Here is a 115,343-nt window from a genome sequence, read left to right as displayed (position 1 = left end):
GGCATCTCCCAGGCTCACCGCCCGGTGGGCCAGGGTCAGTTGGTTCATGAAATGGCGACCTGCCTCAATGCCGCCTGAAAGCTCACAGGCGAGCAGGCCGCCAAAGGCGCGCATCTGCCGCGCAGCGATGGGATGGAACGGGCTCGCCAGCAGGCCGGGATAGAAGACTTGCCGCACCGCCGGATGTGCCGCGAGCGTGGCGGCGACCGCCATGGCCGAGGCGGAATGGCGCTGCACCCGCAGCTCCAGCGTCTTCAGCCCGCGCAGCAGCAGGAAGGCCGTCAGCGGTGCCATCGTCGCGCCGGTGAGATAGCGCAGGCCGTGGCCGCGGATCTGGGCGATGTCGGTCTGGCTGCCGACCACGACGCCGCCGAGCAGATCGCCATGGCCGCCGAGGAACTTGGTGGCTGAATGCACCACCAGGTCAGCGCCCAGCTCGATCGGGCGCTGCAGCACCGGGGTCGCAAACGTGTTGTCGACGATGACCCGCGCCCCCGCCGCGTGCGCCTGCGCGGCCACTGCGGCGATGTCGATCACGCGCAGATTGGGATTGGCGGGCGTCTCGAAATAGACCAGCTTCGGCCGGGTGCGCAGCGCCTGTGCAAAGTCGTCCGGGTCGGTCAGGTCGGCGACCGTCACGGATACGCCGAAGCGGGTCAGGCCACGGGTGAAGAAGACGTAGCTGTTGCCATAGAGCGTCTGGTCGATCACCACCCGGTCCCCGGCGCCGAGCAGCGTCCACAGCGTGGCCGAGATCGCGGCCATGCCGGAGGCCAGGGCAAGTCCCGCCTCTGCGCCCTCGAGGTCGGCGATGCGTGTTTCCAGGATCGTCTGGGTCGGGTTCCGTGTCCGACCATAGACATAGCCGGGCTTTTCGCCGGAGGAGATCGCCAGCCCGTCCTCGACCGTCTCGAAGGCATAGGTCGACGTCATGAACACCGGTGGCGTCAGCGCGCCATGGGCGCTGGCGGGATCGTATCCGACATGGATGGCGCGGGTGGCGAAGCCATGAGGTCGGCGGTTGGAATCGGACGTGGTCATGCCGGGATTACTTTCATGCCGGTGCCGTGGCTGCTGCCGGAATCCGGCCTGACAGCCTGCATGTTGCGTGTCGATGCGGACCTGCCTGGATCAGGCGGCAGCGCGGTGATTGCCCCAGGCGCGCAGGCGTGACGCCGCTTCGTTCAACGTCTCAGCCCGTTTGGCGAAACAGAACCGGATCAGGCGGTGCATGTCGCGCTCGGCATAGAAGGTACTGACCGGAATCGCCGCGACGCCGGATTCACGCAGCAGTTGGTCGCAGAACGCGACATCATCCTCCGTGGCCGCCTGCGCACTGATATCGACGCAGAGGAAATACGTGGCTGGACAATCAAGCACCGTGAACCCGGCCGCGCGCAGACCGCTCGCCAGCCGCTCCCGCCGTTCCTGCAGCGTGGTGCGCAGGCCGTCGAAATAGGCGTCGCCGAGGCGCAGCCCCGCGGCCACCGCGACCTGCAAGGCCGGCGGCACGGTGAAGGTCAGGTAATGGTGCGCCCGCGCCACCGGCCCGAGCAGCGCCGGCGCTGCGGTCAGATAGCCGACCTTCCATCCCGTCACCGAGAAGCTCTTGCCGGCCGAGCCGATGCGCAGGCAGCGCCCGCGGGCCTCCGGCAGCGTCATCAGCGAGCGGTGGCGGCGGCCGTCGAATGTCAGGTGCTCGTAGACCTCGTCGCAGATGGCGACCAGATCGTGGCGTTCCAGCAGCCCGGCCAGGAAGGCCAGTTCGGCGTCATCGAAGATCTTGCCGCAGGGATTCATCGGCGTGTTGATCACCACTGCACGGGTGCGCGGGGTGATCGCGGCGATGATCCGTTCCCGCGGCAGCGTCCAGTCGGGCGGATCGAGGCGCACCGGCACGGGAACGCCGCCGGCCCGCCGGATCATGCTGCCATAGCTGTCATAGGCCGGCTGGAAGACGATCACCTCGTCGCCCGTCTCCAGCAGCCCCAGGAAGGAGGACGCCAGAGCTTCGGTGGCGCCGGACGTGACCAGCACCTCGGTGGCCCAGTCCGTGTGGATGCCCTGGAAGCGCAGATTGGCCTCGGCGACGGCCTGGCGCAGGGTGGGCAGGCCGAGCATCGGCGGATATTGGTGCGGGCCGCTGTGCAGGGCCGCGGCGGCGACTTCGATCAGCTCGGGCGGTTCCAGTGCTTCCGGAAAGCCCTGGCCAAGATTGATGGCACCGAGTTCGATGGCCAGCCGCGACATCGCCTCGAAGGCCGAGGTGCGGCCATCGGCGAAGACCGGATTCACCATGGCAGGATCGTGCCCGGTCGATCGGCTGTGAAGGACGGGGACGCAGGCGTTTGGTGGGCCAACGACGGGCACAACATCGCAGGAGGGTCCATTGCAGGGTCTGCCGGACCGACCGCCCAGCCGGCTGGAGATTTGGTCTGGTATCCATCCATGTCAAGTAATTAGTAATTTTAACGAGAAATAACTGTTAAATTTTGCGCATCGGGCCACCTGTCAGGGAGGGCCGGTTCCGTCGCTCAACGCCGCATCAGGCGCAATGAACTCAGCACGGCCCCCAGCGCGCCGAAGCCAACCGCCAGCATCAGAGCCGCCAGTACGCCGCGGCCGACCCCGGCCGCCTCGGTCAACGCGAACACCAGGCTGACCAGGGCCGCACCACCCGTCTGCCCCAGCAGCCGGGCGGTGGCCAGGATACCGCTGCCGGCGCCGCTCTGTTCGCGAGGGATTGCACTCAGCATTTGCCGGTTATTGGGGGACTGGAACAGCGCGGTGCCCACGCCTGCCAGCGCCATCCGCCATGTCACCGCCGCCAGCGAGGCATCGGCCGGCATCGTCGCCAACAGCGCCAGGCCCAGCGTCATCACCATCAGGCCGATCCCACCCAGCAACCCCGCCGAGGCCCGATCGGACAACCATCCCGACAACGGTGCCACCACGGCCACCGCAACCGGCCAGGCGGTCATCATCAGCCCGGCTTCGGCCTGCGAGCGCCCCATCATGACGATGAACCCGAACGGCAATGCGACCGAGGCAAGAGTCTGCGCCAGGAACGAGCAAACCGAGGTTGCCACGGAAAGGGCAAAGACCGGCCGCCGGAACATCTGGATGGGGAGCATCGGCTGGGCCAGCATCAGTTGGCGGCGAACGAACATGCCCCCCAGCCCGAACGTGGCGACGAATTGCAGCACCACCAGCGGCGCCGCCTCGCCATGGCTCAGCCCGTTGAGTCCGGTCGTGAACAGGCCGAACGTGGCCGCGCTCATGACCGCGCTCGGCAGATCGAAGCCGTGTCCGGAGGCCGGGCTTTGCGGCAGGCTTCGCAACATGGCCAGCGCGGTCAGCCCGAAGGGCAGGTTGAGCGCGAACAGCCAGGGCCAGTCGGCGACAGCCAGCACCGCCGCCGCCACCGACGGACCCGCCGCCAACGAGGCGGCGACGATCAGCGAATTCATCCCAAGCCCGCGCCCGAACATCCGTGCCGGAAACGTGGCCCGCACCAGCGCCACGTTGACGCTCATCATCCCCGCGGCGCCAAGCCCCTGCACCACGCGCGCGGCGATCAGCGCGCCCATGCTCGGTGCCATGGCGCAGGCCAGCGAGGCAGCGGTGAACACGGCGAGCCCGATGCCAAAGACCCGTGCCAGGCCATGGATATCCCCCAGCGAGGCAAAGGGCAGCAGGGTCATCAGCACGGCGATCTGGTAGGCATTGACCACCCACACCGCCTCGGCCGGCCGCGCCCCGAGATCATGTGCCATCGCGGGCAGGGCAACATTGGCGATCGCGCTGCCGACCACTGCCATGGCGAGGGCGATCGCGATGGTCAGCATCGCACGCCGGCGTTGCGGCGCGGGCAGGCCATCTGCGTATTCCATGGCGGCGCGTTGCGGCGTCATGGCCGGTTCACTGTCCCCGGGAACGCAGGGGGCAGGGCGGTCCGGCCCTGGAACCGGGCATGGTCGCATTCCACGTTTGCCACGGATATTGCCCGTCTTCTGCCCCAAGGAGATGGAGTCTGGCACTCCCCCCCCCGCTCGTCACGGAAACAGGTGCCTGCCCAGGAGGTGGACGGCCAGGAGACGACCTTTTCCGGACAGGCACAGGGAGGAAGTCCGGACAATCACCCGGGCGGCAGCACCTTGCCGGGGTTCATCAGCCCCTGCGGGTCGAGTGCGGCCTTGATCGCCCGCATCAGTTGCAGTTCCACGGTGCTCTTGTAGCGCGCCAATTCCTTGTTCTTGACCTGCCCGAGCCCATGCTCGGCGCTGATGGAGCCTCCCTGCGCGACTGCGGCGTCATGCACCAGGCGGCGAAGCTGTTCATGTGTCTGCGGGGAGCGCAATTCCGCCGGCGGCAGCGCGTTGTAATGCAGGTTACCGTCGCCGAGATGGCCGAAGGCGTAGATCTGTACCCCAGGCACCAGGCGCTGCAACCTGGCCTCGGCTTCCACGATGAAGGCAGGAATGCGTGATACCGGCACCGAGATGTCGTGGCTGGTCGCGCCGCCCGCCCGTCGCAAAGCCTCGCCGAGCAGGGCGTCGCGCAGATGCCACAGGGCCTGGCTCTGCGCGATGCTGGAGGCGATTACCGCGTTGCGCAGCAGGCCGCGTTCCAGCGCGTTGGCCAGCACCCGCTCGAGCCTCTGGGCTGTTGCGGATTCGTCGTCGCTGCCGCCGATTTCCACCAGGGCGTGCCACGGGGCAGAGCGCTCTTCCGCGTCTCCGGGAAAGGATGCCTGCGGGATATGGCGGCGGACCAGATCGAGACAGGTCGAGCTGATGACCTCGAAGGCCGTCAAGGACTCGCCGAGGCCGATACGGGCCACGGCGAGGAACTCCACCGCGGCGGGTAGGGACGGGAAGGCGACAAAGGCGGTGCGTTCGGCCGCCGGCTGTGGGAAAAGACGCAACGTCGCCGCGGTGATGATGCCGAGCGTGCCCTCGCTGCCGATATAGAGGTCGCGCAGGTCGTACCCGGTATTGTCCTTGCGCAATCCCTTCAGCCCGTCCCAGATCTCGCCGGACGGCGTGACCACCTCCAGGCCCAGCGTCAGTTGCCGGGCATTGCCATAGCGCAGGACCTGGGTGCCGCCGGCATTGGTGCCGAGATTGCCACCGATCGTGCAACTGCCTTCCGAACCCAGGCTGAGCGGGAACAGCCGGCCGGCTTCGTTCGCGGCCGCCTGCACCGCGGCGAGCACGCAGCCGGCTTCCGCCACCAGGCTGTCATTCTCGGTATCGATGCTGCGGATACGGTTCAGGCGCGCAAGCGAAAGCAGCACGGCCCGGCCGCTGTCGTCCGGGGTGGCGCCGCCGCACAGGCCGGTATTGCCACCCTGCGGCACGATGGGCGTCCCATGCCGCGCACACAGCGCCACCACCTGTGCGACCTCCGCGGTGTTGGCCGGGCGCACCACGGCAACTGCGCGGCCGGTCAACTGGCCACGCTGGTCGGTGAGGAAGGGCAGGGCGTCAGCATCGGTCAGCACATGCGATGCACCGAGGATGCCGCGCAACTCGGCACGTAGCTTCTCGGCGGCAAGGGCGGGCAGGAAGGCATGTGCGGTCATGAAGGAGGGGCCTTTTCTATGGCAGGGCGGCGAGGGAAACAGGTTTCATGCGGCGGCTGCGACGCGCGGGGGGCGGCGTTACCCTCCCGGCCGCAGGCGCCGTTCCAGCCACAGGCTGTAGCGCGAGGCGATGAAGCACAGCACGAAATAGACCACCGCCGCGAAGCTGAACGCTTCATCGTAGAAGCCGAGCCAGTCCTGGTCGCTCGCGGCGGTGCGGGCGGCGTTGAGGAAATCGAACAGCCCGATCGTCACCACCAGCGTGGTATCCTGCAGGATGCCGATGCCGAGCGTGACGAAGGCGGGAATGACGGTGCGCAGGGCCTGTGGCAGCACCACCAGCCGCATCATCGGCCAGAAGCCGAGCCCGAGCGCCCGCGCCGCTTCGTACTGTCCGACGGGCACGCCCTGCAATCCCGCCCGGATGATCTCGGCCATGTAGGCAGCCGCGAACAGGATGATTCCTGCCTGGGTGCGCAGCAGCTTGTCGAGCACCAGGCCAGGCGGCAGCATCAGCGGCACCAGCAGGGTGGCGATATAGAGCACCGCGATCAGGGGCAGGCCGCGCACCACCTCGATGCAGGCGGTGGCGAGCAGCCGGACCACGCGCATGTTGGAGCGCCGCCCGATCGCCAGCAGCACGGCGAGGGGGAAGGCACCGGCCAGCCCGACCACGCAGAGCAGGATCGTCAGCGGCATGCCGCCCCATTTGTCGCTCGCCACCACCGGCCCGGTGAGCGAGCCGGTCATCAGCACGACCGCCAGCGCGATCACCGCGACCCAGGCCGGGGGCAGCAGGCGATGCCACAGGCGGGGCACGCAACTGGCAACCACCAGGGCGAGCAGCAGGATCGTCGCCATCGCGGCCTGCCAGCGCTGCCCGGCGGGGTAGGGGCCGAAGGTGATGAAGCGCAGCTTCTCGACGATGAAGGCCCAGCAGGCGCCTCCCCGGGCGGCGCAGGCCTCGGCGTTGCCGGCCCAGGTAGCGTCGAGGATCGTCCAGCGCAGCAGCGGTGGCACCGCCCAGGCCAGGAGGGCCAGGCAGCCGAGGGTCAGCGCGGTGTTGAGGGGGGTGCCGAACAGGGCCCGGCGCCAACTGCCGCCAAGGCTGTTGACGCCGCTGAGCAGGGGCTGCAGCCAGGCACGGGGCGCGGCGGCAAGGTCGGACATGGCCCGGCCTAGCCCCGCAGTGCCAGGCGGGTATTGACAAGATTCATCACCACCGATGTCGCCAGGCTGAGGGTGAGGTACACGCCGGCCAGGATCAGCATGGTCTCAAGCACCTGGCCGGTCTGGTTGGCGCTGGTGCCAATCACGCTGGTGAGGTCGGGGAAGCCGATCGCCACCGCAAGGCTGGAGCTTTTGGTCAGGCTGAGATAAGTCGAGGTGAGCAGCGGCAGGGCGGTCCGCAGCGCCTGTGGCAGCACCACCAGGCGCAGGGTACGCCAAAAGGAGAAGCCGAGCGCCCGTCCCGCATCCCATTGGCCGCGTGACACCGCGACGATGCTGGCACGGACGATTTCGCTGATACCGGCGGCGGAGTTGATCACCAGGCCGACCAGCAACGCGGCGAATTCGGGGGCGAGCGTGACGCCGCCGTTGAAGTTGAAGCCTTCCAATGCCGGCACGTCGAAATGCAGCCACATGCCTCCGGCGATGGCGGCAAGCAACGGGCTGCCCAGGGCGCCGATCGCGACCAGGGCGCCGATGGGCCGCGGCAGGCACCGGCGCAGCAGGATCGCGGCAATGGCGAGGGAAAGCCCGGCCAACAGGGCCGGACCCAGCCAGTCGGGCGGATTGTCGAGCACCGGCACCGGCAGGAACACGCCGCGGTTGCTGAGGAACCAGCCGGCGAACGGTTCCAGCGCCCGGCGGGGCGGCGGCAGCGCGTGCACGGTGGCGCTCCAGAAGAACAACTGCAGCAGCAGGGGGGTGTTGCGGATCAGCTCGACATAGGCCTGCACCATGCCACCGAGCAGCGGGTTGCCGGACAGGCGGGCGATGCCCAGCAGCAGGCCGAGCAAGGTGGCCAGCAGGCAGCCGATGGTCGCCACCTCGATCGTGTTGAGCAGGCCGACCAGGATCGCCCGGGCGTAGCTGGCGCCGGAGGAGAAGGGAATGAGCGCCTGGCCGATCTCGAAATTGGCCGGTTGGTTGAGGAAGGCAAAGCCGGGCGTGAGCCCGAAGCGGTGCATGTTCTGCACCGTGTTGCTCCCCACCCAGCCGCAAAGCAGCAGCACGCCACCGAACAGCAGCACCTGGCCGGTCGGGTGTTCGCCGATCCATTGGCCGATCAGGCGACGAAGGCCGGGCCCACGGGGGCCCGGCGTGGATGTCGTGGTGGCACTCACCTGCGGTTCAACGGAACGGCGGCGAATAGAGCAGCCCTCCCTTGGTCCATAGCTGGTTGTAGCCGCGTTCGAAGCCGACCTTGGTGGTGCGGCCGACATTGCGCTCGAAGATCTCGCCGTAATTGCCCAGCGTCTTGATGATCGTATAGATGAATTTCGGATCCAGCCGGGTGGCCTCGCCCAGGCTGGTATCGACGCCGAGGAAGCGGCGGATGGTCGGATCGGTGCTGGTCAGGAAGCTGTCGACATTGGCCTTGGTGATGCCGAATTCCTCAGCCTGGATGGTAGCATAGACCGTCCAGTTGACGATCTCCAGCCACTGGTCGTCGCCGTAGCGCAGGGCCGGTGCCAGCGGTTCCTTGGAGATGCGCTCCGGCAGCAACACGTAGTCATCGGGCTTGGGCAACTGGGTGCGCTGGATGGCGAGATCGGAGGCATCCTGGGTCAGCACGTCGCAGCGGCCGGCGGCGAAGGCCTTGCGGAACTCGGCGCTGTCCTCAATCACCACCGGCTTGAAGGTATGCTTCTGCTGGCGGAAGAAATCGGCGATGTTGAGTTCGCCAGTGGTGCCGGTCTGCACGCACACCGTGGCGCCGTTGAGCTGGCTGCCCTTGGTGACGCCGAGCGATTTCGGCACCAGCAGGCCCTGGCCGTCATAGAACACCACCGGGCCGAAATGGAAGCCAAGCTTGGTGGCGCGGGTGATGGTCTGGGTCACGCCGGAGAGCAGGATGTCGAACTCCCCCGCCTGCAGCGCCGACAGGCGCTGCTGCGGCGAGGAGGAGATGAATTCCACCTTCTCCGGGTCGTTGAACACCGTGATCGCCAGCGCCCGCCCGAAATCGACGAAGAAGCCTTGCCAGCGGCCGTTGCTGTCGGGGGCGAAGAAGCCAGGTGAGGTGCCGACGCCGACCTTGATGACGCCGCGCGCCTTGATGGCGTCGAGCGTGGTGCCGGCCTGGGCCGGGGCCTGGAGCAGCGTGCCGGCAAGCAGGGCAAGCGCTCCGGTTGCGGCAAGGCGCCGGACGGTTTGAAGCAGGGTCATGGTTGGTCCGATAAGCCTCCGTTTCTGGGTGACTGGCGTGTCGCCGGCTCGTTTCGGAGGGTAGACTCTTAATTGGCGATAAAATGATGTTCAATATACAAACAACAATGCAGGGTCGTCAATTTCGCCGTGCTGCTCGGAACGGTGCGGGGGCCGCCCGCGGCGGACGGCCCGACCGGCAAAGGCAGCATAGGACACCCGTGCGGCTGCACGGGTGCTCCAGGGGGATGCGGATGATCGTCGTCATGCGCCCATGCTCTCCCGGCGCTCCGCCATCGCGGAGGCCGGGATGCCGGACTTACACCACGTTGGCGGTGATGCGCTGGGCGTAGCGTTCCGGATCGGTGCCGGGCTTCAGCACGCCGGCCTGCTTCAACTCCTGGGCGTACAGCACGATTTGCCGGCGGAAATCACTGCCGACCGGCTGGTCGCCGAAGGGATAGCTCTTCAGCATCTCGCTCAGCGCCTTCGTCGGCACGCTGGGCGGCGTGTAGCGGGAGAAATACTCGACGGCCCGGTCGGGGTTCTGGTGGACATCGTGGCAGGCTTCCAGCAACGCGAGCGTGACCGCGCGCGCCGCTTCCGGGTCCTGGCGGATCAGGCTGCCGCGCAGGCCGAGCACGCAGCAGGTGCGCTCGGCGAAATCGCCGGTGGCATTGGACGCCAGCCGGAACAGCTTGCCCTGGCTGTTCTCCACCTGCAGGTAGACCAGCGGGTCACCGGCGACATAGGCCTGGATCTCGCCCTTCTGCACGGCGACCGGCATCATGTCGGTGGGAAACTGCTTCCATTCCACGTCGCGATCCGGGTCGATGCCCTTGCGCCGCAGCACGATGGAATAGAGGTTCTTGTCGGGGCTGGCGAAATCCGAGACGCCGATGGTCTTGCCGCGCAGGGTCTGGAAATCGACGATTCCCGCCGCGCGCGACGCCACCAGGTAGGAACAGCCGCCATGCAGGCCGGCGACCAGCTTGACGTCGAAGCCGCCTTCCAGCGGCTTGAGCCAGCGCAGCACCATGCCCTCGGCCACGTCCGACTTGCCGGTGGCGACCCCTTCCAGCAACTGGTCGGTGGAGCCGCCGAAATTCACCAGGTCGATGTCCAGGCCATGGCGTTCGAAAAAGCCGCCATGCACCGCCACCGGGACGAAGGAGACGCAGAGTGCGTTCTGGTTCCACGACACGGTGAGCTTCTTGCGGCCGCTGCCGATCGCCGGTGCCGCCAGCGGCCCGGGCGCGGCGGCCTGCCACACGCCGCCGGCGTGGCAGATGCTGGTGGGATCGATGGCCGGCTGCACCGGGCTGGCGAGGGCGCGCATCACCGGCAGGCCCAATGGGACCGCGGCACCGGCCAGGGCCGCCGTGCCGAGCACCCGGCGGCGTGACAGGGACTTTGACGGAAAAGGCGGCCTGTTCATCGTCTGCCTCCCTGGCCAGGGCCGTGGTCCTGGGAGGGTCTCGCCGTGAGCCGCACGCCAACCGATAGCCTGTTCAGGGTGTTCGGCATTCGCTTGTCCTTATTCGATGCCGGGTCGCGCCATGCACAGCGGCGCGAGCAATATGGATTCACCATTAAATGCCGTTGGTCAATATATGGCCGATGCATATTCGTGTAACGCGCCCGGTGCCTGTCATATTTTCCGACTATGAATAGGGATTCTGTGTTCGTTCTTCGATCGGCCGGAGTCCGGGGCTGGCCGCCGGCCCCGCCAATCACACGCAAAAAATCGTATGAAAACCCAATTGACACCGCATGGGCGTGATAGCCATATTCCTGGCAGCCGGCCAGCCCGAGTGCTGGCAATGCCGGCCGTCAATGACCAGCAGGACGAAGGAGCATCCCATGGCCAATTTCCGGCCGCTGCACGACCGTGTCGTGCTCCGCCGCCTCACCGCCGAGGAAAAGACCGCGGGTGGCATCATCATTCCCGACACCGCCCAGGAGAAGCCGAGCGAAGGCGAGGTGGTCGCGGTTGGTCCGGGCGCGCGTGACGAGAGCGGTCAGTTGGTGCCGCTGTCGGTGCAGGCCGGTGATCGCGTGCTGTTCGGCAAGTGGTCCGGCACCGAGGTCAAGATCGATGGCGAGGACCTGTTGATCGTCAAGGAATCCGACCTGTTCGGCATCATCGAAGGCTCGGCCAAGGGCTCCCGCAAGGCCGCCTGACGCATCCCCCCGACACGAAAGGATCAGACCATGGCTGCAAAGGATGTGCGTTTCGGCGGGGATGCCCGCGCCCGGCTGCTGCGTGGCGTCGATATCCTGGCCGATGCGGTGAAGGTCACGCTCGGCCCCAAGGGCCGCAACGTCGTGATCGACAAGAGCTTCGGTGCGCCGCGGATCACCAAGGACGGCGTGACCGTCGCCAAGGAAGTCGAACTGGCCGACAAGTTCGAGAACCTGGGCGCGCAGCTGGTGCGTGAGGTGGCGTCGAAGACCAACGACCTTGCCGGCGACGGCACCACCACCGCGACCGTGCTGGCTCAGGCGATCGTGCGCGAGGGCGCCAAGGCGGTTGCCGCCGGGCTCAATCCGCAGGACCTGCGCCGCGGCATCGACAAGGCGACCGCCACCGTGGTCGAGGAGCTGAAGAAGAAGTCGAAGAAGATCACCAGCCCGGCCGAGACCGCGCAGGTGGGCACCATCTCGGCGAATGGCGAGGCCGAGATCGGCCACATCATTTCCGAGGCGATGCAGAAGGTCGGCAACGAGGGCGTGATCACGGTCGAGGAGGCCAAGGGCATCCAGACCGAGCTCGACGTCGTCGAGGGCATGCAGTTCGACCGCGGCTACGTGTCTCCGTATTTCGTCACCAATGCCGAGAAGCTGAATGCCGAACTGGATCAGCCCTACATCCTGATCCATGAGAAGAAGCTCTCCGGCCTGCAGCCGATCCTGCCCCTGCTGGAAAGCGTGGTGCAGTCGGGCCGTCCGCTGCTGATCATCGCCGAGGACGTGGAAGGCGAGGCGCTGGCCACCCTGGTGGTCAACAAGCTGCGCGGCGGCCTGAAAGTCGCGGCGGTGAAGGCGCCGGGCTTCGGTGATCGCCGCAAGGCCATCCTGGAAGATATCGCCATCCTGACCGGCGGCACCGTCGTCTCCGAGGATCTGGGCATCAAGCTCGAGAACGTCACGCTCAACCAGCTCGGCCGGGCCAAGCGCGTGCTGATCGAGAAGGAAAACACCACGATCGTCGAAGGCTCCGGCAAGAAGGACGACATCAAGGGCCGGGTGAACCAGATCCGCGCGCAGATCGAGGAAACCACCTCGGACTACGACCGCGAGAAGCTGCAGGAGCGGCTGGCGAAGCTCGCTGGCGGCGTGGCGGTGATCCGTGTCGGCGGCGCCACCGAGGTCGAGGTGAAGGAGCGCAAGGACCGCGTCGATGACGCGCTGCATGCGACCCGCGCCGCGGTCGAGGAAGGCATCGTTCCGGGTGGCGGCGTGGCGCTCGCGCGGGCCAGCCTGATCCTGAGCAAGCTGAAGGCCGACAATGACGACCAGCGCTTCGGCATCGAGATCGTCCGCAAGGCGGTGCTCTCGCCGCTGCGCCAGATCGCCGAGAACGCCGGCGAGGACGGTGCGGTGATCTCCGGCAAGGTGCTCGACAAGGACGAGTACAACTGGGGCTTCGACGCGCAGACCGCCGAGTTCAAGGACCTGGTGAAGGCCGGCATCATCGACCCGACCAAGGTCGTGCGCACGGCGCTGCAGGATGCGGCCTCCGTTGCCGCCCTGCTGGTCACCACCGAGGCGCTGATCGCGGAGCGGCCGGAGAAGAAGGCTCCGCCCGCGGCGCCCCCGGGCGGCGGCGACCTCGACTTCTGAGCCGGCGGGTCCAGGGGCAATGCCCCTGGACCAATGCGGCCGGCGCGCGACAGGGCCGGCCGCAATCTTCTCTCCACAAGGGTTCGACATGAACAGCGCCAGCTTCGACTACACGGCGGTGCTGGCGAGCGATGCTCCGCCGCCGGCCTCACGCTGGGGCGGCTTTCCGCGTTACAATTTTGTCGGTGGCCACAACGACCCCGACCAGATCCCCCTCGCCGGGCTTGCCGAGGCCGCCGCCGCGGCGCTGGCGCGCGAAGGGGCCAGCCTCGCCACGTACGGGCTGGGTCAGGGGCCCCTTGGGCATCTGGGGCTGCGCACCTTCATCGCACGCAAATCGGCCTCGCATCGGGGCATCGCCGCCACCGCCGATGATGTGCTGATCACCACCGGCTCCATGCAGGGCATCGATCTGGTGAATCGCCTGCTGGTTCAGCCGGGCGACACCGTGATCGTGGAGGAATTTTCCTTCGCCGGCGCCATCGGCAAGCTGCGCAAGCTGGGGGCGACCATCATCCCCGCGCCGCTGGATCAGCATGGGCTGGATATCGGCAAGCTGGCGGAGATCCTGCGTGACCTTGCCGCACGCGGGGTGCGGCCGAAATACATCTACACCATTCCCACCATCCAGAACCCGACCGGCAGCATCCTGCCGCTCGACCGCCGCCAGGCATTGCTGGCCCTGGCCCGGACCCATGGCGTGCCGGTGTTCGAGGATGAATGCTACGCCGATCTGGTCTGGGCCGCCGCCGCACCACCGGCGCTGTACGCACTCGATCCCGGGATCGTCATCCATATCGGCTCGTTCAGCAAATCACTCGCGCCGGCCTTGCGCCTTGGCTACGTCATCGCGCCCTGGGAAGTCCTGGGCCGTCTGGTGGCCGGGCGGACCGATTCGACCGGGGCGCTTGAGCAACTGGTCGTGGCCGAGTATTTCTCCCGCCATTTCGACAGCCATGTCCGCACCCTCACCGGTGCGCTGGCGGAAAAGCTCGACACCCTGGTGGATGCGCTGGCGCGCGAATTCGGCACCGCCGTCGAGTTCCATCGACCCGATGGCGGCATCTTCCTGTGGCTGAAGCTGTCCGATGGCATCGACGTTCGCCGGCTCGTCGCCCCGGCCGCGGCGGCAGGCATCGCCTTCAATCCCGGCCCGGAATGGGCGGTCGATCCGGAGGCGGCCAGTGGCTGGCTGCGCCTGTGTTTCGCGCTGCCGTCGCATCAGGATATCCGTGACGGCGTCGCCGCCTTTGCCCGTGTCTGCGCCGAGCAGACCGGCATTCCGTCCCGTCAGGCCAATATCGTCCATGGCCCGGCGGGTGGGGCGTAGACCCGAAATCCGACCATGCCGAGGGGGCCTGATCGGGCCCCCTCAGGCGGCGCCTTCCAGGATGAGGCCAAGTACCTGCTCGCGCAGGGCAACGAAGGCCTGGTCCGACTTCACCGTCCGGGTTCCGCGCGTCGCGGCGTCCTGGGCGAAGGGGCTGGGGAACCGTCCCACGATCCGTCCCGGACGCGGTGACATCACCACCACGTCGGTTCCCAGGAACACCGCTTCCTCGACGCTGTGGGTGATGAACAGCAAGGTCATGCCGCTGCTGCGCCACACCGCCTGCAGTTCCTCCTGCATGCGTTCGCGGGTCAGCGCGTCCAGGGCACCGAACGGCTCGTCCATCAGCAGCATCGCCGGATCGTTGGCCAGGGCCCGGGCAATGGCGAGGCGCTGCTGCATGCCGCCCGACAATTCGTACGGATAGCGGTCGCGGAAGTCCCACAGGCCGACGACACGCAGCCAGTGCCCGGCACGCTCCTCACGCTCGCGCCGGCTGGCTCCGCGCATGCGTGGTCCGAAGGCCGCGTTGCCGGCGACGGTCATCCAGGGGAACAGGGCGCCCTGCTGGAACACCACGCCCCGATCCGCACCGGTGCCGCGAATCTCCGTTCCACCCACGGTGACGCGGCCGGAACTGGGCTTCTGGAAGCCGGCCAGCACGTGCAGCAGCGTGGTCTTGCCGCAGCCCGACGGCCCCACCACGCTGATGAAGCTTCCCCGGCCGAAGCCGAGGGAGACACGATCCAGTGCCTGGACCGTGTCCTTTCCCTGTCCGAACGTCACCGAGACATCGGTGAACGCCACATAGGACCGGGCGCTCAAGCGAGCGCCTGTTTCAGGTATTCGGTGTGAATCGCCTTCTGGTAGGTCGCGAGCGGGGCGGCGCTGCGGATGGATTTCTGCTCGACCAGGAATTCCGCGGTATGGCGCAGCACTTCGGCGAAGCGGCCGGGCTTGCCGGGCGGGCCGAGCCACTCGGGCTTCAGTTGCTCGGACAGCGACAGGAATTCGTATTCCTTCAGGTCGGCGGCGGCGACCTCCGGCGAAACGCCTGCTGTTCTGGCGATCTCCGCCGTCGCCTGCTGCGGCTGGGCGCGATAATAGTCCAGCGTCTGGCCACTGGCCTTCAGCAGGGCGGTGACCGCCTGCGGCTGCTGCTCGGCGAATCCGGTGCGGGCCAGGATGGTGTCGGCGATCACATAGCCGGCGGCGTCCAGCTTGTCCCAGGTACGGAACGGGGTGCCGCCATTGGCCAGCAGCTTCGATTTGGCCGGCGCCCAGATATAGGCGGCGTCGATATCGCCGCGGGTCCAGGCCGCGACGATGGCATCGCCGCGCAGATCGAGCACGGTGACATCGCGCTGGGTCAGCCCGTTCAGCTTCAGCAGGCCGAGCAGGCGGAAATGCGAGGTCGAGCCGAACGGCGCCGCCACCTTGCGGCCCTTGAGATCGGCCACCGTCCGGATATTGGCGGCGGTGCGCACGGTCAGTTCCTCGGCCGGCCCGATATTGTCCACCAGCCCCACTAACTGCACCGGCAGTCCCTGGCTGATCGCCGCGGCCACCGGGACCGAACCGCTGCCGAAGCCGATATCGGCGCCGCCGGCGGCGATCGCCGCATTGATCTCCGCGCCGCTGCCGTATTCGGTCCAGTTGACGGTCTGGCCGGTGGCTTTCTCCAGCAGGCCCTGCGACCGGACGAGATTGGTCGGCTTGGTCTCGGTGAAGAAGCCGATGTTGATGGGGGGCTTCGCCGCCCGGGCGACCCATGGCCGGGCCAGCACCGCCGTCGCGAGGCCAAGCGCCGTGCCGAGCACGGCGCGGCGGGACGGGTCAAACGTCATCCTTGTCTCCCTTGCGATACCGGCCGGGCATGTCAGCGTCCGGCCCAATGCACGATCCGGTGCTCCACCAGGACCAGCAGCCGGTCCAGCGCCACGCCCATCAGGCCGATCACTAGCACGCCGACGAACACCTGGTCGGAGCGCAGGAACCGCCCGGCATCCAGGATCATCCAGCCGATCCCGGAGCTGCCGGCGATGATCTCGGCGGCGATCAGCGTGCCGTAGACGATGCCGAGCGCCAGCCGCGCACCGATGACGATGTCTGGTAGGGCGGAGGGCAGCACCACGTGGCGGAAGATCTGCCACTCGCTCGCCCCCAGGCTGCGGGCGGCCGCGACGCGCACGAACTGGACCCGGCGCACCCCGTCACGCGCGGCGACGGCGGCGACCGGCAAGGCCGCGAGGAACAGCAACACGATCTTCGGCGTCTCACCGATGCCCAGCCAGATGATCAGCAGCACCAGATAGGCAAGCTGCGGCAGGGGACGCAGAAACTCGATGAACGGCGTGAACAGGGCGTCGATCCAGCCGCGCCAGCCCATGAGCAGCCCGAGCGCGGTTCCGGCCAGGGCGCCAAGCCCGAAGCCACCGAGCACCCGCAGCAGCGACAGCCCGATGTGATCGAGCAGCGGGCGGTCCTTGTAGCCGTCGCGGACCAGTTCGAGCCCGGCGTCCCAGAGGTCCGCGGGCGTGGGGAGGAACACGCCGGAGACCATGCCGCTGCCGGTTGCCGCGATCCAGAGCGCCAGCAGCACCGCGAGGCTCCCCAGGCGCCAGCGCCATGGCTGCAGGGGGGCAGCCCTGGCCGGCTCTGATGCCGCGTCAGACATGGCCATGCCAGTGGACCAGGCGTCGTTCGAGCAGGCGCAGGGCATGGCTGAGCGCCATGCCCGACAGGCCGAGCAGCAGGATGCCCAACAGAATGACGTCGCTGCGCAGGAAGCGGCTGGCCGAGAGCACCATCCAGCCCAGCCCGTCGGTTGCCGCCAGCAACTCGGCCGCCACCACGGTGGAGAACGCGGCAGCCAGGGCGATGCGCAGGCCGGTGAAGATCGAGGGGAGAGATGACGGCAGGACCACGTGCCGGATCACCTGCCCGAACCCGGCCCCGAGGCTGCGGGCGGCGAGGATGCGCGCATGCGGCACCAGCCGGACGCCGGCCATGGTGGCGCTGGTGATGATCGGCAGCGCGGTCAGGAACAGCAGCGCGACCTTCGAGCCGTCACCGGTACCGAACCACAGGATCAGCAGGATCATGTAGGACAGCGGCGGCAGGGGGCGCAGGAACTGCAGCAGATCGCCCAGCACGGCCGCGATACGTGGCTGCAGGCCCATCAGCAGGCCCAGAGGCACCCCGATGAGCACCGCCAGGGCGAAGCCCGCCAGGCAACGTCCCAGCGTCGCCGCCAGGTTCTGCGCCAGGGTGGTGCCACGATAGCCGTCGCGCAGGATTTCCCCCGCGGCGGCGACCACCTGGGCCGGACTCGCCAGCAGCTCGGGTCCGACCAGCCCGCCGGCGGTGAGCGCCTGCCAACTGCCCAGGGCGATGATCACGGCCAGGGTGCTCAGCAGCAGCCGGAGAGGGGCCGTGGCAGACACCGTAGCAGACAAGGGGGCACCTCCTCTGACGGGGGCTCCGTTCAACCGGCCGGATCGCCGGGGGATGCCGCCGGTGGTTCAGGCCGCGGCGCGGGCATGCTCGGCGGCCCGTTCGATTTCCACCAGTTGGTCCGCCCAGCCGGCCGACCATTCGCGCAGTTCGCGCGGATTGAGCGCCGTCGGCACCTTCGATTCGGTATGCGCGGCGATGCGGCGGGCAAGTTCGCGGTAGACATCGGCCTGCGGCGAATCCGGCGCGGCCTCGATGGTGGTCTTGCCCTTGAGTTCCGCCTGGGTGACCGTGATCGAGCGCGGCACGTACTGCACGATCTGCGTCTGCGTGCGTTCGGCGAAATCGTCGATGATGGCGCGCTGGAAGTCGGTGTTCATCGAGTTGGCGATGATGCCGCCGAGCAGGGCGCCGCCGGAATTGGAGTATTTCTCGATGCCGCGGAACAGGTTGTTGGCGGCGTAGATCGCCATGAAGTCGGCCGAGGACACGGTGAAGACGTGTTCGGCGATGCCTTCGCGCACCGGCACGGCGAAGCCGCCGCACACCACGTCGCCGAGCACGTCGTAGATCACGAAGTCGAGATCAAGCTCCTCGAAGATCTGCTGCTGCTTGAGCAGTTCGACCGCGGTGATGATACCGCGCCCGGCGCAGCCGACGCCGGGGGCCGGGCCGCCGGCCTCGACGCAGTAGATGCCGCCGAAGCCCTGGAAGATCGCCTCGTGCGCATCCACGCGGCGGCGTTCGGCCAGCAGGTCGAGCACCGAGGGGATGTATTCGCCGCCGCGCAGGGTGTTGGTCGAATCCGCCTTCGGGTCACAGCCGAACTGCATCACCTTGTAGCCGGCTTCGACGAGGGCGGCGCTGATGTTCGAGGTGGTGGTGGATTTGCCGATCCCGCCTTTGCCGTAGATCGCGATCTGCTTCAGTTTCTTTTCAGACATGATGCTGGATCTCCTTGCATGCCATGGCCGCCCGGTTCCGGCGGAGGCGGGAAGAGGGGGACCGTCCGGCAGGCCGTCCCACGGCTGCGACGCCTGCCTCCAGGCAGGTGCTCGCGCCGGGCTGCGTGAGACATGGCATCAATCTGGCGGCATCCGGATGGAAAGCGAGGCCATGCAGGTTGCCGCATGCTGATCATACCGTCAATCAGAGTGTTTTGTTGATTCGCACATTTTTCCAGGAGATGATGTGGAATAATACGGTGCTTTGCCACTTTCCGGTGCGCTCGCCGTCGATCCGCCAAGACAGGCCGAGATGAGCCGTTACGACTTTGTCATCGTTGGCGCCGGCAGCGCGGGATGCGCGCTTGCCGATCGGCTGACGGCCGAAGGACGATACAGCGTGCTGCTGCTGGAGGCAGGTGGCGAAGCCGGTTCCTGTCCTTCGCCCGGTCCGGCTGGCAGCGTCTGGCATGGGGCCCGCACACGGTCATGCGATCGGCCGATGATCAGGTCGCTGTTGCCGGTCCATGGCGCGCCCCAGGATTACGAGGAATGGGCGGCAGCCGGAAATACCGGCTGGGGATGGCATGACGTGTTGCCAGGCCTCCGCATGCTGGAAGACGGGGGGGACAGGCGTGACTCCGGCGCGACGCCCGGCGCCTGCGGTTGCGCGGAACGCGATGCGTTGATCGATGCCTTTGTCGCCGCCACCCGACAGGCGGGCCTGCCGTACAATGATGACAGTGCCGCTGCGTTCACAGAGGGCGTTGCCCGGGTTCCGCTGAATCGTCCCCAGGGCTCGCAGGGCAGTTCCGTGGCGGCGATGCTTGCCTCCGCTCGCCGGCGCCCCAACCTGCAACTGCGCCTGCATGCGTACGCGCAGGCGATCGTCTTCGCCGGGCACCGGGCGGTGGCGGTGCGCTATCGCCATCATGGCCGCGACCTGTTCGCCCATGTCGGGCATGAGGTGATCCTGTGCGCCGGCACCATCGCCTCGCCGCAACTGCTGCAGCGCTCCGGTGTCGGACCGGCCGCGTATCTGCGTGACCTCGGCATCGAGGTGATCGCGGACCTGCCCGCAACAGGGGGCCATTTGCGCGATCATTTCCTCGTGGGCGTCACGCATCGCCTGCACAGGGCTCCCAGGGGCGGCATGCTGAGGCGCGTCTGGCGCCGGATCTGCGCGCTGCCGCGGGCGGCTGCAGGACGGCACGGTCCACCGCCCCTCAGCGCCGCGCGCGTCAATGCCTTCCTGCACGACGATCCGGCAACTCTTCGTCCGGATCTGCAGCTTTATTTCCTGCCGGTGGCCGTGGAGCCCGGAAGCGGGGAATTGGCATCCTGGCCGGGACTGACCTGCGCTGTCTGCCAGTTGCGGCCGGCCAGCCATGGCAGCGTGCTGATCACCTCGGCCGACGGACGTACGCCGCCCCACATCCGGTTTCGCCACCTCGATGCGCCGGTCGACCAACACATCGTGCTGGCGGGGGTGCGGCGGGCACGGGACCTGCTGGCGCGGCCTGCCATCGCCGGGCTCCAGGGCGAGGAACTTGGCCCCGGCGCAGCGGTGACGGATGACGCGACGTTGCTTGCCTATGTACGCGAAGCCGGCATGCCTCTGCGGCATCCGGTCGGGACCTGTCGCATCGGCTCCGACCGTGCCGGTGTCGTCGATGCCACCCTTCGGGTGCATGGCCTCGTGGGATTGCGCGTCGTCGATGCATCGGTGATGCCGGCGCTGATTTCCGGCGATCCCCATCTGTCGGTGCGCATGATCGCCGGGCGCGCCGCCGGGTGGATTCTGCAGGACGCCGCCGCCGCGACCGCGCCGCGGCGGCGGCCCGAACCTGTCTGGCTTGCCGATCCGCCTGCCGCGCCTTAGGGAGACTATTTTAATGTTGATTGCCGTATAATATAATATTTAACGTGCAAATGCAGTGTTTCGTGGCTTGTCGGGGCGGGGCCACGCCCGCCGCGGCCGGTAAGCAGCGAAGGAACGGACCGATGAAATTCGTCATCGCCAACGGGGGCGGAGTGCTGATCAATCAACCCGGCTTCGCGGCGACCGAGGGGCCACGGACGTGACGGTGCGCTCGCCCGGAGCGGATGACCCCCAGGCACCGGCCTGCGCCATCCAGAGCATGCGCCAGGCCAGCACCGCGCCGGCCTTTCCCGCGCTTGAAGGGCGCCATCCCTGCTTCAGCGCGACCGCCGAGGGGCACAGCCGCGCCGCCCGGCTGCATCTTCCCGTGAGCCCGGGCTGCAACATCACCTGCCGGTTCTGTCGGCGCGATTTCAACGACGTCGAGCACCGGCCCGGTGTTGCCACCCGGTTGCTGACGCCGGAGCAGGCGGTCGACGTGGTCCGGCGCGCCCTGCTGCTCTGCCCGACCCTGTCGGTCGTCGGCATTGCCGGGCCGGGCGATCCGCTGTTCACGCGGCACGCGCTGCGGACCTTCACCCTGGTGCATGCCGCCTGGCCCGAACTGCTGCTCTGCCTGTCCACCAACGGGCTGCTGCTGCCCGAGCGGGCCGATGCGATCGGCGAGGTCGGCGTGCGCACGGTGACGGTGACGGTGAATGCGGTGGACCCGGCGATCCAGGCGGTGATCAGCCCGGTGATCGCCTGGCACCAGCGGCGCCTGGAAGGCGTGGCGGCGGCGGAGCGGCTGATCCGCAACCAGCTTGACGGCATCGCCGCCATGAAGGCACGCGGCATCACGGTGAAGGTCAATACCGTGCTCGTGCCCGGGGTGAACGATGCGCATGTGGAGGAGGTGGCACGCAGCGTCGCCGCCGCCGGGGCGGAGCTGATCAACGTCATTCCGCTGATCCCGCAGCATCGTTTCGCGCATCTGCCCAGGCCGACCGCCGGGGAGGTGCATCGGGCCCGCCAGGCGGCGCGGCGCCATCTGCGCGTCTTCACGCATTGCCAGCGCTGCCGGGCCGATGCCTGCGGCGTGCCGGGGGTCAGTGACTTCACTGCCGAGCTCTACGGCGACAATCGCGTTGCCGAGCCAACTTTCTCGCACGGATGAGGACCCCATGACATTGCCCGCGTCGTCCCTGCCGCTGCTCGACCTGCGCCATCTCGACGGCGGAGTCGAGGAACGGACGGCGTTCCTCGACCATTTGCGCGGGGTCGCGCGCGATTTCGGGTTCTTCTACGTCACCGGCCATGGCATCCCCGATGCGCTGGTGGCCGGCGTGCTGGCCGAGGCGCGCCGCTTCTTCGCCCTGCCCGAGGCCGACAAGCTGGCGATTGCCATGGTCAACTCGCCGCATTTCCGCGGCTACAACCGCGCCGGGCAGGAGCTGACCCGCGGCCGGCCGGACTGGCGCGAGCAGCTCGATGTCGGCGCCGAGCGCGAGGCGCTGCCGCGTACCTCCGATGCCCCCGCCTGGACGCGGCTGCAGGGGCCCAACCAGTGGCCTGCCGCGCTGCCCTCGCTGCGGCCGGTGCTGCTGCAATGGCAGGCCGAGGCGACCGCGCTCGCCATCCGCATGGTCCGCGCCTTTGCCGCCGCGCTCGGCCAGCCGGACGACGTGTTCGCACCGATCTACCGGGATTCGCCCAACCAGTTGCTCAAGATCATACGCTATCCCGGCCGCGACGCCGGCGCGGATCCGGGCGGGGACCAGGGCGTGGGCGCGCACAAGGATGGCGGCTTCGTCACCGTGCTGCTGCAGGACAGCGTCGCCGGCCTGCAGGTCGAGACCGATGCCGGCTGGATCGACGCACCGCCCCGGCCCGGCAGCTTCATCATCAATGTCGGCGAGTTGCTCGAACTCGCTTCCGGTGGCTACCTGCGGGCGAACGTGCATCGGGTGGTGTCGCCCCCGTCCGGCACCGACCGGCTGTCGGTGGCGTTCTTCCTCGGTGCGCGGCTCGATGCGGTGGTGCCGGTGCTGTCGTTGCCGCCCGCGCTCGCCGCGGCGGCACGCGGTGTCACCCGCGATCCAGGCAACCCGATCTTCCACGATGTCGGCCGCAACCACCTGAAGGGCCGGCTGCGCTCGCATCCCGATGTCGCCCGGCGCCATCACGCCGATCTCCTCGCCGCCTTCACCGAGGACGGCACCCTCGTGGCTGCGTCCGCCGGCTGAATTCCCGCCCTGACCTGACGTCCTTGCATTCAGGATTGCATCATGCCTCTGTCGATCAAGAACGCTGAAACTCTCGTGCTGCACGGCGGCACCTACCGCTCTGACCCGGAGACCGGCGCGGTCGCCGTACCGATCTACCAGACCACGTCCTATCAGTTCCGCGACACCAGCCACGCCAAGGAGCTGTTCGCCCTTTCCGAGCTCGGCCACATCTACACCCGCGTTTCCAACCCGACGCAGGATGCCTTCGAGCAGCGGATCGCGGCGCTGGAAGGCGGCGCGGCGGCACTGGCGCTGGCCTCCGGGCAGGCGGCCTCGGCCTATGCGGTGCTGAACGTCGCCGAAGCGGGCGACAACTTCGTCACCTCAACCGATCTCTACGGCGGCACCTGGGCGCTGTTCGCCTCGACGCTGCGCCATCTCGGCATCGAGGCGCGCTTCGTCGATCCCTCCGATCCGGAGAATTTCCGCCGCGCCACCGATGCCCGCACCAAGCTTTATTATGCGGAGACACTGCCCAATCCGAAGCTGAACGTGTTCCCGATCCGCGAGGTCGCCGATATCGGCCGCTCGCTCGGGGTGCCGCTGGTGGTGGACAACACGGCGGCACCGTTGATCGCCCGCCCGATCGAGCACGGCGCGGCGGCGGTGCTCTATTCGACCACGAAGTATATCGGCGGCCATGGCACCACGATCGGCGGCGTCATCATCGACGGCGGCACTTTCCCGTGGGAGGAGCACGCCGATCGCTTCCCGTTGCTGACCCAGCCCGATGAAAGCTATCACGGGCTGGTCTGGACCGAGGCGGCGAAGGCGCTTGGCCCGATCGCCTATGTGCTGCGCATCCGCGCCAAGCTGCTGCGCGACATCGGTGCGGCGATCGCCCCGTTCAGTGCCTTCCAGTTCATCCAGGGGCTGGAGACGCTGCCGCTGCGACTGCGACAGCACAATGCCAACGCCATCGTCGTCGCCGACTTCCTGGCGAAGCATCCGAAGGTGGAGCGCGTCATCTTCCCCGGCCTGCAGACCGGCGAGGCAAGGCGCCGGGCCGATGCCTATCTGCGCGGCGGCTACGGGGCGCTGGTGGGCTTCGAGCTGAGCGGCGGGGCCGAGGCCGGCCGCCGCTTCATCGAGGCGCTGCAGTTGTTCTATCACGTCGCCAATATCGGCGATGCGCGCTCGCTGGCGATCCATCCGGCTACCACCACGCATTCCCAGCTCACCGGCGACGACCAGCTGCGGACCGGCGTGACGCCGGGCTATGTGCGCCTCGCGGTCGGCATCGAGCACCCGGATGACATCATCGCCGATCTGGCCCAGGCCCTCGACGCCGCCTGACGATCGGGCACGTGCCTATCGGGCGCCCGATGCCGGAGTTCGCATCGGGCGCCGTCAGGCCGGCGGCGCCTCGACATAGACGGAGGAAATCGCCACCTCGCCGGTCCAGGTATAGGCCGCGAGCAGCGGCACGGCGCCGGTGCGCATGGCGTGTGGCAGGTTCGGGGGATGCAGGATGTATGATCCGGGCGGATGCACCTGCGTGACCTGCCCCGCTGTCCAGGCGGCCGCCCCCGAGAGCACCCAGTAGAGCTCGGCCGCCGGATGGGCATGCAGCGGGTAGAAGCTGTGCGGCCCGATCAGCGTCAATCCAAGGCAGACCTCGTCGCTGTGCAGCGGCGCCGCGGGCCCGACCAGTTCGGCGAAGGCGATGTCGCGCCCAAGGTCCGGGGCGTCGCGGCGCGGCGGGTAGCCGTAATGCCAGGGAAGGTGATCGGCCAGCGGGGCGAGGGCCTCGGCAAGCCCCTTGTCCGTCGCCTGCAGGCAGGCCGGCAAATGGCGCAGCACCGGATGGAAGGACAGGGCCAGCCCGCTGGCCGTGCCGTTGACCGCCTCCAGGGCGGTGACCGCGCGTGCCACTTCCCGCCCGATGGCATCCGGCAGGTTTCGTCGCAGCGCCAGTCGCTGCCGTAGCAGCGTGACCAGTGTGGCGATCTGTTCGGGAATGCTCATGGCGCGTCACCCGCGGCGGTGGCGCCCGGTAGCGGGCGGGACCGCAGCACGGCAACGGTATGGGCAAGCGTCTCCCCGGCCCGCAGCGCCGCAAGCGCGGCCGGAGCATCCAGACGATGCGGTGCCAACTGCGCTTCCAGATCCAGGGCCCGTGCACCCGCCGCTGCCGGGGGATCGTCGGCGAAGGCTTCGCGCAGCACGGCAGCGGGATAGAAATGGAACGGGCCGAGCCCGTCCTGCTGCCAGGCGGCGTAGCCGCCGATCATCTCCTCGGGATCGGCCTGGTGCTTCCAGGTATAGATCAGCACCTCGGCGGCATGGCCGGCGAGGGCGGCCATTTCCAGCAGCACGCCGAGCGGCACCCGCGCGCCGATGGTGGAAAGCACCGATCCGCCGGGTGCGAGCACCGGCACTACCTGGCGAAGCGCCAGGTAGTGCAGCGCCAGCAACTGCGTTTCCACCAGCGGGGGCAGTTGCTCCGGGCGCGGCGCCAGATGCTTGGAACTGGTCCGGTCCGTCTCGAGAGTCGAGCTGCCGCGCAACGGGGTGTTCGGCAGGTTCTCGTAGATCATGTCGTAGCCGCCCTGCGGTCGCAGCGGCGCGAGCAGGTCCCCGGTCCCGGCCTCGATGGTGACCGCATGGCCGGGGGCGAGATTGCCGGCGATGTTGGCCGCGGCTGCGGCGACGACATCCTCGTGCAGGTCGGTGATGCCCACCCGCCGCGCGCCCAGGATCTCGATGGCGGCCAGCATGTCCAGGCCCGAGCCGGTGCCGATCGAGGCACAGGCGGCGGCCGGTCCGGCCAGGGCACGCAACGCCTTGAAGGCCGGAACTGCCACGGTGGCCACCCAATCGGCGAGCGGATCATCCGGTCGCGGCTCGTAGCAATGGTCGGTCACCAGCAGGTCCAGCGTGGAGCGGATCCGCTCCGGCGCGGTGATGGCGAGGAAGGGGGCGGCGGCAACCTGCATGCGGGACAGCCTGATGTTGGCGGACGGGGCGGCGTGGGCGTCAGGCGATGCGGCTGCCGCCGGAGCCATGGCGGCGGACATGCACCAGCGGGCGGTAGCGCAGGTCGTCCGGGTTCTTCTCCAGCGCCGGCCGCTCGTCCAGGTATCGCTTCATGCTGCGGTTGCCGTAGAGATGCCGGTCCTCGCCGATCGAGCAGACCTTGACGCAAATGCCGCAGGGCCAGCGCTTCTCGTCGCGAAGCGCGATATGGTGACGGGTGCAGGCGTCCTTGTCGAGATCACCGAGGATGCCGTCGTCGCGGGCCCGGATGGCGCCGGTCGGGCAGGTCCGCTCGCAGATGCGGCATTTGGTGCACAGCTCTTCCGCAAGTTCCGGGTCGCCGTCGAATTCCGTCGCCGTGAACACCGAGTTCAGGCGCACCCGCGGGCCGTATTGCGGCACCAGCAGGTTGCGCGACATGCCGACCGTGCCGAGTCCGGCATATTTCGCTGCGTAGGTGTGGCTGAACGAGGCGAAGGGATTGGCCAGCAGGATCTCCAGGCTGCCATAGCCGTCGCGCGGCAGCGACATCGCCGGGTGCCCGGCCTCGTTCAGCCAGACGGCGAGGCGGAAGCTGATCTCGTCGAGCAGCCGGTTGGAGGTATCGTAATGCTCCTGATAGTTGATCGACGGTGTCGTTTCGATCACCGGCAGCAGCATCGGTACGCCGAAGGCGATGACGGTGCGGGCCTGCGGCCACAACGCTTCCGGGTGGTACGCGGGCGGGATCTCGCCATGCTCGGCCCAGCGCGCGACCGGCGCGAAGCCGACGATGCTCGCGCCGAGTCGGCGTGCCTCCGCGATCACCTCGTCACGGGTGATCCGGCGGGCGGCCGGCTTGCCCTTTGCAACCCGCTGCGCCCGCGGGCGCGTCACGACGGCATCCATGGTTTCGTCCTGTTCCAACACTGCGACGTATCCTGCCCGCCCCGCAGCCAGGACCAGGCGATGCCGGGCCTGCGGGGGGTCAGTGACAAATTCCGTAGCCTCCGGCAATAAGCGCTGCCTGTGGCTCGTCGTCCAGCCGCACCCGGCGCAGCACGGCCCGGCGTCTGGCATCGATCACCAGCACCTCCCGCGTGCCGCCGAGCGGGAGAAAAAGCTTCTGCCCATCGGGCGTTACGCTGCCGCGCAGGGGCAGGCCGCCGAGGGCAATCCGGCCGGCAAGCCGGGGCTCATCCAGGTCGTAGACGAGCAGGCATCGTTCCGTGGCGCTTGGCACGAAGGCCACGCTGTCGAGCCAGGCGGGATAGGCCGCATCGAGCCCCCCCGCACCCGCCAGTGCCACGCGCCCGCTGCCATCGGCGTCCAGCACCGAGACGCGGGCCGCCTGCGGTTCGAGCAGCAGCAGCCTTGCCCCCGTGGCCGAGGGAAGAACGAGGCTGCCGGCCCCGGCGGGGATGTCGTTGATGACACGCTCCGCCTCTAGGTCGATCACGCTGACCGGCCCACCGCCTTCGCCATGGGCGAACAGGCGCCTGCCGTTCGGGGCGCGGCGCAGCTCGGTCACCGGCTGAGGGGTCGCGATCGGCCCGGCGGGAAGGGTGGTGACCGCATCGATCAGGCCGAGTTCGTGCCGGCCGGCGGGCGCGTAGACAAACATGGGCTGGCGGCCGGCGAAGATGATGTCGCGCAGCGGCGGCAGGTCGCGCACGACGCCGCTCTCGCGCCCGAACAGCAGGTCGACGAAGGCCACGCTTCCGGCTTCGGAATCCGCCACCGCCGCGGTCATTCCGTCGGGGCTGAGCACGAGGCGGCGGGCCGCCACGGAGAGCGGGATCCGCCGGGATGTGGTGGTGACCAGATCAAGCAGCAGCAGGTCCGGTGAGCTGCCGTCGATGGCGACCAGCCGGGCCACGCCGGCCGAGACCTCGACCTGATGCGGTGTCAGCCCGAGCGAAAGCCCGCCGATGCGCTGGTCGCTGTCGGCATCGAGGACCTCGACCCGTTGTGACCTCGCCTGCGGCACAAAGACCAGTCGTGCCACTTCGCCGAAGCCGGCCGAACCGGGCCCCGCGCCGCGGGCGGGCGCGGCTGGTCCGGCCAGGGCCAGCAACTCCGCGGCCGCCAGGGCCAGCAGGTCTCGGCGGCCGTGGCTTCTGCTAGGATTTGTAATAAGGGTTGAACTCATTGGTGTAGACGTTGCGGGCCTTTTCCTTGCCCGCCGGCAATTGCCCTTCGCCGACGAGGTAATCGATCCACCACTGCACCGGCTTGTCGTTCGGCACCAGCCCGTGCTCGTAGTAGCTCCAGCTCCCCGCATAGCGCAGGTCGAGGCCGCGGCGCCGGGCGAAGATCTGGCCTGCTTCCTCGTGATTTTTGTTGGTCCAGTCGGAGGCGCGCACCAGCACCTTGACGAAGCGGCGCAGCACGTCGGGGCGGGTGCGGATGATGTCTTCGTGCGTGAAATAGGGCAGCATGCCGGGCACGCCGTCATCGACCGCGTAGTCGGTGAAGATCTCGCGCGCCGCTCCGGTCTTCACCACCTTCTCGTAATAGGGCGAATGCAGCACGCCGACATCGATCAGCCCCTGGGCCAGTGCCTGCTCCTGGTTCGCGTCCGGGACGACCACGAAGTTGATGGTCTTGTCCAGGCCATTGCGGCGCAGGTACTCCTTGAGGACATATTCCGAGCAGGCGCCGAAGCTGTTGATGCCCACCTTCTTGCCGCGCAGGTCCTCGATGCTGCGGATCGGGCTCTGCGGCGACACCAGGTATTTCATGTGCGGCAGCTCGGGCGTGGTCTGCGCCCCGGCGGCGATGATCCGCAGCTTCGCACCCCCGGCGCGCGCGGTCAGGATCAGCGGCGTCATCCGGTTGGAGATGTCGATGCTGCGGGCGGCGACCGCGGGAACCAACTGGGAGGCGGAGATTTCGCCGACCCACTCGATCTTCAGCCCTTCCTCGGCGAACCAGCCCTTCTCGTCGGCGACGTAGACCGGGTCGAACCAGGGAATGTTGGCGTAGCGGATCACATCCGGCTTCGCCGGGCCCGCGGCCCGTGCTGCCGGGGCGGCCAGCAGCGCCACCACCAGGGCGAGCGGCGCCGCGATCTTCCAGAGCTTCATCTTGCCTTCAGTCTCCTTTTGGACGCGGCCTGCGGCCGCGCTCATGCGCCGGCTTCCTGCCGCCAGGATGTCGCGCTCCGCTCGATGCCGAGCAGCAGGCGGTTGAGCGCCAGGCCGAAGATCACCAGCGCCACGATCGCGGCGTACATCTGCGGGATGCGGAACACTTCCTGTGAATTCAGCACCAGGAAGCCGAGCCCGGCATTGGCACCGATCATCTCGGCGGCTACCAGCACCATGAAGGCGTAGGCGCCGCCGAGGCGGATGCCGGTGAAGATCGACGGTGCCGCGGCCGGGATCACCACCTTGCGCAACAGCGTCCAGCCATTCGCGTTCATCGAGCGCGCCGCGCGCACCAGCACCGCGTCCACGCCTTTGACCCCGGCCGTGGTGTTGAGGATGATCGGCCAGACCGAAGCCCAGAACACGATCACCACCTTCGACACCTCGCCGATGCCGAAGAACAGGATGAACACGGGGAACAGTGCGAAGGCCGAGATCTGCCGGCCTGCCTGCAGCGGTCCGTCGAAAGCCTGTTCGAGCGTGCGCCACCAGCCCATGCCCAGCCCGAGCGGCACACCGATCAGGATGGAGACACCGAGCCCATAGGCGATGCGCTGCAGGCTGATCGCCGCGTGCTGTGCCAACTGGCCCGATACCACCAGTTGCCACAAGGTGGCCACGACATCGGACAGCGGGGTGAGGAAGTTGGGGTTGATGACGCCGCTTTGCGGCAGCCCCTCCCACAAGGCCAGGATGCCGAGGATGACCCCGACCTGCAGAATCCGTCCCTGCATCTCAGCCTGCCCCCGCCATCAGGCTGCGCAGCCGCGACCACAGTCGGGCGCTGCCGCGCGAAGGTGCCGCCGCGGCAGCCGCGCGGCCATAGGCACGTTCGGCTGCCTTGCCGACCTCTTCCGCCAGCAGGGCTGCAAGGTGACCCCGCAGCGTGGCAAAGGCGGGGGAACTGCGCAGGTCGCCGCTGTCGCGCGCTGCGGGCAGATCCACGTCCACGATACGCTTGATCGTACCGGGCTGGGCGGTGAACACCACCACGCGCGTGGCCAGGAAGATCGCCTCGTCGATGCTGTGGGTCACGAAGATGACGGTCTTGCCGGTGCTGCGCCAGATCCGCAGCAACTCGCCTTGCAGGATCTCGCGGGTCTGGGCGTCGAGGGCGGCGAAGGGCTCGTCCATCAACAGCACATCGGGGTCGTAGGCCAGCGCCCGCGCGATCGCCACGCGCTGCTTCATCCCACCCGAGAGCTGCGCCGGGTAATGCGCCTCGAAGCCGGCGAGGCCGACGCTCGCCAGCCGCGCCTGCGCGATCTCCTCGCGCTGCCGGCGCGGCACGCGCTTGATTTCCAGTCCGAAGGCGACGTTGTCGAGCACCGTCCGCCACGGAAACAGGGCGTAGTCCTGAAACACGATGCCGCGGTCGAAGCCGGGGCCGGCGACGGCGCGGCCCATCACTGTCACCTCGCCCTCGGCCGGCACCAGCCCGCCGATGACGTGCAGCAAGGTCGACTTGCCGCAGCCGCTCGGCCCGAGCAGAACGATGAACTCGCCACGATGAATCTCAAGGTCGATGTCGCGCAGGGCCAGGAATGGCGCATCCCCCGCGCGGGCGGGATAGCTCTTGCCGAGATGCCGGATCGACACCGCGGCACTGGTGCTGCCAGGGGCAGGCGCGGTTGTGGCCGGCGAAGCCGGGGCGACAAAACTCATGGCCCCGGCACCATGCGGATACCGGAAGGCACGAACGGAGACTGCATTATCTTTTGCGATACAAGAACGTTGTGAAAGATCATACAATTAGCGCTCAAAACTGTCCATATCGCCAGTTCTACGCAGCGTTGTGAATGGCGGATATATCCGTCCACCGCGGGGGCGCAAGGAGGGCGGGGGCGCAAAGCACGAAATATGATCGGGCATCCCGGCGCGGCCGGTGCGGGCGGCAAACCGGCCTCGCCGGGCAGTGATCCGCTTGCGGCTCCGGGTCAGCGGAGCAGCCCGGTCGTTGGCGTCAGGGGGTGCTGTCGGTCGGCGCGGCGCTGCGCCGGCGCTTGGCCGGGGGTGTCTTCGTGGACTGAGCCGGCTTCAGCGGGCCATACAGCTGCGAATAGTACGTGTCGGCCAGTTGCAGGGCCGCGACCGGATTATGGCCGAGCACACGATCCTTGGTGACCAGCACGGTTGTCGGGGCCTTGGCGTATTTGAAGAACAGGCTGTCATGGCCAATGCAAAGGCCCATGACCACATTGAACTCACTGCCATGGGCATTCAACAATTCGGCCTGCGCCACCGGGTTGCAGGCCGGCTCGAAATTGCCGGGCCTGATCTTCTGGGCGTCACTCAGGCCAATTTCTTCCTTGGGGATATTGTCGTTCTTGCAGGCGACCGAAATCACCTCGAAGCCATGGCTTTCCAGGATGGCGGTCAGGGTATTGGCCAGGTCGATCAGGCCAATGCAGTTGGCGATGCCGATCTTCTTCCAGCCCATGCGCTTGGAAAACTCGACGACTTCCTGCACCCGCGTCCAGCGGCAATAGCCCTCCGATTCCACCAGGGCGGAGGTGTAGGCAAGCTTGTGCGTTTCCGGATCGTCGTACAGCGCCCGGGCTTTCGCCTGCACCTCGGGATCAACCTTGCTGGGGCAAAATCCAGGACCACGGGTCTGCGCTTCCCCGCTGCGACAGGCCCGGACCGTCGAGGGGCAATAGGCGCAGGTGGGATCGTCATAGGGCATGGGGGCGGCTCCGGCCGGTAACGCGAACCACCACAGGCTGCCGCAGGTGGCGCGATCTGGATTTGATCTGCGTCAAATTGTAAAATTAACGAGAAAGGATAGTTGTATGGAACGGTCCCCTCGGGGGGCTGCCCCGTTTCCCTGGTCAGCCCCGCCAGCGCAGCAGCCGCCGTTCCACCCTTTGGGCGCTTTGGTTGATCAGGAAGCCGACCAGTCCCAGCACCACCATTCCCAGGATCACCAGGTCCATCTGGAAGCGCTCGCGCCCGGCGATGATCAGGCCGCCGATGCCGGGACCGAGCGTCATGAAATACTCCGCGCCCACGCTGGCCACCCAGGAATAGATCAGCGCGAGGTGCAGTCCCGTCGCGATGGAGGGCATCGCGCTCGGCAAGTACAGCCGGGTGATGCGCTGCCACCGGGTGAAGCAAAGGGCGGTGGCGACCTCGACGAGCCGCGCCGGGGCGCTCTGGATTCCTTCGTAGGTGTTGAGGACCGCGGGAATCAGCGCGGCCAGCGTGATGAAGGCGATCTTGGCGCTGTCGCCGAATCCGAACCACAGCGAGATCAGCGGGATCCAGGCCAGGATGGCGATCTGGCGGAGGCCGTTGAAGCTTGGCAGGATCAACCGCCCGGCTAGCGGCGAGAGGCCGAGCAGCGTGCCGATGGCGATGCCCAGCGCGGATCCCACGATGAAGCCGGCCAGATCCCGCCCCAGGCTGACCAGCAGGTGATACAGCAGGTCGCCTTCGGTCAGTTCGCGTAGCGCCGTGGCCAGCACATGCTCCGGCGAGGGCAGGATGCGGGCATCGACCAGCCCGCCATGACTGGCCAGTTCCCAGGTGCCGAGCAGCAGCAACGGCAGCACCAGGCCGCGGGCGACCGCCTTCATGGCACCGCGCCGGCCGTGCCGTCGGCGATGCGCCAGCGCTGCAGGCGGCGCTCCAGCCGCGTCAGCACGAGGTCGAGCAGGAAGCCGACCAGCCCGATCAGCACCATCGCCATGACCACGGTATCGAACCAGAACATCTGCCGCCCCCAGACCAGCAGGAAGCCGAGCCCTTCGGAGGAGGCCAGCAATTCCACCGCGACCAGGGCCATCCAGGCATGCGTCAGGCCATAGCGCACGCCCGTGAACACCGGCGGGATCGTGGCCGGCAGTACCAGTCGGCGCAGCAACTGCCAGCGGGTGAAGCGCAGCGCCTGCGCGACTTCGAGATAGGCGGGCGGGATGTTGCGGATGCCGGCATGGGTGTTCAGCACCATTGGCACGCAGGCCGCCTTGGCGATCACGATGATCTTCAGCGGCTCGCCGATGCCGACGATCAGCATCAGAAAGGGAATCCAGCCGAGGGCCGGTACCTGCGAGATGGCGATGAACAAGGGGCGCAGATAGGCTTCCACCCGCCGCGACAGCCCCATCGCGAGGCCAAGCGACAACCCGATGGCCGCCCCGATGGTGAAGCCCACCAGCACCCGCTGCAGGCTGGTGAGGACATGCAGTTCCAGATCGCCCGAGCGCCAGAGATCGACCCCGCTTTGCCAGACCTCGAGCGGGCTGGGCAGGATCTGCGGCGGCAGCCAGGTCCGCGCGGAGGCGACCTGCCAGATCACCAGCAGGCCCAGCGGCACCAGCAACCCGGTGCCATGCCAGGATAAGCGTGGGATCCGCCAGGGCGCCGGCCCGAACGCCGGGGAGAGGGCGATGCGCATGCGGCCTGCCGCCGGCTCAGCCACGCGCCACCGGCTGGCCATCGATCCCGAGCGGCGTCCAGAAGTCCTGCAGCCCCAGCTCGGCCAGGGCGGCGGTGATGAAACGCTGGTCGAACCAGCCGGTGATGTCGACGCGGCGGCGGATCAGCCCGAACTCGTAGGCCTGCTGCGCCTGCACCCGGTACTGCTCGATCAGGAAGGGGTCCAGCAGCGGCGTATGCCGGCTTTTCAGGGTCTGCCCGGCCAGATCCTCGCGGAAGATCTCCGGAGAGCGACCGGATCTTGCCCAGATCGCGAACAACGCCTCGCGGTTTTCCTCCTGGGAGGACCAGTGTGCGGCACGGACGAACTCGGTGACGATGCGCTGCGTCACCTCCGGCTGGGCGGTGACGAAGGCCTCGCGGGCGATCACCGTTCCCTGGCGCTCGAAGGCCGGATTGTCGCCCTTGGTGCTGTAGAGGATCCGCGCCAGTCCCTTCGCGACCAGTTGCAGCACGTCGTAATTGCCGACCGTCGCCTCGATCTCCCCGGCCACCAGGGCGGCGCTGGAGGTGGCGGCATCCATGTTGATCACCTTCAGGTCGCGCTCGGACAGGCCATTGGCGGCGAGCACCTTGATGATCGCAAGATGGTTGTTGGTGCCACGGAAGATCGCGACCCGCCGGCCCTTGAGGTCCTTCACCCCGGTCAGCGTGGAGGTCGGGGGGACGCCGATATAGGTCGGCGCATGGGCGCCGTTGGCCAGCAGCATCGTGGTCTTCAGGCCGGTGGCGCGCGCCACCACCTGGGGCAGGTCGCCCTGGATGGCGATGTCGAGCTGGTCGTTGGCGAAGGCCTCGTTCACCGCCGGGCCGGCCCCTTTGAAGAAGAACCATTGCAGGCGCAGGCCCGGCCGATCGGCGAAGGCCCGTTCCAGATAGCCTTCGGCATGCGCCACCCCGGCCGGGCTGCCCCCGGCAAAGGGGCGGTTGTCCACGCCGATCGAGGCGAAGCCGATGCGAACGGTCAGCGGCGTGTCGGCCTGCGCGCGCAAGCCTGGCAGCAGCGTGGCGGCGCCGAGGGTCGCGAGACCGCGGCGCGTCAGGCGGGGGGCAGGGCGGGGAAACATGCGGAATTCCACTTCAGGGGAGTGTGGCCGGGGAAGGCTGGGGAAGGGACGTCCATTGTCCCTTGGCCGGGGGGACCGCCGCCGCAGCGGCCGGGAGGTCATCCGGCTGGTCGGTGCTCTCTTCCAGCAGGGCGAGCACCTCGGCGCGCAACTGCGTCAGCCGCGGGTCGGCGCGCCGGCGCGGATGCGGCAGCTCTACCGCGATGGTATGGGCAATCCGGCCCGGCCGCGGCGTCAGCACCACCACCCGGTCGGCGAGATACACCGCTTCCTCGACGTCGTGCGTCACCAGCACCATGGTGATCCGCTCCTGCGTCCAGATGCGCTGCAGTTCGCCCTGCAGGCGGCCACGGGTCAGCGCATCCAGCGCACCGAACGGCTCGTCGAGCAGCAACACTCCCGGGCGCCCGACCAACCCCCGGGCGATCGCCGCCCGGTGCGCCATGCCGCCGGAGAGTTGATACGGATAGGCGTCCTCGAAACCCGAGAGGCCGACAAGGGCAATATGTTCGGCGACGATGCGCCGCTTCGCCGCGGCCGGGACGGGGGCGTTGAGCAGGCCGAGGGCGATGTTCTCCGCCACCGTGCACCAGGGAAACAGCCTTGGTTCCTGGAACACGATGCCGCGATCGAGGCTGGGCCCATCCACCGGGTGGCCGTCACAGGTGATGCTGCCGGCATGAAATGTCTCGAGTCCGGCGATCAGGCGCAGCAAGGTCGATTTGCCGCAGCCGCTGGCCCCGATCACGGCGACGAATTCGCCCGCATCGACGGTGAGGTCGATGCCCGCCAGCACCGGCAGGTCCGTGTCACGCACACGAAACCGCTTGGAGACGCCGGCAAGGTCAAGGCGGCCGCGGCGTGTCATGATTCCTCTCTCCGTGAGCGGATGCCGATCCGGTGAGGCGTAAAATCGTACTGTGCAAACCAGTGGTTATTAAAATTATGCACCCTTGCTTTGTCAAATAAGAAGCGTCAGGGTCTGAGCCGATCCCCGCGATCCCATGACAGGAGGAGTCCCATGGCCATTCGCCTCTCGCCGATCTCCCCACATCTTGGGGCGGAAGTAGACGGCATCGACCTGAGCCTGCCGCTCGCTAACCTTGAGGCGGTGGCGCTGCAGGAGGCGCTGGTGGCGCACCAGGTGCTGGTTTTCCGTAACCAGCCGCTCGATTACGAAGGTGCCAGGACACTGGGCCGTGTCTTCGGGGAATTGCACATCCATCCCAACACGCCCGGACCGGAAGGCTATCCCGAGATCCTGCCGATCCATGCCGACGCGACCTCCCGGCGCGTGGCCGGGGAGCGCTGGCATTCCGACGTTTCCTGCGATCCCAACCCGCCCTTCGCCAGCATCCTGTATCTGCACACGGTTCCCCCGGTCGGCGGCGACACGCTGTTCGCCAGCCAGTACGCCGCCTATGACGCGTTGTCGTCGCGGCTGAAGACTTTTCTCGAGGGGCTGACGGCCCTGCACGATGGCGGGCCGACCTATCGCGCGACCAACGCCAAGCTGGGCATTCCCGACACGGGCAAGACCTATCCCAGCGCGATCCACCCCGTGATCCGCACCAATCCCGCCAACGGACGGCGTGCGCTGTTCGTCAACGAGGTGTTCACCCAGGGGATCAATGAACTGCCCGAAGCGGAAAGCGAGGCGCTGCTGGCCTTCCTGTTCCGCCACGCCACACGTCCGGACTTCCAGATTCGGCTGCGCTGGCAACCGCATTCCGTGGCGATCTGGGACAACCGCTTCGTGCAGCACCTGGCGATCTGGGACTACTTCCCGCAGGTGCGCTCCGGCTTCCGTGTGACGGTCAGGGGCGACCGGCCGATCTGACGGGCACCCCTGAGCTGGTGCGACGGATCAGCCTTGTGTCTTCGCCAGCAGCGCCGGGTGCGCCCCGAGGTCGCGCAGCACGACCTCCACCGGATCGTCGGTCTCGAAGGCGAGGATGCCGAGCTCGTCGAGCCGGGTGACCGCGCATTCGCCGATGCGTGCCACCACCACGGCGCCGCAATCCGCCACCAGATCGACGGAGCGCTGCATCGGGTCCGCAGCACCCGGTTCCCAGCCGGCGCCGCAGGCCGGGGCGTTGTGCCGTTCCTCGACCAGTTGTGGCGCCCCGCTGCCGAGCTCCCAGATCTGGAACCGGGCGGCGGTGCCGAAATGCTCCCTGACCGAGACCCCGTCCCCGGTGGCAATGGCGATCTTCATGTCGCTCCTGTGGCTGGATGAAAAGGACCAGAAGGTGGTGCGGCCGCGCCGGTCAGGCCATCGTGTTGGCCCGTACCACCGTGGTGTAGGTGCGTTCGATCAGCGCCAGGGCACCGCGGTAGCCGACATAGCTGCGCGACAACACGACCTCGTCCGTGGTGGGGTAGCCGATCTCGACCAGCGGGGCATGCAGCCGCTGCGCCAGCTCGGCTTCCCAGGTGGAGCCGAACACGATCGGGTATTGGCCGGTGAAGTCGGTGCCGTGCACCAGCCGGTGCGCGAGGCAGCCATCCTCGATGAAGGCGATTTCGGCCTGCTCATCCTCGGCGATGGCGCGGAACTCCGCGCGGATCAGGTCACGGACCGGCTCGGGCGGATTCTCGGTGATGATCTGGCAGCCCGGCTGCAGGCCGAGCTGATCGACCATGAACTTTGTCACCGCGAGGTTGTAGGCGCTTTCACTGATGACGACGAGTTGCGAGGGCAACTGGTACTGGCTGGTGCAACCGGCATAGAAGGCCGAAAAATCCCGGAGGTAGTGGTAGTATTCCTTTTCCTCGCGGGCGATGAAGGCCTCGACCGGTTCGGGCGGCAGGCCGGCGAACGTGGCGACGCGGCGCAGGAAGGCGCCGGTCAGTTTCGCGCCGATCGGAATGGCCGGGACGTGCAGGAAGGGCTGGCCGTACTTGTTTTCCAGGTGCCGCGCCGTTTCCAGCCCGAGCCAGGGGGAGAGCACGAGGTTGAACTGCGCGCGTGGAATGGCGCGCCATTCGGCGATCCCCTCGCTGGCCGGGCCGAACAGGATGTTCACGCGCAGGCCGATGCCTTCAAGGATACGACGGATCTCGGTCAGGTCGCCGCGCCAGAACGGATTCTGGTAGGGCAGCAGCGACCACACGTTCACCAGCCCCGCTTCGCGCGGGCCGTCATCGGCGCCGAGGAACTGGTCGATGATGGCGCGGAGCACGATCTCGTGGCCGGTGAAGTTGTTGCCGCGATAGCCGCTGGTCTCGGCGAACACGATCGGCACGCCGCGGCGCTGGTACTTGCCGACCACGTTGCCGACGTCATCGCCGATCAGGCCGGGGATGCAGCCGGTCTGCACCACGAACAGATCGGCCTCCATGACCCGCAGCGTGGCCGCGATCAGTTCGTCGAGCCGGTCGGTGCCGCCGAAGATGACCTCCTGGTTGCCCATGTTGGTGCTGGGCACGTGGAACTCGCCGCCCTGGTAGGCGTGCAGGCCGGACAGGGCGTGGAACTGCTTGGTGGCGCAGCCCGGGCCGCAATGGGTGATCGGAATCGCACCGGGAATGGCGATGACACTGGCCAGCGCGCCCAGGCTGCAGGCGTAGCGGACCTGCTCGATGGTGCCGGAGGCGGGACAGAGATCCGGGGCGGGGGCGGCGCTGGGTTCGAACGGCGACATGGCGATGATCCGGTCAGGCTGGCGCGGCGATGGGGGCGTAGGGGTCGGTCTGTTCCAACCACCAGCGCTGATAGGGGAAGCGCGAATGCGCGGCGACATCGGTGCAGAAGCGCTTGCGCGGCAACACGCGCAGGATGGCGCGGCCGATGGTCAGCAGCCCATCATAGCCGAGCCCGTCATTGGAATAGAAGATCGGCAGCACCGGGATGCCCATGCGGGCCGCCAGCGCCGCCATGGTGCCGCTGTGCCGGCAGATCACGAAATCGGGCCTCGCGCGCACCAGCGCGGCATGGGCCTGGAAATGCTGGTCGGGGCTGACCGTGAAGTTGGGGATGTCGCCCCAGGTCTCGACCAGATGGCCCAGGCTGTCCTGGCGCGGATCGCCGCTGTCGGCGGCGGGATCGTGATGGAAGGAATAGGCGCTGTCGACCTCGACCCCCAGTTCGCGCAGGTCGGCGAGCAGCCCGTGCGCGAAGGCCGCGCCGGCGGCGACGAAGCCCTTGCGCCCGGCCAGCCGCCGGCGCAGGCGCTCCAGCTCCGGGGTGATGCGCGCGCGCTCGCGGGCGATCACCGCTTCCACGCGATCCTCGCGGCCGGTGACCCGCGCGATCTCCCGCAGCCAGTTATCGGTGGCCTCGAGCCCGTACGGCAGCGGGGCCTTCACCTCGGGGACGCCGTATTCCTGTTCGAGCCCGGTCGCGAGATAGGACAGCACGAAGCACATGGTGACCGTGGCGGAGGCCGAGGACATCTCCGCCAGCCGCTCCAGCGTGCTGCCGCCCATCACCAGGTTGACGCGCAGGCCGAGCTGGCCAAGCAGCGGGCTGAACACGTCGGGGCCGCCGAGATGGATGACGTTGATCAGGTCGTCCTGCCGCGTCGCGTCACGGGTGACCAGCCGGCGCAGGATGCCGTGCTCGATCACGTCCCAGCCGCTGCTCCAGTGCCGGGAGCGGAAGCCCTCGCAATGCAGGGTGACGATGATGACGCCGAGCTCGGCCTCCAGGCTGCGTGCGACGCTGTCGACGTCGTCGCCGATGATGCCGGTGGCGCAGGAGGTGGCGACGAAGATCACCTTGGGGTGATGGCGCGCCCAGGCGTCGCGGATGGTCTGCTCCAGCTTGCCGACACCGCCGAACACCATGTCCTGCTCGGTCAGGTTGGTGCACATGGCCTTGGGATCTTCAAGCTCCCAGCCCCGGCGGGCGGCGAGGTCGCGGTAGTAGCGGCAGGTGAAGGACTGGCTGGCCGCGCAGCCGATCGGGGCATGCTGGATCACCACCGAGTTCTGGATGATGGTGGCGTTGGTGACGGCGATGTGCTCGGCGCACATCGATGCCTGCGCGAAGGGCGTGGTCTGTTCGCACAGGCGCCGCCCGCCATTCGGCTGGCCTTTGCTGCAGCCATAGGTGAAGGCGGAATCACGCGCCAACTGGGCCGCGCTGCCCTCCCACTGGGTGATCGTGCCGAGCCGCTGCTCGCGGGTTTCGGCCTGTGGCGTCCTGAGGTTGAGCGGCATGAGCGGTCCTGGTCGTGCGCAACGCTGAAAAGGGGTGGTCAGGCCTGGTCGAGCGCCTGGGCGATGTCGGCAATGATGTCCTCGGGATTTTCGATACCGACGGACAGGCGCACATAGCCCGGCGTCACACCGGCGGCCAATTGTTCCTCGGCGGAGAGCTGGGCGTGGGTGGTGGAGGCCGGATGGATCGCCAGGCTGTGGGCGTCGCCGATATTGGCAACATGGAACAGCAGGCGCAACGCGTCGATGAAGCGCCGGCCGGCCTCGGCCCCGCCGGTCAGTTCGAACCCGACCAGTCCGCCATGGCCGCCATTGAGATAGGTGTCGGCGCGGCGCCGCGCCTCGCCGGTCTGCAGCCCGGGGAAGATGACATGCTGCACCTTGGGGTGGCTGGCGAGGAATTCAGCCACGCGCGCGGCATTCTCGCTGTGGCGACGGATGCGCAGCGGCAGCGTTTCCAGGCCCTGGATGAGCTGGAAGGCGCTTTGCGGCGCGATGGCAGGGCCGAAATCGCGCAGCAGGCCGGCGCGCACGGCGAAGATGTAGGCGAGCGGTCCGAACGGACGGGCGATGTCCACCCATCGGCGGCCGTTGTAGGAAGGATCAGGGCCGGTCAGCAGAGGATGGCGATCGGCGAATTCCTCCCAGGGGAAGCGGCCGCTGTCGATGATGGCGCCGCCGATGGTGGTGCCATGGCCGCCGATGTATTTGGTCGCAGAATGCACCACGATCGCGGCGCCGTGCGCGATCGGTTTGGCCAGCAGCGGCGCGGTGGTGTTGTCGATGATCAGCGGAACGCCGCGGTCGCGGCCGATCCGGGCGACCTCGGCGATGGGAAAGACGTTCAGCTTCGGGTTCGGCAGGGTTTCGCCGAAATAAAGCCGGGTGCGCGCATCGGTGGCGCGGGCGAAGGCATCGGGATCGACGGGATCGACGAAGCGTGCCTCGACGCCGAACTGCTTCAGCCGATTGGCGAAGAAGTTCCAGCTCCCGCCATAGAGATCGGTGCCGGTGACGATGTTGTCGCCCGCCTGCACCAGCGTCAGCACCGCCAGGGCGGTGGCCGCCTGCCCCGAAGCCAACGCCAGCGCGGCCGCACCGCCTTCGATCGCGGCGAGCCGGTGTTCGAGGACATCCTGCGTCGGATTGCCGATGCGGGTGTAGACGAAGCCGATTTCCTCGAAATTGACCAGCCGGTCCGCACGTTCCGTGGTTTGCAGGTCAAAGGATGTGCTCTGGTAGATCGGCACCACGGTGGCGCCGGTCGCGGGATCGGCGCGAAACGGGCCGCCATGCAACACCAGCGTATCGACATTGCTCGTCGTCAGGGCCATCGGGGCGTCCTTTGCCAGCTTGACCGCACTCAAGAGAGACGATGCGGGGCGCTCCGCTGCTGCGATCGGGAATGGGTTCAGACAGGGGGACGAACTATTCCACGCAGAAGAATCGTTGTCAATGACAACTTACCGGGTTAGGTCGTGGCTGTCGCATCAGGGAGCTACGGCCCTGCCGCGGCGTGCGACCAGGACGCTCAGCAGCACCAGGTGCATGAGGTTGAAGACCAGGCCGACGGCGAAGGCCGTCGCATAGGTGCCGAAGCCTTCATAGAGCGTGGCGCCCAGCCAGCCGCCGCCGGCCATTCCCAGGGTTCCGCCCAGTGACACCATCGGAACCTGCCATCCCGCCGCCGCCGCGGGAAACAATTCCCTGACGGTCAATGCATAGGCCGGAATGATGCCGGCGAAGCCAAGTCCGAAGCCGGCGGCGGCGGCGACCAGCCCGGTCTCGTCGGTGCTGGCCAGGAAGCCGGCGATGGCCAGCGCCTGGCAGACCGATCCGGCCAGGATGGAGCGCAGCCCGCCGATGCGATCCGACAGCCAGCCCCAGAACTGGCGGCTGGTGAAGGCGCAGATCTGCAGCAGCGACAGGATGCCCACGCCCTGTGCCGCCGACAGGCCGAGATCGGTGCACAGCGAGACCAGATGCACGGTCGGCAATGCCATCGGAATGCAGCACAGGAAAGAGGCACTCGCCAGCAATGCCAGCGCGAGGCGCGGCGGCATGTCGAGCACGCGGGCGCCCGGCATCGGCTCGTCCTGCAGCGCCAGGCCCTGCGCCGAGGCCGGCAGGCGTCGCAGCAGCACCCCGGCCAGGGGCAGCACCAGGACGAGCTGCAGCACGCCGTAGAACAGCATCGTCCCGCGCCAGCCCCAGGCCTGCAGGCCCCGTTCGAAGATCACCGGCCAGATGATGCCACCCACATAGGGGCCGGAAGCGACCAGGGCCAGGGCGCGGCCGCGGCAACGGTCGAACCAGTGGCTCACATGCACCTGCAATGGCGAATTGAGGCAGGCATGGCCGAGTGCGCCCAGAATAAGGGCATAGGCGATATAGAGCGACCAGATGCCGCCCGAGGCGGCGACCGCATGGCCGATGCAGATCATGACGGAGCCGAACGCCACCACCCACCGCACGCCGATGCGGCTCGCGAGCCATCCCATCGCGATCGCGCCGAATCCGGCGCCGAGCACCGTCAACGATCCCGCCAGAGCCGGTCCCGTGCGCGCCACGCCGAGATCGCTGGCAACCGGCTTCATGGCGACCACCAGGATCCAGGGCGTGCCGCTGCTGATCATCAGGATCACCAGAACGGAACAGGCCACCACCCACGATGTGCGGGTCTCGATGCTGGGTCGCGGCCGCCAGTTGTGCAAGGTCCGGTGTTCCTCGGCATCAGGGAAGGGGGGGCGACAAAGGCGATGCGGCATGGTGGCCGATGCGCCCGCCCGGCATGACGCCGCCGCCGTGCCGCCGGCATCATACCACGCGCGAATCGGGACCTTAACGGGATAAATAACATCGTAATAAGCTAGAATATTGCAAGCAACGTCGAATCATCGTATGTTACCACCCGGCGATCCGGTGGCGTGGCCCTTTGCCATCCGCCCCATCGGAAAGGAGAGCGACCACCGCGGGCATCGCTGTATCGGCACCGCCTGATATCGGCGCCGGCCCCGGTTTGCCTGCCCTCCGATGGATCCGTTCGGCCCCGACGTCCAGCAAGGAAGGAGGCAAGCAGCATGTCCGGCAAGCAGCTGAAGCAGATCGCGATCTACGGCAAAGGCGGGATCGGCAAATCCACCACCACCTCGAACATCAGCGCCGCCCTCGTCGAAGCCGGCTACAAGGTGATGCAGTTCGGCTGCGACCCGAAGGCGGATTCGACCAACACCCTGCGCGGCGGCGAATACATCCCCTCGGTGCTCGACCTGCTGGCCGAACGCCGCCGCGTGGATGCGCACGAGGCGATCTTCCTCGGCTTCAAGGGTATCTACTGCGTCGAGGCCGGCGGTCCGGCCCCCGGCGTCGGCTGCGCCGGGCGCGGCATCATCACCGCGGTCGAACTGCTCAAGCAGCAGCAGATCTTCGAGGAGCTTGATCTCGACTTCGTGATCTACGACGTGCTCGGCGACGTGGTGTGCGGCGGCTTCGCCGTGCCGGTGCGCGAAGGCATCGCCGAACACGTCTTCACCGTGTCCTCGGCCGACTTCATGGCGATCTACGCCGCCAACAACCTGTTCCGCGGCATCGAGAAATACTCCAATTCCGGTGGCGCCCTGCTCGGCGGCATCATCGCCAACTCGATGAACACCGATTTCCATCGCGAAATCATCGACGACTTCGCCGCGCGCACGCAGACGCAGATCGTGCAGTACATCCCGCGTTCGCTGACCGTCACCCAGGCGGAGCTCAAGGGCAAGACCACCATCGAGGCCGCGCCGGATTCGCCGCAGGCCGATGTCTACCGCGAACTTGCCCGCCGCATCGCCGCGCATACCGAATCGAAGGTGCCGACCGCGCTCAATCCGCGCGAACTGCGCGAATGGTCGTCCGGCTGGGCCGATCAGCTCGTCGAAATCGAGCGCGCCGCCGAACGCGCGCGCGTGCCGGCCTGACGGAAAGGGGGCAGTCATGGCGATCAATCTTCGTACGGCGGCGGTCGAGACGCGCGAGCAGCGTCTCGGCACCATCATCGGCTGGGACGAGGGCAGCGCCGCTGCCCTCGCCGAGCAGTCCGATTTCTCGCGAGGCTGTGGCACGGGCTGTGGCCCGGGCACCAAGGGCAGCCGGATCTGCGAGCTGCAGAGCCCGTTCACCCAGGGCGGCAGTTGCAGCGAGCAGGTGGTGCAGGGACAGGCCGGATCCATTCTCGACGCCGTGCTGATCCAGCATTCACCGATCGGCTGCGCCGCCAACCAGGCCGCCAACAACACCAATTTCCGCAACACCCTGGCGCGCCGCGGCATGCAGGTGCGCAACATCACGGCGCTGTCGACCAACCTGACCGAGCGCGACATGGTCTATGGCGGGGTCGAGAAGCTGCAGGCCACCATCCGCGACGCGTATCAGCGGCATCATCCCCGGGCGGTGTTCATCGCCACCTCCTGCGCCACCGGGATCATCGGCGATGACGTGGAGACCGCCGCGCGCGAGGTCGAAGAGGAAATCGGCATTCCGGTGGTGCCGATCTTCTGCGAAGGCTTCAAGTCAAAGCACTGGAGCACCGGCTTCGATGCCATCCAGCACGGCATCCTGCGCCAGATCGTCCGGAAGAATCCGACGCGCCGGCAGGAGGATCTCGTCAATATCGTCATTCTCTCCGGCACCGACGTCTATACGCCGATGCTGGCGGAGCTGGGCCTGCGCGCCAATCTGGTGGTCAACCTCGCCACGGTCGAGCAACTGGAGGAGATGTCGGAAGCGGCGGCATCGGTCAGCTTCTGCTACACCCTGGCCAGCTACTTCACCGCGGCGCTGCAGCAGGAATTCGGTGTGCCCGAAGTGAAGGCACCGCAGCCTTATGGCTTCGCCGGAACCGATGCCTGGCTGCGGGCGATCGCCAAGGCCACAAACCGCGAGGAGGTGACCGAGGCCTATATCGCGCGCGAGCATGCGCGGGTGAAGCCGATCGTCGCGGAGCTGCGCGAGCAGCTCCAGGGCCTGCGCGGCTACGTGGCCATGGGGGCGTCGTTCGCCCATGGCGTGGTCGTGGTGTTGCGCGAGCTCGGCATCGAGGTGCCCGGCACCCTGGTGTTCCATCATGACCCGACCTATGACAGCGGGTCTCCCGAACGCGACACGCTGGGGCACCTGGTGGATGCGACCGGCGATGTCAATCTCTTCACCGTCGGCATCCGTCAGCACTATCAATTCTATAACCTGCTGCAAAGGGTGCACCCGGACTTCGTCGTGATTCGCCATGGCGGGTTGTCGCCGCTCGCCGCGCGGCTCGGCCTGCCTTCGCTGCAACTGGGCGATGCCAGCTTCCCGGTCGGCTATCAGGGCATCATCAATCTCGGCGCCGAGATCCTGGCGGTGCGGGGCCAGCGCAAGTTCCACGAGGATCTGGCGGCGCATACCTCGCTGCCGTACCGCCGGTCCTGGCTGGAACAGAGCGATCCCTTCGCGCTCGCCCGCACGGTTGCCGGCTGAGGGGGGCGCGTCATGGTCACAGCGTTGAAGCCCCGGGCTGGCCAGTTGCCGGAGGCCAATGACCAGGGGGGAGCGATCGAGCAGGCGCGCTATGTCTGCGCGCTGGGGGCGATGCAGACCGCGGCGGCGATTCCGCGGACCATTCCGATCACGCATTGCGGCCCCGGTTGCGCCGACAAGCAGCATAACGCCCTGAGCGGCGCCAATGGCTACCAGGGTGGTGGCTGGGGCGGCGCCGGCGTCGCGCCCAGCAGCAACGCCAGCCAGCGGGAGGTGATCTTCGGCGGGACCGAGCGGCTGGAGGAACTGATCGAGGCCAGCCTGAAGATCCTGGATGCGGATCTGTTCGTGGTGGTCACCGGCTGCATTCCTGACCTGGTCGGTGATGATGTCGGCTCCGTGGTGCGCGGCTTCCAGAACCGTGGCGTGCCGGTGGTCTATGCCGAGACCGGCGGATTCCGCGGCAACAATTTCACCGGCCACGAGGTTGTGATCCGGGCGATCATCGACCAGCTCGTCGGTCCGTACAAGGGCCCGCGCGAGCAGGGGCGGGTGAACCTGTGGTCTCTGTTGCCGTACCAGAACACGTTCTGGCGCGGCGATCTGGAAGAAATCAAGCGGCTGCTGGAAGGCATCGGGCTGCGCGTCAACGTGCTGTTCGGCCCGGAATCGGCGGGGGTCGGCGAATGGCGGGCCATTCCCCAGGCCCAGTTCAACCTGGTGCTGTCGCCATGGCTGGGGCTGGAGACCGCCCGGCATCTGGAAGGCAAGTACGGGCAGCCGTTCCTGCATATTCCGGTATTGCCGATCGGCGCGAAGGAGACCGGCGAGGTGCTGCGCGAGATCGCTGCCTTCGCCGGGGTGGAAGGCAGCGCCGAGACATTCATCGCCGCCGAGGAGCGCCGGTACTACACCTACCTGGAAGCCTTCTCGGAGTTTTACTCGCAGTATCGCTGGGGATTGCCGGCGCGGTTCGCCATTGCCGCCGACAGCACCTACGCCCTGGCGCTCAGCAAGTTCGCGGTCCGTCAGTTGGGACTGTTGCCGGCGCGGCTGATCATCACCGACAATCCGCCCGAGGAACTGCGGGAGGCGATACGCGCCGCCTTCCAGGTGCTTGACCACGATGTCGCCGGCGAGATCGAGTTCATCGAGGACAGCTATCTCATCCATGAGCGTATCCGGACGGCGTCCTTCGGCCACAAGCCGCCGCTGATCTTCGGATCGAGTTGGGAACGTGATCTGGCCCGCGACCTGAAAGGCTTCCTCGTCGAGGTCGCCTTCCCGACCTCCTACGAAGTCGTGCTGGCACGGTCCTATGCCGGCTATCGCGGGGGGCTCGCGCTGCTGGAACGCATCTACACGACCGTCGTCAGCCGCAACGCCTGACGCGCTTGCATCGGCATTCATCAGGATCAGGAGAAGACCTACGTGTCGCAGCTCAGCCTTGCCCTCGATACCGAAGACCTGGCTCAATACTACGAAGAGGTCAGCGCCAACCGCCAGTTCAGGGTTGGTACGGAACTTGTTGCGGCACTTGGAATCGCGCCGGGAGAGCGCGTGCTGGATGTCGGCAGCGGCACGGGCCTGCTGGCCGCGCATATTGCCACGCTGGTGCAGCCGGGTGGCACGGTGACCGGAATCGACCCCTTGCCGCTGCGCATTGCCCTGGCGCGGCAGAAGAATCTGGCGAATGCCCGTTTCGAGGTTGGCGACGCCAATGATCTGAGTGCCTTCGCCTCGGCGAGCTTCGATGTGGTTCTGCTCAACGCGGTCTTCCATTGGTTGCCGGAAAAGCGCGGTCCGCTGCACGGGTTTGCCCGCGTCCTGGCACCGGGGGGGCGCCTGGGCATCTCGACCGGCTCTCGCGAACACCGAGGGGCTCTGCAGACCATCAAGGCCGAGGTGCTCGCCCGCCCGCCATTCAACCAGTATCCGCAGGCCCGGGATGGCGTGCCGCACCACATCACGGCAGCGGAATTGCGGGATCTGCTGCAGGAGGCGGGGTTCATCATCCGCAGCCTGGAGATCGTGCCGACGCGGCATCTGCTTCCCGATGGCGATGCGGCGGTGCGTTTCTCCGAAGCCAGCTCGTTCGGCAATTTCCTCGGGCATCTTCCCGTGCAGATCCGCGAGCAGGCCAGGCAGGCCATCGTGGAGGAACTCGACCGTGGGCGTACGGACGAGGGAATCGTGCTGGGGGGCGCCCGGGTGGTGGCCATTGCCCACACGCCGTCCGCAGATGGCGCCCCGGCTCAGGCCTGAGCCGGGCGCCGGTGGCAAAAATACATATTATGGACGTGCATAAAGATAATCTGCTTGCCAAGCGGGTGGATGCTGCCTATGGTGTGACGGCGAAGATCACACCGGTGCGGTGTAACTGAGCGTTTCCTCTCTCAAAACTTGGCGGCGCTTCGGCTCCGCCTTTTTTTTTGCCGGTCTGGCCAGAAGGCGGAAAAAGCCTTGGCTGGCCAGCCAAGACACTACGGAATCAAGTTTAATCGTTGACTTACAGTAGCGGTACGTGGAATCATTTCCGTAGCTGAGTCGGTTTCGAGGCCTGTTCGGAGAACCCCGGGTTCATGCCGTATCGTGCAATCGCCATTCGCACCAACGCGTCCGTGCCGGATTCGGGGCGTGGCGGTGCCATGCCTCTCAGCGTGTCCATCTGCTGTCAGTGTCGGCGGAACCGCTCTCCCTGACGATTCGCCGGCCCACCTTCACAACAGCAATTCATGGCCTGGGCATCACGGTGTCCCGGGCAGGTTGCGCACCCAGGCCGGTCGTTCGCCACGGCCGGCTTTCCCGACGTCGATAAACGAGCAAGAGGGGTTTGATGCCTCACCGTCATTCCGGCCGCCGTGCCTTGTTACGGGCCGCCCTGGCTGCCGCGGCAGTTCCGATGGTCGTCCCCGGTGGCCGCGTTCTGGCGAGCAGCCGTTACCCGGTCTTGCCATCCGGTCTGCCCAACCCGGATATCTGCCGCGCCGCCGTCACGGCGCCCGTGGTCCTGCCGCAGCCACGCTCCCTGAAGCTGACCTGGAATGCCAACGCCATCTGCACGGTCGGCGTGCCGGTCGCCAGGGAGAAGGGCTTCTTCACCCGGCACAACCTTGATGTGGAAATGGTCAATTTCGGCGGCTCCACCGATCAATTGCTGGAGGCGATCGCCACCGGCAAGGCCGATGCCGGCGTCGGCATGGCCCTGCGCTGGCTCAAGCCGCTGGAGAGCGGCTTCGACGTGAAGATCGCCTCCGGCATCCACGGCGGGTGCCTGCGCCTGTTCACCCGTCCCGGCAACGGGATCGCGCGCCTGGCCGACCTTCGCGGCAAGACCATCGGCGTTTCCGATCTGACCGCCCCGGATCGCAACTTCTTCGCGATCCTGCTGCAGCAGGCCGGTATCGATCCGGCGCGCGAGGTGGAGTGGCGCGTATTCTCCGCCGACATTCTGCCGGTGGCCTTGCAGAAGAACGAGATCCAGGCCTTCAGCCTGGGGGATCCGCTCGGCTGGCTTGCCCGTGAGCGGGACGGGCTGGTGGAACTGGCCACCAATCTTTCCGGCGCTTACCAGAATCGAGTCTGCTGCATCCTGGGCGTGCGTGGCAGCCTGATCCGCCAGGAACGTGAGACGGCGGTGGCACTGGTGCAGGCGCTGCTGGATGCGCAGGCCTGGGTGGTCGCCAATCCCGACGCCGCAGCCGCCGTGTTCGCGCCCTATGCCAAGGCACGGCCGGAGCAACTGGCGGCGATGCTGCGCAGCCAAACCCATGCCCACGCCCCATTGAACGCCGATCTGCGGCACGAAATCGCCCTCTATGCCAGCGAACTGAAGCAAGTGGCGGTGATCAAGCCGGGGACCGACCCCGCACGCTTCGCCGAACGCGTGACGGTCGATCTGCTTTCCTGACAGGAGAACGAACATGAGCGCAACCGCGGGTATCAGTCCCGCTTCCGACCAGAACGTCGATGTGTTGATCGTGGACGTGCCGCGGCCCGTCCCGTTGCTGGCCATCGCAGGCCTGGCCTGGTTCGCGGTCGCCGCCCTGGTGCTTGGTCTTCCGAACGTACAGGAAGTGGAGCGTACCTGGCTTCTGGCGGTGCTGTCGGCCAGCACCGGGGGCGTGCTCCTGGTGCTCTGGGCCGGTGGCTTCATCGTGCCGCTGCTGGCGCGAACGGGGCGCTGGGCCGCCTGGTCCCTGGCGATCGCCGTCTGGCTTGCCGCGTGGGAACTGGTCACGGCGAAGTACGACCTGCTGCCACTGCCCTTCTTCGCCTCGCCGCAGGCCTTCGTCGAGGTCTACACCGATGACGCGCCGCGCCTGCTCGATTGCCTGTGGCGATCCCTGCTGCTTCTCGGCAAGGGCTATGCCATTGGCGCCGCGGTAGGCTTCCTGTCGGGGGTTGGCCTGGGCTGGTCGACGCGGATCGGCTACTGGGTTCACCCGGTGCTGCGCCTGATCGGCCCGCTGCCGGCAACCGCGTGGATTCCACTGGCCTTCTTCGTCTTCCCGACCAGCGGCAGCGCCAGCGTCTTCCTGATTGCGCTGGCAACCTGGTTCCCGACCACGGTGCTGACCTGGTCCGGTGTCTCGGCGGTGCAGACGGCCTATTACGACGTGGCCCGCACGCTCGGCGCCAGCCAGCGCTTCCTGGTCCTGAAGGTGGCGATCCCGGCGGCCCTGCCGCATGTCTTCGTCGGCCTGTTCATGGGGCTCGGTTCTTCCTTCGCCGTGCTGGTGGTCGCCGAGATGCTGGGGGTGAAGTCCGGGCTCGGCTGGTACCTGCAATGGGCGCAGGGCTGGGCCGCCTACGCTAACATGTATGCCGCGCTCTTCATCATGGCGGTGATGTGCTCGGCGCTGATCACGCTGCTGTTCCGTGCGCGGGATCGGCTGCTGGCCTGGCAGAAGGGTCTGGTGCAATGGTGAGTGCAGCCCTCGAACTTCCAGAAGTGTCGGCACCGGCACCGGTCGTGTCCAAGGGGGGCGCCGCGCTCTCCGTGCAGGGCGTCAGCCATGGTTTCGTCCTGAACAAGGAACTGCTCCGGGTGCTGCAGGACGTGACGCTGACGGTCGAGCCGGGCGGCTTCGTCGCCCTGCTGGGGCCGTCCGGCTGCGGCAAGTCGACCCTGCTGCGCCTCGTGGCCGGGCTCGATGCCCCGCGTCGCGGTCGGTTGCTGGTCGATGGCGAAGTGGTGACGAAGCCAGATCCCTCCCGCGTCGTGGTATTCCAGGACCCCACGCTGTTTCCCTGGCGCACCGTCTGGCAGAATGCGGCGCTTGGACTGGAAGCGCAGGGCCTGCTGAAAGGACATCGCAACCGGGTCGACGACGTGCTGTCACTGGTTGGCCTTGCCGAGTTCGCCGGGGTCTATCCGCATCAACTCTCGGGCGGCATGGCGCAGCGTGCCTCGCTGGCCCGGGCGCTGGTGAACGATCCGCGGCTGCTGATCCTCGACGAGCCGCTGGGCAAGCTCGACAGCCTGACGCGGCTGGCGATGCAGGGCGAAATCACGCGGCTGTGGCAGCAACGTGGCTTCACCGTGCTCATGGTCACGCATGACGTGGAAGAAGCCCTGTTGATGGCCCAGCGGGTGATCGTGTTCAGCGATCGTCCCGCCACCATCCGGGCCGATCTGCGAGTGGATCTCGCCTATCCGCGTCGCCGCGATCATCCCGAGATCCTGCGCCTGCGCCGCGAGGCGCTCGGCATGCTCGGGCTCGAGGCGACCTGGTAGAAGGACAGGGCAGGCGGAAGCGGACAACGGGCATGAACGCCTGTTTCCGCTTCCGCCGTCACCTCCCGCGCCATCGGGGGGTGGGAGGGCCGCCCTCCATAATATGCTAAAATACTTCGTTATTTTTTCATAAAACATCAGAGATTCGTTTGTTGCTATTGATGAACACCTGAAAGCGGTACATTCTCCGCCTGGTCGCGCCATCGCTCCTGCCGGGAGCCGCGCGCGGCTGCCTTCAGGAGACATCAGCATGACGCGCCAAGGCGGGGAGATCCCCGCGACAATCCAGTCAGAGACGCAGGATGCCGTTCGGACCAGCCCGGTCCTGCGTCGCGGCTTCATCGGGGGGATGGCCGCCGGCATTGGCCTGCTGGCGGGCGTGGCGGCCCGGCCCTCCGCGAGCTACGCCGGTTCGCGCGGTGCGGCAGCCCTGCCGCGGGATCTGCTCGACAGTTCGATCTGCCGCGTTGCCGCCGTAACCGAAACGCCGGCGCCGCTGGCGGGACCGCCGCGTCATCTCCGCTTTGCCTATAACGGCACGGGCATCTGCACCGCGGCTGTGCCGGTTGCGCTGCATCGCGGCTATTTTGCCAAGCAGAATCTGGAAGTGGAGTTCGTCCAGCTCGCGGGTTCGACCGACCAGATGCTGCAGGCCCTGGCCACCGACAAGGCGGATGTCGGCGCCAGCATGCTGCTGAACTGGCTCAAGCCGCTGGAGCAGGGTTTCGACGTCAAGCTGACCACCGGCCTGCATGGCGGATGCACCCGCCTGCTGGTGCGTCGCGATTCCGGCTTCACCGGCATCACCGACCTCAAGGGCAAGACCATCGGCGTATCCTCCCTTGCCGGTTCGCCGCGTCATTTCTTTGCCATTCTGCTGTCGCGCCACGGCATCGACCCGGACACGGGCGTGAACTGGCGGGAATTCCCGGCCGACCTGCTGCCGGTGGCGCTGCAGCGCGGCGAGGTGCAGGCCTTGGCCGATTCCGATCCGGCCGTCTGGCTCACCCGGCTGCGCAGCAACGGGGAACTGGTGGAACTCGCCTCCAACCTCTCGGAGAACTACGCGACCTTGTCCTGCTGCACGCTCGGCGTCCGCGCGGCGCTCTACCGTGATGAGCGGGCCACGACCGCGGCGCTCACGCGGGCGATGCAGGCAGCCGCGCACCACGTCGCCACCCAGCCGGACGACGCGGCCGAGATCTTCTCCAAATACACGCCCAAGGTGCCGGTGACGGAGCTTGCGGCCATGTTGCGCAGCCACACCCACGATCATGCCCCGGCCGGGGCGGTGCTTCGCCGCGAGGTCGTGCAGATCACGAGCGACCTCAAGCGTGCACGCATCATCAAGCCGTCGACCGATCCGGTGAAGCTCGCCGATCGCGTGGTCGTCGACGTGCTGAGCTGATCATCACAACAACCGGGGACCGGGACGGCAGGCATGAAGACAGAATCGATCGTTGGCACGGCAAGCTGGAAATATGCGCCGCCGGATCCGGTCATCGGCTTTGATATCGGCTCGCGCGGATCGAAAGGCGTCCTGCTGACGCCCGATGAGATCCACACCGCCTTTATCCCGACCGGCCTGTACATGCAGGAATCCGCGGACGAGTTGCTGACGCGCCTGCTGCAGCAGGCACGGCTGCGCCGGCGTGACGTCGCCTACATCGTCGGCACCGGCTATGGCCGGATCTCGCTGAAATACGACGATATCCCGTATCAGGTCGTGACCGAGATCACCTGCCATGCGATGGGCGCCCATGCGCTCAATCCGGGCACCCGCACGATCATCGACATCGGTGGGCAGGACTCGAAGGCGATCAAGGTCGACCCCGCGACCGGCAAGGTCGTGGAGTTCGTCATGAATGACAAATGCGCCGCCGGCACCGGGCGCTTCCTCGAAAAGGCGGCGGTGCTGCTCGGGCTGGAGCTGCACGAGCTTGGGCCGGTGGCGCTGGAGGCGACGGAACCGGCGCCGATCAGCAGCCAGTGCGTGGTCTTCGCCGAGTCCGAGATGATCTCGCTGCGGGCACGCGGCGAACGGGTGGGTGATACGGCCGCGCGCGCCAATATCGCCGCCGGGATTCACTTCGCCTCGGCGCGCCGGGTCCGCTCGCTGCTCGGCCGGGTAGGGATCGAGCCGGAACTCGTGTTCACCGGTGGCGTGGCCAACAATGTCGGGATGTGGCATGCGCTCGAGGAACTGATCGGCGCCAAGTTCACGCGCAACCCGATCGACATGATCTATGCCGGTGCGCTGGGGGCCGCGGTGCATGCCGGCCGCTTCCACACCGCCGCCCTGGCGGCGGGCACGGCAAAGCGGCGGCGGACCCGCAGCGTTGCAGCCGCTCCGAAGCGGAAGGCGCCCGTGCGCGCGTCGCGCTGCGCCGGCAGCGAAACACCGAAATCCCTAGCAGAGGTGGAGTGAGCATCATGGCGACACCACGCACGGCTGAGCCTTCGCTCAGTCCCGACCTGTTGCCGATCCATGCGCTGATCGAGGCCGAGCAGAGCGCCTTCATCGACAAGCAGGATGACACGAAGCGGGCCGGATATTTCTGCGCCTATACGCCGCCGGAACTGCTCAATGCGGCCGGGCTGCGCCATGCGCGCCTGTTCAAGGCCGGCGACCCCGACATCGTGGCCCAGGGCGAGCGCTACACCCAGAGCGTCTTCTGCGACTTCAGCAAAAGCTGCATCGGCGGCTTCGACCAGAAGAACGGCGATCCCTTCTATCGGGCCGTCGACAAGCTCTACAATTTCCACACCTGCGCTTCGATGAAGCGGGCGTCGGAGCTGATCGAGCGCTGGGTTCCGACCACGCTGCTGAACCTGCCGCGCCTGCGCGACCAGGCGGAGTCGCGCGGCTTCTTTCGCGATGAAATCGTCCATTTCCGCAATGACGTCGCGGAACTGGCCGGTCGGTCCATCACCGAGGACGATATCCGGGCCCAGATCGTCCTGTTCAACAAGGCCCGGCAACTGATCCGGAAGTTCTCGGAGCTGCGCAAGCAGCCGATTCCGCCGTTGTCCGGCAAGGACTTCCTGGAACTGGTGCGCGGCTATTATTACCTTCCCCCGGAAAAGCTGCTGCCTGTCTACGAGAAGCTGTACCGCAAGCTGAGCCGGGCGAAGCGCAAGGGCGCCCCGCCGGTGCGGCTGATGATCTCGGGCAGCATCGTGGCGGACGGTGACCGCCGCCTGGTGGAGCTGATCGAGGACGAGATCGGCGCGCGCGTCGTGGTCGAGGATCACTGCACCGGGCTGCGGCCGTTCACCCATACGCTGCGCGAGGACGGCGATCCGTTCCAGGCGCTGGCCGACGGCTATCTCGACCAGGCGCCCTGCGCCCGCATGAAGCCGCTCGATGACAGCGTCGAGTTCTCCGGGAAGCTGGCGCAGGAATACGCGGCGGACGGCGTCGTGTTCGTCTACCTCAAGTTCTGCGCCTGCTACGGCGTCACCAAGCTGGAGTTCCTCAGCCACTTCCAGAAGCTCGGCATTCCGGTGCTGGAAATTTCCAGCGACTATTCGCAGAGCGATCACGGGCAGCTCAAGACGCGCCTGGAAGCCTTCGTCGAGATCCTCAATGACCGCCGGGCCGAAGCCGTGGCCGCCTCGGCCGCCGAGTGACCCGAGGAAAAAGGAACACATCCCATGGGTGACGTGCTTGCACTCGATCCCCGGTCCGGTCATGCGACCCACGGTCCTGACCGTGCCGGCGTGGACTCGAAAGGTCTGAAGGCGCTTGAGGCAATCGCCAGCAACTACTCGCTGGACAGCATCTACAAGCAGGCCGATGCGGGAAAGCAGGTGATCTGGGGCGGATGGAGCTGGGAATCACCGCTGATCTTCGCCTGCGACACCATCCCGGTCGGCTATGACCAGCTCTGGGCGATCGACAGCCGCAAGTCGGAAGCCATCGCCGAGGACCATTTCCAGGTGCCGGGCGAGTTCTGCTCGATGATCAAGGCCATGCTCGGCCGCCTGCACACGGATCGCGAGCAGAAGATCAAGCGCATCCTGCATTTCGGGTCCGGCTGCGAGCCGATCAATTCGGTGCTGGAACTGGCCAGGCGGGATGACTACGACATCCATATCATCGACACGGTGTCGGCGTTCCGGCTGCAGGAGAAGCGTGAGCACGGCATCGCCTTCCTGGTGCACGAGCTGCAGCGGATTTCCCGCTGGCTGACCGGCAAGCCCGCCGACGAGGCGCGGGTGGCGGAGGAAATCCGCCGCAAGAACAGCGTCATCCGCAAGGTCCGGCGCGTCCTGGAACTGCGGGCCCGGCATCCGCTGTTCATCCCGGGCAGCCACACCAAGCAGATCTTCATGGGGGCGATGCACAGCTACGGCGATCTCGATGCCTTCGGCGCCGTGCTGGACCAGTTGATCGCGGAGCTCGAGGAGCTGGAGATCAACAAGCTGCCGAGCAGCTATATCCCGCTGGTGGTGGCCGGCAGCATCGGCAACCAGCGCATCTTCGACGCGATCGAGGAGTCGAACGGGGCCATCGTCGGCTGGGTGTATCACGGCACGCACGAGTACCGTGAAGACGTTCCGCCGCTGGAATCCCTCGCGCATTTCGTGCTGGACGCGCAGGGGCGTGGCGACCTGGGCGAGGCGGTGGGGGCGTCGGTCGCCTACCGGCGCATCCTGGTCGAGGAAGAGGTGCGCAAGACCGGCGCGCGGGGGATCATCTCCTCGTCGGTGATCGGCTGCCCTTACGCGAGCCTGATGCAGCAACTGGAACGCGATCACTTCAAGGAGCTCGGTGTGCCGCTGATTGCGCTCGAGACCGATGTGCACCGGGAGCCGCCGACCGAGGAGCAGATCATGCGCATCAAGGCCTTCATCGAAATGTTGTCCTAGGTCATGACGGGCATCCTCGTGCCGGTGCCGGAGGCCGACATCGACCGCCTGATCGCGGAGGATGTCGGATTCGGCGACCTGACCACCACGGCGCTGGGAATCGGGGATGTCCCGGCCGTCATCCGCTTCACCGCGCGCCATCCTTTGGTCGCCTGTGCGACCGAGGAGGCGTCGCGGATCCTCACCCGGCTCGGGGCCAGCGTCCGTCTGCTGGTGCGCTCGGGCCGGGCCGTCGATCCGGGGACGCTGCTGCTGGAAGCACACGGATCGGCGGCGGTTCTGCACGCGGGTTGGAAGGCGGCACAGACCCTCGTGGAATGGGCTTCCGGTGTCGCCAGCGCGGTGCATGACCTGCGTCAGGCTGCGACGGCGGTTGCGCCGGGGATCGTGGTGGCCTGCACGCGCAAGGCGAGCCCGCTGAGCCGGGGGCTGTCGATCAAGGCGGTGCTCGCCGGTGGGGGAACCATGCACCGCACCGGGCTGTCCGATACGGTGCTGGTGTTTCCCGAGCATCGTGTCTTCCTGCCGGCGACCGACCCGGCGGACCTGGTCGGCCGGCTGCGCGGCGCCGTTCCGGAGCGCCGGATCGTTGTCGAGGTGAACGACGCGGAGACGGCGCTGCGCTTTGCCGCGGCGGGGGCCGATGTGCTGCAACTGGAAAAGTTTACGCCCGAGGAGGTGTCGGAGGTGGCCAGGGCGCTGGCGCGTCTGCCGCATCCGCCGGTGCTGGCGGCCGCGGGCGGCATCAACGTCGGCAACGCCGCCGCCTATGCGGCATCGGGCGCCGGAATCCTGGTGACGTCCTGGCCCTATACGGTCGGGCCGCGGGATGTCCAGGTGCGGCTTGGACCGGAAGCGGCGGTCGACTCCTGAACGCGCCTGTCTGATCGGGGGCTGCCGCTAATGGCAGATCCCCCATCCCCCGGCGATGAGCGCCGTCAGGGGAGCGTGGCTGAGGTCGAGGATGGCGGTGATGCGCCGGGTCGCGCCGTCCACCACCACGATGCTGGCGGGATCGCTGATGGGCAGGTACAGCTTGCGGCTATCCGCCGTGACCGCGCCGCGCAGCGGCGTGCCGGGAAGCCCGATCGCTCCCGCGGGGCGTAGCGTGTCGAGGTCGAAGATCAGCAGTTTCCGTGCCGCCCGGCTTGGCACGAAGGCGACGCTGTCGAGCCAGGCGCTGTAGACGCCGTTCATGTCCGCGGCCGCCTTGAGCACGGCCGATTCTTCAAGCCGTTCGGCGCGAAAGATCGTCAGCGTGGCTGCGGTGTTGTTGGGAACCAGCAGGTAGGTGCCGGTGCCTGAGGGAAAGATGCCTGTTGCACCGGCGCCGGAGGCAAGCCGGGCGGCAAGGCGACCTTCCTCCAGGTCGAAAACGCCGATCTGTCCGCCATCCTGTGGTTGTACCAGCAACCGTCTCCCGTTCGGGGTGCGGGCGAGGGCGGTGATGCCGCCGTGCAGCGGCTGCGTGGAGATCTCGTGGGTCAGCCTGGCATTGGCCACATCGACCACGCCGATGCCGGCCATGCCCTCGGCGGCCACGAAGATCATCGTGTCCTGTTCGGCGAACATGACATCCCGCAGCGGGGGCAGGCCTGTTACCACCGACAGGAGCCTGTCCTCGTTCAGGTCGATCAGGGCGATCTGGCCGGCGGCCGGATCGGCGGCTGCAAGCAGGCGTCCGGTCACCCCGAGCGACAGCGTCCGGGCGGGCAGGGGCAGATCGATCGTGACGGACTCACCGGTAAAGACATCCACCACGCTGATCCGCGGCGACTGGCCATCCGTGGCCACCAGCTTGGCGCGCTCGCGGCTGACCAGAACCTGTCGCGGAATGACGCCCAGCGTCAGGACATCGACGATGCGATCGGTGTCGGCATCGATGATGGTGGTCGTCGGTGTGGCCACGCCTGGAACGAAGACATAGCGGCGAATGTCGAACAGCGCGGGATCGGTGCCGGCCAGGCGTGCTGCCGCAGGCCGCGCCGCCAATGCTACGGCGCCGAATGCCAGCGCCCGGCGTCGGGAAAACGCACGCGTCATCTGCAGGCAGCGTCGCGTTGCTTCACCCGGGCCTTGGTCACGGCACGATTCCTTGACATGCGATGGCGGAAATTCAGTGCGGAACTGCATTCTCATTGATTCCACTGCAGGATAGCGCAGTCAATATAACTTATCTTGCGGGATCGTGGTTTGGCGCCTGCCCATCATCGTGACCAGCGGTGCGGCGTGGCCGGGCCTGTCCCGGCCATCCCTATGCGCATTTTCAGTCGTAAAAAATTCATTGCACGCGGGAGAATGGTTTTTTATCCTTTGACACAGGAGCCGCGGCGTCGACCCAGCTTCCCTGGGCCCCCATCCGCCTGGAGGCATGCTTTGCTCTCCGGGCCGCGTCAGATGCCTGAAGCTTCGCCCTCACCGTCTGCGTGGCTGTACCCGGAGGTTTTCACGTGAGCGCCGTCGATGTTCTGGGCCAGGGTTTCACGCCCGGCCTGTCCCGTGGTGCCAATGCCGGCTGCGGCAGGAAGGCGATGGTGATCGGATGCATGGTCGTCACGGCTCAGCGGAGGATGGCTGCCGGCGGTGCGATCGGCGCCACAGTCCCGGCACGGCGATACGCCCCCACAGGCTGTGCCTGAGCCGTCGGAATCGGAGGGAACAGAGCGATGCCCAGCATCAAGGATGTCATCGATCCGGCTTTCGTGGATCGTATCACCGCCAGCACCGTGCTGGGAATCGACATTGGCTCGCGCGCCGCGAAGGCGGTGCTGCTGCATGACGGCCAGGTGTTCTTCGCCCAGGTCGCGACCGGCGTGAACATGCAGGTCACCGCCGACGAACTGCTCGAGGACGTGCTCGCCAGCGCCGGCCTCGCGCAGGACGACATCGACTACATCGTCGGCACCGGGTATGGCCGCATCGCGCTGCAGTTCACCCGCATCCCCAGCGAGATCGTCACCGAGATCTCCTGTCATGCGATGGGGGCGCATTTCCTCAATGCCGCCACCCGCACGATCATCGATATCGGCGGCCAGGATTCGAAGGCGATCCAGGTGGATCCCGATACCGGCAAGGTCGCCAAGTTCATCATGAACGACAAATGCGCCGCCGGCACCGGGCGTTTCCTCGAAAAGGCGGCGGGGTTGCTGGATTTCGCCGTCAAGGAGATCGGCACGGCTTCACTGCAGGCGCAGAGCCGCCCGCTGATCAGCAGCCAGTGCACGGTCTTCGCCGAATCCGAAATCATCTCGCTGCGGGCCCGCGGCCTGCCGCGCGAGGACATCGCGGCGGGCATTCACTTCGCCTCGGCGCGGCGGGTGCGCAACCTGGTCAGCAAGGTGCCGCTGCAGGAAGACCTGGTCTTCACCGGCGGCGTCTCCAACAACAGCGGCATGAAGCACGCCCTGGAAGTGCTGATCGGCTTCCCGATCCGGCCGACGCGGGTCGATGCCGTCTATGCCGGGGCTCTTGGCGCCGCCATCTACGCCCAGCAATTCGCCGGTGAGCAGCGGCAGGCGCAGGTTCGCGTGCAGCGCCCCGCCGGTACCGATCTTGCCGACATCACCGAACGCATCGCCCAGGCCGAGGCCTATTTCATCGCTCGCACGGACACCAAGAAGGCGGCCTATCTCTGCAACTACGTGCCGGTGGAACTGCTCGGCGCCTCCGGGGCGGCCTATATCCGCCTGCTGAAATGCGGCACGGCGGAGGATGTCTCCCGCGGCGAGCGCATCACCAAGGCGGTGTTCTGCGATTTCACCAAAGCGGTGCTGGGGCAGTTCGAGACCAAGGCACCGATCAACAACGCCGTCGATCAGGTCTTCACCTTCTACACCTGCGACGCGATGCGGGCCACCTCACAGGCGATCGACAATTTCTACCGTCCGTCGCGCGGCTACATCGTGCCGCGCAACGCCACGGAAGAAGGGGCCCGCAATTTCTTCCGCTCCGAGATCCTCAGCTTCCGCCGCGACCTCGAGAAGCTGACCGGGCACGAGATCCATGACGAGGACGTGCAGGCGCAGATCCGCCTGTACAATCGCGTCCGCGCGCTGGTGCGCGACATTTCCGCCCTGCGCAAGCGCCGCAATCCTCCGCTCGATGGCCGCGCCTTCCTCGAGATCACCCGTGCCGCCGCGACGCTGGAAGCCGAGGAACTGATCCCGCTGCTGGAAGAGGTGCAGGGCCGCCTCGCGCGCGTGCCGGACGAAGGCCCGCGGCGACTGCGCCTGCTGATGTCGGGCGGCATCATCGCCGATGGTGACCGGCGGGTGCTCGACATGGTGGAAGACGAGATCGGCGCCGTCATCGTCGCCGAGGATCATTGCACCGGCCTCAGCCCGTACTACCAGGACACCGACCCCAACGGGGATCCCTGGCGCGCGCTTGCCGATGCCTATCTCGACCGTGCCCCCTGCGCCCGCCAGGTGCCGCTGGAGCGGCGGATCCAGTTCTCGGTTGACCTGGCGCGCGAATACAAGGTGGACGCCGTGCTGTTCACCTACCTGAAGTTCTGCCCCTGCTACGGCCTGACCAAGGGCAAGTTCATCGCGGCCTTCCAGGAGGCGGGCATCCCGGTGCTTGAACTCGGCACCGACTATTCGCAAGGGGACCTGGGCCAGATCAAGACACGCCTCGATGCGTTCATCGAGGTCCTGACCGAGAAGGCGGATATCTGACATGGTACCGGAAGGCGTGAGCACCGATGTGGACGGGCTGACCCTGCGCGATCTGGCGCGGGTGGGCCAGGGCACCCACACCGGACCGATCCAGACCAGCGAGGCGCTGGAAAGCCAGCTTGCCTACATCGCCGAAACCCGGCATGCGCACGGCTATTCCCGTGCGGTGGACCGTCTGTTCGAACTGGTGCTGAGCTACGTCCAGGACGCCGAGGATGCCTGGCGGCGCGGCGAGAACGTCGCCTGGATCAGCGCCCCGCTGATGCCGATCTATTACGCCAACGGCGTACTGGCGATCCCGCTGAGCGAACTGGCACGGCTTGGTTCGGTGGACGCGCTTGCCGCGGCCGAGGATTACTTTCAACTGCCCAAGGAATCCTGCTCGATGGTGGGCTCGATCCTGGGCGAGTTCTACCTGCGCAGCGGCCGCACGCCGCCGCGCATGGTGGTCTACAACGCGCAATGCGAGCCGCTGAACCTCGCCTGGGAACTGCTGAAGGGCGAAGGCTACGAGGTCTTCCGCGTCGAGTCGGTGAATCGCCCGAACGCCGAGGACGACCCGGAGCGCGTCGCCCAGTTGCAGGCCTTCCTCATCGACGAGATCCGGCGCCTGTCGCTCTGGCTCACCGGCAAGCCGATCGACGAGGCCCGGCTGGGGGCGGAAATCGTGCGTTCCAACCGCATCATCGGCAAGATGCGGCGCATGTTGCGGCTGCGGGTGCAGAACCCGCTGTATATCCGCAGCCTGGCGACGGTCTACATGCTGGCAGGCATGTCGACCTATTACGGCAAGCCGGAACAGTACGAGGAAACCCTCGACCTGCTGATCGAGGAACTGGAAGCCAACGCCGCGGCGCCGATCCCGCACGAGAAGGTGGTGCGCCTGGCCTGGGTGGGCGGGCGCGGGCAGGAATTCGGCGTCTACAAGACGCTCGACGATGCCGGTGGCGCGGTTACGTCATGGCATTCGGCCGATGACTGGACGCGTGACTACCGCACCGACCTGCCGCCGCTGCAGGCCTTCGCCGATTACCTGATCACCGCGCGCACGCTCGGTTCGCCGGTGCGCCAGCGCAAGCGCATCGAGGAGTACCTGCCGGAATTCGGCGCCAGGGGGATCCTGTTCTACGGCTATATCGGCTGTTCCTTCGGCAGCGTGCATCGCGAGATCCAGGCCGAGTATTTCCAGCGCCTCGGCTATCCTTCCATCTTCCTTGAAGGCTCGTTCCAGGTCGGGCCGCCGACCGGGCAGATGCTGACGCGGGTGCGCGCCTTCGTCGAGATGCTGTCGCGCTGACCACGCCGGTCACGGCAGCGTGATATTTTAAGGCGCTATTTCAGACCGTTGAATATCTTGACTGCTGTGTGTCGTGCGTAGAACTCTTTGGTGTCGGCAGCATCTCCTGCCGACACCAATTTTTCGCCACGCTGGCGCCCCGCGGCGGTTCGGCCGCGGGGCGTGGCCGTTCCGGCTTGCCGCTGGCGGCCGGACCATCATCCAAAACCATGAAACGGGGGATCACATGACCATCACGAAAGGGGCCCGGCGCACCCGCCTTGCGGGGGAACCGGCATGACGCGCCCGCTCGACTTCCTCTGGTTCCTGCCGACCAGCGGCGACGGGGCGCATCTCGGCTCGGCGATCGGCCAGCGGCCGGCCAGCAACCGCTACCTGCGGGAAATCGCGCAGGCCATCGACCGGCTCGGCTATTACGGCGTGCTGCTGCCGACCGGGCGGGGCTGCGAGGATGCCTGGATCACCGGCGCCTCGATCGTCACCCATACCGAGCGGCTGAAATTCCTGATCGCCCTGCGCCCGGGCGTCACGTCCCCGGGGGAATCGGCCCGCCAGGCGGCGGCGTTCGACCGGCTCAGCAACGGGCGGCTGCTGCTCAATGTCGTCGCCGGCGGCAATCCGGCGGATCTGGCCGGGGACGGGCTGTTCCTTGGCCATGACGAGCGCTACGAGCAGGCGGGGGAGTTCCTGCAGATCTGGCGTGGCCTGATGCAGGGCCGGACGGTCGATTTCGAGGGCCGCTACCTGCGTTCACGTGGTGGCAAGCTGGTTTTTCCGCCGGTGCAGGCGCCCTATCCGCCGCTCTATTTCGGCGGGTCCTCGCCGCCGGCGCACCAGCTCGCGGCCGAGCAGGCGGATGTCTATCTCACCTGGGGCGAACCGCCGGCGCAGGTGGCCGAGAAGATCGCCGATGTGCGCCGGCGCGCCGCCCGCGTCGGGCGGACGCTGCGCTTCGGCATCCGCCTGCACCTGATCGTGCGGGAGACCGACGAGCAGGCCTGGGCCGCGGCGGATCGCCTGATCGCCCATCTCTCGGACGACGTGATCGCCGCGGCCCAGCACAGGCTGACGGCAGACTCCGATTCCGAAGGCCAGCGGCGCATGGTGGCGCTGCATGGCGGCGACCGCGGCCGGCTGGAGATCAGCCCCAATCTGTGGGCCGGGGTCGGGCTGGTGCGGGGCGGGGCCGGCACGGCGCTGGTCGGCTCGCCGGCGACGGTGGCCGCGCGCATCGAGGAATATCGCGCGCTCGGCATCGACACCATCGTGGCCTCGGGCTTCCCGCATCTGGAGGAAGCCTACCGTGTCGCCGAATGGCTGTTCCCGAGGCTCGACCTGTCGACCGGACCGGCGGAGCAGCATCTGGTGAACCCGGCCGCGATCTTCGCCGGCGGCGGCGCCCTTTCGGCGAACGCGCCGGAATTCGCGGGGGCGCGCTGATCGCGGCTCCGGCCCCGTCCGGTGCCGCGGTGCCGCGGTGCCGCGGTGCCGGGCGGGGCCGTGGATCACGGCGTGGGGTGGATGTCGCCGCCCGCGTGATCGGGGCTGGCGCAATGGCCGTGGGTGTGGTCGGCGAGGGTTTCCAGGATGCGGCACTCGGCAGCGAGGCCGCCCCGGCAGGTTTCGGTCATGCGGGCCAGTTCGATCCGCAGCGCCTCCAGCCGGCGCAGCTTGTCCTCCACCATGGCAAGCTGGGCCGCGGCCAGGGCATGGGCTTCGTCACAGGCGCGGTCCGGGTGGTCGGACAGCCGCAGCAGCGCGCGCACGGCATCGAGCGGGAAGCCAAGCTCGCGCGCGTGCCGGATGAAATCCAGCCGCGCCAGGTGCGCCGCGCCGTAGATGCGGTGCCCGCCGCTGCTGCGTGCGGGCGGTGGCAGCAGGCCGACCTCTTCGTACCACCGGATCGTCTGCACCTTGCAACGGGTGCGCCGGCTGAGTTCGCCGATGCTCAGGGACACGGATTCCATGCCTGACAGTTAAACCCTGGGGCTTGAATCTCAAGTCGCTGGAGGTCCCATAACCCTGGGGAGCCTGCAGGAGCCTCCCCATGCCCGACCATTCCCCCACGCCTGTTGCCCCGGATGCCGCCGGAACCCGCCTGTCCTGGCGGGTGGAGGGCATGGATTGCGCCTCCTGCGTCGCCAAGCTGGAGCGGGCGGTGGAACGCCTGCCCGGTGTCGGCACGGTCCAGGTCAATCTGATGGCCGAGCGGCTGACCATCACTGGCGCGTCTGCCGCGCTCGTGCCGGAGGCGGTGGAGCGGCAGGTCACGGCCCTTGGTTTCCACCCGACGCGGCTGCTGGCTGCCCCGGTCACGGTGCCGGGGATCGCCGGCGAGGAGGGCGCCTGTCGTCCGGACTGTGGCTGCGGGCACGATCACGGCCATCGTCACGATCATGCCCACCATCATCACGATCACGACCATCACGGCCACGCTCACCGCGACGCCGCTGCTGTGCATACGCATGCGCATGCTGCCGCGGCGGGCGAGGCCATGCCGGCCATGGACGCGCCTTGGTGGCGCAGCGGCAAGGCCGGGCTGGTTGCGGTGCTTGGCGGGCTCATCGCCGTGGCCTGGGGCCTGGCGCAGGTATTTCCTGACGCGGCGTACTGGGTCTACCTGGTCGCAACCCTGGTCGCCCTGTTTCCCTTCGGCCGGCGTGCGCTGCGCCTGGCGCGCGCCGGCAGCCCGTTCTCCATCGAGATGCTGATGAGCCTGGCGGCGCTCGGTGCCGTGGCGATCGGCGCGGCCGGGGAGGCGGCGGTGGTCGTGCTGCTGTTTGCCCTGGGCGAGTTGCTGGAAAGCGTCGCCGCCGGCCGGGCCCGCGCCGGCATCCGTGCCCTTGGCGCCCTGATCCCCCGCACCGCCCGGCGCGAGACCCTCGACGGCGGCATTGCCGAGGTCCCGGCCGCATCGCTGCGCGTCGGCGACGTGGTGCAGGTGCGTCCGGGCGACCGGCTGCCCTGTGACGGCGAGATCCTCGAAGGTCGGTCCGCGCTCGATGAAAGTCCGGTCACCGGCGAGAGCGTGCCGGTCGCGCGTGGCCCCGGCGACCCGGTCATTGCCGGTTCGATCAACGCCGAGGGCGTGCTGCGCGTGCGCGTTACCCGTGCCGCTGCCGACAACACGGTGGCGCGCATCATCCGGCTGGTGGAGGAAGCGGCCGCGGCGCGGGCGCCGACGCAGCGCTTCATCGAGCGGTTCGCCCGCATCTGGACGCCGGCGGCGCTGGGCGCGAGCCTGCTGGTGATGCTGGTGCCGCCCTTGCTGCTGGACGGTGACTGGTGGGGCTGGGCCTATCGTGGCCTGGCCCTGCTGTTGATCGCCTGTCCGTGTGCCCTGGTGATCTCGGTGCCGGCCGCGCTGGCGTCCGGCCTGTCCGCCGGGGCGCGGCGCGGGTTGCTGGTCAAGGGGGGCGCGGCGCTGGAGACGATCGGGGCGGCGCGCCACGTGGCCTTCGACAAGACCGGAACCCTGACCGCCGGCACGCCGCGCGTGACCGAGGTGGTGCCGCTGCAGCCGGGGGTGGACGCGGCGGGGGTACTGGCCTTTGCCGCCGCGGCCGAGGCCGGCTCGTCCCATCCGCTGGCGCGTGCCATCACTGCCGCCGCGTCCGGGCAGCACCTGGAGGTGCCGCCGGCCACGCAGGCCCGTGCCGTGCCGGGGCTGGCGGTCGAGGCCCTGGTGGCGGGGCGGCGAATTCTCGTCGGCAGCCCGCGTGCGGCGGCGGAGGCCGGCGCCGGGCTGGATGCGGTGGCACCGCGTATCGCGGCGCTGCAGGAAGCGGGCAACACGGTGGCGGTGGTGCTTGCCGACGGGGCTCCGTTCGGCCTGGTGGCGATGCGTGACGAGCCGCGCGCGGACGCCGCCTCGGGCGTTGCCGCGCTGCAGGCGCTGGGCGTCGGCGCGCTGATGCTGACCGGCGACAATTCCCGCACTGGCCAGGCGATCGCGGCAAGGCTCGGCCTTGCGGTGCGGGCCGAATTGCTGCCGGGTGACAAGCTGCGGGAGATCGCGGCGCTGCGGGCCGAGGGCGTGGTGGTGATGGTGGGCGATGGCATCAACGACGCCCCGGCGCTGGCGGCTGCCTCGGTGGGGGTGGCGATGGGCGGCGGCACCGATGTCGCGTTGGAAACCGCGGATGCGGCCTTGCTGCGCGAGCGGGTGGTGGGGGTGGCGGAGCTGGTGGCGCTGTCGCGTGCGACGCTGGCCACGATCCGGCAGAACGTCGCCCTGGCGCTCGGGCTGAAGGCGGCCTTCCTGGTCACCACCGTAGCCGGGATCACCGGCTTGTGGCCGGCCATCCTCGCCGATACCGGCGCCACGGTACTGGTGACGCTGAACGCGCTGCGGTTGCTGCGGTGGCGGCCGTCGCTGCCGCACCAGCCGCGTCCCGTCACCGTTCCGGCGTGATGCTGCGCGGCACAGGAAAATAACGGGTTCCAAGGGCGAAGCCCTTGGTGGGTCAAGGGCAAAGCCCTTGTGGGGTGCGGGGCAAAGCCCCGCCAAAGGGCTTATCCGCCGGCGACGGATGCGCGCCAGCCCTGCCCCGGCACGGCGGCCAGCAGCTCGCGGGTCGCCTCCTCGCGGGGGGCGGCGAACACCGCCTCGGTCGGGCCGGTCTCGATCAGATGTCCGGCCCGCATCACGCCGACGAAGTGGCTGACCTGCCGGACCATTGCCAGGTCGTGGGAAATCAGCAGGTAGGTCAGCCCGAGCCGCTGCTGCAGGTCGCGCAGCAGCGCCAGGATCTGCGCCTGCACCGAGACGTCGAGCGCCGAGACCGGTTCGTCGAGCACCAGCAGGTCCGGTTGCGGCGCCAGCGCGCGGGCGATGGCCACGCGCTGGCGCTGCCCGCCGGACAGTTCGCCCGGGCGCCGGTCGAGCAACCCGGTGCCGAGCCCGACCTGTTCCAGCAACCCGGCGGCGCGCCGGCGCCGGTCCTGGCCAGTGGCGAGGCCGAAGGCGGCCAGCGGCTCGGCGACGATGTCGGCGATGCTGAAGCGAGGGTCGAGCGAGGTGTAGGGGTTCTGGTAGACCAGTTGCAGGCGCCGGCGCAGTTGCCGCAGGGCGGTGCCGCGCAGCGCGGTGATGTCGGCGCCGTCGAAGCGGATTTCGCCGCCGCTCGCCGGTTCGAAGCGGGTGACGATGCGCGCGGTGGTGGTCTTGCCGGATCCGGAGCCGCCGACCAGGGCGAAGGTGCTGCCGCGCGGGATGGCGAAGGAGACATCCTGGACCGCCGCGATGGCACGGTCGCGCCCGAGCGGAAAGCGCTTGCACAGATGCGCCACCTCCAGCAGCGGCGGCGCCTCCGCCGGAGGAGGGGGCGGGGACAGCGGCGCGAAGGCCGGTGCCGCCGCCAGCAGGTCGCGCGTGTACGCATGCGCCGGTGCCCGCAGCAGGGCGGCGGTGTCGCCGGTCTCCACCACGCCGCCCTGGCGCATGATCACCAGCCGGTTGGCCCGGTCGGCGGCGACGCCAAGGTCGTGGGTGATCAGCAGCACCGCGCTGCCGGCCCGCCGGGTCAGCCGGGCGAGCAGGTCCAGTACCCGCCGCTGCACCGTGGTGTCGAGCGCGCTGGTCGGCTCGTCGGCGATCACCAGGCGCGGCTGGCAGGCCAGCGCGATGCCGATCAGCACGCGCTGGCGCATGCCCCCGGACAGCTCGTGCGGATATTGCCGCGCCCGCAGCGCCGGCTCGTCGAGGCCGACCTCGGCCAGGATTTCCTCGGCGCGCAGCCAGGCGGTGCGGCGGTCGGCCTGGCCGTGCAGGTGCAGCACCTCGGCGATCTGCGCGCCGACCCGCTGCACCGGATTGAGCGCGACGCCGGGATCCTGCGGCACCAGGCCGATGCCGGCCCCGCGGATGCGGCCGAGGCGCCGTTCGGACAGGCGCAGCAGATCCGTGCCCGCGAAGCGGATGCCGCCGCCGGTCACCCTGCCGCCCGGCGGCAACAGGCCGAGCACGGCATGGGCGAGGCTCGATTTGCCGGAGCCGGATTCGCCGACGACCGCCACCACCTCGCCCGCGCGCACCCGCAGGTCCACCCCGCGCACCGCCGGCACCGGCCGGCGGCCGGCATAGGTGACGTGCAGTCCCTGGATTTCCAGCACCGGATCCGTCGCCATCAGTGCAGTCCCGCGCGGCCGGCATCGAGGGCGCGGCCGAGCTGGTTGACCGCCAGCACCACCGCCACCACCACCAGCCCGGGCAGCACCGTCAGCCACCAGGCAGTGGCCATGTAGTTGCGGCCTTCCGCCACCAGCGAGCCCCATTCCGGCGCCGGCGGCGGCGCGCCGAAGCCCAGGAAGCTCAGCGAGGACACCATCAGGATCGCCGCCCCCACCTCCAGCCCGGCGAGCGCCAGCACCGGTCCCGCGGCATTGGGCAGCACGTGGCGCAGCAGCGTCGCCAGCCAGCCGACGCCGCAACCGGCGGCGGCCTCGACATAGGGGCAGGCGCGCACCCGCAACACCTCGGCGCGCATCACCCGGGCGAAGGCGGCGATGGTGGTGACGCCGACGGCGATGGCGACGTTGACGGTGCCGAAGCCCAGCACGGTGACGATGGTCAGCGACAGCAGCAGGCCGGGCACCGCCAGCAGCACGTCGATCAGCCGCATCAGCGCCGCTTCCACCCGTCCGCCGGCGAAGCCCGCCACCAGCCCGATGGCGCTGCCGGCGCTGAAGCCCAGCGCCACCGCGATCACCGTCGCCTTCAGCGACAGCGCCGCGCCGTGCACCACGCGGGTGTAGAGATCGCGCCCGAGATAGTCGGTGCCGAACCAGTGCCCGGAGGAGGGGGGACGCAGCCGCAGCGCCGTGCGGGTCTGGAACGGGCTGCCGGCGGCGAAGGCGTCGGGGAAGAACGCCCAGCCGAGCGCCAGCAGCACCACGATCGCGGCCGGCAGCAGCGCGGCGGCGCGCAGCCAGGGGGCGAGGCGGGATGAGAGCAGGGGGGGAACCATGCCGCGTCAGCCCGGCTGGCGCCCGCCGCGCAGCAACCGCGGATCGATCAGCGGGCAGAGCAGGTCGACGACGAGGTTGGCGGCGACGAACACCACGGTGGACAGCACCACCAGCCCCTGCACCAGGGGGATGTCGCGGGTCTTCACGGCGAATTCGGTCAGGCGGCCGATGCCGGTGCGGGAGAACACCGTCTCCGTCACCACAGAGCCGCCGAGCAGGTGGCCGACGGACAGGCCGAACAGGGTCAGTGCCGGGATCAGCGCGTTGCGGAAGGCATGGCGCAGATGCACGCGCGGCCGGGACGCCCCCTTGGCGAGGGCGGTGGCGATATAGGCCTGCGCCCAGGTGGCCTGCAGGCTTTTCGCCAGGACCTGGGCCACGCCGGCGGCGGTGGGGATCGCCAGCGTCACCGCCGGCAGCACCAGCGAGGCGGCGCCGGCATTGCCCATGGCCGGGAAGAGATGCCAGCGGAACGAGAGCAGTTGCAGCAGCACCAGCCCGACCCAGAAGGCCGGCACGCTGACGCCGAGCCCGGGCAGGGCCAGCAGCAGCTCGCGCAGCCAGCGCTGCCGGGTCCAGGTGGCCAGCAGCGCCAGGCCGATGCCTCCGGTCAGCGCCAGTCCCAGCGCCAGCCCCGCCAGCGCCAGCGTGTGCGGCAGCGCCGCGGCGATCGCCGTGGTGACCGGCTGGCCAAGCTGGATCGAGGTGCCGAACTCCCCGTGCAGGGCGCGCCACAGGCTGTGCAGGTACTGCAGCGGCACCGGCTGGTCGAAGCCGTGCTCGGCGCGCAACAGCGCCACCTGGGCCGGGTTGGCCAGCAACCCGTCGCCGCGCATGTCGAGCATGATGGCGATCGGATCCTCCGGCATCACATACAGGATCACGAAGGTCACGGTGAACGCCGCCCAGGCCACGAACACGGCCTGCCCGAGGCGCCCGGCCAGGTAGCGCAGCATGGCCGCCTCAGTCGGTGAAGCGGGCGTCGTGGAACACCGGCCAGCGCGGCGTGGACAGCCACAGCCCTTCCAGCCCCGGCACGGTGGCGAGGATGGTGCTGCTCTCGCGCAGCGGAATCCCGTAGCCCTCGTCGAGGATCTTCTCCTGGATCCGCCGCACCAGCGCGGTGCGCGCGGCGGGGTCGATGGCCAGGCTCTGCTGGTCGAGCAGGGCATCGAGTTCCGGGCGCGGGGCGGTGATGCCGGCGGCGTAGCGGCTGGAGAAGGTGGAGAGCAGCACGTCCGGATCGGGGCGCGTCAGGTCGGCCATGCGCAGGTCGAAGCGGCCGGCGCGGATGATGCCGCCGATCTCGGCGTCGGTGCGCAGCCCGAGCCGCAGCTCGACGCCGATGCGGGCAAGCTGCTCCTTCACCAGTTCAAGGTCGGGGGTGAAGCCCGGGAAGCTCCAGATCACCTCAAGGCTGAGGCGCTGGCCGTCGCGGCGGCGGATGCCGTCCGGGCCTGGCGTCCAGCCGGCCGCATCGAGCAGCCGGCGGGCCTCGTCCGGCCGATAGGCGAGTTTGTCGCTGAGATCGACATAGCCGGGCACGGTGCTGGACAGCACGCTGGTGGCCGCGTGGTCATAGCTGGTGTAGAGCGCCGAGAGCAGTTCCTGGCGGTCGATGCCGATCACCAGCGCCCGCCGCACCCGCGCATCGGTGAGCAGCGGGCGGCTGACATTGGGATAGAGCGTCACGCCGACGCCGCCGGCGGTGCGGGCGATGATGCGCCCGCCGGCGGCCTCGATCTGGGGGATGGCGTCGGTCGGCACCTCGTCGATGGCGCCGACCTGGCCGCTGACCAGGCTGCCGACGCGCACGCTGGCTTCCGGCACCGTCAGGAAGGTGATGCGGTCGAGCCAGGCGGGACCGGCATGGCCGGCATTCGGCGAGGCCCAGGCATAGTCGGGGCGCCGCGCCAGTTCGATGCGGTCGTTCTGCACCACCCGTGTGATGACGAAGGGGCCGGTGCCGATCAGGGCGCCGGCGCAGCGCGCCTCGGCGGTCTTCGCCAGCGTCTCCGGCGCCAGCGGCGCCATGGTCTTTTCCGACAGCGACTGCAGGAACCCCGCCTTCGGCTGCGCCAGCCGGATCGACACGGTGGCGGGGTCGATCACCGTGCTGCCCTGGTAGCCCGCGAGATAGCCGGCCGCCTGGCTGGCGCGGCCCTCGCGGCCGAGCCGGGCCAGCGTGTCCAGATTGGCCTGGACGGCGGCGGCGTCGAGCTTCTCGCCGTTGCTGAAGGTGACGTCGCGGCGCAGCGTCAGCACCAGCTCGCGGCCGCCGTCGCGCCACTCCCAGGCGGTGGCCAGCCACGGCAGGATGGCGCCGGTCGTGCGGTCCTGCTCGACCAGCGTGTCCAGGATCTGTCGCGTGGCGTTCTGCGCGCGGGCGCTCTGGGCGACATCGAGGCAGGGGGGAAAGGAGCTCTGGGCATAGACCAGCTGCCCGCCCGCGCGCGGGGCGGCGACGGCGGTGCCCGCCCCCAGCAGCGCCAGGGAGACAAGGGCGGCGGTCTTGATGGATGGCATCGGGTTCTCCGGCGGGCCGTGCGGTGACGGCTTGAATCACGGTGAATTCGTGATGTATGCGTTAATGCACGAAACACGATTGTGATCAAGGTCCCGGTACTACCGGTGAGTTAAGGATTTCCCCCAATGCCATTCGGCCTCGGTTGCCCGCCCTGCGGGGGCGACGGGCGGCGTCCCCGCGCCGGCCGGCGGACGTGACGCCATGTCCCGGGATTACGATGTCATTGTCGTCGGCGCCGGGCTGGTCGGCGCGGCGATCGGGCTGGGGCTGGCGCGGCTGGGCCGGCGCGTGGCGGTGCTCGACGGCGGCGACGGGGATTTCCGGGCCGCGCGCGGCAATGGCGGGCTGGTCTGGGTGCAGGGCAAGGGCGTGCGCCTGCCGGCCTATCGCCGGCTGACCGAGCGCAGCGCCGCCGCCTGGAGCGAATTCGCCCGTGAGCTGCAGGACCTCAGCGGCATCGACGTAGAGCTGGAGCAGCGCGGCGGGCTGGTGTTCTGCCTGGGCGAGGCCGGGCTGGCGGAGCGTCGCCGCCGGCTGACGCCGGAAGGTGGGGATGGCCCGGTGAATGCCGAGATCATCGACCGGGCGGCGCTGGCGGCGTTGCTGCCGCGGCTGCGGCTGGGGCCGGCAGTGGCCGGGGCGAGTTTCGGCCGGCACGACGGCGCGGTGCATACCTTGCGGCTGCTGCGCGCGCTGCATGTCGGGCTCGGGCGGCTGGGCGCGGAGCTCTCCACCGGCGACGCCGTCACCGCCGTGGCGGCGGAGGCGGGGGGATTCCGGGTGGAATCGGGGCGCGGCGTGCGCCGGGCCGGACGTGTGGTGATCGCCGCCGGGCTGGGCACGGCCCCGCTGGCGCAGGCGCTCGGGATCGAACTGGAGGTGCTGGCCGAGCGGGGGCAGATGCTGGTGGCCGGGCCGGTGGCGCCGCTGCTCGACCTGCCCGCGACCGGGGTGCGCCAGTTGCGCGACGGCACGCTGCAGTTCGGCACCAGCAACGAGCCGGTCGGGCGCGATGCCGCGGCGACGGTCGCCGCCGCGGCGCGGATCGCCCGCCGCGCGGTGGAGATTTCCCCCGATTTCGCCCGTGTCGGGCTGCGCCGCCACTGGGCCTGCCTGCGGGTGCTCAGCCGCGACGGCGCGCCCGTCTATGCCGAATCACCGACCTGCCCGGGCGCCTTCGTCGCGATCTGCCATTCCGGCGTGACGCTGGCGGCGGCGCATGCCGGCGAGCTGGCCACGGCGCTGGCGGCCGGGGCGCTGCCGGCGGTCTTTTCTTCCTTCCATCACGGACGTTTCCATGTTTCGCACGCTGTCTGATCCTGCTTCCGCCACCGTGACGATCCTGATCGACGGCGTGCCCACCCCGGCCTTGCCCGGCGAGACGGTGGCGGCGGTGTTGCTGCGGCAAGCCGAGCCCTGGGCCCGCGCCGAGGCCGACGGGACACGGCGCGCGCCGTATTGCCTGGCCGGCGCGTGCTTCGAATGCCGCGCCCGGGTGGACGGGGCACCTTCGGTCCGCACCTGCCAGGTGACGGTGCGCGAGGGCATGCGGGTGGAACGCCAGTCGGGCCTGCCGGAGATCGGCCAGTGAGCCGCGTCGACCTGGTGATCGTCGGTGCCGGCCCGGCCGGGCTGGCGGCGGCGATCGAGGCGCGCGGGCTCGGCCTCGACACCCTGGTGATCGACGAGCAGCCGGCACCGGGCGGGCAGGTCTGGCGCGCCATCGAGCGCCGGGCCCGGGCCGGCGAGGCGGTCGCCCTGGGGGCCGCCTATGCCGCCGGTGCCGCCGTGGTGGCGCGCTTCCGTGCCAGCGGTGCCGCCTACCGGCCCGGGGCGCGGGTCTGGCAGATCGAATCGGGCGGGCGGGTGTTCGTTTCCGCCGAGGGGCGCAGCGAGGTGGTCGAGGCCGGCGCGGTGCTGCTGGCGACCGGCGCGCAGGAGCGTCCGGTGCCGTTCCCCGGCTGGCTGCTGCCGGGGGTGCTGACCGTCGGCGCCGCACAGATCCTGCTGAAGACCTCGTGGCAGGTGCCGGAGGGGCCGGTCTGGATCGCCGGCTCCGGCCCGCTGGTGGCGCTGTACGCGGTGCAGGTGCTGCGCGCCGGCGGCCACCTGGCCGGTATCCTCGACACCACGCCGCCGGGGCTGCTGCGGCGCGCCGCCGGGCAGGCCGGCGCTGCGCTGCGCGGCGTGGCCGACCTGCTTGCCGGGCTGGGCTGGCTGGCGCGGCTGCGTCTCGCCGGGGTGCGCATCGTGCCGGGGGTGCGGGAATTCGCCGCCGAGGGCGACGACCGGCTGTGCGGGCTGCGTTACCGCACCGCCGCCGGAGGGGCGGTGCGGCGCGAGCCGGCCGCGGTGCTGCTGGTGCACGAGGGGGTGGTGCCCGCCATCCATCCGACGCTGCTGCTGGGCTGCGACCATGACTGGGACGCGGCGCAGGGCAGTTTCCGACCGCGCCTGGGGGCGTTGGGCGAGACGTCGCGGCCGGGGATCTTCGTGGCGGGCGATCTCGGTGGGATCGGGGGCGCCACGGCGGCGCTGGCGCGGGGACGGCTGGCGGCGATCGGCATCGCCGCGCGGGCCGGGCGGCTGGACGAGGCCGCTGCCCGGCGACGGGCGGCGCCGGTGCGGGCCGGGCTCGGACGGGCGCTCGCGGTGCGGCCGCTGCTGGATGCGCTGTATCCGCCGCCGGCGCGTCCGCTGGCCGATGACACCGTGGTCTGCCGCTGTGAGGGCCTGACCGCCGGGGCGATCCGGGCGGCGGCGCGGATCGGCCGGCCCGGTCCGAACCAGGTCAAGGCATTCACCCGCTGCGGCATGGGCCCGTGCCAGGGGCGGCAATGCGGGCTGACGCTGTCCGCGCTGCTGGCCGAGACCCAGGGGGCGACGATGGCGGAGATCGGCAGTTTCCGCGTCCGCCCGCCGCTGGCCCCGATCAGCCTGGACGAACTCGCGGCCCTGGCGGACATGGGCGAATGAGCGCCGTCACCGACGCCGTCGTCATCGGCGGTGGGTTGCATGGGCTGTCGGCGGCACTGCATCTGGCCCGGCGCGGCGTGCGGGTGACGCTGTTCGAGCGGGACCGGATCGGGCGGCATGCCTCCGGCGCCACCGCGGCGGGGGTGCGCATCCTCAATCGCGATCCGGCCGAGATTCCGCTCGCGCTGGTTTCCAACCGGCTGTGGCGCGACATCGGCGCGCTGGTAGGCGATGATTGCGGTTTCCACGCGCATGGCATGGTGCGGGTGGCCGAGCATCCGGCCGATCTGGCCCCGTTGCGCGAACGCGCCGCGCTGGTGCGGGGGCTCGGCTACGACCATGAGGAGATGATCGACGCCGCGGAGCTGTTCGGGCTGGTGCCGGCGCTGGCGCGGCATTGTGCCGGGGCGTTGATCTGCCGGCGTGACGGTGCGGCGGATCCGCATCGGACGCTGGCGGCGTTCCGGCGCGCCGCCGAGGCGGCGGGCGTGGTGATCCACGAAGGCGCCCCGGTCTCCCGCATCGTCCGGGAGGAGGGATGCTGGCGGATCGAGGCGGGGGCGCTCGCGGTCACGGCGCGATCGGTGGTCAATGCGGCCGGGGCCTGGGGCGGGCGGATCGGGGCGATGCTGGGCGAGGCGCTGCCGCTGCGGCCGAAGGCATTGATGATGATCGTCACGGAGAAGGTGGCGCCGTTCCTCGGCCCGGTGATGTCCATCTATGGCCGGAAGCTGTCCTTCAAGCAGACCGATCGCGGCACCTTGCTGCTCGGGGGCGGCCATGAGGGGGTGCCTGACCTGGAAACCGGCCGCAGCGAGGTGCGGGCAGCGGTGGTGGCGCGTGGCGCGAAGGCGGCGACCGACCTGTTCCCGGCGATCGGGCCGTTGCGGGTGGCGCGGATCTGGGCGGGCATCGAGGCGGCGACCGCCGATGCTTTGCCGATCATCGAGCGTTCGCCCCGTCTGCCGGATGTGGTTCATGCCGTGGGCTTCACCGGCCATGGCTTCCAGCTGGTTCCCGTGGTCGGTGGGATCGTGGCTGATCTGGTGATCGACGGCGGCACGGCGCTGCCGATCGCCCCTTTCGCCGCCGCTCGCTTCGCCGCATAGGAAAAAGAATAGGATCCAAGGGCCTTTGGCCCTTGGTGGAGGTCCAGGAGGCAAAGCCTCCTGGTCGGGTTTGGGGCAAAGCCCCAACGGGCGTTCCTGCAACGTTATTTTATTGTATATCGCGTAAAATAACGACAGACTAAAGTTGTTTTTGCCCCCGCCGGGATGGCGGAGCGCCGCCCGGCTTCCTCCGGAGACCCTCCATGCCCGATGACATCCAGACCTTTCCTGGTCGCTTCCGTGGCCCGGCCAAATTCTACACCGGTGGTCGCCCGGATTATCCGCCGCGCCTGCTGGCCCGTGTCGCGACGCTGGTGGGCGGGCTGGAGCGGGGACGGGTGCTCGATCTCGGCACCGGTCCCGGCTTCCTGGCGCTCGGTTTCGCCCCCCATGCCGCCGAGGTGATCGGCATCGATCCCGAACCGGCGATGCTGGCGGAGGCCGAGCGCAACGCCGCCGCTGCCGGCCGGCGGATCGTGTGGCGTGCCGGCACCGCCGAGACGCTGGATCCGGCGCTGGCGCCGGTGCGGTTGGTGACGATCGGGCGGGCGTTCCACTGGATGGATCGCTCCGCCACGCTGGCCCGGCTGGACCTGGTAGTGGAAGCGGGCGGGGCCGTGGCGTTGTTCGATACGTTGCAGCCCAACCTGATCGCCAATGCCTGGCATGCCGCGTTCAATGCGGTTGTGGAGCGTTACGGTGCCGCCGATCCGGCGCGCGGCCATCTTGCCGCTGCCAGCGACCACGATGCCGTGCTGCTCGCCTCGGCCTTCCGCCATATCGAGCGCATCAGCGTGCTGGAGCAGCGCCACACGCCGGTCGAGCGGCTGGTGGACCGCGCCTATTCCTTCGCCAAGACCTGGGGCGGCCAACTGGACACGCCGCCGCAGGGATTGGCCGAGGACGTGCGCGCGGCGCTGCGTCCCTATGCCGTTGACGGCCATGTCAGTGAAATCCTCGAAGGCCATGCGACGCTTGCCTGGCGCCCGGACGAACTTGGCTGATCCGTTGCGTGGCCACGGCGCCCGGACCGACCGGGCGTCGTGGCCGCGCGATCTGCCATTGTACCAATTAACTAAGTAATTTTTTATTTACACACCAAATTACGCGAGTTAAGGTCCGTCGCATGACCGGTTCGATCAGCCGGACCGTCGTGCGCACCCGGTGCCGCCGGATCGGGTGCCGGCGGTCGCCTGCATTCCCAAAGGCATGTCGTTTCATGAAGCTCCTTGCTGGCATTGGGCCAACATTCAGGCAGCCCGGTGCCCTGCCGCGGCCCCCTGAGCGGAGCTGACGCCGCGCGTCGACCCTTTGCCGAGGTGCCATCCCTTTCCGGAGACATTCGGATCATGAACATCGCCACCGTGCCGCCCCTCGTGCCCGATCGTTCGCAGCGAACGCCAGACGATGCCGCACGGCGGGCCCTGCTGCAGGAATTGCAACTGAAGATCGCCCTTGCCGTCGAGGGCATCAGCTTCGTCCCCGAAGACCTGCGCCAGTTCCCGATCGGCACGGAATATGCCGAACAGATCCACCTGCTGTTCGACATGGACCGCCACCACCACGGCGACGTCGAACTGCCGGCGAATTTCTACCTGCCGCACGGCCTGTTCGCGCAGTTCCGCTGGGATCCCGAGTCCCGCTTTCAACTGCGCGCCGAGGACGGGAAGCCAGTGCTGTACCGCGATGGCGAGCGGCTGGTGGACATTGCCTTCTATCGCCGCCCGGACCTGCTGCGCCTGCACACCAGCGACGGCGAGAGCTTCGAGCACATCGCTGCCTTCACCCCGGAAGGCGGCATCCAGGTGTGCTACAGCAACGAGTGCGATCTCAAGCTCAGCGGCGACGACTGCAAGTACTGCAACATCAACTCGACGGCGGATGCCTACCGGCACGACCGGATCTTCCTCAAGACGCCGCAGCAGGTTGCCGAGGTCTACGCCGCGGCCCATGCCCGGGGGCTGGCCAACCACATCAACATCACCGGCGGTTTCATCCCCGAGCGCCGCGAGGTCGACTACTACCTCGACGTGGCCGACGAGATCCGCGCCCGTACCGGCGTCGCCGAGATCCACGGCACCGCGGTGATCGGCGCGCCGCTCGACCTGCGCGTGATCGAACGCTACCGCGAGGCCGGCTACACCACCATCGCCATGAACCTGGAAATCTGGAACCGCGACATCTTCCGCGCCATCTGTCCCGGCAAGGAAAAGCGCTGCGGCGGCTGGGAACACTGGGTGAAGGCGCTGGAGACCGCGGCGGAGGTGTTCGGCCGCGGCAATGTCCGTTCCAACATCGTCGCCGGCATCGAGCCGAAGGACTCCATCCTGCAGGGCGTCGAATATCTCGCCGCCCATGGGGTGCTTTGCTACGCGGGGGCCTGGTGCCCCAATCCGGGATCGGCCCTGGAAGGCCACCGCTCGCCGGAACCGGCCTGGCATTACGACCTGACGCTGAAGGCCGCCACCATCTTCCATCGCCACGGCTACAAGACGGCCCAGCTTTATGGCGGGCTGGGTGCCAGCACGCCCTTCCACGACGCCTTCCGCATCCTCGGTGGCGAGAACGAGGGCGATCACCTGCCGCAGTACCGGCACAGGCAAGTGTCCTGACCTGACGGCGCTTTCCCCGACCAGCTTGCCCCCGGGTTTCGCAGAGGTGTTCCCATGCCCGACACTGCCCCCGCCATCGAGCGCCAGCCGGCGCGGCTCGACCTGCTCGGCCTTGCCAGGATCGGCAGCGGTGCCGATACCGCCGCGCGCGCTACCAGTGAGGCACTGGAAAGCCAGGTCGCCTATCTCCGCCAGACCCGGCGCGACCATGGCTACTCGCCGGCGGTGGGGCGGCTGTTCGACCTGGTGCTGAGCTATATCGACGACGCCGAGGCGGCGGCCCGTGACGGGCAACGGGCCGCCTGGGTCGGGGCGATGGCCTGGGCGCCGATCTTCTACGCCTGCGACACCATCCCGATCTCGGTGCCCGAGGTCGGCCGCCTCGGCTCGAGCGATGCGATGACGGTGGCGGAGGATTTCTTCCAGCTACCAAAGGAATCGTGCTCGATGGTGGGCGCGGTGCTGGGCGAGCTGTTCCTGCGCATCAACCGCACCGTCCGGCGCATCGCCGTCTACAATGCCATCTGCGAGCCGCTGAATGTCGGCTGGGAATTGCTGCGTGCCCAGGGCTTCGATGTCTTCCGCGTCGAGGCGGCCAACCGGCCCAATGCCTTCGACACCCCCGAGCGGGTGGCGCTGATCGAGAATTTCCTGACCGAGGAACTGCACGCGCTCACCGTCTGGCTCAACGGGGAGCCGGTCGAGGATGCCCGCCTCACGGTCGAGATCCGGCGCTTCAACCGCGTGCTCGGCAAGATCCGCCGCATCCTGGACCTGCGGTCGCGCAACCCGCTCTATATCCGCAGCCTCGCCACGATGTACCTGCTGATGGGCAGCGGCCATTATTTCGGCAAGCCCGAGCAGTACGAGGCGGTGCTGGACGCGCTGACCGCCGAGCTGGAATCGGCCGACATCATCCCCTCGGCGCATCGCTCGCTGGTGCGGCTGGCCTGGTTCGGCGGCCGTGGCCAGGAATTCGGGGTCTACCAGACGATCGACGACATGGGCGGCGCGATCACCGCCTGGCACACGCCCGACGACTGGACCTACGACATCCCGGAAGACGTGCCGCCGCTGCAGGCAATGGCGCGCCACATCATCACCGGCCTTGTCTCGGGTTCACCGGTGCTGCGCCTGCAGCGCGTCGCCGACTCGCTGCCGGTGTTCGGTGCCACCGGCGTGCTGCTGTACGGCTATGTCGGCTGCTCCTTCGGCGGCATCCATCGGGAAATCCAGAGCACCTTCTTCCAGGAACGGGGCGTGCCGACCCTGTCGCTGGAGGGCTCGTTCCAGGTCGGCCCGCCGACCGGCCAGTTGCAGACCCGTATCCGCGCCTTCATCGAAATGCTGGCGCGCTGACCGCCCAGTCCAGACCCCGGAGAGTGACGAAGATGATTGCCAGCGAAGCCATTGCCGCGGAACGAGTCGCCGACCTGCGCGATGCCCCCGCGATCGGTGTCGATATCGGTTCCCGCCAGGCCAAGGCGGTGCTGGTCGGCGGCGGCGAGATCCACACCGCCATCACCGCCAGCGGTGTCGACACGCAGGAAACCGCCGACCGCCTGGTGCGCAAGCTGCTGCGCAGCGCGGACCTGCCGCGCAACGACATCGCCGCCATCGTCGGTACCGGCTATGGCCGGATCGCCCTGGCCTATGACGATGTCCGCACTGAAGTGGTCACCGAGATCTCCTGCCACGCCATGGGCGCGCATTACCTCAATGCCGGCACGCGGACGATCATCGATATCGGCGGCCAGGATTCCAAGGCGATCAAGGTCGATCCCGAGAACGGCCGGGTGCGTGAGTTCGTCATGAACGACAAATGCGCCGCCGGCACCGGCCGTTTCCTGGAAAAGATCGCCGAGCTGCTCGGCTACCAACTGGAAGAACTGGGCGACCGTGCACTGGAATCCACCAACCGGGTCGACATTTCCAGCCAATGCGTGGTGTTCGCGGAATCGGAAGTGATCTCGCTCAAGGCGCGCGGCATCCCGCGTGAGGACATCGCTGCCGGCATCCATTTCGCCTCGGCGCGGCGGGTGCGCAACCTGGTCAACCGCATCGGGCTGGAGCCCGAACTGGTGTTCTCCGGCGGGGTTTCCAGCAACAAGGGCATGAAGCAGGCGCTCGAGGAGCTGATCGGCCATCCGATCTCCTCGACCAGGCTCGACACCGTCTATGCCGGCGCGCTTGGCGCTGCGGTGATCGCGCAGCAGATCAGTCGGGGCGCCGCGCTCTGACCCAACCCGGGGGAACCGACCCATGCTCATCCGCGATGTCGTCGACCCGGCCCTGGCCGGCGAGCTGACCGCCGCCACGGTGCTCGGCGTCGATATCGGCTCGCGCAGCGCCAAGGCGGTGCTGCTGCATGACGGCGCCTTGTACACCGCGCAGGTGGCCACTGGCGTCAGCATGCAGGCCACCGCCGAGGAACTGCTTGAAGAGTTGCTGGAAACCGCCGGCATCGGCCTCGATGCTATCGAGCAGGTGGTCGGCACCGGCTATGGCCGCATTGCGCTGAGCTTCGAAGGTACCCCGACCGAGATCGTCACCGAGATCTCCTGCCACGCCATGGGCGCGCACGTGCTGAACGCCAACACGCGCACCATCGTCGATATCGGGGGGCAGGATTCCAAGGCGATCCAGGTCGACCCGTCCTCCGGCAAGGTCGTCCGCTTCATCATGAACGACAAATGCGCCGCCGGCACCGGGCGCTTCCTGGAGAAGGCGGCCGGCCTGCTCGACTACACCATCCACGAGATCGGCCCGGCCTCGCTGGAGGCGGAGACCCAGCCGGCGATCTCCAGCCAGTGCACGGTGTTCGCCGAGTCCGAGATCATCTCCCTGCGCGCCCGCGGCCTGCGCCGCCAGGACATCGCCGCCGGGCTGCATTTCGCCTCGGCGCGGCGGGTGCGCAACCTGGTCAGCAAGGTGCCGCTGGAGGATGACCTCGTCTTCACCGGCGGGGTGTCGAACAATGTCGGCATGAAGCACGCCCTGGAGACGCTGGTCGGCCTGAAGGTCCGGCCGGCGCGGCTCGATCTGGTCTATGCCGGCGCGCTCGGCGCCGCGGTCTATGCGCAGCGCTTTCAGCAGGAACGCCGCCGCGTGCTTCGGCGCGGCGACGGCGGGGTGCGGGCCGACCTCTCCGACGTGACCGCCCGCATCGCCCAGGCCGAGGCGCAGTTCATCGCCCGCGATGACGTGAAGAAGGTCGGCTATCTCTGCAACTACACCCCGCTGGAACTGATCAGTGCCTCCGGGGCCGCTTACCAGCGCCTGTTCAAATGCGGCAGCCCCGAGGAAGTCTCCCGCGGCGAGCACGTCACCAAGGCGGTGTTCTGCGACTTCACCAAAAGCGTGCTCGGCCAGTTCGCCACCCAAACCCCGGCCGCCCGCGCCATCGATCAGGTCTTCACCTTCTACACCTGCGATTCGATGCGGGCCACCTCGCAGGCGATCGACCGCTTCTACAAGCCCTCGCGCGGCTTCATCGTGCCCCGCAACGCCGACAGCGACAGCGCGCGGCGCTTTTTCCGCGCCGAGATCCTGAGCTTTCGCGAGGAACTGGAAAAGCTCACCGGCAAGGAAATCCACGACGAGGACGTGCAGGCGCAGATCCGCCTGTTCAATCGCATTCGCGTGCTGCTGCGCGAGATCTCGGCCCTGCGCAAGCGCAACAATCCGCCGGTGACCGGCGAAGAGTTCCTGGAGATCACCCGGCTGTTCTTCTACCTCGAACCCGAGGAACAGGTGCCGCTGCTGGAAGACCTGCAGCGCCGGCTCGCCGCCGTGCCCGATGACGGCACAAGGCGGCTGCGCCTGATGATGTGCGGCGGCGTGGTGGCCGACGGCGACCGCCGCATCCTCAAGCTGATCGAGGAAGAGATCGGCGCGCGCATCGTCGTTGAAGATCATTGCAGCGGCCTCGGTCCGTTCCTGCACCAGACCGACGAAACCGGCGATCCCTGGCAGGCACTCGCCAATTCCTATCTCGACCAGACACCCTGCGCACGGCAGTTTCCGCTGGAACGGCGGATTGAAACCTCCCTTGCACTGGCGCAGGAGTACAATGTCGACGCGGTGCTGTACACCTACCTGAAGTTCTGCCCTTGCTACGGGCTGACCAAGAACCTTTTCATCAACCGCTTCCAGGAACACGGCATCCCGGTGCTGGAACTCGCCACCGATTACTCCCAGAGCGATACCGGCCAGCTCAAGACCAGGGTGGAAGCGTTTATCGAAGTACTTACGGAGAAGGCAGCAGCTTGAAGAAAGGCCAGGGCTCTGCCCTGGACCCGGCAGGGGCCACACGGCCCCTGCACCCCATAAGCGCTGCGCGGCATGCCTTCAACCGAGCGCTTCCTCCAGGTCGGCGATGATGTCGGCAGCATCCTCCAGGCCAACCGAGAAACGGAACGTGCCTTCGCCGGTCCAGTCACGATAAGACTGCGCCGCCGCGCCGGTGAGGCGGAAGGACGAACGCAGGATGTCCTCGGTCGGGATGTAGACCAGCAGGCTCTTGGTCTTGCCGAGCGACACCGCATAGGAAATCACCCGCATCCGCTCCGCCATGCGCCGGGCCAGTGCCGCACCGTCGGCGTGCACCGAAAACGCCAGCAGCCCGGAATAGGCACGCATCTGCCGCTGCGCCAGCGCATGCTGCGGATGCCGCGGCGAACCCGGCCAGTGCACGGCACGAACCTTTGGATGGTCGGCCAGGAAGGCTTCCACCGCGCGCGCATTGGCCTCGTGCAGGCGCAGGCGCGGCACCAGCGTCTCCAGCCCACGCAGGATCAGCCAGGCCTGGAACGGGGCGAGGCAGGCCCCGAGATGGATCAGGCTGCCGCGCCGTAGCGCCGCCATCCGCTCGGCCCCGCCGATCACCGCGCCGCCGAGCGCATCGCCATGGCCGCAGATATACTTGGTCAGCGAATGCACCACGTAATCCGCGCCGAGCGCGAGCGGCTGCAGGCCGAGCGGGGTGGCGATGGTGGCGTCCACCGACAGTTCCGCGCCGCCGGCATGCACGATGCGGGCGATCTCCGCCACGTCGGCGAGGCGCAGGATCGGATTGGCCGGCGTCTCGATATGCACCAGCCGCGTATTGGGGCGAAGCGCGACGGCGACCGCTTCGGGGTTGGAGGTGTCGACCGTCGTGACCGCGATGCCCGACCGCACCAGGGTATCCTGCGCCAGTTCGGCGACGCCGGCATAGCAGACATCGGACAGCACCAGATGGTCGCCGCTGGCCAGCCGGTCGCTGAACAGGGCGTTCACCGCCGCCATGCCGCTGGCGAAGGCCACCGCCGCTTCGCCGCCCTCCAGCGCGGCCAGTCGGGTCTCCAGCAACTCGACCGTCGGATTGCTCCAGCGCGTGTAGAAATGCGGCGCCGCGGCACCAAGGTCGTTGGCGGAGAAGCCGACCGCATCGGGATGCGTGAGGAAACTCGCCGACATCGCCGGGCCCGGCGTGACCGGCTCTCCCACGCCCCGTGTGGTCTCGCCGGTGTACAGCGCACAGGTGGCCGGGCCCCAGCCCCGCATCTTCTCCGTCATGGTCTTTCTCCGCAATGCCGTCTCATGACGACGGCTCAGGATATTGATCCGGCCCGGCACAGCCGGGTCAAGCCACGCCTGCACCGTGATTGTTTTGAGGTCGGCATGTTGCCGGGAAGGGACGCGCCCCCCGCTGCGTCGTGACCTGGCAGAAATGTTCTTGTTATGTTCAGGTTCCTGGGTTTAGGATCTCCCGTGAGCGATGAACCCAAGGGCGATACAGGCCATGGTTGCAGCACCCCCCTCTGCCGACCGCGCCGCGGTCCTGGACCAGCTTCGGGCGCGGATTGCCCGCCTCGAAGGGGGTGGCGCCGCGGCGGCGGGTGTCATTCCGGTCTGTGCCGAGGCGGACAGGGTCCTGCCCCGGGGCGGCCTTGCCCGCGCCGCCTTGCACGAGGTACTGGCGGCCGATCGCGGCGCGGCTGTCGGCTTCTGTGGCCTGTTGCTCGCCCGTGCCGCCGGCCCGGTGCTGTGGATCGGCGCCGAGCCCGATCTCTGGCCGCCCGGGCTTGCCGCCTTTGGCCTGAGCCCCGCCGATCTGGTGCTGGTGCGGGCCGGCCGTGCCACGGACGGGCTCTGGGCGCTGGAGGAGGCGCTGCGCTGTCCTGCCGTCGCCGGGGCCGTGCTGATGGTCGATGGCCATCCCCCCGACATGACCGCGACCCGTCGCCTGCAACTGGCCGCCGAGGCCGGGGGTGGGATCGGGCTGCTGCTGTTGCCGGATGCCGACAGGATCCACCCTTCGGTGGCATGCACACGCTGGCGCGTGGCGGCGGAGGCCGTGCCGGATCCCGAACGTCCCTGCTGGCGACTGACGCTGTTGCGCGGGGCGGGGGGGCGGCCTGCGGAATGGCGGCTCGCATGGCATGCGGCGGAGCGCAGGCTCCGGCCCGCGCTCGTGACGGCCCTTCCTGTCGCCTCATGAGCCAGCGTCGCTTCCTGGCGCTGGTCCTGCCCCGGCTGGCGACGGATCGCCTGCGCCGGTGCGAGCCGGCGTTGCGAGGCCAGCCCCTCGCCACCTGGACGACGCAGGGCCAGCAGCGGCGCCTGGTGGCGGTGGATGCGCCGGGCACGACCTTGCGGCCGGGGCAGGCGCTTGCCGATGCCCAGGCGATGCATCCCGCCCTGGTGCTGCGGCCGGACGACCCGGCGGCGGACCGGGCGGCCCTGGAGCGGCTGGCGCTCTGGGCGCTGCGCTTCACCCCCCTGGCCGCGGTCGATCCGCCGGACGGGCTGATCCTGGATGTGACCGGCTGCACCGATTTCTGCGGCGGGGAGGCGGCGCTGCTGGACCAGATCCATGCCAGCCTCGCACGGGGTGGGTTCACGGCCCGTGCGGTGCTGGCCGGCGTGGCGGCGGTTGCCACGGCGCTGGCGCGGGCCGGGCGGCACGGCACGATCCTGCCGCCGGGGAAGGAGCGGGTGGCGATGGCGACGTTGCCGCTGGGGGTGTTGCGGCTGGATCCGGATTGCCTGACCGGGCTGCACCGGCTTGGCCTGCAGCGGGTCGGCGAGGTGCTGCGCCAGCCGCGCGGACCGTTGGTGCGGCGTTTCGGGCGGGAACTGGCCGATGCGCTGGATGGGCTCGCCGGTACGCGGTCCCGTCCGCTGCAGCCGGTGCGGCCCACGCCTGGATTGGCGGTGGCCCGGGACTTCGTCGAGCCGGTGCTGACCCGTCCCGGGATCGAGCGCGCGCTGGACCAATTGCTGGACCGGTTGTGCCGGGCCCTGGAAGCGGCGGGGCAGGGGGCGCGGCAGGTGACGCTGCGTGCCGTCCGCGTGGACCATCACGTGCAGGACCTGATCATCGGCACGGTCCGGCCCACGCGCCAGCCCGCGCATCTGCGCCGCCTGTTTGCCGGGAAGCTGGAGCGGCTGGAGCCGGGGGCCGGCTTCGAGCGCTTCACGCTGCGGGCCGACGTGACCAATCCGCTCGACGCTGTGCAACAGGGCATTCCTGTTTCCGGCAAGGATCCCGGCCGGAGCGAAGCGGCGCTGGCGAACCTGTTCGATCGCCTGTCGCAGCGGGTTGCGGTCTGGCGCCTGATGCCTGTTGCCAGCCATTGGCCCGAACGGGCGGTCCGGCGGGTTGGCGCTTCCGATCCGGTCTCTCCGCTGTTACCGGAGCCGCGTCGTGCGCGGCCGGTATGTCTGCTGTCGCGTCCGTTGCCGTTGCAGGTCGTGCTGTCCAAGCCGGATGGTCCACCTGCAGGGCTGTGCCTGGACGGTGTGATGCATCCGGTCGCCTGGGCGGAAGGCCCGGAGCGCCTGGAACCCGAATGGTGGCGTGAGTCGGCTGCCCGGCCGGTGCGGGACTATTACCGCGTGTCGCTGGTCAGCGGTGCCCGTCTCTGGATCGGCTGTGTCCCTGTCCGGCCCGGCCATTGGTTCCTGCACGGTCATTTCCCATGACCCCCCTGCCGCGCAGCGCGAACTGGGGTCTGGGGCCGCTGGCCCCAGCCAGGTCCAGGGGCGGAGCCCCTGGCCTTCCTTTTGGTTTCGCCGAACTCGGCGCCCGTTCCAATTTCTCGTTGCTGGATGGTGCATCACACCCGGCCGAGCTGGTGCAAACTGCGGCCGCGCTAGGGCAGGCGGGGATCGGGGTCTGTGACCGCAACAGTCTCGCCGGGGTAGTGCGAGCGCATCTCGCTGCCCGTGCGCTGGGTTTTCCATTCGTGGTCGGTGCCCGCCTCGAACTGGAAGACGGCGTTGCCTATCTGGCCTGGCCGACGGATCGGGCGAGTTATGGCCGTCTCACGCGCCTGCTGTCGCTGGGCCGCATGCGGGCACCGAAGGGGGAATGCCGCATCGGCCGCGAGGATCTGTATGACCACGCCGAAGGCTGGGTGCTGGCGTTGATCGCGCCGCCCTGGCCCGATGCCGGTTTCGCCGCGCGGCTGCGGGAGGATGCGGTGGCATTGCGGCCGCTGCTGGCATTGCCGCTGTTCTGCACGGCGCCGTTTCTGCATGACGGCAACGACCGGCGCCGGCTTGGGGATCTCGCCGGGGTGGCGGCGGCGGGGCGGGCCGGGCTGCTGGCTACCACCGATCCGCGCTATCATCATCCCGCGCGTCGCCGGCTGGCCGATGTGCTGACCGCGATCCGGCTCGGCGTTCCGGTGGATGCGATCGGCTTCGCCGCCGAGCCGAATGCCGAGCGCTGCCTGAAAAGCCCGGCCGAGATGGCCCGGCTTTATGCCGCGCATCCGGATGCGCTGGCCAACACCGTGCGTGTGCTGGAGGCCTGTCGCGGTTTTTCGCTCGACCAGTTGCGCCACGAATATCCCGACGAGATCCTCGAACCCGGCCGCACGCCGCAACAGACGCTGGCCGGCCGGGTGGCGGCGGAGGCCGCGGCACGGTGGCCCGAGGGGGTGCCGGAAGACATCGCCGCGCGCCTCGCGCATGAGCTGGAGCTGGTCGGGCAACTGGGGTATGCGCCGTATTTCCTCACCGTGCACGAGGTGGTGCGCTTTGCCCGTGCCAAGGGGATTCTCTGCCAGGGGCGCGGTTCGGCTGCGAACTCGGCGATCTGTTATGTGCTCGGCATCACCGCCGTCGATCCGGCGCGGCATGATCTGCTGTTCGAGCGCTTCGTCTCTGCCAGCCGCAATGAACCGCCCGACATCGATGTCGATTTCGAGCACGAGCGGCGCGAGGAAGTGATCCAGCACATCTATGACCGCTATGGCCGCGATCGTGCCGCCATTGCCGGCACCGTGATCCGCTATCGCGGTCGCAGCGCTATCCGCGAGGTCGGCAAGGCGCTGGGGTTGTCGGAAGACGTCACCGGCCGGCTGGCGCGGGCGTGCCGGGGGCCGGAGCAGAGTCTGCACGACCTCGCCACGGCGGAGGGGCTCGATCCCTCCGATCGACGGCTGGGCCTGGCCCTGGAGCTGGCGGAGGAGATCCAGGATTTCCCGCGCCATCTCGCCACCCATGTCGGTGGCTTCGTCATCAGCCGCGGCAGGCTCACGGAGATGGCGGTGCTCGGCAATGCCGCCATGGCCGGGCGTACCGTGCTGGAATGGGACAAGGACGACATCGAGGCGCTGCGCCTGCTCAAGGTCGATATCCTGGCGCTGGGCATGTTGTCCTGCCTGCGCCGAGGCTTCGCGTTGTTGTGGCGGCATCGGCGCATCCCGATGGATCTTGCCCGGGTGCCGCATGACTGCGCGGTGACCTATGCCATGCTGCGGCGGGCCGACAGCCTGGGGGTGTTCCAGGTCGAGAGCCGGGCTCAGATGAACATGCTGCCGCGGCTGCGGCCCAGGGATTTCTACGACATCGTGGTGCAGGTGGCGATCATCCGTCCCGGCCCGATCCAGGGCGACATGGTGCATCCCTATCTGCGGCGCCGCTGGGGGCTGGAGGTCGTCAGCTATCCGAAGCCGTCGCCGGAGCACGGGCCTCCGGATGAGTTGGAGAAGGTGCTCGGTCGCACGCTGGGCGTGCCGCTGTTCCAGGAGCAGGCGATGCGGGTGGCGATCGTTGCCGCCCGCTTCACGCCCGCCGAGGCCGATGAGCTGCGCCGTGCCATGGCGACCTTCAAATACACGCAGGGCATCGGCGTCTATCGCGAGCGACTGATCGGCGGCATGGTCGCCCGCGGCTACGATCCGGACCTGGCGGAGCGGGTCTTCCGGCAGATCGAGGGATTCGGCTCCTATGGTTTCCCGGAAAGCCATGCGGCATCCTTCGCCCTTCTTGCCTATGCCTCGGCCTGGCTGAAATGCCACCATCCCGCGGTGTTCGCGGCGGCACTGCTGAACAGCCAGCCGATGGGCTTCTATGCGCCGGCGCAGATCGTGCGGGACGCAAGCGAGCATGGCGTGCTGGTGCGGCCGCTCGATGTGAACGCGAGCGCGTGGGATTGCACGCTCGAACCCGAGCCTTGCAGTGCGGACGGGCATGCCCTGCGCCTGGGCCTGCGCCTGGTGGCGGGGCTGTCGAAGGCAGAAGGAACGAGGATCGTCCAGGCCCGGCAGCTCGGCAACGGCTCGCCGTATGCATCCGTGGAAGAGGTGGCACGGCGGGCCGGGGTGAGCCGGCGGGCGATCGTGATGCTGGCCGAGGCGGATGGCTTCGCCAGCCTGGGCATTGGCCGTCGTGGCGCGTTGTGGGAGGCAAGGGCGGTCGAGCGTGACGTGCCGTCATTGCTGCGGCGCGTCGGCGAGGCGGAGGACTGGGGGGAGTTGCCGTTGTTCCGCGAGGCTGCGGCGACGCTGCCGGCGGAGACTGCCGGGCAGGCGGTAGCGCTGGACTACGGCGCCACCGGGCTGTCGCTGCGCCGGCACCCGCTGGCGGTATTGCGTGAGGATCTGCAACGGCTTGGCTGCGACGACACGCGACGGCTGCGGACGGCACGCGCCGGTGCCCGGCTGCGCCTGCCCGGGCTGGTGCTGATGCGTCAGCGTCCGGGCACGGCCAGGGGCATCGTCTTCATCACCGTCGAGGACGAGTTCGGGCAGGCCAATCTGGTGGTCCATGGCGATATCGCCACCCGTGACCGGGCCGCGCTGATCGGCGCGCGGCTGCTGGTCGCGGAAGGCCGGGTCGAGCGCGAGGCGGAGCAGGCGGAGGTGCCGATCATCCATTTGATCTGCCACGGGCTGCAGGATCGCACGGAGCTGCTGGCCGGGTTGATGCGGGGGAAGACGGCCAGCGCCAATGCGGATGCGGTGCAATCGCCCGTTCGTCTGCCGGCAAGCCGGGATTTTCGTTGACCGGAGATTTTCGATTCCACTGCCCCCGGTGCCTGCAATCATGCCGGAAAGCCCATGGTAACATAGGATTTTAGACAATCGCTTTTCGTGCGAGTGCTATGATAAAATATACATGCGGCGGAGAATGGAGGTTTGACGGTGAATGTCGTCGTTCCTGATGCAATTTATTCTACATTTCCGGGCTGGTGAACGCCCGGCCTCTGCCGTCATTGTTGAGTTTTTTGCCTGTCATGGCGATGGAAGGTTGGGTTCCGGCCGGTGACTCTTATCATTCCAGACTCTGAAAAAACGGCCAGGATTGAACGGATTTCCATTCTGGGTGGTCATGGCCGCGATGGCACGCCCGATTCCATCGATCGGCTGGATCTGCGGATCGGCGATGTCGTCAGCGTGGTCGGCCGTACTGGTTCGGGCAAGACCACATTGATCAACGACATCGAGCTGTTCGCCAATGGTGACACGCCGACCGGACGCCGGATCCTGATCAATGGCGCGCCGCCGTCGCCACGCTACCGCGACGACCCGGCACACAATCCGATTGCCCTGATCACCCAGCACACCACCTTCCTGTCGGATCTGCCGGTCGACGAGTTCCTGCACATCCATGCCGCGGTCCGCAACGGCTCCGCCGAGCGGATCAAGGACATGGTGGAACGGACATTGATTTTTGCGAATCAGTTGACCGGTGAACCGATCCTGACCTCGAGCCGGATGACCGAGCTCTCCGGTGGCCAGACCCGCGCCTTGCTGATCGCCGACGCAGCGGTCATCTGCGACACCCCGATCGTGCTGCTCGACGAGGTGGAGAACGCCGGCATCAACCGGTCCCGTGCGCTCGAACTGCTGCGCAATTCCCAAAAGATCTTCGTCTTCGTCACCCATGATCCGCGCATTGCCCTGCTCTCGGATTACCGGCTGGTGATCAGGGACGGGCGGATCGACCGGGTGCTGTACACCGACGAGCAGGAGCGGCGACTGGCGCCGCAGGTCGGGCGGCTCGATGACGCGCTGGCCGAGTTGCGGGAGCGCATCCGCGCGGGCGAGCGTGTCGCCAGTTTTGCAGGCGGGATAGTGCCATGAAACTCGTTGTCTGTGCCGGCACCGCCACCACCGGGAAATCCTCGGTACTGCGCCATGTGGTGCGGCATCTGCAGCGACGGCACCTGGCCGTTGCCTTCCTCAAGGTCGACGTGCAGTTCGCCGAGGAAGACGAGATCTTCGCGCGGGAGTTCAACATCCCCACCCGCAAGGTCTATTCCGGCGAGCTCTGCCCGGATCATTGCAATGTCATGGTGCTGGGCGATGCCCTGCAATGGGCCGGTGCGGTGAAGGCGGACCTGCTGCTGGTGGAAACCGCCGGTCTTTGCCTGCGCTGCTCGCCTTATGTTGATGGCGGCCTGGGGATCATCGTGCTGGAGGCGACCAGCGGCATGAACCTGCCGCGCAAGATCGGCCCGATGCTGTCGCTGGCCGACATCGCCGTGGTGACGAAGATCGACCGGGTTTCACAGGCCGAGCGGGAGGTGTTCCGGGCGCGCATCCTCGATGCGGCGCCGGAGGTCCGCATTCGCGAGGTCGATGCGCTGCACGGCATCGGCATCGACACCCTGGCGGCTGCCGTCGCCGCCACCCCGGAAATCGCCGGCAAGCTGGTGCTGCGCGGTAATCCCCCGGTCGGCACCTGCACGATCTGCGCGGGCAAGAAGGAGATCGGCTGGCAGGCGCATTTCGGCGTGGTGCGGGCCCTGGAGAACCAGACCTTCTACCGGGGCGAGTAGCCATGGTGGCCTATCTCGACAACGCCGCGACGACACCGCTCGATCCGCGGGTCGGCGCGGCCATGGCCCCCTGGATCAGTGGCATGGCCGGCAATCCGTCCAGCCTGCACGCGCCCGGCCGGGAGGCGCGTGCCGCGGTGGAGGCCGCCCGTGCCCAGGTGGCGGCGCTGCTGGGGGCCCGCCGCGAGGAGATCATCTTTACCGCGAGTGGCACCGAAGCCGACAACCTGGCGCTGATCGGCACCGTGCAGGCGTCCGGCAGCGGCCGGCACCATCTGGTGGTCGGCGTAATCGAGCATCCGGCCGTGATCGAAACGGCACGTTTCCTCGAACGCCAGGGCGTCGACGTGAGCTTCGTCCCGGTCGACGGCTTTGGGCGGATCGATCCCGATGCGGTGCGGCGGGCGCTGCGTCCGCACACGCGGTTGATCTCGGTGATGGCGGCCAGCAATGTGGTGGGCACGTTGCAGCCGATCGCCGAGATCGGCCGGATCGCTCGTGACGCCGGGATCCCGTTCCACACCGACGCGGTGCAGGCGGCCGGCAAGCTGCCGCTCGATCTTGCCGGCCTGCCGGTCGACCTGCTGTCGGTGTCGGCGCACAAGCTGCACGGCCCGAAGGGCGTCGGGGCGCTGTATGTGCGCACCGGCGTGACCCTGGAGCCGATCATTCATGGCGGCGGACAGGAGCACGGCCTGCGCTCCGCCACCGAGAACGTCGCCGGCATCGTCGGCCTCGGGCGGGCGGCGGAACTGGCCCGCAGCGAGATGGCCGAGGACAATGCCCGCCTGGTGCACCTGCGCGATCGCCTGATCGAGGGCATTCGTCTCGCCTGTCCGCAGGCCTATCTGATCGGCGACCCGTTTCGTCGCCTGCCGGGCCATGCCTGCCTCGGTTTCGCCGGGCAGGAGGGCGAGGCCATCCGGCTGTTGCTGGCGCTGGACGAGGCGGGCATCGCGGTCTCGACCGGCAGCGCCTGCAGTGCCGCGCGCGGGGCCGAGCCGTCCTATGTCCTGCAGGCGATGGGATTCGATGCCCTGCGCGCGCGTGGCGCGTTGCGCCTGACGCTTGGCCGCTTCAACACCGCCGGGGATGTGGACCTCGTGCTGGAGCGACTGCCGGCGCTGGTCGGCGGCCTGCGCCCCCTTGCCACGGCCCGCGCCTGAGGCGGCGATACAAGGAACCATTGGCATGGTACAAGAGCAAGGACCCGAGCTTCCCGGCCTCGATTGCGGCGTCTGCGGTTATCGCAGTTGCGATGCCCTGGCCCGGCAGTTGGCCGATCGGCCGGATCTGATCAGGCGCTGCATCAATCTCTCGGAGGAGCGGATGGCGCCGACGGTGGCCGGCCTGGCCGGGGCCGGTGCATCCCCGGTGCAAGACGCGGCCGAATTGACCTGGCAGGATTCCCTCGGGCGAGGCTTCGATTTCTATCTGGAGCATTTCCCCGAGGATCCGGGGCCGCGGGAAATCATCCTGCCGCACAATCCGATGCTGACCCGTGAGATGGAGGTGGCGGTCGGTGATCTGATGATCGGCCGGCCGCTGGGGATGTCATGCGGCTGTCCCATTACGCATTGTGGCGTGGTGATGGATGTGGATGCCCGCACCGGGGTCATTGTCTGGTGCGTCACCGGTCCGCTCGGTCCGCGTGAAAGCGGCTTCAAGGATATCGGCTACTACATCGCCGAAGGCTACGAGGGACTGGTCCGGCAGACCCGGGCGGATATCCGGATCGGCATGCGCTATTTCTTCCAGCCCCGCATGTGCATGCTGCAGTGGCGCCACAGCGGCCTCGTCAACTACGCCAATCGCGGCAAGGACGGGCTGCAGATCCGGCTGGAAGGGCTGTGGATCGGCTGACCGTCAGGGGCCGGCGAAGGTGGGCCAGGCGGTGTCCCTGGCCGAGATGGCCGCGACGGGGAGGGGCCAGGTGATGCCGAAGCGCGGATCATCGAACCGCACGCCACTGGCGGCCTCGGGGGCGTAGAATTCCGAAATCAGGTAGCTGACCTCGGTCTTGTCCTCGAGGGTCTGGAAGCCGTGCGCGAAGCCCTTCGGGATGTAAAGCCGAAGCCGGTTCGCGGCCGTCAGCTCGAAACCCTGCCATCGGCAACAGGTCGGGGAGTCCGGGCGCAGGTCGATGATGACGTCCCGGATTGCTCCCCTGGTACAGCTCACCACCTTGACTTCACCGAACGGGGAACGTTGGAAGTGCATGCCGCGCAGCGTTCCGCGCAGGGCTGAATAAGAGATGCTGTGCTGGACGAAGCGGGTTTCCAGCCCGAGCCTGTCGAACTCACGGACACAGAAGCTGCGGGCGAAAAAGCCACGGGCATCGTGAACCGGCTCGGGTTCCACAAGCCACGCGCCATCAAGCGCCGTCGGAATGAATCGCATGACGTCCGTTACATGTCCGGTCATGCACCCGCTGTCCAGCCGGGAACGTGCGGATGCCATTTCGGTGGCGATCAATAGCGCTTGATGTCCTGCAGCCGGGGCCGGGGCCGGGGCCGGTTTGGCAGGATCTGGGGGGCACACCAGCCGCGACAGGACCAGGCAATACAGTGTGCCGATTACGGCACAAATTTTCGATGGCCCCCGTCGCGACCAAAGGAAACCGTGCCTGATCATGCCCAAGGTCATCAAGTATGAGCAGGAGCTGCGGAGCGTGAACCATCTCCTTCATCATCCACGCAACTGCAGGAAGGCCCCGACCTCCGGGACCATCACCGGATCTTGGTCATGAAGCTCCAATCCTTGCCGGAGCTGTCCGTCACGGCCGCTCGGCCGGTTGGTACCTGCCGCCTGTGTGGCGCCGGGCTGCACCACAGCTTTATCGACCTTGGCATGTCGCCGCTGTGCGAGAGCTTCCTCCGCGCGGAACAGCTCGACGCGATGGAACCGTATCTCCCGCTGCATGCGCTGATCTGCGACACATGCTTCCTGGTGCAGCTCAAGGAATATGTCAGCCCGGAGCATATCTTTCGCGAATATGCCTATTTCTCGTCCTACTCGACCAGTTGGGTGGCGCACGCCAAGGCCTATTGCGAGAAGGTCACGTCGCGGTTCGGCCTGGGACCGGAGAGCCTGGTCGTCGAACTCGCAAGCAATGACGGCTACCTGCTGCAGCACTTCCCGCCGCTTGGCGTGCCGGTGCTGGGCATCGAGCCGGCGGCCAATGTTGCGAAGGTCGCGATCGGGAAGGGCATCCCGACGCGTGTGGAGTTCTTCGGCGTTGCTCTGGCGCAGCAACTGGTGGCCGAGGGGCGCCAGGCCGACCTGATCGCCGGCAACAACGTCCTGGCGCAGGTTCCGGACCTGAACGACTTCGTCGCGGGCATGAGCGTGCTGCTGAAGCCAGAGGGCATCATCACCCTGGAATTCCCGCATCTCGCGCGGCTGATGGCGGAGAATCAGTTCGACACCATCTATCACGAGCATTTCTCCTATTTCTCGCTCCTGACCATCGCGCACATGGCGGAGCGGCATCGCCTGCGGATCGTCGATGTCGAGGAACTCCCGACCCATGGCGGCTCCTTGCGGGTCTATCTCGCCCGGGCGGAATCGCGCCACGAGGCGAGTGGTGCCGTGGCGGCGCTGCTGGCCCGGGAAAAGCAACTCGGCTTCGATGACGTCGCCGCCTATGCCCCGTTCGCCGAGCAGGTGAAGCGCACCAAGCGCCGTCTGCTGTCATTGCTGATCGACCTGCGGGATGCCGGCCACCGTATCTGTGGCTATGGCGCGCCGGGCAAGGGCAACACGCTGCTGAATTACTGCGGCATCGGCCCGGATTTCCTCGACTTCACCGTGGACCGCAATCCCTACAAGCACGGCCTGTTCACCCCCGGCATGCACGTGCCGATCCGCCCCGTCGAGGCGATCGACGCGGCACGTCCCGATTACCTGCTGATCCTGCCGTGGAATCTGAAGACGGAGATCACCCGGCAGATGCGGCATGTCGCGGAGTGGGGAGGGAAATTCATCGTGCCGATTCCTGAGCCAACGATCATCGATCCAAAGGATGTCTGTCCATGAAGGTCGTGCTCTTTTGTGGTGGTCTCGGGACCCGCATTCGCGAATATTCCGAAAACATCCCGAAGCCGATGATTCCGGTGGGTCAGCACCCCATTCTCTGGCATGTCATGCAGTACTATAGCCAGTTCGGGCACCGGGATTTCGTGTTGTGCCTGGGCTACAAGGCGAACGTCGTCAAGGAGTACTTCCTCAACTACAAGCATCAGCTCTATGCCGATTGCGTCGTGTCCGGCCAGGGGCGGAATGTCGAGATCATCGGCAAGCCGACCGAGGACTGGCGCGTCAGCATGGTCGATACCGGCATCTGGCGGAATATCGGCGAACGGCTGTGGGCGGTGCGTGACCATGTCCGTGGCGAGGAGATGTTCCTTGCCAATTACAGCGACGGGCTCACGGACCTGATGTTGCCCGAGATGATCGAGCGTTTCCGCAGAAGCGGCAAGGTTGCCTGTTTCGTCGCCACCCGTCCGCCCTTGACCTACCATCTGGCGGATATTGCCCCGGATGGCCGGGTGCTGGAATTCCGCAGTTCGGAACGGTCGGATATCTGGATCAATGGTGGCTACTTCATTCTGCGCCAGGAAATCTTCGACTACATGCGCGAGGGGGAGGAACTCGTTCTGGAGCCGTTCAAGCGACTGATCGAGGCCGACAAGCTGATGGCCGTCAAGCACGATGGCTTCTGGCGGTCGATGGACACGCTGCGTGACCGTCAGGTCTTGGAGGACATGGTGGAACGCGGCGAGATGCCCTGGCTGTTCGGCGACTATGCCGGCAAGCGCGGGCAGCAGGTGGTCGCCGCGGAATGAGGGGCCTGGCGCTGGCCCGTCCGGGCGAGTCCCTGTCGGTGCTCTGTCTTGGCGCCCATGCCGACGATATCGAGATCGGCGCCGGCGGGACGATCCTTGGCTGGATCGCCGCCGGCGTGCAGCTTGATGTCCATTGGTGTGTGCTCAGCGCGGTCGGCCCGCGTGAAGCCGAGGCAATGGCTTCCGCGGAGGCCTTCCTGGCCGGCGCCCGGAGCCGGCGCATCGAGCTCGGGCAGTTCCGCGACGGGTATTTCCCCAACCAGGGCGGCGACATCAAGGACTGGGTGCAGGATCTGGCCGCGCGGGCCCGGCCGGATGTCATATTGACCCACCGGGCGGACGATGCGCACCAGGATCATCGCGAGCTGCGGCGGCTCACCTGGAATGCCTTCCGCAATCACCTGATCCTGGAATACGAGATCCCGAAATGGGACGGCGACCTGGGGCGGCCTAACGTCTATATGCCGATCTCCATGGACACCCTGGAGCGCAAGCTTGCGCTGCTCCAAACCAGCTTTGCGACCCAGCGCGCGAAGGACTGGTTCGACCCCGAGACCTTCCGGGGGCTTGCACGCCTGCGTGGCATGGAATGCCGGGCGCCGGAACGCTATGCCGAGGCGTTCGTCGTGTCGAAGGCGATCCTGCAGTGAACGGGGACGGCGAACGAGCCGTTATCCCGACGCCGGCACCAGCAGGCCGTGGATTTCCAGAATGCTCGCGGCTTCGGCAATCTCGCTGAACGGCAGCCCCGCCCGCTCGGCGATGTCGAGCAACGAATGGTGGCCATCGGCGAAATTGAGCGTCCAGAGCATGGCCATGCTCCTGGACGGCCCGGCCTGGCTGCCGCCGATCGCCGCATACAGGCCCCGACGCCCGAGCTGGGGCTCGCATTTGGGCAGCACGTTCCGCAGCCGCTGATCGTTCTCGATGATGTCGATGGCCGCGGTGATGGTCCGATAGGACGAGGCCAGATGCTCCGGCCGGACGAAGGAAAGGTTGTCGCCCGAGGTATGGTACTCGGGGAAGCTGCCAAACCGGCTGCGCTGGAACAAGCCGACCGGCAGGTTGAAGCCGGGCGAGCAGAACTGCCTTTCGTCATAGCCGTAGGGAACGAAGTCGGTGACCGTCGGTGTTCCCGGGGCATGGTGGAGCAGATGCGCCATCGCCCGGTCGATCGCCGCGTCGCCCTGCCGGCTGCGCTTGTAGCTCGGCCCGCCGGAATCGCCTACGCAGGACAGCACCAGGCCGTGGCGGATGCGGCTTGCCACCAGCTCGTTGCGGGCGAGCCAGGTGATCGCCCCGATGGTGCCGGGGGCGAACAGGAAGCGATAGCTGTAGCGGGTGCGCAGCGGTGCCAGTCGCGCGGCGAGTCGCGTCAGCAGGGCGAGCCCGGCGCAATTGTCGTTGGCCAGCGAGGGGTGGCAGACATGCGCCGAGAACAGGAATTCCTCGTCGCTGTCACCGGGATGGAGGAATTCGCCATAGGTCAGGCTGCCATCCTGCAGCGTGGCGTCGATGCGTGCCTCATAGATCCCGTCCGGCAGCGCCATCAGCGCATTATGCGCCATGCAGAAGCCCCAGCGCTCTTCGTAATAGGAGGTCCGGTAGGGGATCAGGTCCGGTTGATCGGGCAGGGTGAAGATGTGCTGGCGCAGTTGCGCGAGCGGCATCCGGACATGGACGGGCGTACTGTAATTGACCACATGCAGGGTGTGGTCACGAAAATCCACGACGTGCCGGCCCGAGTCATCGGCGATGTAGGCGTCGCGGATGTTCCACTCGCGCGGGATGGTCCAGTCGAACACCTGGGTCCCCGTCGGCACCTCATGGACGGTCAGCGGGATGTGCCGGCCGAGACGCCGCAAGGTCTCCCTGACACCGTTGCCGGTGATGCTGCGGCAGATCGGATAGATATCCGCCACCAGGGCGAAGATTTCCGCGCCGATGCCCTCCTCGTCCAGCCTGCCGGCGAGCGATCGCCCGCCGGTTCCCGACCAGCCCGGGACGGTCACGCGCCGGCAACCTCGGCGGTGACCGGATCGGCGGGGACGGAGGCGATGCGACGCATGTCGGCCCCGATCGTGCCCTTGGCCATCAGCATCTTGATGTGGCCGATCCGCTGGTAGCGGTTGCCCTCGAACTCCTCGAGCGTCAGCCCGGAATTCCGGTAGGCCGCGTACAACTGCTCCGCCCCGCGGCGGACATCCCATTGCGGTTGGAAATCCGGCAGGGTGCGCGCGATCTTGTCGAAGCTGACGCGATAGGAGCGCTTGTCGGGGCCGGCGTCGGAGGCCACTTCCAGGTGGCAGTTCGGCACGACCTCGGCCACCACCTCGGCGATCTCGCGAATGCGATAGTTGTGGGCCGTCTGGCCGACATTGAAGGCTTCGTTGAACACGCTTTCCTCCGGGGCGCTCAACCCGGCGATGAAGGCGCGCGAGATATCCTCGATATGCACGATCGGCCGCCAGGGCGAGCCATCCGACTTGAGGAAGATCCGTCCCGTGGTGACGGCCCAGGCGACCAGGTTGTTCAGCACGATGTCGAAGCGCAGCCGGGGCGACAGCCCATAGGCGGTGGCGGGGCGGAAATAGATCGGGCAGAACCCGTCCCCTGCCAGGGCGGCGATGTCCTTCTCGGCCCAGACCTTCGATTGGCCATAGGCGGTGACCGGGTTGAGCGCGCCCGACTCGGTCATCATCTCGTCGCCGGCGAGGCCGTAATTGCTGCAGGAAGAGGCCAGCAGGAAGCGGCGCACCCCGGCCAGCTTCGCCAGCCGCGCGAGTCGCACGCTCGCCCGGTAATTGATGTCGTAGGTCAGGTCCGGGTTCAGGTCGCCGAGCGGGTCGTTGGACAGCGCCGCCAGGTGGATGACGGCATCGAAGCCGGCCAGTTCGTTGGCTTCCAGGTCGCGCACGTCCTTGCGGATGGTGGGGACCGGGACGATGGTGCCGCCCGCCGCGAAGGTGCAAAGCTCGTAGAGATCGCTGTCGCATCCGACCACGTCGTGGCCGGCCTGCAGCAGCATGGGAACCATGACCGAACCAATGTAGCCCCGATGTCCGGTTAGCAGAACCTTCACCGACCTACTCCTTGCGCTGAACGCACGCGAAGCCACAGCGTCCGCGAATGCATCATTGGCCGGCAGAATGCCTGTGGGCGGTGCGCAATCGGAGCAGGCCCGGACGCAAACTTGTCCCGTGAGTTCGCGCCGCCCCACGAGACAGCGGCGGGAAGCGTCCGTTCCGGTCCGCGGTGCTCTCCCATCGGTAAGCCTGTTTCTATTTCGTATCAAGCCCGAAGCGCCACGGACTTCCCCGCCGCGTGTTCGAACGCTATGATTTCGCTAAAAACATAACCTGATCGTGCAGCGGATCGAGATCTTCACGAACGGACAAGGGCCGAGTATGTTGGAAGACATTAGCTGTTCAGCCGTTCCTGCCTGTCTGCCGGGGTGTCTGTGATGCCCAGGCTCAAGATCATCCAGGCGACGACGTACATTTCCCGGGATAACCGGCGTCCGCGTAAAATCGGCAAGCGGAAGATGGTGGGGGCGGTCATGCCGTACCTGGCGGCGCTCGCGCCGTCGGAATGGCAGGTGATGTTGGTCGACGACGCGGTCGAGGAAATCGACTATGACGCGCCCGTCGATGTCGTCGCCATCACCGTCCGCATGGTGACCTCGCTGCGGGCCTACGAAATCGCTGACAGGTTCCGCGAGAGGAAGGTCACCGTCCTGATGGGCGGCCCCCACGCGACGTTCTACAGCGAGGAAATGGCCGAGCATGCCGATGCCGTGTGCATCGGCGAGGGGGAGGAGATTTTCCCCCGGATGCTGGCGGATGCGGCTGCCGGACGGCTGCAGAAATTCTACCATCGCGATTCGGTCGCCTGCCTCAAGGGCATGCCGACGCCGCGCTGGGATCTGCTGAATCCGAAGCACTACGTCTTCTATCGGCCCTACGTCATCCAGCACTCCCGTGGCTGCCCCTATACCTGTGATTTCTGTGCCGAGCGGCGCCTGAATGGCGACTACGGCTATCGCGATCGCCCGGTTGAGGAGGTCGTCGAGGAAATCAGGAAATGTGGCGCCCGGCACATCTTCTTTGCCGCCAGCCAGTTCGCCGGTCATCCCGGGCGGACCATGGAACTGATGGAAGCGCTGATTCCGCTGAAGGTGCGCTGGTCAGCCCTGTTCTCACCCCGTTTCGGCCTTGACGAGAAGTTCCTTGATCTGGCCAAGCGCTCCGGCCTGTTGCATGTCAACATGGGAATTGAAAGTATTTCTCAGGCTACATTGAATGGCATGCACAAACAATTCAATAAATCTCAAAATTATGAGGCAATGATTGAGAATTTAAACAAGAAAAATATCAGCTATTCGTTCAATTTTGTGTTCGGGACCGATGCTGACGATTCAAGTGTATTTTTAGCAACCTTGGAATTCCTGCAGAGACATAAAGTTCCGGCCGCCTATTTCAATGTTCTCGCGCCGCTGCGTGGCACCGGCGTCTATGAAAAACTGAAGGCCGAGGATCGCCTCATCGACGAACCCAACATGGATCGCTGGCCCGGCGTCTTCTACCATTTCCGCCCCGTGCACATGTCGGGCGAGGAATTGGTGAACCAGGTCCAGAAGATGCAACGGGAATACTATTCCTGGGGCTCGATGCTGCGGCGCCTGCGTTTCCCGCGCACGCAGGCGGATTTCGCCTCCTGGAACGTGAACCTGACACAGAGAAAGGTGGCGCTCCATCCCAAGAGCATGAGCGAGTTCAGCGAGTTCTGATCACGACCGCGTGGCCGCACCGGGACGGCATCCCCGGTGCGGCCTTGTTACCGGCGACATGGTTGCCGCTGCCGTCAATCAACGGGTCCCGCAAACGGGATTGTTCTGAAATATTCTCCTTTGTCTTTCGCCGCGTTAACGGCGGGAGCAGTGTTGCAGTGCAACACGGGCTCTTGATCTTGTGTTTCGATTTACATGGGCGTGTGGACGCATCTGTCGCACGCAAGAGCAAGAGCGGCGGGGAGGAAAATGCCGGTATTGAATGTCCTGATCGGAACTGTGAATGCGTCAGGAAGCTCTTCCCGTTTGGCGCGAGCGGGTGCAGTGCCGGTGCATCCGGCTGTCGAGCTGTGAGGAAACCTCATGAGCCCTGATACCATTCCTCGGGCCATGCCAGAGCAAGCCATCAAGGCACCGCTGGCCGGTTGGGTCACCCCGCTTTCGGAACTGGAAGACCCGGTTTTTGCCGGCCTCGTCCTTGGCGACGGCGTGGCCATCGATCCGGTGGAATCGACCCTCCGCGCTCCCTGCGACGGCATCGTGACCATGCTGCATCGGGCCCATCACGCCCTGACGTTGCGCACGGCCGATGGGGCCGACATCCTGATGCATATCGGCCTGGATACGGTCGCCCTGGGGGGCACCGGTTTCACGCCGCATGTCGCGGTTGGCCAGCAGGTGCGCACCGGCGAGGCGCTGATCAGCTTCGATGTCGCCCTGCTGGCCGGACGGGCGAAGAGTCTGGTGAGCCCGGTGATCGTCACCGCCGGCGACCGGAGCTTCACCGTCGCGGATCGTGTCCTGGGGCGGGAAGTGACGGCCGGGGATATCCTGTTCACGCTGATTGCCGCGACTGCCGCCGCGACCGCCGCGCCGGCGCCGGAAGCCGGCGCGCAGGTGGCCCGCGACGTGGTGCTGCGGATCCCGACCGGTCTGCATGCCCGTCCCGCCGGCATCGTTTCGGCGGCGGCCCGTGGCTACCAGGCCGAGATCGCGATCGCCCTGCGCGACGCCCGGGCGAATGCGCGCAGCGCCGTGTCGTTGATGGGACTCGGCGCCCAGGCCGGCGACATCCTGACCCTGACCGCGCGCGGCCCCGATGCCGCCGCGGCGGTGGAGGCGATCGCCACCCTGCTGGCTGAAGGCCACGAGGCATCCGGGCCGGCCCCGTCCCATGCGGCGCCTCCCGCCGTGGCCCCGCCGCTTGCTGTCCCGGAGCCGCCCGTCCCGTCTCCCGCCGCGCCCTTCGAGCCCGGCACCGAGCAGGCACTCTCCGGCGTGCCCGCCGTGCCCGGCCGCGCGGTGGGCACCGCCTTCCCGCTGCGGGCCGAGCGGGTGGAGGTGGAGGAACACGGCGCCGGCCCCGACACCGAGCGGCAGCGCCTGCGCCAGGCCCTGACGAAGTCCCAGGGCGACCTGCAGGCCGAGATCGGGCGCTCGCCCGCCGGCTCGCAACAGGGCGAGATCCTGCAGGCGCATCTGGCCTTCGTCGAGGATCCCGACCTGGCCGAGGCGGCCGACGCGGCGATCACCGCCGGCAAGAGCGCCGGCTTCGCCTGGAACGGCGCCATCGACCGCCAGATCGACGTGCTGCGCGGCCTTGGCATCGATCGCATGGCCGAACGCACCGACGACCTGCGCGACGTCAGCCGGCGGGTGCTGCAGGCGCTCAGCGGCAAGGCGCAGGAGGCCATTGTCCTGCCGCCGCGCGCGGTGCTGCTGGCCGACGACCTGCTGCCCTCGCAGCTCGCCACCCTGCCGGCGACCGACATCGCCGGCATCGCGCTTGCCCGCGGCGGGCGCACCTCGCACGTGGCGATCATGGCCGGCTCGCTGGGCATTCCGACCCTGGTCGCGGTCGGTCCGGGACTTGCCCGCGTGCCGGAAGGCGCGCCGGTGATCCTTGACGCCGAGGCTGGCACGCTGCGCGTCTTTCCCGCCGCCGGCACGCTCGTGCAGATGGAGGCGTCGGTAACCGCCGCGCGCGAGCGGTCGGCGGCGCAGCTCCGTGCGGCCCATGAAGACTGCCGGCTGGCCGATGGCACGCGGATCGAGGTGGTCGCCAATCTCGGCGGAGAGGCCGATATCCCCGAGGCCCTGGCACGCGGCGCGGAGGGCTGCGGCCTGTTGCGCAGCGAGTTCCTCTTCCTCGACCGGGTGACGGCACCCAGCGAGGACGTGCAGCACGCCACCTACCAGCGCATCGCCGACGGGTTGCAGGGGCGGCCGCTGATCATCCGCACGCTCGATGCCGGCGCCGACAAGCAACTGCCTTATCTCGACCTGCCGCACGAGGAAAATCCGGCGCTCGGCCTGCGCGGCGTGCGTGTCGGGCTGTGGCGGCCGGAACTGCTGCGCGCACAGTTCCGCGCCATCCTGCGCGTCCGTCCGCCCGGACAGTGCCGCATCATGCTGCCGATGATCGCGCTGCTCGAGGAGATCCGCGCCGCCCGCGCCCTGTTCGAGGAGGTACGCCAGGAACTCGGCCACACCGATCCGGTGCAGCTCGGCATCATGGTGGAGGTGCCCTCGGCGGCGCTGATGGCGACGACGCTCGCTGCCGAGGCGGATTTCTTCTCGATCGGCAGCAATGACCTGACCCAGTACGCGCTGGCGATGGACCGCGTCAATCCGCTGCTGGCTCGTCAGCTCGACGGCCTCCATCCCGCCGTGCTGCGGCTGATCGCGATGACCTGCGAGGGCGCGAGCCGGCACGCGCGCTGGGTGGGGGTGTGCGGCGGCATCGCCTCGGTGCCGCGTGCCGCCCCTGTGCTGGTTGGCCTCGGCGTCACCGAGCTGTCGGCGACGGCGGCCGCCATTCCCGCGGTCAAGGCCCTGCTGCGCGGGCTGACCCGCGAGGACTGCGTGCGGGTGGCGCAACAGGCGCTGGCGCAGGACTCGGCCGAGGCGGTGCACCGGCTGCTGGCACAGACATGGCCGGAGGCCTGACATGAGAACACTGGGGCATTCCCCGCGGGGAGGCCGGAGAGGATTCGGGCCATGCTGAAATCTGCCTTCGGGTGGCTGCAGAAGATCGGCAAGTCGCTGATGCTGCCGGTGGCGGTGCTGCCGGTGGCGGGATTGCTGCTGGGTATCGGCAGTTCCAACTTCGCCTTTCTGCCGCATGTGGTCTCGCAGGTGATGGCGCAGGGCGGGGCTGCCGTGTTCGGCAACCTGCCGCTGATCTTCGCGGTCGGCGTCGCACTGGGCCTGGCCAACAACGATGGCGTCGCCGCGGTTGCCGCGGTGGTCGGCTTCGTCGTGATGGTCGCGACCATGGGCGTGATGGCCACCACCTTCGGCGTCGAGCCCGCGATGGTGCTCGGCATGAAGTCGATGGAAACCGGCGTGTTCGGCGGCATCATCATCGGTGCCGTGGCCGCGGTGCTGTTCAACCGCTACTACCGCATCGAGCTGCCGTCCTATCTGGGCTTCTTCGCCGGCAAGCGCTTCGTGCCGATCGCAACCGGCGTCGCCGCCATCATGGTCGGCATCGCCCTGTCGGTGGTCTGGCCGCCGATCCAGACCGGCATCAACATCTTCTCTCACTGGGCGGCCGACAGCAGCCCGCGCAGCGCCGCCACGATCTACGGCTTCGTCGAGCGGCTGCTGATCCCCTTCGGCCTGCACCACATCTGGAACGTCCCGTTCTTCTTCCAGATCGGCTCCTTCACCGACGCCTCCGGGCAGGTGGTGCACGGCGACATCACCCGCTTCTTCGCCGGCGATCGCACCGCCGGCATCCTCGCCGGCGCCTTCCTGTTCAAGATGTGGGGCCTGCCCGCGGCCGCCATCGCCATGTGGAGCGTGGCACGGCCGGAAAATCGCGCGGCCACCGGCGGCATCATGTTCTCTGCCGCGCTGACCTCGTTCCTGACCGGCATCACCGAGCCGATCGAGTTCTCCTTCCTGTTCGTGGCTCCGGCGCTCTACCTGATGCACGCGGCGCTGGCGGCGAGTTCGCAATTCCTCGCCAACAGCCTCGACATGCACATGGGCTTCACCTTCTCCCAGGGCGGCATCGACTTCCTGCTGTTCAACGTGTTCGGCAAGACCGCGCATAACTGGTGGATCACCCTGGTGGCCGGGCCGATCTACGCGGGGATCTACTTCGTGCTGTTCCGCACCATGATCCTGCGCTTCGATTTCAAGACCCCGGGCCGCGAGGTCAACATCGACACGGCCGGGCTCGAGACCGGGGAAGCGGGGCCGGCGGCCGATGACCGCTTCGCCATGGCGCGACGCCTGGTGGCCGCCTTCGGCGGGCGCGAGAACATCGCCAGCCTCGATGCCTGCATCACCCGGCTGCGGGTGGGGGTGCACAACCCGGCCCTGGTTGACCAGAACCGCTTCAAGGCACTCGGCGCCGCCGGCGTCATGCAGGTCGGCCAGAGCTTCCAGGCGATCTTCGGCACGCGTTCGGAAAACCTCAAGACCGATATGGATGAGTTCCTGCGGCAGACGGGCGGGGAACCAGAGACGGCACCGGCAGCACCTCCTCCCGCGGCGGTGCCGGTCCGGGTGGAGCCCTCGGCTGCGGTGCTGGCGCAGGCTCCCGTCTTGCTGCACGCCTTGGGCGGGGCGGCCAACTTGCGTGAACTGGCTTCCGTGGCGACCACGCGGCTGCGGGTGCGGCTCGCGGATGCCAGCACATTCGATGCCGCAGGCGCGCGCGCGGCCGGCGTGCGGGCGACAATGCCGCTTGGCGACGGCGTGTTCCATCTGATCCTGGGGCCGGGGGCGGCGGAATATGCCGCCGCCTTGGGGGCATTGGTCGGGGGCAAGGAAATGGCGCATGCCACCTGAAGAAAGGGCCAGGGCTCTGCCCTGGACCCGGCGTCGTGCGCAGGCACGCTTGCGCGTGACGGCCATAAGGCCCCTGCACCCCAGTCTCGCTGCGCGGCTGGGGGGAACCTTAGCCGAGACCTTCGAGGATACGCAGGAAAGCGCGCTGACCGGGATCGTCGAGGCCGACACTCTTCTCGGCGAAGATGCGGGCACGGCCGATCCTGGCCGGCCAATCGCGGCAGGTTGCCATGGCCGCGGCAACGGCCGTGCGAGCCGCGGCGAGGATCTCCGCCGGATCGTCAAGGCCCTTTGTCGCCTTCACCGCGGCATCGAGCGCGTCGAGCACCGTCTTGTCGCCGAGCGAGGCCTTTCCCCGCGTTCGCATCTGATCGAGGGCGGCGCCAAGCAAGGACGACATCTCATGCCACGGCACTTCGGTGCGGCCGCGGGTTGCCTTGGCGGCCGCCATCAGGCCGGTGGCGAGCAGGGTGCCATAGCTCGATCCGGAAACGCGGGTGAAAGCCTGGGCGACTTTCATCAGCGCTTCGCCGACTTCCGGCGGCAGATCATCGAGGATCGCTTTCACCTCGCGACCGCCGCGCACCATGGTGACGCCGAGGTCGCCATCGCCGAGCTGCCCGTCGAGGGTGTTCAGTTCGTCGGCGACGGTTTCCATATGGTCGGCGATGCGCGCGAGGCCGGCGACGAGTCCGGCTCTGGTCAGCGCCATCGTCACACGCTCCAGAAGGCGCAGGAGGCCGGCGCGCGGAGATAGCTTTCGAGTTGCGGATCGAGCCGGCAGAGGGTGAAGGAGACGCCGACCATTTCCATCGAGGTCGCGTAGCGGCCGACCAGCGGCATGACGATGCTGCCGCCTTCCGCCTCGATCCGCGCCTTGACCCGGCGATACAGGATATACAGCTCCTCCGGCGGGGTGGCGCCGAGCGAGTTGACCATGACACTCAGGCGTTCGCCTTTTTCCACCTTGCGGTCGGCGAACAGGAGATCGAGCATTTCGTCGGCGATCGCGTCGGCCGGCAGCAGCGGGCCGACCCTGACTCCGGGCTCACCATGGATGCCCATGCCGATCTCCATCTCGGTTTCGCCGATCGAGAAGGTCGGCTTGCCGGCCTGCGGCACGACGCAGGGGGTGAGGGCCACGCCGACGGTGCGGCAGGCGCCGGCAGCGGCCTCGGCGACCGCGGTGACGGCATCGAGATCGAGCCCGGCCTCGGCCGCCGCGCCGGCGATCTTGAAGGCGTAGACCATGCCGGCGACGCCGCGCCGCTTGCTTGCCTCGGCGGGGGGCGCGGAGGCGACGTCGTCGGTCACCAGCACCGTCGTGGTGCGGATGTCCTCCATCTCGACCATGTCGCCGGCCATGTCGAAATTCATGATGTCGCCGCCGTAATTGCCGTAGAGGCGGAGCACGCCGGCGCCTCCGTTGGCGACCCGGATCGCATCGGCCATCTGCTCGACGCTCGGCGAGGCGAAGACATCGCCGATGGCGCAGGCATCGAGCAGCCCCGGCCCGACATAGCCGGTGAAGACCGGCAGGTGGCCGGAGCCGCCGCCGGTGACGATGCCGACCTTGCCGGGCTTCGCGCCACCGGCCCGGGCGATGACGCGGCCGCCCGCGCCGATCTGCCGATAATACTCCGGATGGGCGGCGACCAGCCCTTCCAGGAGTTCATCGACGTAGGAATAGGGATTGTTCAGGATCTTCTTCACCGAGGTCGTTTCCTTTTTGCCAGGCCGATCAAACCCCCGGGGCGGCGTGAGCCACCCCGGGGAAGCGGCTCACGCGGTCGTGGCGGGCCGGGCGAGTGCGGCCGAGTTCTCAATGGCTTCTTCCGCCTCGGCACTGTGGAACACGGCGAGGCGCTGCACCGCGAGAACCGAGATCACGGTCAAGGCACAGCAGGCCATGACGTAGATGGAGACGTAGGTGGGCCGGCCGTCGGCGAGCGCGACGAGGGCCGAGGCGATAAAGGGGGTCGGCCCGGCGACGGCGACACCGTTCAGTTCCCGGGTCAGGGCGATGCCGGAGAAGCGATAGCGGGTGGGAAAGAGATTGGCGAGAAAAGCCCCCTGGCCGCCCGCCGTGCAGCCGAAGCCGAAGCCGTAGCCCAGGCACATGCCGAGGGTTGCCCAGATCAGGTTCCTGGTGTCGAGCAACCAGAACAGCGGAAAAGCCATCAGCATCGCGAAGATGGCGCCGGCCATGAACACCTTGCCGCTGCCGATCCGGTCCGCCAGCGCGCCCATCACCGGTGCCCCGATGATGCCGCAGACCGCCGCGATCGACAGGGCGGTCAGGCTGTCGGTGCGCGACATGTGCAGGGTGTTGGTCATGTAGCTGACCGAGAAGGCGGCGATGATGTAGGCATTGGCGTTGTGGCCGCTGACCGACAGGAAGCCGAACAGGATCTGCTTCTTGCTGGTGCGCAGCAGCTCGGCGATCGGCACCGATTCCCTCTTCCGCCGCGTGTCCGCCCGCGCCATGGCGGCAACGTATTCCGGCGTCTCGTCGAGCCGGTTGCGGATATAAAGTGCGACGAAGAAAAGCACGGCCGAGATCATGAAGGGGACCCGCCACGCCCAGCTCATCAGCGCGCTTTCCGGCAACTGGGAGATGGCGAGGAAGCTCAGCGTCGCCATCAGCACGCCGCCGACCGTGGCGGCGTTGGGAATGGCCGTGTAGTAGGCGCGTCGGTTCGCCGGCGTGTATTCGGCGACCAGCGTCATGGCGCCGGCGAGTTCCGCGCCGGCGCCGAAGCCCTGCATCATCCGCAGCAGCACCAGCAGGACGGGCGCGAGGACGCCGATCTGGTCATAGGTCGGCAGCAGGCCGATGCCGACAGTGGCACCGCCCATCAGGGCGATCGTGAAGACCAGCGCCGGCTTGCGCCCGAATTTGTCGCCGAAATGGGAAATGACGATGCCGCCGAGGGGGCGGACGAAGAAGCCGACGGCGAAGGTGGCGAAGGAGGCGAGGATGCCGCCGACCGCCGAGAACTGGGGGAAAAACAGTTTATTGATGATCAGGCCCGAGGCGGAGAAGTAAAGGGCGTAATCATACCATTCGATCAAGGTGCCGACGGTCGATGCGACGACGGCCTTGCGGATGTTGGACTGCTGCGCCTCGGAAAGGGCCGGCCTCTCGTGGCCCGCAAGAGGGGGGGATGAGGATGACATGCGGAGCGATCCTGCCTGAGAAGTCGTTGTTTTGATTTTGGAAGGAAGGCCCGTCCTGGTGACGGCCCTTATCGTGCGGCGGTGTAGCGCCGGTAGTCGTCGATCACCGCGGACAGGGCCTGTCGATAGAAGGCGATATCGCTGCCCCAGGGGACGACGACGAATCCGTCATCGAACAGTTGCTGCCAGGTGCGGCCCTGGCGGGGAACGGTGGCCAGCGGCTTGCCGGCCGCCTTGACCGCTTCAACGGTGCGGGCGATCAATCGCTCGACCTCCGGTGCCCCGGTCTGTCCCGGCAGGCCGATGCTGGAAGAGAGGTCGGACGGGCCGATGAACAGCAGGTCGATGCCGTCGACCTCGGCGATCTCGCGGGCATTGTCCACCGCGGTGGCGGTTTCGATCTGGCCGATGATCAACAGGTTATCGTCGGCCTGCGCGTAATAGTCGGTGGTGAAGCCGTAGCTGGAGGCGCGTACCACTTCCCAGGCGTTGCCGCGGGTGCCGCGTGGTGGGAACCGGCAGGCCGCGACGATTTCCCGCGCCTGGGCGGGCGTGTCGAGCATCGGCACGAGGATCGCCTCGACTCCGGCCTCGACCAGCCGCTTGACATAGACCGGATCGCCTGGCGGCACGCGAACCACGACGGTCGTCTGCGATCCCGATGCTGCCCGCATCATGTCGATTGCGGTATCAAGCCCGCCTGGGCCGTGTTCCTGATCGACAATGATGAAGTCTAATCCCGCAGAAGCTGCCATTTCTGCGTAAATTGGACTGGCGCTTTGTACCCATGTTCCAAGCGATTTCTCGCCGGATATTATTCTTGATTTGAGTTTGTTTGGGCGAAACATGATACGACTTTCAAGGTGCTCGGATTGAGGACGCCCGCGCGAGGCGTTGCCGAGTGCCGCCGTCTTTGGCATTGCTGATGACGGCAGGACGAGACGTCGATTTGCGCGAGGATCGCGACGGCCGACGAGAGGGCGTTCTTCGCCACGACCGGGGGCGAACCCTGATCGCAACGGGAGTGCATCGTCTGGCCGGAGGTCTGCTGGTCGGCGGCCGGAATTTGCATCTTCTCGCCGGTGGTCTGTTCGTCAGCGGCCGGAATTGGCCTAAAAAGTCCGCATATCGGACATCACGTCCGATATGCGGACGATAAAAGGATCCTGGAGTTTATGCAACAGCCTCTCTCGCGTTCTGGTTTCGGTGATCCGGCGGATGACCGTCGTCAGAGTTCAGCCGACAAGGCCCTCGAAATCCTGATGGCGCTCGGCGAGCTCACCCTGAAGTCGGGCGGCGGGATCCGTTTGACCGACCTCGTCGACCATGTCGGCCATCCCCGTCCGACGGTGCATCGTCTGCTGGGTGACCTCAAACGGTCGGGTTTTGCCATCCAGGAGGACGCGACCGGCCGCTACCGGCTGGGGCCGAAGCTGTTGCTGCTGTCCGCCCAGTGCCTCGGCGGTCTCGACATCCGGCGCGTCGCCCAGCCGCTTCTGCGCGAACTGGTGGAGGAGACCGGCCACACCGCTCATCTCGGCATCATGGACAAGCAGTGGGTGGTGTTCATCGACAAGGTCGAAGCGACCCGTGGCATCCGCATCGTCTCGACCATCGGCCAGCGGCGCGAGATCACCGCGACCGCGCTGGGCAAGGCGCTGCTGGCCCATTCGCCGCGGCGGGTGGCGGAAGAACGGATTGCCGAGGGCCTGCCGAAGCGCACGCCGAACTCGATCGACAGCGGCGAGCGGCTGTTCGAGGAGCTGGAGCGCACCCGCGCGCGCGGCTTCGCGATCGACGATGAGGAATGTGATCTCGGGATCCGCTGTGTGGCAGCGCCGATTTTCGATCACCTCGGCGCCGTCACCGCGGCGATTAGCGTGACCATGATGATCCCGCAGGCCGATTGGGCCGAGGTGGAGCGGATCGGCACGGCCGCGCGGCAGGTCGCCGGGAAGATCACCGCCGGCCTCGGTGGCGTGGACCCGTCCGAAAACCGGGTTGGTCCGGAGCGATCCTGAGCCAGGGCACGGCGCCACCCCGGCATATCCTGGCCAGGGATGCAGGGCAGATCGGCGCAGCGTCCTTCGCCCCCGGGCTTGCTCCGGTTCGGGGGCATCGTCGCTTGATCCCCGGGGGGCGTCCACATAAGGCTGCTGGAATCATGCCGCTCCGCATCGGATCAACCTGAAACTGGCGCCTATGGGGGACGCCCTGCCTCATGCCGCCGGGGGCGTCGCCCAGGGCCGTGCCACGCGGTCCCGCGCGACGAAGGCATCGATGTCCGGCAGGTGATGCAGCGTCAGGTCGATGTCGTCCCAGCCATTCAGCAGCTTGGTGCGCCAGACCGGATCCACCGCGAAGCTCACCGCGTGTTCCCCGGCCTGGATGCGGCAGGTGTCCAGGTCGACGGTCAGGTCCGTCAATCCGCCCGCCAGCAGGGCGAGCAAGGCTTCGGCATCGGCTTCCTCCGCGCGCGCCGGCAGCAGGCCGTTATTGACCGCATTGGCGGCGAAGATGTCGCCGAAGCTCGGTGCGACGACGCAGCGTATGCCATGGTCCGCCAGCGCGTAGACCGCGGCCTCGCGCGACGAGCCGGTGCCGAAATTGCGCCGCGTTACCAGGATCGCCGCGCCCTGGCGTTGCGGATGGTTCAGCGGGAAATCGGGGACGGGGGCGCCAGCGGCATCGAAGCGCAGATCGTGCAGCAGCACGTCGCCATAGCCCTCGGCGCGGGTGCGCTTCATGAAGCGCGCTGGGATTAGCTGGTCGGTGTCCACGCCGGTCAGCGGCAGCGGGCAGGCGATCGCGGTCAGGCGGCGGAAGGGTTGCATCAGCGTGCCTCCGGGGACGGGTCCCGCGACAGCGCGCGGACATCGGTCAGGAAGCCGGTCAGCGCCGCGGCGGCGGCCATCGCCGGCGACATCAGGTGGGTGCGCGAGCCCGGCCCCTGGCGCCCCTTGAAATTGCGGTTGGTGGTAGAGGCGCAGCGCTCTCCCGGCGCCAGCATGTCGCCGTTCATGCCGACGCACATCGAACATCCCGGCCCGCCCCAGTCCAGCCCGGCCGCGGTGAAGATGCGGTCGAGGCCTTCTTCCTCGGCCTGCTGCTTCACCTGCGCCGAGCCGGGCGAGACCAGCCCGGGCACGCTGGCCCGCCGCCCGGCCAGCACCGCGGCGGCGGCGCGCAAATCCTCGATACGGCTGTTGGTGCAGGAGCCGATGAAGACCCGGTCGACGCGCAGTTCCGTCAGCGCCTGTCCGGGGCGCAGGCCCATGTAGTCGATCGCGTCGCGGACATGCGCGGCGCGGCCCGGGTCGGCCATGCGGGCCGGATCGGGGACGCGGGCGGTGACCGGCAGCACGTCCTCGGGGTTGGTGCCCCAACTGACCACCGGCACGATCTCCGCAGCACTTAGCGCCACCACCCGGTCGAAGGCCGCGTCGGCATCGCCCGGCAAGGCGCGCCAGTCACGCTCGGCCTGCTCCCAGAGCGGGCCGACGGGCGCGAAGGGACGACCGCGCAGGTCGGCGAAGGTGGTGTCGTCGGGGGCGACCATGCCGCAGCGGGCGCCGCTCTCGATCGAAAGGTTGCACAGCGTCAGGCGCCCCTGCATCGACAGCGCCCGCACTGCCTCGCCGGCATATTCGATGGCATGGCCCTGCGCGCCGTCGGCGCCCAGCCGGGCGATGACGCTGAGCGCGATGTCCTTCGCCGTCACCCCCGCGCCGGGCCGTCCGTCCACCCGCACCAGCAGCCGCTTCGGCCGGCGTTGCCACAATGTCTGCGTCATCAGCACATGCGCGACATCCGAGGCGCCGATGCCGAAGGCGATCGCGCCATAGGCGCCGTGCGTCGAGGTATGGCTGTCGCCGCATACCACCGTCAGGCCGGGCAGGGTCAGCCCCAGCTCCGGCCCGGCGACGTGGACGATGCCCTGGCGCAGATCGCCCGGCCCGAACAGGCGCACGCCATGCCGGGCCGTGTTGGCCTGCAGCCGCTCGACCATGTCGCGCACCACCGGATCGGTGATCGGGCCGCGTGTCGGCACATAGTGGTCGGCGACGCCGAAGGTCAGGTCGGGTCGTGCCACCCGCGCCGACCGCGCCGCCAGCTTGCCGAAGGCATGGTGCGAGCCTTCGTGCAGGAAATGCCGGTCGATCCACAGCAGATCCTGCCCGTCGGCGCGGTGCGCGGCCACGTGGCTGTCCCAGACCTTGTCGAACAGCGTGCGCGGTGCCCCGGTCATTGCGCTGCACAATCCATGATCATTTTGCGATCAATCCGTATGCATTTGCTTGCCGACGCGCCTGCGTCCGGCGTGATGGCCCAAGAATTCCGCAAATACCGTGTTGACGCAAGCAACATGTCCTATATCTTAGACAGATAGCTGATCGGATTTCAGAACAGCTTCGGCCCGGGGACAGCCCTTGGATTCCTCCGTCGAACCCTTCAAGGCACGCCGCCTCTATCTGTTGCTGCGCGAGCGAATCGCCAGTGGCGAGCTGCCATCCGGCACGCGCCTGCCCGGCGAGCCCGGCCTCGCCGCCGAGCACGGCGTTTCCCGCATGACCGTGCGGCGGGCGCTCGACCTGCTGGCCGAGGAAGGATTGCTGCGCCGCCAGCCCGGCTCCGGCACCTTCGTGCGCGAGACCGGCATGGAACAGGCGGTCTGCGCCGATCTCGCCGATGTGTTCAGCCATCTGAAGGAAATGGGCCGGCGCACCACCGTCCGGCTGCTGCAGTTCGGCTACGTGGCGCCGACCGAGGCGGTGGCGCGCGCGCTCGGGCTTGCCACGGCGGAGCGGGCGCAGCGCTCGGTGCGCATCCGTCTGCTGGAAGGCGCGCCGTTCTCCTGGCTGACCACCCATGTGCCCGAGCGGATCGGCCAGACCTATACGGAAGCCGATCTCGCGGCGACGCCGCTGCTGAGCCTGCTCGAACGCTCCGGCATCGTCCCCGCGCGGGCCCGCCAGACCATCGGCGCCACCCTTGCCGGGCCGGATGTCGCCGAGGCGCTGGAAGTGCAGATCGGTGCGCCGCTGCTCTCGCTGGTGCGGGTCGTCGAGGATGACGGCGGACACGGCGTGGAGCACCTGCACGCGTTGTACCGCCCGGACCGTTTCAGCTTCACCATGGACCTGCTGCGCACCGGCACGCCCGAGGCGCGGCGATGGAGCCCGATCCCCACGGCCCAGGCGCCGGCCCGCCCGGCCCCCGCCGCGTCGTCCTCCCCCCAGCACAGGAAGCCACCGCAGTGAGCCATCGCGAGACCCGCCGCGACCGCCATCCCGCCCGCCGCCTGACCCGGCGGGCCTTGCTCGGCACAGGCGCCGCGCTGGCAGTGGGGGCGCCGGCCATCCTGCGCGCGGCCCCCGCGCCGGTGCGGATCGGCATCCTGCAGCCGGTGACCGGCGCGCTGGCCCAGGACGGCGAGCTTGGCCGCCTCGGCGCGCAGCTGGCGATCGAGGAAATCAACGCCGCCGGCGGGCTGAAGGCGCTGGGCGGGGCGAGCATCGAGATGGTGTTCGGCGATGCCCGCTCCAATCCGGAAGCGGCGACCCAGGAAGTCGAGCGCCTGCAGAACGAGCGTGTGGCCGCGATCGTCGGCGGCTATGCCAGCCCGATCTGCCTCGCCGCCAGTCAGGCCGCCGCGCGCTACGACCTGCCGTACCTCGTCGATGTCGGCGTCTCCGACCAGATCGTGCAGCGCGGCCTGGCCAATACCTTCCGCTTCGCGCCCGGCTTCGGCAAGGTGACCACGGTGGCGCTCGACAACCTCGCGCGCCTGAACGACGCCGTGGGGCGGCCGGCGAAGACCGTGGTGCTGGTGCACGAGGACGGGCTGTTCGGCGCCGGGCTGGCGAAGCTGATGCAGGCCGAATTGCCGAAGCGCGGCTTCGAGATCCTGGAAACCATCGCCCACCCGACGCCGGCGCGCGACATGTCCAACGTGGCGTTGCGCATCCGCGCCCTGCAGCCCGATCTGGTGATCCCGTCGAGCTACTACGGCGAATCGGTGCTGCTCGCGCGCACCATGCGCCAGCAGCGCATCCGGCCGAAGGGCATCTATTGCGTGCTGAACGGCGCCGCCTCCAACTACCGCTTCGTGCGCGAGTTCCCGGACGCCGCCGCCGGGGTGATGGACTGCAACCACTGGGCCGATCCGCGCAACCCGGCCGCCCAGGCGCTGCAGAAGAAGGTCGAGGCCGCCGGCCGGCTGTGGACCTACAATGTCCAGCTCAACTATTCCTGCGTCCGCCTGATGGCCGACGCGATCGAGCGGGCCGGCAGCGCCGATCGCGGCAAGATCATCGAGGCGCTGGCTGCCTCGACCTTCACCGGCCACATCATGCCGTACGGGCCGACCCGCTTCGTTGGCGGCCAGAACCAGGGCGCCGCGCCGGTCAACACCCAGGTGCAGGACGGCACCATCCGGGTGATCTTCCCGGACAGCTTCGCCGACGCGAAGCCGATGTTTCCGGTGAAGGGCTGAGCCGGCGATGCGACCGGGGCAGGGCTGAGGCAAGGGCCGGATGTATTCCCCCGCGATCATCGGCGAGGCCGTGGCCAACGGCCTGCTCACCGGTGCGGTGTATGCGCTCGTCGCCCTCGGCCTGACCCTGGTCTACGGCGTGCTGCACATCATCAACTTCGCGCATGGCGCCCTGCTGACCTGCGCGATGTTCGCCGTCTGGGGGCTCGGCGCCGCCTGGGGCGTCGATCCCTATCTGGCGATCCTGCCGTTGATGGCGGCGTTCTTCGCCATCGGCTACGCGCTGCAACGCTGCGTCATCGGCCCGGCGGCGCATGGCGATGACGGCAACGTGCTGCTGGTCACGCTGGGCCTGTCGATCGCCATCGAGAACGGCTTGCTGGCGGTGTTCCACTCCGACACCCGCACCCTGGCC

The 115,343-nt window shown here is 68.1% G+C and carries 97 protein-coding genes (2 of these 97 only partly in view); 50 read left to right on the top strand and 47 right to left on the bottom strand.

Annotated features, from left to right (window positions below):
* The 8 genes from NBY65_RS01185 to NBY65_RS01150 all read right to left on the bottom strand — a co-directional run.
* Positions 1–1,041 carry the 5' portion of a trans-sulfuration enzyme family protein gene (locus NBY65_RS01185; protein ID WP_150045185.1) on the bottom strand. Its footprint begins 174 nt before the window's first position, so 1,041 of the gene's 1,215 nt are visible here — the first part of the coding sequence; the start codon lies at positions 1,039–1,041; the stop codon falls past the left edge of the window.
* A 90-nt stretch (positions 1,042–1,131) separates the two neighbouring features.
* A complete protein-coding gene (locus NBY65_RS01180) occupies positions 1,132–2,298 on the bottom strand; it encodes an aminotransferase (protein ID WP_150045184.1) in 1,167 nt (388 codons plus the stop codon).
* Between the two features lie 236 nt (positions 2,299–2,534).
* Positions 2,535–3,914, bottom strand: coding sequence for an MFS transporter (locus tag NBY65_RS01175; protein ID WP_203330720.1), 1,380 nt, complete (start codon positions 3,912–3,914; stop codon positions 2,535–2,537).
* 224 nt (positions 3,915–4,138) lie between these two features.
* A complete protein-coding gene (locus NBY65_RS01170; RefSeq protein WP_150045183.1) occupies positions 4,139–5,587 on the bottom strand; it encodes an FAD-binding oxidoreductase in 1,449 nt (482 codons plus the stop codon).
* A 78-nt stretch (positions 5,588–5,665) separates the two neighbouring features.
* On the bottom strand, positions 5,666–6,757 hold the full coding sequence (locus NBY65_RS01165; protein ID WP_150045182.1) for an amino acid ABC transporter permease: 1,092 nt from the start codon (positions 6,755–6,757) through the stop codon (positions 5,666–5,668).
* 8 nt (positions 6,758–6,765) lie between these two features.
* Complete coding sequence (locus NBY65_RS01160; protein ID WP_239003156.1) at positions 6,766–7,938, bottom strand: amino acid ABC transporter permease; 1,173 nt, start codon at positions 7,936–7,938, stop codon at positions 6,766–6,768.
* A 7-nt stretch (positions 7,939–7,945) separates the two neighbouring features.
* A complete protein-coding gene (locus NBY65_RS01155) occupies positions 7,946–8,983 on the bottom strand; it encodes an amino acid ABC transporter substrate-binding protein (protein WP_150045180.1) in 1,038 nt (345 codons plus the stop codon).
* A 298-nt stretch (positions 8,984–9,281) separates the two neighbouring features.
* On the bottom strand, positions 9,282–10,400 hold the full coding sequence (locus tag NBY65_RS01150) for an ABC transporter substrate-binding protein (protein ID WP_150045192.1): 1,119 nt from the start codon (positions 10,398–10,400) through the stop codon (positions 9,282–9,284).
* Between the two features lie 425 nt (positions 10,401–10,825).
* On the opposite strand from NBY65_RS01150, the gene NBY65_RS01145 reads away from it, so the two are divergent.
* From NBY65_RS01145 to NBY65_RS01135, 3 genes are all read left to right on the top strand, one after another.
* Positions 10,826–11,146, top strand: a complete 321-nt coding sequence (locus NBY65_RS01145) for a co-chaperone GroES (RefSeq protein ID WP_150045179.1) — start codon at positions 10,826–10,828, stop codon at positions 11,144–11,146.
* A 30-nt stretch (positions 11,147–11,176) separates the two neighbouring features.
* Entirely contained in the window at positions 11,177–12,808 is a 1,632-nt protein-coding gene (gene groL / locus NBY65_RS01140; RefSeq protein WP_150045178.1) for a chaperonin GroEL, read from the top strand.
* Positions 12,809–12,896: 88 nt separating this feature from the next.
* On the top strand, positions 12,897–14,138 hold the full coding sequence (locus NBY65_RS01135) for an aminotransferase-like domain-containing protein (protein ID WP_150045177.1): 1,242 nt from the start codon (positions 12,897–12,899) through the stop codon (positions 14,136–14,138).
* A 42-nt stretch (positions 14,139–14,180) separates the two neighbouring features.
* Here NBY65_RS01135 and NBY65_RS01130 read toward each other — a convergent pair whose 3' ends face one another.
* The 6 genes from NBY65_RS01130 to NBY65_RS01105 form a co-directional block, all read right to left on the bottom strand.
* Positions 14,181–14,963 (bottom strand): ABC transporter ATP-binding protein, encoded by a 783-nt coding sequence (locus NBY65_RS01130; protein WP_239003154.1) that lies wholly within the window; start codon positions 14,961–14,963, stop codon positions 14,181–14,183.
* Complete coding sequence (locus tag NBY65_RS01125; protein ID WP_150045176.1) at positions 14,960–15,985, bottom strand: taurine ABC transporter substrate-binding protein; 1,026 nt, start codon at positions 15,983–15,985, stop codon at positions 14,960–14,962. The genes NBY65_RS01130 and NBY65_RS01125 overlap by 4 nt, the downstream gene beginning before the upstream one ends.
* Before the next feature lie 32 nt (positions 15,986–16,017).
* Entirely contained in the window at positions 16,018–16,821 is an 804-nt protein-coding gene (locus tag NBY65_RS01120; RefSeq protein ID WP_162530854.1) for an ABC transporter permease, read from the bottom strand.
* Positions 16,808–17,596 (bottom strand): ABC transporter permease, encoded by a 789-nt coding sequence (locus NBY65_RS01115; RefSeq protein WP_150045174.1) that lies wholly within the window; start codon positions 17,594–17,596, stop codon positions 16,808–16,810. The genes NBY65_RS01120 and NBY65_RS01115 overlap by 14 nt, the downstream gene beginning before the upstream one ends.
* Before the next feature lie 66 nt (positions 17,597–17,662).
* Complete coding sequence (gene nifH, locus NBY65_RS01110) at positions 17,663–18,538, bottom strand: nitrogenase iron protein (RefSeq protein ID WP_250265612.1); 876 nt, start codon at positions 18,536–18,538, stop codon at positions 17,663–17,665.
* A gap of 205 nt (positions 18,539–18,743) precedes the next feature.
* Complete coding sequence (locus NBY65_RS01105) at positions 18,744–19,010, bottom strand: hypothetical protein (RefSeq protein WP_239003182.1); 267 nt, start codon at positions 19,008–19,010, stop codon at positions 18,744–18,746.
* Between NBY65_RS01105 and NBY65_RS01100 the strand changes: the two genes are divergently transcribed.
* The 4 genes from NBY65_RS01100 to NBY65_RS01085 all read left to right on the top strand — a co-directional run bounded on the left by NBY65_RS01100 (position 18,915) and on the right by NBY65_RS01085 (position 23,983).
* Positions 18,915–20,420, top strand: coding sequence for a GMC family oxidoreductase (locus tag NBY65_RS01100; RefSeq protein ID WP_408895434.1), 1,506 nt, complete (start codon positions 18,915–18,917; stop codon positions 20,418–20,420). The two genes, NBY65_RS01105 and NBY65_RS01100, sit on opposite strands and share 96 nt — an antisense overlap.
* Positions 20,421–20,619: 199 nt before the next feature.
* Positions 20,620–21,576: a radical SAM protein gene (locus tag NBY65_RS01095; protein WP_239003187.1), complete on the top strand. Its 957-nt coding sequence runs from the start codon at positions 20,620–20,622 to the stop codon at positions 21,574–21,576.
* Between the two features lie 7 nt (positions 21,577–21,583).
* A complete protein-coding gene (locus tag NBY65_RS01090) occupies positions 21,584–22,645 on the top strand; it encodes an isopenicillin N synthase family dioxygenase (protein WP_150045253.1) in 1,062 nt (353 codons plus the stop codon).
* A 42-nt stretch (positions 22,646–22,687) separates the two neighbouring features.
* Positions 22,688–23,983: an O-acetylhomoserine aminocarboxypropyltransferase/cysteine synthase family protein gene (locus tag NBY65_RS01085; protein WP_150045254.1), complete on the top strand. Its 1,296-nt coding sequence runs from the start codon at positions 22,688–22,690 to the stop codon at positions 23,981–23,983.
* 54 nt (positions 23,984–24,037) lie between these two features.
* Here NBY65_RS01085 and NBY65_RS01080 read toward each other — a convergent pair whose 3' ends face one another.
* The 12 genes from NBY65_RS01080 to NBY65_RS01025 form a co-directional block, all read right to left on the bottom strand.
* On the bottom strand, positions 24,038–24,655 hold the full coding sequence (locus tag NBY65_RS01080; protein ID WP_150045255.1) for a dimethylsulfonioproprionate lyase family protein: 618 nt from the start codon (positions 24,653–24,655) through the stop codon (positions 24,038–24,040).
* Entirely contained in the window at positions 24,652–25,626 is a 975-nt protein-coding gene (locus tag NBY65_RS01075) for a class I SAM-dependent methyltransferase (RefSeq protein WP_150045256.1), read from the bottom strand. The genes NBY65_RS01080 and NBY65_RS01075 overlap by 4 nt, the downstream gene beginning before the upstream one ends.
* A gap of 40 nt (positions 25,627–25,666) precedes the next feature.
* Complete coding sequence (locus NBY65_RS01070) at positions 25,667–26,572, bottom strand: 4Fe-4S binding protein (protein ID WP_239003189.1); 906 nt, start codon at positions 26,570–26,572, stop codon at positions 25,667–25,669.
* Positions 26,573–26,633: 61 nt separating this feature from the next.
* On the bottom strand, positions 26,634–27,797 hold the full coding sequence (locus tag NBY65_RS01065) for a YncE family protein (RefSeq protein ID WP_150045257.1): 1,164 nt from the start codon (positions 27,795–27,797) through the stop codon (positions 26,634–26,636).
* Positions 27,769–28,779 (bottom strand): ABC transporter substrate-binding protein, encoded by a 1,011-nt coding sequence (locus tag NBY65_RS01060; protein WP_150045258.1) that lies wholly within the window; start codon positions 28,777–28,779, stop codon positions 27,769–27,771. The genes NBY65_RS01065 and NBY65_RS01060 overlap by 29 nt, the downstream gene beginning before the upstream one ends.
* Entirely contained in the window at positions 28,776–29,531 is a 756-nt protein-coding gene (locus tag NBY65_RS01055; RefSeq protein WP_150045259.1) for an ABC transporter permease, read from the bottom strand. Before NBY65_RS01055 ends, NBY65_RS01060 begins: the two co-directional genes overlap by 4 nt.
* Position 29,532: 1 nt before the next feature.
* Positions 29,533–30,462, bottom strand: coding sequence for an ABC transporter ATP-binding protein (locus tag NBY65_RS01050; RefSeq protein WP_150045260.1), 930 nt, complete (start codon positions 30,460–30,462; stop codon positions 29,533–29,535).
* Positions 30,463–30,760: 298 nt separating this feature from the next.
* On the bottom strand, positions 30,761–31,483 hold the full coding sequence (locus NBY65_RS01045; protein ID WP_150045261.1) for a DUF1847 domain-containing protein: 723 nt from the start codon (positions 31,481–31,483) through the stop codon (positions 30,761–30,763).
* 145 nt (positions 31,484–31,628) lie between these two features.
* Positions 31,629–32,375, bottom strand: a complete 747-nt coding sequence (locus NBY65_RS01040; RefSeq protein WP_150045262.1) for an ABC transporter permease — start codon at positions 32,373–32,375, stop codon at positions 31,629–31,631.
* Positions 32,372–33,196: an ABC transporter permease gene (locus tag NBY65_RS01035; RefSeq protein ID WP_150045263.1), complete on the bottom strand. Its 825-nt coding sequence runs from the start codon at positions 33,194–33,196 to the stop codon at positions 32,372–32,374. Before NBY65_RS01035 ends, NBY65_RS01040 begins: the two co-directional genes overlap by 4 nt.
* 16 nt (positions 33,197–33,212) lie before the next feature.
* Positions 33,213–34,304: an ABC transporter substrate-binding protein gene (locus NBY65_RS01030; RefSeq protein WP_150045264.1), complete on the bottom strand. Its 1,092-nt coding sequence runs from the start codon at positions 34,302–34,304 to the stop codon at positions 33,213–33,215.
* A 13-nt stretch (positions 34,305–34,317) separates the two neighbouring features.
* Complete coding sequence (locus tag NBY65_RS01025; RefSeq protein WP_150045265.1) at positions 34,318–35,172, bottom strand: ABC transporter ATP-binding protein; 855 nt, start codon at positions 35,170–35,172, stop codon at positions 34,318–34,320.
* A gap of 153 nt (positions 35,173–35,325) precedes the next feature.
* Between NBY65_RS01025 and NBY65_RS01020 the strand changes: the two genes are divergently transcribed.
* Positions 35,326–36,144, top strand: coding sequence for a TauD/TfdA dioxygenase family protein (locus tag NBY65_RS01020; RefSeq protein WP_150045266.1), 819 nt, complete (start codon positions 35,326–35,328; stop codon positions 36,142–36,144).
* A gap of 27 nt (positions 36,145–36,171) precedes the next feature.
* Here NBY65_RS01020 and NBY65_RS01015 read toward each other — a convergent pair whose 3' ends face one another.
* From NBY65_RS01015 to NBY65_RS00995, 5 genes are all read right to left on the bottom strand, one after another.
* A complete protein-coding gene (locus tag NBY65_RS01015) occupies positions 36,172–36,522 on the bottom strand; it encodes a NifB/NifX family molybdenum-iron cluster-binding protein (RefSeq protein ID WP_150045267.1) in 351 nt (116 codons plus the stop codon).
* Between the two features lie 52 nt (positions 36,523–36,574).
* Positions 36,575–37,951, bottom strand: a complete 1,377-nt coding sequence (locus tag NBY65_RS01010) for a nitrogenase component 1 (RefSeq protein ID WP_150045268.1) — start codon at positions 37,949–37,951, stop codon at positions 36,575–36,577.
* 13 nt (positions 37,952–37,964) lie between these two features.
* The gene (locus NBY65_RS01005) at positions 37,965–39,470 is read right to left on the bottom strand and encodes a nitrogenase component 1 (protein WP_150045269.1); all 1,506 of its coding nucleotides are present in this window, start codon (positions 39,468–39,470) and stop codon (positions 37,965–37,967) included.
* A 38-nt stretch (positions 39,471–39,508) separates the two neighbouring features.
* Complete coding sequence (locus NBY65_RS01000) at positions 39,509–40,804, bottom strand: O-acetylhomoserine aminocarboxypropyltransferase/cysteine synthase family protein (protein WP_150045270.1); 1,296 nt, start codon at positions 40,802–40,804, stop codon at positions 39,509–39,511.
* A gap of 156 nt (positions 40,805–40,960) precedes the next feature.
* Positions 40,961–42,238: an MFS transporter gene (locus tag NBY65_RS00995; RefSeq protein WP_150045271.1), complete on the bottom strand. Its 1,278-nt coding sequence runs from the start codon at positions 42,236–42,238 to the stop codon at positions 40,961–40,963.
* A 312-nt stretch (positions 42,239–42,550) separates the two neighbouring features.
* Here NBY65_RS00995 and nifH (NBY65_RS00990) point away from each other — a divergent pair, with 312 nt between their 5' ends.
* From nifH (NBY65_RS00990) to modD, 12 genes are all read left to right on the top strand, one after another.
* Entirely contained in the window at positions 42,551–43,426 is an 876-nt protein-coding gene (gene nifH / locus NBY65_RS00990; protein ID WP_250265611.1) for a nitrogenase iron protein, read from the top strand.
* Positions 43,427–43,442: 16 nt separating this feature from the next.
* Entirely contained in the window at positions 43,443–44,963 is a 1,521-nt protein-coding gene (locus NBY65_RS00985) for a nitrogenase component 1 (protein WP_150041007.1), read from the top strand.
* Between the two features lie 12 nt (positions 44,964–44,975).
* Positions 44,976–46,352 (top strand): nitrogenase component 1, encoded by a 1,377-nt coding sequence (locus tag NBY65_RS00980; RefSeq protein ID WP_150041006.1) that lies wholly within the window; start codon positions 44,976–44,978, stop codon positions 46,350–46,352.
* A gap of 42 nt (positions 46,353–46,394) precedes the next feature.
* Positions 46,395–47,228 (top strand): class I SAM-dependent methyltransferase, encoded by an 834-nt coding sequence (locus NBY65_RS00975; protein WP_150041005.1) that lies wholly within the window; start codon positions 46,395–46,397, stop codon positions 47,226–47,228.
* A 571-nt stretch (positions 47,229–47,799) separates the two neighbouring features.
* Positions 47,800–48,873, top strand: coding sequence for an ABC transporter substrate-binding protein (locus tag NBY65_RS00970; RefSeq protein ID WP_150041004.1), 1,074 nt, complete (start codon positions 47,800–47,802; stop codon positions 48,871–48,873).
* Between the two features lie 13 nt (positions 48,874–48,886).
* Entirely contained in the window at positions 48,887–49,894 is a 1,008-nt protein-coding gene (locus tag NBY65_RS00965; RefSeq protein WP_150041003.1) for an ABC transporter permease, read from the top strand.
* On the top strand, positions 49,888–50,703 hold the full coding sequence (locus NBY65_RS00960; RefSeq protein WP_150041002.1) for an ABC transporter ATP-binding protein: 816 nt from the start codon (positions 49,888–49,890) through the stop codon (positions 50,701–50,703). Before NBY65_RS00965 ends, NBY65_RS00960 begins: the two co-directional genes overlap by 7 nt.
* A 250-nt stretch (positions 50,704–50,953) precedes the next feature.
* On the top strand, positions 50,954–52,111 hold the full coding sequence (locus tag NBY65_RS00955; RefSeq protein ID WP_150041001.1) for an ABC transporter substrate-binding protein: 1,158 nt from the start codon (positions 50,954–50,956) through the stop codon (positions 52,109–52,111).
* Positions 52,112–52,144: 33 nt separating this feature from the next.
* Positions 52,145–53,131, top strand: coding sequence for an acyl-CoA dehydratase activase (locus NBY65_RS00950; protein WP_150041000.1), 987 nt, complete (start codon positions 52,145–52,147; stop codon positions 53,129–53,131).
* Between the two features lie 5 nt (positions 53,132–53,136).
* A complete protein-coding gene (locus NBY65_RS00945; protein WP_150040999.1) occupies positions 53,137–54,336 on the top strand; it encodes a 2-hydroxyacyl-CoA dehydratase subunit D in 1,200 nt (399 codons plus the stop codon).
* Between the two features lie 24 nt (positions 54,337–54,360).
* Positions 54,361–55,578, top strand: a complete 1,218-nt coding sequence (locus NBY65_RS00940) for a 2-hydroxyacyl-CoA dehydratase family protein (RefSeq protein ID WP_150040998.1) — start codon at positions 54,361–54,363, stop codon at positions 55,576–55,578.
* Between the two features lie 3 nt (positions 55,579–55,581).
* Positions 55,582–56,451 (top strand): ModD protein, encoded by an 870-nt coding sequence (gene modD / locus NBY65_RS00935; protein WP_150040997.1) that lies wholly within the window; start codon positions 55,582–55,584, stop codon positions 56,449–56,451.
* A 27-nt stretch (positions 56,452–56,478) separates the two neighbouring features.
* On the opposite strand, the gene NBY65_RS00930 is transcribed toward modD, so the two are convergent.
* Positions 56,479–57,621, bottom strand: a complete 1,143-nt coding sequence (locus tag NBY65_RS00930) for a YncE family protein (RefSeq protein ID WP_150040996.1) — start codon at positions 57,619–57,621, stop codon at positions 56,479–56,481.
* 623 nt (positions 57,622–58,244) lie between these two features.
* On the opposite strand from NBY65_RS00930, the gene NBY65_RS00925 reads away from it, so the two are divergent.
* The 3 genes from NBY65_RS00925 to ssuD all read left to right on the top strand — a co-directional run bounded on the left by NBY65_RS00925 (position 58,245) and on the right by ssuD (position 62,994).
* Positions 58,245–60,257, top strand: coding sequence for a 2-hydroxyacyl-CoA dehydratase (locus NBY65_RS00925; RefSeq protein WP_150040995.1), 2,013 nt, complete (start codon positions 58,245–58,247; stop codon positions 60,255–60,257).
* Between the two features lies 1 nt (position 60,258).
* Positions 60,259–61,554 (top strand): 2-hydroxyacyl-CoA dehydratase family protein, encoded by a 1,296-nt coding sequence (locus NBY65_RS00920; RefSeq protein ID WP_150040994.1) that lies wholly within the window; start codon positions 60,259–60,261, stop codon positions 61,552–61,554.
* 276 nt (positions 61,555–61,830) lie between these two features.
* Positions 61,831–62,994 carry an FMNH2-dependent alkanesulfonate monooxygenase gene (ssuD, locus tag NBY65_RS00915; RefSeq protein WP_150040993.1) on the top strand — a complete coding sequence of 388 codons (1,164 nt, stop codon included), beginning with the start codon at positions 61,831–61,833 and terminating at the stop codon, positions 62,992–62,994.
* 65 nt (positions 62,995–63,059) lie between these two features.
* On the opposite strand, the gene NBY65_RS00910 is transcribed toward ssuD, so the two are convergent.
* Entirely contained in the window at positions 63,060–63,521 is a 462-nt protein-coding gene (locus tag NBY65_RS00910; RefSeq protein WP_150040992.1) for a MerR family transcriptional regulator, read from the bottom strand.
* Between the two features lie 80 nt (positions 63,522–63,601).
* Here NBY65_RS00910 and NBY65_RS00905 point away from each other — a divergent pair, with 80 nt between their 5' ends.
* Complete coding sequence (locus NBY65_RS00905; RefSeq protein ID WP_239002797.1) at positions 63,602–65,968, top strand: heavy metal translocating P-type ATPase; 2,367 nt, start codon at positions 63,602–63,604, stop codon at positions 65,966–65,968.
* Between the two features lie 101 nt (positions 65,969–66,069).
* Here NBY65_RS00905 and NBY65_RS00900 read toward each other — a convergent pair whose 3' ends face one another.
* Genes NBY65_RS00900 through NBY65_RS00885 form a run of 4 tightly spaced genes read right to left on the bottom strand, consistent with a single transcriptional unit; the run spans position 66,070 to position 71,049 of the window.
* Entirely contained in the window at positions 66,070–67,683 is a 1,614-nt protein-coding gene (locus tag NBY65_RS00900) for a dipeptide ABC transporter ATP-binding protein (protein ID WP_250265610.1), read from the bottom strand.
* Positions 67,683–68,522: an ABC transporter permease gene (locus tag NBY65_RS00895; protein WP_150040990.1), complete on the bottom strand. Its 840-nt coding sequence runs from the start codon at positions 68,520–68,522 to the stop codon at positions 67,683–67,685. The genes NBY65_RS00900 and NBY65_RS00895 overlap by 1 nt, the downstream gene beginning before the upstream one ends.
* Positions 68,523–68,528: 6 nt before the next feature.
* Positions 68,529–69,479 (bottom strand): ABC transporter permease, encoded by a 951-nt coding sequence (locus NBY65_RS00890; RefSeq protein WP_150040989.1) that lies wholly within the window; start codon positions 69,477–69,479, stop codon positions 68,529–68,531.
* A 7-nt stretch (positions 69,480–69,486) separates the two neighbouring features.
* Entirely contained in the window at positions 69,487–71,049 is a 1,563-nt protein-coding gene (locus NBY65_RS00885) for an ABC transporter substrate-binding protein (RefSeq protein ID WP_150040988.1), read from the bottom strand.
* A gap of 202 nt (positions 71,050–71,251) precedes the next feature.
* On the opposite strand from NBY65_RS00885, the gene NBY65_RS00880 reads away from it, so the two are divergent.
* From NBY65_RS00880 to NBY65_RS00840, 9 genes are all read left to right on the top strand, one after another.
* The gene (locus NBY65_RS00880) at positions 71,252–72,367 is read left to right on the top strand and encodes an NAD(P)/FAD-dependent oxidoreductase (protein WP_150040987.1); all 1,116 of its coding nucleotides are present in this window, start codon (positions 71,252–71,254) and stop codon (positions 72,365–72,367) included.
* On the top strand, positions 72,348–72,641 hold the full coding sequence (locus NBY65_RS00875) for a (2Fe-2S)-binding protein (protein WP_150040986.1): 294 nt from the start codon (positions 72,348–72,350) through the stop codon (positions 72,639–72,641). The genes NBY65_RS00880 and NBY65_RS00875 overlap by 20 nt, the downstream gene beginning before the upstream one ends.
* Positions 72,638–74,026, top strand: a complete 1,389-nt coding sequence (locus tag NBY65_RS00870) for an FAD-dependent oxidoreductase (RefSeq protein WP_239002796.1) — start codon at positions 72,638–72,640, stop codon at positions 74,024–74,026. Before NBY65_RS00875 ends, NBY65_RS00870 begins: the two co-directional genes overlap by 4 nt.
* Complete coding sequence (locus NBY65_RS00865; RefSeq protein ID WP_150040984.1) at positions 74,023–75,135, top strand: NAD(P)/FAD-dependent oxidoreductase; 1,113 nt, start codon at positions 74,023–74,025, stop codon at positions 75,133–75,135. Before NBY65_RS00870 ends, NBY65_RS00865 begins: the two co-directional genes overlap by 4 nt.
* A 203-nt stretch (positions 75,136–75,338) precedes the next feature.
* Positions 75,339–76,139, top strand: a complete 801-nt coding sequence (locus NBY65_RS00860) for a class I SAM-dependent methyltransferase (RefSeq protein ID WP_150040983.1) — start codon at positions 75,339–75,341, stop codon at positions 76,137–76,139.
* Between the two features lie 345 nt (positions 76,140–76,484).
* Positions 76,485–77,747, top strand: coding sequence for a radical SAM protein (locus NBY65_RS00855; RefSeq protein ID WP_150040982.1), 1,263 nt, complete (start codon positions 76,485–76,487; stop codon positions 77,745–77,747).
* Between the two features lie 54 nt (positions 77,748–77,801).
* Positions 77,802–79,106 (top strand): 2-hydroxyacyl-CoA dehydratase family protein, encoded by a 1,305-nt coding sequence (locus tag NBY65_RS00850; protein ID WP_150040981.1) that lies wholly within the window; start codon positions 77,802–77,804, stop codon positions 79,104–79,106.
* A gap of 32 nt (positions 79,107–79,138) precedes the next feature.
* Positions 79,139–79,987 carry an acyl-CoA dehydratase activase gene (locus NBY65_RS00845; protein WP_150040980.1) on the top strand — a complete coding sequence of 283 codons (849 nt, stop codon included), beginning with the start codon at positions 79,139–79,141 and terminating at the stop codon, positions 79,985–79,987.
* Positions 79,988–80,009: 22 nt separating this feature from the next.
* The gene (locus NBY65_RS00840; RefSeq protein ID WP_150040979.1) at positions 80,010–82,019 is read left to right on the top strand and encodes a 2-hydroxyacyl-CoA dehydratase; all 2,010 of its coding nucleotides are present in this window, start codon (positions 80,010–80,012) and stop codon (positions 82,017–82,019) included.
* Positions 82,020–82,097: 78 nt separating this feature from the next.
* On the opposite strand, the gene NBY65_RS00835 is transcribed toward NBY65_RS00840, so the two are convergent.
* On the bottom strand, positions 82,098–83,306 hold the full coding sequence (locus NBY65_RS00835; protein ID WP_150040978.1) for a trans-sulfuration enzyme family protein: 1,209 nt from the start codon (positions 83,304–83,306) through the stop codon (positions 82,098–82,100).
* A 226-nt stretch (positions 83,307–83,532) separates the two neighbouring features.
* Here NBY65_RS00835 and NBY65_RS00830 point away from each other — a divergent pair, with 226 nt between their 5' ends.
* From NBY65_RS00830 to NBY65_RS00800, 7 genes are all read left to right on the top strand, one after another.
* A complete protein-coding gene (locus NBY65_RS00830; RefSeq protein WP_150040977.1) occupies positions 83,533–84,231 on the top strand; it encodes an ImuA family protein in 699 nt (232 codons plus the stop codon).
* Positions 84,228–85,718, top strand: coding sequence for a Y-family DNA polymerase (locus NBY65_RS00825; protein ID WP_150040976.1), 1,491 nt, complete (start codon positions 84,228–84,230; stop codon positions 85,716–85,718). Before NBY65_RS00830 ends, NBY65_RS00825 begins: the two co-directional genes overlap by 4 nt.
* A gap of 38 nt (positions 85,719–85,756) precedes the next feature.
* Positions 85,757–89,032, top strand: a complete 3,276-nt coding sequence (locus NBY65_RS00820; protein WP_239002800.1) for an error-prone DNA polymerase — start codon at positions 85,757–85,759, stop codon at positions 89,030–89,032.
* A gap of 258 nt (positions 89,033–89,290) precedes the next feature.
* Positions 89,291–90,112: an ATP-binding cassette domain-containing protein gene (locus NBY65_RS00815; RefSeq protein WP_239002795.1), complete on the top strand. Its 822-nt coding sequence runs from the start codon at positions 89,291–89,293 to the stop codon at positions 90,110–90,112.
* Positions 90,109–90,810 (top strand): GTP-binding protein, encoded by a 702-nt coding sequence (locus NBY65_RS00810; RefSeq protein ID WP_150040974.1) that lies wholly within the window; start codon positions 90,109–90,111, stop codon positions 90,808–90,810. The genes NBY65_RS00815 and NBY65_RS00810 overlap by 4 nt, the downstream gene beginning before the upstream one ends.
* 2 nt (positions 90,811–90,812) lie before the next feature.
* Positions 90,813–91,976: a cysteine desulfurase family protein gene (locus NBY65_RS00805; protein WP_150040973.1), complete on the top strand. Its 1,164-nt coding sequence runs from the start codon at positions 90,813–90,815 to the stop codon at positions 91,974–91,976.
* A 25-nt stretch (positions 91,977–92,001) separates the two neighbouring features.
* Complete coding sequence (locus NBY65_RS00800) at positions 92,002–92,673, top strand: (Fe-S)-binding protein (RefSeq protein WP_150040972.1); 672 nt, start codon at positions 92,002–92,004, stop codon at positions 92,671–92,673.
* Positions 92,674–92,676: 3 nt separating this feature from the next.
* On the opposite strand, the gene rfbC is transcribed toward NBY65_RS00800, so the two are convergent.
* Positions 92,677–93,234, bottom strand: coding sequence for a dTDP-4-dehydrorhamnose 3,5-epimerase (gene rfbC, locus NBY65_RS00795; protein ID WP_250265609.1), 558 nt, complete (start codon positions 93,232–93,234; stop codon positions 92,677–92,679).
* 321 nt (positions 93,235–93,555) lie between these two features.
* Here rfbC and NBY65_RS00790 point away from each other — a divergent pair, with 321 nt between their 5' ends.
* The 3 genes from NBY65_RS00790 to NBY65_RS00780 are packed head-to-tail and all read left to right on the top strand — an operon-like array spanning position 93,556 to position 96,307.
* Positions 93,556–94,848 (top strand): class I SAM-dependent methyltransferase, encoded by a 1,293-nt coding sequence (locus NBY65_RS00790; protein ID WP_150040971.1) that lies wholly within the window; start codon positions 93,556–93,558, stop codon positions 94,846–94,848.
* Entirely contained in the window at positions 94,845–95,657 is an 813-nt protein-coding gene (locus NBY65_RS00785; protein ID WP_150040970.1) for a glucose-1-phosphate cytidylyltransferase, read from the top strand. The genes NBY65_RS00790 and NBY65_RS00785 overlap by 4 nt, the downstream gene beginning before the upstream one ends.
* Entirely contained in the window at positions 95,654–96,307 is a 654-nt protein-coding gene (locus NBY65_RS00780) for a PIG-L deacetylase family protein (protein WP_150040969.1), read from the top strand. The genes NBY65_RS00785 and NBY65_RS00780 overlap by 4 nt, the downstream gene beginning before the upstream one ends.
* Before the next feature lie 21 nt (positions 96,308–96,328).
* Here the strand turns inward: NBY65_RS00780 and NBY65_RS00775 are convergent, their stop codons facing one another.
* Together NBY65_RS00775 and NBY65_RS00770 are read right to left on the bottom strand one after the other, a co-directional pair.
* Positions 96,329–97,669 carry a DUF4910 domain-containing protein gene (locus tag NBY65_RS00775; protein WP_239002793.1) on the bottom strand — a complete coding sequence of 447 codons (1,341 nt, stop codon included), beginning with the start codon at positions 97,667–97,669 and terminating at the stop codon, positions 96,329–96,331.
* Positions 97,666–98,739 (bottom strand): NAD-dependent epimerase/dehydratase family protein, encoded by a 1,074-nt coding sequence (locus NBY65_RS00770; RefSeq protein ID WP_150040968.1) that lies wholly within the window; start codon positions 98,737–98,739, stop codon positions 97,666–97,668. The genes NBY65_RS00775 and NBY65_RS00770 overlap by 4 nt, the downstream gene beginning before the upstream one ends.
* A 381-nt stretch (positions 98,740–99,120) precedes the next feature.
* Here NBY65_RS00770 and NBY65_RS00765 point away from each other — a divergent pair, with 381 nt between their 5' ends.
* The 3 genes from NBY65_RS00765 to ptsG all read left to right on the top strand — a co-directional run bounded on the left by NBY65_RS00765 (position 99,121) and on the right by ptsG (position 105,252).
* The gene (locus NBY65_RS00765) at positions 99,121–100,446 is read left to right on the top strand and encodes a B12-binding domain-containing radical SAM protein (protein WP_150040967.1); all 1,326 of its coding nucleotides are present in this window, start codon (positions 99,121–99,123) and stop codon (positions 100,444–100,446) included.
* 363 nt (positions 100,447–100,809) lie between these two features.
* Positions 100,810–103,395: a phosphoenolpyruvate--protein phosphotransferase gene (gene ptsP / locus NBY65_RS00760; RefSeq protein ID WP_239002792.1), complete on the top strand. Its 2,586-nt coding sequence runs from the start codon at positions 100,810–100,812 to the stop codon at positions 103,393–103,395.
* A 51-nt stretch (positions 103,396–103,446) separates the two neighbouring features.
* On the top strand, positions 103,447–105,252 hold the full coding sequence (gene ptsG, locus NBY65_RS00755) for a PTS glucose transporter subunit IIBC (protein WP_150040966.1): 1,806 nt from the start codon (positions 103,447–103,449) through the stop codon (positions 105,250–105,252).
* A gap of 109 nt (positions 105,253–105,361) precedes the next feature.
* On the opposite strand, the gene NBY65_RS00750 is transcribed toward ptsG, so the two are convergent.
* From NBY65_RS00750 to NBY65_RS00735, 4 genes are all read right to left on the bottom strand, one after another.
* Positions 105,362–105,964 carry a DAK2 domain-containing protein gene (locus NBY65_RS00750; RefSeq protein WP_150040965.1) on the bottom strand — a complete coding sequence of 201 codons (603 nt, stop codon included), beginning with the start codon at positions 105,962–105,964 and terminating at the stop codon, positions 105,362–105,364.
* Between the two features lie 2 nt (positions 105,965–105,966).
* The gene (locus NBY65_RS00745) at positions 105,967–106,965 is read right to left on the bottom strand and encodes a dihydroxyacetone kinase subunit DhaK (protein ID WP_150040964.1); all 999 of its coding nucleotides are present in this window, start codon (positions 106,963–106,965) and stop codon (positions 105,967–105,969) included.
* Between the two features lie 69 nt (positions 106,966–107,034).
* Positions 107,035–108,432, bottom strand: a complete 1,398-nt coding sequence (locus tag NBY65_RS00740; protein ID WP_250265608.1) for an MFS transporter — start codon at positions 108,430–108,432, stop codon at positions 107,035–107,037.
* Between the two features lie 68 nt (positions 108,433–108,500).
* The gene (locus NBY65_RS00735) at positions 108,501–109,280 is read right to left on the bottom strand and encodes an HpcH/HpaI aldolase family protein (RefSeq protein ID WP_150040963.1); all 780 of its coding nucleotides are present in this window, start codon (positions 109,278–109,280) and stop codon (positions 108,501–108,503) included.
* 327 nt (positions 109,281–109,607) lie between these two features.
* Between NBY65_RS00735 and NBY65_RS00730 the strand changes: the two genes are divergently transcribed.
* The gene (locus NBY65_RS00730) at positions 109,608–110,453 is read left to right on the top strand and encodes an IclR family transcriptional regulator (RefSeq protein ID WP_150040962.1); all 846 of its coding nucleotides are present in this window, start codon (positions 109,608–109,610) and stop codon (positions 110,451–110,453) included.
* A 198-nt stretch (positions 110,454–110,651) separates the two neighbouring features.
* On the opposite strand, the gene leuD is transcribed toward NBY65_RS00730, so the two are convergent.
* Positions 110,652–111,266, bottom strand: coding sequence for a 3-isopropylmalate dehydratase small subunit (gene leuD, locus NBY65_RS00725; RefSeq protein ID WP_150040961.1), 615 nt, complete (start codon positions 111,264–111,266; stop codon positions 110,652–110,654).
* On the bottom strand, positions 111,266–112,681 hold the full coding sequence (leuC, locus tag NBY65_RS00720) for a 3-isopropylmalate dehydratase large subunit (protein WP_150040960.1): 1,416 nt from the start codon (positions 112,679–112,681) through the stop codon (positions 111,266–111,268). The genes leuD and leuC overlap by 1 nt, the downstream gene beginning before the upstream one ends.
* 181 nt (positions 112,682–112,862) lie before the next feature.
* Between leuC and NBY65_RS00715 the strand changes: the two genes are divergently transcribed.
* The 3 genes in view from NBY65_RS00715 to NBY65_RS00705 are tightly spaced (at most 40 nt apart) and all read left to right on the top strand, a layout consistent with a single transcriptional unit that may run on beyond the window.
* A complete protein-coding gene (locus NBY65_RS00715; protein WP_150040959.1) occupies positions 112,863–113,693 on the top strand; it encodes a GntR family transcriptional regulator in 831 nt (276 codons plus the stop codon).
* Positions 113,690–114,928, top strand: a complete 1,239-nt coding sequence (locus NBY65_RS00710; protein WP_239002791.1) for an ABC transporter substrate-binding protein — start codon at positions 113,690–113,692, stop codon at positions 114,926–114,928. The genes NBY65_RS00715 and NBY65_RS00710 overlap by 4 nt, the downstream gene beginning before the upstream one ends.
* 40 nt (positions 114,929–114,968) lie before the next feature.
* Positions 114,969–115,343 carry the start of a branched-chain amino acid ABC transporter permease gene (locus NBY65_RS00705; protein ID WP_150040957.1) on the top strand. Its footprint extends 498 nt past the window's final position, so the window shows 375 of its 873 coding nt (coding positions 1–375); its start codon is at positions 114,969–114,971; its stop codon lies off the right edge, out of view.

This window comes from Rhodovastum atsumiense (assembly GCF_937425535.1).
GTDB lineage: Bacteria > Pseudomonadota > Alphaproteobacteria > Acetobacterales > Acetobacteraceae > Rhodovastum > Rhodovastum atsumiense.
This window is presented reverse-complemented; position numbering and strand designations above follow the sequence as displayed.

What these genes read in the sequence shown, in the direction of transcription:
- NBY65_RS01180 (WP_150045184.1), bottom strand. Translation starts at nt 2,298, where the DNA reads ATGGTGAATCCGGTCTTCGCCGATGGCCGCACCTCGGCCTTCGAGGCG.
- NBY65_RS01175 (WP_203330720.1), bottom strand. Translation starts at nt 3,914, where the DNA reads ATGACGCCGCAACGCGCCGCCATGGAATACGCAGATGGCCTGCCCGCG.
- NBY65_RS01170 (WP_150045183.1), bottom strand. Translation starts at nt 5,587, where the DNA reads ATGACCGCACATGCCTTCCTGCCCGCCCTTGCCGCCGAGAAGCTACGT.
- NBY65_RS01165 (WP_150045182.1), bottom strand. Translation starts at nt 6,757, where the DNA reads ATGTCCGACCTTGCCGCCGCGCCCCGTGCCTGGCTGCAGCCCCTGCTC.
- NBY65_RS01155 (WP_150045180.1), bottom strand. Translation starts at nt 8,983, where the DNA reads ATGACCCTGCTTCAAACCGTCCGGCGCCTTGCCGCAACCGGAGCGCTT.
- NBY65_RS01150 (WP_150045192.1), bottom strand. Translation starts at nt 10,400, where the DNA reads ATGAACAGGCCGCCTTTTCCGTCAAAGTCCCTGTCACGCCGCCGGGTG.
- NBY65_RS01145 (WP_150045179.1), top strand. Translation starts at nt 10,826, where the DNA reads ATGGCCAATTTCCGGCCGCTGCACGACCGTGTCGTGCTCCGCCGCCTC.
- groL (WP_150045178.1), top strand. Translation starts at nt 11,177, where the DNA reads ATGGCTGCAAAGGATGTGCGTTTCGGCGGGGATGCCCGCGCCCGGCTG.
- NBY65_RS01135 (WP_150045177.1), top strand. Translation starts at nt 12,897, where the DNA reads ATGAACAGCGCCAGCTTCGACTACACGGCGGTGCTGGCGAGCGATGCT.
- NBY65_RS01125 (WP_150045176.1), bottom strand. Translation starts at nt 15,985, where the DNA reads ATGACGTTTGACCCGTCCCGCCGCGCCGTGCTCGGCACGGCGCTTGGC.
- NBY65_RS01120 (WP_162530854.1), bottom strand. Translation starts at nt 16,821, where the DNA reads ATGGCCATGTCTGACGCGGCATCAGAGCCGGCCAGGGCTGCCCCCCTG.
- nifH (WP_250265612.1), bottom strand. Translation starts at nt 18,538, where the DNA reads ATGTCTGAAAAGAAACTGAAGCAGATCGCGATCTACGGCAAAGGCGGG.
- NBY65_RS01105 (WP_239003182.1), bottom strand. Translation starts at nt 19,010, where the DNA reads ATGCCAGACGCTGCCAGCCGGACCGGGCGAAGGACAGGAACCGGCTTC.
- NBY65_RS01090 (WP_150045253.1), top strand. Translation starts at nt 21,584, where the DNA reads ATGACATTGCCCGCGTCGTCCCTGCCGCTGCTCGACCTGCGCCATCTC.
- NBY65_RS01085 (WP_150045254.1), top strand. Translation starts at nt 22,688, where the DNA reads ATGCCTCTGTCGATCAAGAACGCTGAAACTCTCGTGCTGCACGGCGGC.
- NBY65_RS01080 (WP_150045255.1), bottom strand. Translation starts at nt 24,655, where the DNA reads ATGAGCATTCCCGAACAGATCGCCACACTGGTCACGCTGCTACGGCAG.
- NBY65_RS01075 (WP_150045256.1), bottom strand. Translation starts at nt 25,626, where the DNA reads ATGCAGGTTGCCGCCGCCCCCTTCCTCGCCATCACCGCGCCGGAGCGG.
- NBY65_RS01065 (WP_150045257.1), bottom strand. Translation starts at nt 27,797, where the DNA reads ATGAGTTCAACCCTTATTACAAATCCTAGCAGAAGCCACGGCCGCCGA.
- NBY65_RS01060 (WP_150045258.1), bottom strand. Translation starts at nt 28,779, where the DNA reads ATGAGCGCGGCCGCAGGCCGCGTCCAAAAGGAGACTGAAGGCAAGATG.
- NBY65_RS01055 (WP_150045259.1), bottom strand. Translation starts at nt 29,531, where the DNA reads ATGCAGGGACGGATTCTGCAGGTCGGGGTCATCCTCGGCATCCTGGCC.
- NBY65_RS01050 (WP_150045260.1), bottom strand. Translation starts at nt 30,462, where the DNA reads ATGAGTTTTGTCGCCCCGGCTTCGCCGGCCACAACCGCGCCTGCCCCT.
- NBY65_RS01045 (WP_150045261.1), bottom strand. Translation starts at nt 31,483, where the DNA reads ATGCCCTATGACGATCCCACCTGCGCCTATTGCCCCTCGACGGTCCGG.
- NBY65_RS01040 (WP_150045262.1), bottom strand. Translation starts at nt 32,375, where the DNA reads ATGAAGGCGGTCGCCCGCGGCCTGGTGCTGCCGTTGCTGCTGCTCGGC.
- NBY65_RS01035 (WP_150045263.1), bottom strand. Translation starts at nt 33,196, where the DNA reads ATGCGCATCGCCCTCTCCCCGGCGTTCGGGCCGGCGCCCTGGCGGATC.
- NBY65_RS01030 (WP_150045264.1), bottom strand. Translation starts at nt 34,304, where the DNA reads ATGTTTCCCCGCCCTGCCCCCCGCCTGACGCGCCGCGGTCTCGCGACC.
- NBY65_RS01025 (WP_150045265.1), bottom strand. Translation starts at nt 35,172, where the DNA reads ATGACACGCCGCGGCCGCCTTGACCTTGCCGGCGTCTCCAAGCGGTTT.
- NBY65_RS01020 (WP_150045266.1), top strand. Translation starts at nt 35,326, where the DNA reads ATGGCCATTCGCCTCTCGCCGATCTCCCCACATCTTGGGGCGGAAGTA.
- NBY65_RS01015 (WP_150045267.1), bottom strand. Translation starts at nt 36,522, where the DNA reads ATGAAGATCGCCATTGCCACCGGGGACGGGGTCTCGGTCAGGGAGCAT.
- NBY65_RS01010 (WP_150045268.1), bottom strand. Translation starts at nt 37,951, where the DNA reads ATGTCGCCGTTCGAACCCAGCGCCGCCCCCGCCCCGGATCTCTGTCCC.
- NBY65_RS01005 (WP_150045269.1), bottom strand. Translation starts at nt 39,470, where the DNA reads ATGCCGCTCAACCTCAGGACGCCACAGGCCGAAACCCGCGAGCAGCGG.
- NBY65_RS01000 (WP_150045270.1), bottom strand. Translation starts at nt 40,804, where the DNA reads ATGGCCCTGACGACGAGCAATGTCGATACGCTGGTGTTGCATGGCGGC.
- NBY65_RS00995 (WP_150045271.1), bottom strand. Translation starts at nt 42,238, where the DNA reads ATGCCGCATCGCCTTTGTCGCCCCCCCTTCCCTGATGCCGAGGAACAC.
- nifH (WP_250265611.1), top strand. Translation starts at nt 42,551, where the DNA reads ATGTCCGGCAAGCAGCTGAAGCAGATCGCGATCTACGGCAAAGGCGGG.
- NBY65_RS00985 (WP_150041007.1), top strand. Translation starts at nt 43,443, where the DNA reads ATGGCGATCAATCTTCGTACGGCGGCGGTCGAGACGCGCGAGCAGCGT.
- NBY65_RS00980 (WP_150041006.1), top strand. Translation starts at nt 44,976, where the DNA reads ATGGTCACAGCGTTGAAGCCCCGGGCTGGCCAGTTGCCGGAGGCCAAT.
- NBY65_RS00970 (WP_150041004.1), top strand. Translation starts at nt 47,800, where the DNA reads ATGCCTCACCGTCATTCCGGCCGCCGTGCCTTGTTACGGGCCGCCCTG.
- NBY65_RS00965 (WP_150041003.1), top strand. Translation starts at nt 48,887, where the DNA reads ATGAGCGCAACCGCGGGTATCAGTCCCGCTTCCGACCAGAACGTCGAT.
- NBY65_RS00960 (WP_150041002.1), top strand. Translation starts at nt 49,888, where the DNA reads ATGGTGAGTGCAGCCCTCGAACTTCCAGAAGTGTCGGCACCGGCACCG.
- NBY65_RS00955 (WP_150041001.1), top strand. Translation starts at nt 50,954, where the DNA reads ATGACGCGCCAAGGCGGGGAGATCCCCGCGACAATCCAGTCAGAGACG.
- NBY65_RS00950 (WP_150041000.1), top strand. Translation starts at nt 52,145, where the DNA reads ATGAAGACAGAATCGATCGTTGGCACGGCAAGCTGGAAATATGCGCCG.
- NBY65_RS00945 (WP_150040999.1), top strand. Translation starts at nt 53,137, where the DNA reads ATGGCGACACCACGCACGGCTGAGCCTTCGCTCAGTCCCGACCTGTTG.
- NBY65_RS00940 (WP_150040998.1), top strand. Translation starts at nt 54,361, where the DNA reads ATGGGTGACGTGCTTGCACTCGATCCCCGGTCCGGTCATGCGACCCAC.
- modD (WP_150040997.1), top strand. Translation starts at nt 55,582, where the DNA reads ATGACGGGCATCCTCGTGCCGGTGCCGGAGGCCGACATCGACCGCCTG.
- NBY65_RS00930 (WP_150040996.1), bottom strand. Translation starts at nt 57,621, where the DNA reads ATGACGCGTGCGTTTTCCCGACGCCGGGCGCTGGCATTCGGCGCCGTA.
- NBY65_RS00925 (WP_150040995.1), top strand. Translation starts at nt 58,245, where the DNA reads ATGCCCAGCATCAAGGATGTCATCGATCCGGCTTTCGTGGATCGTATC.
- NBY65_RS00920 (WP_150040994.1), top strand. Translation starts at nt 60,259, where the DNA reads ATGGTACCGGAAGGCGTGAGCACCGATGTGGACGGGCTGACCCTGCGC.
- ssuD (WP_150040993.1), top strand. Translation starts at nt 61,831, where the DNA reads ATGACGCGCCCGCTCGACTTCCTCTGGTTCCTGCCGACCAGCGGCGAC.
- NBY65_RS00910 (WP_150040992.1), bottom strand. Translation starts at nt 63,521, where the DNA reads ATGGAATCCGTGTCCCTGAGCATCGGCGAACTCAGCCGGCGCACCCGT.
- NBY65_RS00905 (WP_239002797.1), top strand. Translation starts at nt 63,602, where the DNA reads ATGCCCGACCATTCCCCCACGCCTGTTGCCCCGGATGCCGCCGGAACC.
- NBY65_RS00900 (WP_250265610.1), bottom strand. Translation starts at nt 67,683, where the DNA reads ATGGCGACGGATCCGGTGCTGGAAATCCAGGGACTGCACGTCACCTAT.
- NBY65_RS00895 (WP_150040990.1), bottom strand. Translation starts at nt 68,522, where the DNA reads ATGGTTCCCCCCCTGCTCTCATCCCGCCTCGCCCCCTGGCTGCGCGCC.
- NBY65_RS00890 (WP_150040989.1), bottom strand. Translation starts at nt 69,479, where the DNA reads ATGCTGCGCTACCTGGCCGGGCGCCTCGGGCAGGCCGTGTTCGTGGCC.
- NBY65_RS00885 (WP_150040988.1), bottom strand. Translation starts at nt 71,049, where the DNA reads ATGCCATCCATCAAGACCGCCGCCCTTGTCTCCCTGGCGCTGCTGGGG.
- NBY65_RS00880 (WP_150040987.1), top strand. Translation starts at nt 71,252, where the DNA reads ATGTCCCGGGATTACGATGTCATTGTCGTCGGCGCCGGGCTGGTCGGC.
- NBY65_RS00875 (WP_150040986.1), top strand. Translation starts at nt 72,348, where the DNA reads ATGTTTCGCACGCTGTCTGATCCTGCTTCCGCCACCGTGACGATCCTG.
- NBY65_RS00865 (WP_150040984.1), top strand. Translation starts at nt 74,023, where the DNA reads ATGAGCGCCGTCACCGACGCCGTCGTCATCGGCGGTGGGTTGCATGGG.
- NBY65_RS00860 (WP_150040983.1), top strand. Translation starts at nt 75,339, where the DNA reads ATGCCCGATGACATCCAGACCTTTCCTGGTCGCTTCCGTGGCCCGGCC.
- NBY65_RS00855 (WP_150040982.1), top strand. Translation starts at nt 76,485, where the DNA reads ATGAACATCGCCACCGTGCCGCCCCTCGTGCCCGATCGTTCGCAGCGA.
- NBY65_RS00850 (WP_150040981.1), top strand. Translation starts at nt 77,802, where the DNA reads ATGCCCGACACTGCCCCCGCCATCGAGCGCCAGCCGGCGCGGCTCGAC.
- NBY65_RS00845 (WP_150040980.1), top strand. Translation starts at nt 79,139, where the DNA reads ATGATTGCCAGCGAAGCCATTGCCGCGGAACGAGTCGCCGACCTGCGC.
- NBY65_RS00840 (WP_150040979.1), top strand. Translation starts at nt 80,010, where the DNA reads ATGCTCATCCGCGATGTCGTCGACCCGGCCCTGGCCGGCGAGCTGACC.
- NBY65_RS00835 (WP_150040978.1), bottom strand. Translation starts at nt 83,306, where the DNA reads ATGACGGAGAAGATGCGGGGCTGGGGCCCGGCCACCTGTGCGCTGTAC.
- NBY65_RS00830 (WP_150040977.1), top strand. Translation starts at nt 83,533, where the DNA reads ATGGTTGCAGCACCCCCCTCTGCCGACCGCGCCGCGGTCCTGGACCAG.
- NBY65_RS00825 (WP_150040976.1), top strand. Translation starts at nt 84,228, where the DNA reads ATGAGCCAGCGTCGCTTCCTGGCGCTGGTCCTGCCCCGGCTGGCGACG.
- NBY65_RS00810 (WP_150040974.1), top strand. Translation starts at nt 90,109, where the DNA reads ATGAAACTCGTTGTCTGTGCCGGCACCGCCACCACCGGGAAATCCTCG.
- NBY65_RS00805 (WP_150040973.1), top strand. Translation starts at nt 90,813, where the DNA reads ATGGTGGCCTATCTCGACAACGCCGCGACGACACCGCTCGATCCGCGG.
- NBY65_RS00800 (WP_150040972.1), top strand. Translation starts at nt 92,002, where the DNA reads ATGGTACAAGAGCAAGGACCCGAGCTTCCCGGCCTCGATTGCGGCGTC.
- rfbC (WP_250265609.1), bottom strand. Translation starts at nt 93,234, where the DNA reads ATGACCGGACATGTAACGGACGTCATGCGATTCATTCCGACGGCGCTT.
- NBY65_RS00790 (WP_150040971.1), top strand. Translation starts at nt 93,556, where the DNA reads ATGAAGCTCCAATCCTTGCCGGAGCTGTCCGTCACGGCCGCTCGGCCG.
- NBY65_RS00785 (WP_150040970.1), top strand. Translation starts at nt 94,845, where the DNA reads ATGAAGGTCGTGCTCTTTTGTGGTGGTCTCGGGACCCGCATTCGCGAA.
- NBY65_RS00780 (WP_150040969.1), top strand. Translation starts at nt 95,654, where the DNA reads ATGAGGGGCCTGGCGCTGGCCCGTCCGGGCGAGTCCCTGTCGGTGCTC.
- NBY65_RS00765 (WP_150040967.1), top strand. Translation starts at nt 99,121, where the DNA reads ATGCCCAGGCTCAAGATCATCCAGGCGACGACGTACATTTCCCGGGAT.
- ptsP (WP_239002792.1), top strand. Translation starts at nt 100,810, where the DNA reads ATGAGCCCTGATACCATTCCTCGGGCCATGCCAGAGCAAGCCATCAAG.
- ptsG (WP_150040966.1), top strand. Translation starts at nt 103,447, where the DNA reads ATGCTGAAATCTGCCTTCGGGTGGCTGCAGAAGATCGGCAAGTCGCTG.
- NBY65_RS00750 (WP_150040965.1), bottom strand. Translation starts at nt 105,964, where the DNA reads ATGGCGCTGACCAGAGCCGGACTCGTCGCCGGCCTCGCGCGCATCGCC.
- NBY65_RS00740 (WP_250265608.1), bottom strand. Translation starts at nt 108,432, where the DNA reads ATGTCATCCTCATCCCCCCCTCTTGCGGGCCACGAGAGGCCGGCCCTT.
- NBY65_RS00735 (WP_150040963.1), bottom strand. Translation starts at nt 109,280, where the DNA reads ATGTTTCGCCCAAACAAACTCAAATCAAGAATAATATCCGGCGAGAAA.
- NBY65_RS00730 (WP_150040962.1), top strand. Translation starts at nt 109,608, where the DNA reads ATGCAACAGCCTCTCTCGCGTTCTGGTTTCGGTGATCCGGCGGATGAC.
- leuD (WP_150040961.1), bottom strand. Translation starts at nt 111,266, where the DNA reads ATGCAACCCTTCCGCCGCCTGACCGCGATCGCCTGCCCGCTGCCGCTG.
- leuC (WP_150040960.1), bottom strand. Translation starts at nt 112,681, where the DNA reads ATGACCGGGGCACCGCGCACGCTGTTCGACAAGGTCTGGGACAGCCAC.